This window comes from Flavobacterium sp. YO64 (assembly GCF_004119505.1).
GTDB lineage: Bacteria > Bacteroidota > Bacteroidia > Flavobacteriales > Flavobacteriaceae > Flavobacterium > Flavobacterium oncorhynchi.
This window is the reverse complement of the sequence record NZ_NRQV01000016.1, coordinates 1-108049: the sequence shown is the minus strand read 5'-3', so window position 1 is coordinate 108049 and position 108049 is coordinate 1. Positions and strand designations below refer to the sequence as shown.

Below are 108049 nucleotides of genomic sequence, written 5' to 3'. Positions count from 1 at the left end.
CTGTTATACAGTTTTTTAAAAATAGGATAATTGACATGGAAGAATTTTAAAAACCGCTTAAAATTAATATTTGAAAGTCATTTTTAATACTATAAAAATTATAAAATATTAATTATTAATAGAAAAAATAAATAATAAAAAAAGCGCTTATAAAAAGCGCTTTTCAATAGATTATAATTATATTATTTTTTTATCATCTCGGCAAGAATTTCTATTTCTTTTTCCGATGCATTTTTTGGAGGATTTGAATGCAGTTTTGAAATTTGGTCTTCAAACTGATTTCTTAAATTTTCGTTTTCAATATTTTTTAAATTTAAAAGAGCTCTATATCTAACATAAGTTGATTCACTTCTTAAAGACATAGTATATAATTTTTTAATATCCTCTTCTTCAAAATCCGAAGATTTCCAATTTGAATATTTCAAAATAAATAGTGCAAACAACAATGAAGCCTTATTATTATTGATATTCTTTTTTAATGAATTCTGCAAAAGTGAAAAACTTGAAATAGCGGCTATGTTCTCTCCTATTGCATCTCGAATTGCCAAACGTTCAGCTAAATTTTCTAATTTAAAATATTTGTTGATTTCTTTTAAAGAATTATTAATACTATTTTCTTCTTTTTTACCTTTTTCTTCCCAGGCATCTTTAAGTCCAACAGTTTTGTTAAATACTAATTTTGAAGCAGTTGAATCTTTATCAATAGTAAAATATCCTAAACGTTGAAACTGAAATTTATCTTCATTTTTAGCGGTTGCTAAACTTGGTTCAACAAATCCAGTTACGATTTCTAATGAATTTGGATTCACAAAATCTAAGAAATTTTTCTCTTTATAACTGTCTGGAGCTTCATCTGTAAACAAACGATCGTACAAACGAACCTCTGCTTCAACCGCATGAGGAATAGAAACCCAATGCAGCGTTCCAGACACTTTTCTTTGACTTGCTTCTGTTCCGCTTCCGCTTAAAGAATCAGTATCATAAGTAACATGAATTTCCGTAATATTACCTTCAGAATCTTTTATAACAGATTCTCCTTTAATAATATATGCATTTTTAAGACGTACTTCTTTTCCTAAAGTCAAACGGAAATATTTAGCTGGAGCTTCTTCTAAAAAGTCTTCTCTTTCAATGTATAATTCACGAGAAAAAGGTACTTTTCTAAATCCTGCATTCTCATCTTCCTGATTATTTTCAGCTTCTAGCAACTCTTCTTTTCCTTCAGGATAATTTGTAATTACCACTTTTACCGGATCTAAAACTGCCATTACACGAGGTGCAATTTTGTTCAAATCTTCACGAATACAGAATTCTAAAACCGATACATTTATTAAATTATCACGTTTTGCAATACCAATTGTATTAGCAAAATTACGTAAAGATACAGCTGTATAACCACGTCTTCTTAATCCTGAAATAGTTGACATTCTAGGATCATCCCAACCGTTAACATGCTTTTCTTTAACTAGTTGCTGTAATTTTCTTTTACTAACAACAGTATGTGATAAGTTACGTCTTGCAAATTCTCTTTGCTTCGGACGCAGTTTATTTTCATCTAAAATTTGATCTAAAAACCAATCGTATAATTCACGGTGAGGCAAAAATTCAAGTGTACAAAATGAATGTGAGATTTCTTCTAAATAATCACTTTGTCCATGTGCCCAATCGTACATTGGATAAATTTTCCAGGCATCACCGGTTCTATGATGATGCTTGTGTAAAATTCTGTACATAATAGGATCACGCATCAACATATTAGTCGATTTCATGTCAATTTTAGCACGAAGAATATGTGTACCAGCCTCAAATTCACCGTTTTTCATTCTTTCGAATAAATCTAAGTTTTCTTCAACAGAACGATTTCTGTATGGACTATCTGTTCCAATTGTAGATGGTGTTCCTTTTTGAATCGCCATATCTTCAGAAGATTGACTATCAACATAAGCTTTATCCTTCTTAATTAATAAAACTGCCCAATCGTATAATTGTTGAAAGTAATCAGAAGCATAACGTTCTTCAGCCCATTTGTAACCCAGCCATTCAACATCTTTTTTAATAGCATCAACAAATTCCTGTTCTTCTTTTTCAGGGTTTGTATCGTCAAAACGTAAATTTACAGGAGACTGATAATCAATTCCTAAACCAAAATTTAATGCAATAGAACTTGCATGTCCAATGTGCAAATAACCATTTGGTTCTGGTGGAAAACGAAAATGAAGTTTACTTTGTGAAAGACCTGATTTTAGATCTTCCTCTATGATTTGTTCAATAAAATTGAGTGATTTCTCTTCTGATGCCATTATTTTATAGTAATTTTAGCAAAGATAAAAAAAAGGTTTCAGGTTTCAGGTTTAAAGTTGTTTAAGTGGCACAAAACCTGAAACTTTAAACGTGAAACAATAAAAAAATGGGAGTTATAAAACTGAAAAATATCCGTACTTTTTCTTACCATGGATGTTTAATTGAAGAGGGAAAAATAGGATCAGATTATATTGTTGATCTAAAAATTAAAGCAAATTTACAACAATCAGCACAAAGCGATCATCTTGCTGACACGGTTGATTATGTTCATTTGAATAAAATTGTTGCTGAAGAAATGGCAATTCGTTCTCATTTATTAGAGCATGTGGCGAAAAGAATCATAATTCGTGTACTGGCAGAAATTGAATCTGTAGAAAAAACGACTGTTTGGGTTTCAAAAGTAAATCCTCCTATTGGCGGTGATGTTGAAACAGTTACCATAAAAATGACTGAAAAAAGAAAATAATTCCTTCTTCATAAAATCTAATTTTTTAAAATAGTTTACATTAAACTTTTGAAATTTAAAGATTTTAGTTACTTTTGCCATCCGTTCAAGTAATGGCGTCGTGGCCGAGCGGCTAGGCTGGGCTCTGCAAAAGCTCCTACTCCGGTTCGAATCCGGACGATGCCTCAAAAAGAGATACAGAAATGTATCTCTTTTTTTATGCCTAAACTTTCCACAATCTTGTCATTTCGACGAAGGAGAAATCTTCGCAACTAACTCCGTAGTAATTGTCAAATCTTGATAGAGCTTCTTGTGGAGATTTCTCCTTCGTCGCAAATGACAAACTGTTGTCAACTTTGTCAAAGTTTTAAACTTTGACAAAATTACAGACGAACATTATAAACACAAAAAAACCTCTGAAATTCAGAGGCTTAATTTTATAATTTTGGGTTATTAACAAACTACTTTTCAATATTCTCAAAAGCATTTTTAACCATTTCTTTTTCTTTTGGAAACCATCCTTGAATCATTAAAACAAAACCAAAAACCATCAAAACTACACTAATTCCTTTTTTATTTTTAGAATATTTGTTGGTGTCATTTTAGATTTTAATTGTTTGGCTAATAGAATTTTAATACAGTCAACTAACAAATAAGTAATAATTACAGAGGTAAAAAAAGTAAACATTCTTGAATTTTGCATTTCTAATTTTGGTCCTACAGAAATAATAACTGCAAGCCAAAAACCAAGAACTCCAATGTTAATAACGTTTAGTAAAAATCCTTTTACAAACAAACTTCCGTAATTTCTTTTTAAGATATCTCGATCAATTTCTTCATCATTAATTTTCTCTTCTTTCTTCAGTTTTACAAAAGAAATAATACCATAGGAAAGCATAATTATGCCTCCAAAAATAAAAAGTGCGGGCTTGTCTTTTAAGCTTGAAATCAGTCTGTAACTTCCTAAATAAGCAATGGCAATAAAAAATATATCACCTAATACTACTCCAAAATCAAATACAATTGCAGCTCTAAATCCTTTTGTAATGCTGGTTTCTAATAAAACAAAAAATACCGGACCTACCATAAAGCTTAGAACAAGTCCCCATGGCAGTCCAGCCAGAATATCATTTATCATCAAAAATTATTTTACTTCTTCAATTTTACCACCAAAAACCGTTTTTTGGTTAATTTGCTTTGGTTTTCCATAAATGTAAATAGAGCCTCCTGCGCTCACTTTTGCATCGACAAGGGTTGATGCATTAACATCTGCTTTTCCGCCCGCAGAAACGCTTACTTTCGTCTGAGAAGTGGCTAATTTACTTGCCAGCAAATAACCGCCTGCTCCAAGACTTGCATCTTGATTGGAAGCTTTACCAGTTAATGTTATTGAACCTCCTGAAACTGAGCTCACATTAAGTTTATCAACATCTAAATCAACATTTATTTTTCCGCCTTCCTGAGCACTCACTTTAAAAACAGTTGCTTTTATAGGATCTTTACTTGCAACATAAGCTCCTTCATTTACATCAATAAGCTCTATGTTTCTGTAATACAAAGTAATATCAAGATCATCACCAGATAATAGTTTAGGAAAAGGCATTCTTAATTTTAATAAACCTTTCTTGTTAACAACTTCAACCTCTGCTTCTCTTGCTCCTTTAATAACAATTTTGTTTTCAGAAGATTGAACTAATTTAACACTTAATTTATCAAAAACTTTAACCGAATCGAAATCTCCTAGTTCTTTAGTAACTTGACCAAAAGACATTTGTACAAATAAAATTGCTGCTCCAATAATTAGCTTTCTCATACTTTTATTTTTTTAATTAATATTTATTCAGCTCTTCGTAAAAAATGAAAATCCAGTTGTTTTTTAACTAAATCGGCATTTTTTACTTTAACATAAATTTCGTCTCCTAATTGTAAAATGCTGTTTGAAGTAGCTCCAACTAAAGCATATTGTTTTTCATCAAAAGTATAGTAATCATCTTTTATTTCTCTAATTCTTACCATTCCTTCGCATTTGTTAGAAACGATTTCAACATAAATTCCCCATTCAGTAACACCAGAAATAACACCAAGGAATTCTTCGTCTTGATGATCCTGCATGTATTTAACCTGCATGTATTTAATACTGTCACGTTCAGCATTTGTAGCTAAACCTTCCATATTTGAACAATGTAAACATTTAGTTTCATAAGTTTCTTCATCTACAGAAGCTCCTCCATCCAAATAATACTGCAGCAAACGATGTACCATAACGTCAGGATAACGACGAATTGGCGATGTAAAATGGCTGTAATAATCAAATGCTAAACCATAATGACCAATATTATCTGTCGAATATTTGGCTTTACTCATACTTCTAATCGCAAGAGTATCAATTAAGTTTTGTTCTTTTTTACCATTTACTTCTTCCATCAAAGCATTCAATGATTTCGAAATATCGCCTTTGTTACGGAAATCTATTTTATAACCAAACTTAGCAATTACACCTTGCATTGCAATTAATTTATCTTCGTTTGGCTCATCGTGAATACGGTAAACAAACGTTTTCTTTTGTTTTCCAATATATTCAGCCACTTTTCTATTGGCTAAAAGCATGAATTCTTCAATCAAATGATTGGCATCTTTTGAAACTTTGAAGTAAACTCCTTCTGGTTCTCCTTCTGCATCAAGATTAAATTTTACTTCCACTTTATCAAAAGAAATAGCACCATTCTGCATTCTTTTCTTTCTCAAAATCTTCGCTAATTCATCTAATTTTAAAGTCGCTTCTACAATTTCATCTGAAACTACGTAAGAATCTCCAGTTATAGAAATATCAACCGGAATAGTATTGTCTTTAGTTTCGATGATATATTGCGCTTCTTCATAAGCAAAACGCTGATCTGAATAGATTACTGTTCTACCAAACCATTGGTTAATAACTTGTGCATTTGGAGAAATTTCAAAAACAGCAGAGAATGTATATTTCTCTTCATTCGGGCGAAGTGAACAGGCAAAATTAGACAAAACTTCAGGAAGCATTGGCACTACTCTATCTACCAAATAAACCGAAGTTGCTCGTTGATAAGCTTCATCATCTAAAATTGTTCCTTCTTCAAGATAATAAGAAACATCGGCAATGTGAATACCTATTTCAAAATTTCCATTTTCTAACTTTTTGAAAGACAATGCATCATCAAAATCTTTTGCATCTTTTGGATCAATCGTGTATGTAAGTGTATCACGCATATCACGACGTTTTGCTATTTCAGATTCCTGAATTGAGGTATCCAGTTTTTGAGCATAAACCTCTACTTCTACTGGAAAATCTGCTGGCAATCCGTATTCAGCTAAAATAGCATGAATCTCTGTATTGTGTTCTCCAGGTTTTCCTAAAACACGAATTACAGATCCAAACGGACTATCGGCTCTTTTAGGCCAATCTTCTATTTTTACTAAAACTACATCTCCATTTTCAGCTTCACCTATTTTATCCTTTGGAATAAAAATATCGGTATACATTTTAGGATTTGCAGTCGAAACAAAAGCAAAATTTGTTTGAATGTCAATAACTCCAACAAACTCTGTTTTATCTCTTTCTAATACTTCAATTACTTCACCTTCAGGTCTTTTTCCTTTTCTTCTATTATAAACATAAACCTTAACTTTGTCTTTGTCTAAAGCACGATTTAAATTATTAGTCGGGATAAAAACATCTTCAGCAAAATCAGGACAAATAAAATAAGCCGTTTTTCTGCTCGTCATATCAATTGTTCCTTCGTAATAATCCTGACTGATTGCTTTTATTAAATACTTACCAGGTTCAGATTCTATAATCTTTTTTGAAGCAGCGAGAATTTTCAAATCCTTAATAATTTGATTTCTGCTTTTAGTATCGTCAAGTTCGAGCTTTGCTCCTATTTGCTTATAATTGAATGGTTTATTAGGGCTTTGCGATAAAATTTTTATTATTTTTCCAGAGAAATCCTTCTCATTTTTTATCGGCTTTCTAATTTTCTTACTCATATATCTTTTCTTATAAGGCTTAAAATTACAAATAAGATATTAGATAATACTTTTTAACAATTAGAATTATTAAAAATATAACTTTTCGTACATTTACAAAAAGACCAAAAATGGAAAGCTTTCAAACCATCGCTATATTCAATTATCAGCACGAAACGGTAGTTCTCAAACACTTACTGGAACAAGAAGAAATTCCATATTTTTTTGAAAACGAAATGACCCTTTCAGTTGTCCCAATGTACTCGGCTGCACTTGGCGGAATCAAACTTAAAGTTCATCCAAACGATTTCGAACAAGTTCAAGAAATTCTAGACAACTTAAACAATCCTCTTAAAATCGTTTAAACAGTTTCTTTTTTTCAAATTAAATTCATTTTTTTTCTTTTTAAACTTTTTTAGTTTTCAACATATATTAAATACAACAAAAAAGATTTTTAAAAATTTAAAAAAATTTGGTTGTTATTATAGTGTGTTAATATGTCGAATAAATTTATTTTTAAAAGTATTGAAATGAAGTTTCTCTTAGTTATCTTGAGTTATCAACATAGTTATTTTGAGCTAAAAGTTTAATTTTTAAGACTTTTTGTATTTTAATTAACAACGGTTGACAACCGAAAATGAATTCATTTTGTAGATAAGTTCATATGTTGATATTTGTTGAAAATGGCATTTTTGATATTGATAACTTTTCTAAAAATTCCTGAAACTTTTCTTGCATTTTAAATTCCAGTTTTGGATTAAGCATTTTTTTTACACGACCAAAAAAACTTCTAATTTTCTTTTCCAACTTATTAACAAATAATGTTAACTTAAAGTTAATTGAATATCAACGAATTACGAATTGCTATTAACACTTTAAAATTTTAACAAAAAAGCTGTTTATTCTTTATTGATAATGAGATACTTATAGAGTTATTAAAAATGTTGATAACTGATAAGGATTTGATAGTAAGATAGTTGTAAAATAAGGGTTTCAGCTTACTAATTTCTAAAATAGAGATTACTATTAGGAGCAGTGCTTTTTAAAGTTAATAAGTATAAAATTTGTGAAAATTAGGGAAATTCATGGCAAACATTTATTAATTGAGTAAATTTGCACAACACAACTTAATAGTATTAAAAATGAAAATTTCGATAGGAAACGACCACGCAGGACCAGAGTATAAAAAAGCAATTGTTGAAATGCTTAAAGCAAAAGGATATGAAGTAACTAATTATGGAACTGATTCTGAGGATTCTGTTGATTATCCTGATTTTGGGCATCCTGTTGCAAATGATGTTTCTGAAGGAAAAGCAGATTTTGGAATTGTTATCTGCGGAAGCGGTAACGGAATTGCAATGACTGTTAATAAACACCCGAAAGTAAGAGCTGGTTTATGCTGGACTAAAGAAATAGCTTATTTAACACGTTTACACAACGATGCTAATATTGTGAGTATTCCGGCAAGATTTACTTCTATTCCGCAAGCTGTAGAGATTGTTGAAACGTTTTTAGCAACGGCTTTTGAAGGCGGGAGACATCAAAATAGAGTAAATAAGATTGCTTGTTCGTAAAACAAAAAAAATAGGTGCTTTGCACCAATATATAGTAAACACACCGGGTATATTTTTAAAATTTATCCGGTTTTTTATGTTTTTAAATTACTGTAATTCAGTTTTATATGCCTGTTTTTTGAGGTTATTAACATTGTTAATATCTATATTTTATTATTTACTATTAGGTAAATCAAAAGGACTTGAAGAATAAAAATGATTGAGAATTTTATAATAAATGACATTTTACTCGTTTTATGTCTAAAGATTAACATTGCTGTTAATAAACCAATTGTTCCGCCAATTCCCTCGAGAAAAAAAAGTGTATTTTCGGGAACTCTTTGTTTGTTTTTTCTTGCTTGATATTTATCATATCCAGCGAGAATAAAAACAATGATATTTATAAATAAAAAATACAGTAATAAAATCTCCATTGGTATAAAATTAAAAACAAAGATATTATTTTAGCCGAATCATTGGTAGGTTACTAAATTTATTTAACAAGTAAATTATATCAATTTATAATTAAGAATTTATTTCATTAAAAGTATGACTAATATTCAATTCATTGCCAAGTCTGTACAAACAGCTGCAATTAATATTCAAAATACCGTTAAATTATTAGAGGAAGATTGTACGATTCCGTTCATTTCTCGTTACCGAAAAGATACTACTGGAAATCTTGATGAAGTTGTAATTGAACAGATTGCAAAACTTCAAAAAGAATATGAAACGCTTACAAAACGTAAAGAAGCCGTTCTAAAATCAATTGAAGAACAAAAAGCGCTTACACCAGAATTAAAACAAAAAATAGAACATAGTTTTGATCTGCAGGAAATAGAAGATTTTTATCTTCCATACAAAAAGAAGAAAAAAACAAAAGCAGATGTTGCGCGTGAGTTTGGTTTAGAACCGTTGGCAAAAATTATAATGTCTGAAAATGATGTTGATGTAGACTTTATTTCGACGCAATACATCAATGAAAATGTTGTCAACGAAGAAGCTGCTATGCAAGGCGCACGAGATATTGTTGCGGAATGGATTAACGAAAACATTTATGTTCGTAAACAGCTTCGTAGATTATATCAGCGAAAAGCAACTATTGGAACCAAAGTTGTAAAAAAGAAAGCTGAAGAAGAAGGCGCACAAAAATTCAGTCAGTATTTTGATTGGGAAGAACCTTTAACTAAAACGCCTTCGCATCGTTTATTAGCTATGCTTCGTGCTGAAAATGAAGGTTTTGTTAAAATGAAAATTGATGTTGATATCGATGATGCTTACGATGTTATTGATGAAATTATCATTAAAAAACAAAACAGTACAACAGCTCATTTGCAATTAGCAATTGAAGATAGTTATAAACGTTTATTAAATCCAGCAATAGGAAACGAAACGTTACAAGAAGCAAAAGCAAAAGCCGATGCTAATTCAATTCAGGTTTTTGCTAATAATTTAGGACAGCTTTTACTAGCTCCGCCTTTGGGCGAAAAACGAATTCTGGCAATTGATCCAGGATTTAGAAGTGGTTGTAAAGTAGTTTGTCTGGATGAGAAAGGCGATTTATTATACAACGAAACCATTTATCCGCACGCGCCTCAAAATGAGGAAACAATGGCAATCAAGAAAATCCGTTCAATGGTAAATGCGTATCAAATAGATGCCATTTCTATTGGTAACGGAACTGCTTCTAGAGAAACGGAATTTTTCATTAAAAAAATTGCGTTTGATAAACCATTGCAGGTTTTTATCGTTTCTGAGGCAGGAGCTTCTGTTTATTCAGCATCAAAAATAGCGAGAGAAGAATTTCCTAATTATGATGTAACGGTTCGTGGTTCAGTTTCTATTGGGCGTCGACTTTCAGATCCGTTGGCAGAATTGGTAAAAATTGATCCGAAGGCAATTGGAGTAGGACAATACCAGCACGATGTTGATCAAACGAAATTAAAAGAAGAATTAGATAATACTGTAATTCGATGTGTAAACTCTGTTGGAATTAATATTAACACTGCAAGTAAACATTTACTGAGTTACGTGAGTGGAATAGGAGAGAAGCTGGCAGAAAACATTGTACAATATCGATCAGAGAATGGTCCTTTTGAAGATAGAAAGCAATTGAAAAAAGTACCTCGATTAGGTGATAAAGCATATCAGCAAGGTGCGGCATTTATTCGAATTTCCAATGCTAAAAATCCATTAGATAATTCTGCGGTACATCCAGAAGCTTATCCAGTTGTTGAAAAGATGGCAAAAGATTTGAAACTTTCGGTAAATGATTTAATTGCAAACAAAGAAAAAACAGCCCTTATTAAGGCCGAAAACTATATTACACCTGAAATTGGTTTACTTACACTGAAAGACATCATAAAGGAGCTTGAAAAGCCAGGATTGGACCCGAGAAAATCGGCAAAGGTTTTTGAATTTGATGCGAATGTAAAATCAATCAAAGATTTAAAAACGGGAATGATTTTACCAGGAATTGTGAACAATATTACCAACTTTGGCTGTTTTGTTGATATCGGAATCAAAGAAAGCGGATTAGTTCATATATCGCAATTGAAAGCTGGTTTTGTAAGCGACGTAAATGAAGTTGTAAAATTACATCAGCATGTTGATGTAAAAGTTACTGAGGTCGATGAGGACAGAAAAAGAATTCAGCTGACAATGATTTTATAAAATTTCAGAAAAGAAAATTAAACAAAAAAATCCCAAACTACATTGTAGCTTGGGATTTTTTAATAAGGTTGTAAATGCTTATTTAGTTTCTTCCTCTTCTTTTTTAGGCGCTGTTTGATCATCTTTAGCAGCGTTTTTAAATTCCTTAATTCCGCTTCCTAAACCTTTCATTAATTCTGGAATTTTTTTACCTCCAAAAAGTAATATCACAATACCTACTATAACAAGGATTTCTGTAAGACCTAATCTTCCCATGATTGTATAATTAATGCCGAAGCAAATTGATTTTCAAATTCTACCGCAAAGGTATATAGAATATACGAACAACAAGAGTTTTTGGTTTAAAATATTTATTACTTACTGCGTTAAATATTCTATAAAATATTAAAATTGCTGTGTTTGCTCATTTTTGTCAGACAGCAGCAATACGATTAATTACTATATTTGCTTGTATAATTAACCAAATGACTAAGAAAAAATTCAATTTTAGAAAAAATTTGTTCATCAAAAACCGCTTGGTAATCTTGAATGAAGAAACTTTTGAAGAAATTTTTTCATTTAAACTCAACTTAATGAACGTTTTTGTAACGTTTACTCTAGGCGGTATATTTTTAATATTAGTAACTACTTTTATTATTGCTTTTACACCTTTACGCGAATTTATTCCAGGATATTCTTCATCCCAATTGAAAAGAAATGCGACAGAACTTGCCATAAAATCAGATTCATTAGAAAGAGCTTTGAGGAAAAATGAAGCTTATATAAAAGGGGTTCAGAAAGTATTGAAAGGAGAATTAGAATATGCAAAATTCAATAAAGATTCCATATTAGCAGATGTTGACGAACCTTCTGATGTAAATATGAAAACCACCGAAGAAGAAATTAAGCTCAGAGAAGAAGTTGCAAAAATGGAGAAGGAGTCTGTTAATTCTAAAGCTGTTAAAAATAAAAAAGAAAAGAAGTAATACCATTAAAAAATGTCTATTAAATCAGTAGCAGCAAAACTATTTGCGAGCAAAATATACCATAAAACACAGGCTTGGGCCAATAAACCGATAGAAACTCAAAATGAAATATTTAAGAGTTTAATCAGTGATGCAAAAGAAACTGTGTTTGGAAAAGACCATCATTTTAAAAAGATAAAAACGGTTGATGATTTTCAAAAGAATGTCCCAGTTCGAGATTATGAAGATTTAAAATTGTATATCGATAGAGTAAAAGAGGGAGAAGAGAATATTCTTTGGAAAGGAAAACCAATTTATTTTGCAAAAACCTCTGGAACAACCTCAGGCGCAAAATACATTCCGCTTACAAAAGAATCAATGCCATCTCATATAAAAGCCTCTCGAAATGCGATTTTGCATTATATCTATGAAACGGGAAATGCTGATTTTGTTGATGGAAAAATGATTTTCCTGCAGGGAAGTCCAATTTTAGTTGAAAAATACGGAATTAAATTTGGAAGATTATCAGGAATTGGAGCGCACTTTGTACCAAAATATCTGCAGAAAAACCGAATGCCATCTTGGGAAACCAATTGTATTGAAGATTGGGATACTAAAGTAAATGCAATTGTAGAGGAAACCATTAATCAAGATATGACCATAATTTCGGGAATTCCGTCTTGGGTACAAATGTATTTTGAGCGTTTAGAAGAAAAAAGCGGCGGTAAGAAAATAGGAGAGTTATTCAAAAATTTTAATTTGTTCATTTACGGCGGAGTTAATTACGAGCCTTATCGTGCTAAGTTTGAAAATATGATTGGCCGCAAAGTAGATAGTATCGAATTGTTTCCAGCTTCTGAAGGTTTTTTTGCCTATCAAGATTCTCAAAAACAAAAAGGAATGCTTTTGCTTTTGAATTCGGGAATTTTCTACGAGTTTATTAAAGCCGATGAATTCTTTACCGAAAATCCAAAAAGTTATACAATTGGTGAAGTAGAAATGGGGATTAATTATGCCTTAATAGTTTCTACAAATGCCGGGCTTTGGCGTTATAATATTGGCGATACCGTTCAGTTTACCTCTTTGTTTCCACATAGAGTTATTGTTTCAGGACGTATCAAACATTATATTTCTGCTTTTGGAGAACACGTTATTGCCAATGAAGTCGAAAATGCGATGAAGGAAGCAACTGCAGGAACAAATATTGTAATAAACGAATTTACCGTAGCGCCTCAAATTACGCCATCAAACGGATTACCATATCATGAATGGTTTATCGAATTTGAAAACGAACCAGAGAATATGGAAAATTTTGCGGAAGCAATTGACGATTCAATGCGAAAACAAAACATTTATTATGATGATTTAATCACCGGAAACGTTTTGAGAAAAGTAGTTGTTACCAAAGTTTCGAAAAATGGATTTCAGGAATACATGAAATCGCAGGGAAAATTAGGCGGGCAAAATAAAATTCCAAGATTATCAAATGATAGAAAGATTGCGGATAATTTGAAGTAACTAAATAATAGTTGTTCTATGAAAAAAAGATTAAATTTAGTAATTCTAATTTCATTTTTTGGATTTGGCAATGCTACTGGACAAGTAAAAAAGCATTTTAAGGATGCGCCAAACACTACTGTTTTTACAACCACATTTGTTCTTAAAGAAAAGAAAACTATTACTTATGTTACACATGATGCTGAAGATGGTGCCTGGCAATTTTTTAGTAATGATAAGTTTGAGAGTTTTGAGAAAGTTGCACAAATTGTTAGTTTGGAACAAATCATAAAAATTGATAAAACTTTATTAGAATTGGCTGATTTGCCTTTAGGATACATAGCTACAAGAAAAAGTCTGAAAGATAAATGGAAAATTGAAAAAGCTGAATAATAATAAGATATTAACTTTAATGGTATTTATAATTACTAATTTCGTTTAATTGAAATACCAAAATAATCTTCTTAATTGAAGATTATTTAAAATAAAAATAGCATGAAAGAAACTAAACATATATCAAGATCAAGAGCTCAGGAATCATCTGCAGCGATAGAAAAAATGTACATTACAATGCGTCACTTATTCAACCGTGGTTTTTATAAACCAATGGGAGTATCGGGTGATAGTTTAAGAGAATCATTATTGGCTTTACGCCCAGAAATTTATGGGAATATTGCCGAAGAAAAAGTAGAATTAAACGGACTTTTGTACGTTATAGAACGTTTACCAATAGGAATCGAACAATGTCGTTTTATCAATTTAACTTCAGACGAAGGTTATTCTAAATCGCATTTTCAGCCAATTGTTCCTCCAAAAAGAAGAAGAAACTGTTATCGAATCGACGAGGAACAAATGAATGTTGAAATCACGCGTGGACGTTCTGATATTTATGATATTCTAACGCATTTGACTTTTATTTTTATCGAATCGCATAAAATTAAAAATAGAGTTTTATTAGACGACGGCGGAGAGGTTTCTCGCGATTGGCTTAAATTAGAACAAGCTGTAATGCAGACTAAAAAGCTGGCGCAGATTGAAAAAGAAAAAGCGATTTCGCACGTTGCAAACATTTTAGGCCGAACTTTTGAAGAGGTTTTAGACATTTATGACGCTTTTGGTTCTGAAAATGCGCCTGATCGTTTCCTTCACGTTATTTACTGGTTAGGAAAATTAGCAATCGAAGAAATTGTTGAAAACAATAAACGAACAATTACTTTCAGCCCTGTTTTACGCGAACGTTTAGGACACCACATTCATGGAGAAATCTGGGCAACAAATATCAAAGAAGTACTAAAAGCAAATGATCTTTTAAAACGACCAATTCACGTAATTAGTGCAAACATGCACAGTGTAATGAATTCTATTTTTGCGACGCCTTTGTTGAAAACAAAATTTAAAGGAAAAACAGATTTCTTTATTTATGAAGAATTAAGCAACTCAGGCTCAAAAGAAATTAGAGGTCATGTTGAAGAATTGGCTTTGAAAAACGGAATGATTTCACTTCCTGATACTTCGGGAACAAATATTGATGTTCAAATTTTTGATACGGCAAAAATCGACTGGTCAAAAACAGCATTCTCTGAAGCGAAAATCGGAGACGATAAGCCGGTAATTATTGTAATGGATTATGCTTTTGGAGAGCAGGCTTATGAAACTATCGACGAACTTTTAAAACCATTTAAAAAAGAAACATTACTAAATGTAAAATCAGTTTCTATAATGGGTAAAGCTGGAATTCTTGAAGGTGGAAAAGGCGATATTATGATTCCTACAGCACATATAAATGAAGGAACGGCTGATAATTATTTCTTCGAAAATGAATTAACAGGTGCCATGTTTGAAGGAAACGATATTGCAGTTTTTGAAGGTGCGATGGTTACTGTTTTAGGAACATCTTTGCAAAACAGAGATTTATTGAAATTTTTCCATGAATCGACTTGGGGTGTAATTGGTCTTGAAATGGAAGGATCTTATTACCAAAAAGCGATACAATCAGCTTCAAAAATTAGAAAAAGTGTACCGCACGATATAAAAGTTCGTTATGCTTATTATGCTTCAGATAATCCATTAGAAACGGGAAGTACTTTGGCTTCTGGCGGACTTGGAACAACGGGGGTAAAACCAACTTATTTAATTACTATTAAAATTTTAGAACAAATTTTCAACGTAAAATAAAAAGCGTAAATGAGTACAAAAGTACCCCAAAACAACTCAGAGCAGGAAATTGATATTTTTGATTTATCGAAAACAATTGGGAATTTTTTCGGAAGAATAAATGCCTTACTTTTTAGATCAATTCAGTTTTTTATTCGAAACTGGATAATTATATTGGTTTTGATTGTTCTTGGATTTGGCTTGGGGTGGTTTTTGGATTCAAATAAAAAAACGTTTCAAAATGAGGTTATTGTAACACCCAATTTTGGCAGCGTAGATTATTTATATTCTAAAATAGATTTAATCGAGTCTAAAATTGTTTCTGGAGATACCGTTTTTTTAAAAAAGGTTGTTGGAATTCCGAATCCAAAAGCAATCAAAAAAATCGAAATTAAACCAATTGCCGACGTTTATAAATTTATTGAAGACAAGGAACAAAACTTTGAACTCATAAAATTAATGGCTGAGGTTGGTGAAGTAAAAAAAGTTCTAGAAGATAATATAACGAGCAAAAATTATACTTTTCATACTATTTCGTTTGTATCTAATAAAGAATCTGATGACAAAGAAATAGTAGCACCATTGATGCAGTATTTAAACAGCTCAGAATATTTTAATGCGCTTCAAAAAATAGGATATAAAAATCTAGAGCAGCAAATTGCTAAAAATGATACTATCATTGCTCAAATTGACGATGTTTTAAATGGTTTTTCGAGCACGGTTAAAAATGGACCAAAGAACGATAAATTGGTTTATTACAATGAGAATACACAGCTTAATGATCTAATTAAAACCAAGCAAACTTTGATAGTTGATCAAGGAAGAAATAGATTAAAGTTAGTGAACTACGATAAAGCAGTTAAAGAGATTAATACCACTTTGAACATAAATATTGTAAAGCTTACAAATGGCAATTTTAAAATTTTGCTTCCAGCAGTCTTTATTCTTCTTTTTATTTTTATTCATTTGTTCAAGAAGTTTTACAACAGTCAGCTTTTAAAATCTCAAATTAAATAACGATGCATTGAAAACGAACAAAATCTTTGAAAGAATTTCGCAGAATGCATTTTTAAAACAAAGTCTTAGTACTTTGTTTTTGAGGATTTTGGGAGTTGTATTACTTTTTGGATTCACCATATTTCTAACCAAATTTTACAGTCCTAAATTAGTTGGGCAGTATGATTTTGCACGTTCTTTTCTTTTAGCCATCGGAAGCATATGTTTATTAGGTTTCGATCAGTCTATTTTATATTTCAAAGGAAGATTGGCGGGCACGGGAGGACTAGAGCAATTGAAAAAAATCTACTTTAAAATGGTTGCAATGCTGTTTGCAACTTCAATTGCAGCAATTGTTATTGTTGCCTTAATTAGTAAGGAATTAATAAATAATTACTTTTCAGATAATGAGGTATATTCTATTTTATTAAAAGGTACAGCAACATTGTTTTTCTACGGAATTTCGACTTTAAATACAGAGATTTTTAGAGCCTTAGATAAATTGTATACGGCTGAATTGTTTAGAAATGTTGTGAAATATGTTCCTTTAATCGCAGGCGCAATACTTTTATTTTATTGGAATAAAGAAACCTATTTGGTAGATGTTTTTTTGATTGGATTTGTTTTACTTTCAATCATCAGCTCAGTATATGTTTATATTTATTTTAGAGAACTTACAGTCACAGAAAGTAACGATACTTTTTCGCATAAAGAAGTATTCTTAAAATCGTACCCAATTGCAATAAGCGGAATGGCAATGTTTCTTTTAATGAGTTTTGATATTATGTTTTTAAAAAAATATCGAAATGACGAAACAGTCGCTTTTTATTCTGTTGGTTTTAAAGTAATGACCATCGTTTCGGTAATAATTTTAACCATTAATATTACTGTTTCAGCAAAAATTGCAGAGTTTTTTGCGAAAGATAATAAAGTAGAATTAAAAAGAATTTTACGAAATAGTGTTCGTTTAATCTTCGGAATCACATTTCCGGTAATAGTTATAATCAGCCTGTGTTCTGAGCATGTATTGTCTTTTTTTGGGCATCAATATGTTGTTGCAAAAGAGGCTTTTTTAATCTTAATAATTGGTCAAGGAGTTTGCTCCGCGTTTGGGTCTGCGCCAGTTTATTTGAATATGACAGGAAGGCAGCATATTTTTCAGATTGTTTTAATTGCGGCTGTTGTAATTAATTTTCTTTTAAACCGATTTTTAATTCCTGAGTATGGAATGGTTGGCGGCGCGATTGCATTTGTTTCAAGCTCTATTTTCTGGAATAGTGTGGTAGCTCTAATTATTTATCGAAAAGATAAAATAGTGATTTTTTTACATTAAGAAATGACAATTTTTATATGAAAATAGAAAAAAGCAAAGCAGCATTTTTACTTATTGCAACAGCTAATCTAGCAGTTGCAGCAGTTGCTTTTTTTATTTTGCCTCCTAAGTTTTTTTATGATGCTGCAATTATTGCATACGATAAAGGAAATGAAATAGGATATATTGGGAGTTATCCAGTTTCGATTTTGTTGTATAAAATTTCTGGACTGCGTTACTTACCCTTTCCAATCATTGCTTTAATTCAGTTTCCTATTTTAATGTATGTTTTGTACAAAATAGGTATTCCAGATCGTTTTGAAAAGCTCAATGTCAAGAACATTTTGGTTTATATGGCGTTTTTAATGATTGCCATTTTTGTATCAATGCCGTCAAAAGAGTTTATAACCTTTTTATATCTCTCTCCAATCGTTTTTATGTGCTTAAATGAACAAATTTCGTTGAAAAGAACAATCATATACACAGTACTTTTATTATTGATTTTCGGAGTGTTTTTTCGTCCCTATTATCTTTTAATTCCAGTTATTGGGGGCGGGATGTATTTAGTAAGTTTAGTGAGTTTTAAAAGTAAAACTATAACAACACTGTTTTATGGTTTGCTGATTGCAGTTTTTTTATCTTTTAGTCATGGCGTTTTAAAAGGGAAATATCTTTCAGAAATAAGCCGAGAAGTGGTAAACAATGAACGTATAGGTTCTGCTGATGCCAATTCTATTATTATTTCTCCCGTTAAAACAGATACCTGGTACGGAGAAGCTATTGGAATATTTTACGGATTTTTTACAGTCAATATTCCAATAAACGGTTTAAAGCACCTATTATCACCACAAATAATTATATTTATAATCTGGCAGTTATTACTGTTTTACATCTTATTAGTTCGGTTTGCAAAATGCTTAGCAGATCGAAAAACATATTCAAAAGAACTGTTAGTACTGCTCATTATTTTTTCTTTCTTTATTGTACAAGGAGTTTTCGAGCCCGATTTAGGCACCGCAGTACGACATAAAATGGGAGTTTTTCCTTTAATTTATTTTGCATTAAACTATGAATCTTTCAGAAAAAAACTTCAATAAAATATTTCATGTTTTTTTGTGTTTGATTGCAATTGCAATGATATTCAGAAAACCATGTTCGCTGCTTATTATTTTGTTTAGTGTTTTTAGTTTGATCTACGTAAAAAAACTAAAATTCAGCAAAACAGCTTTGATTTTGGCTGCTTGTATCGCTTCACCGCTTTTGTTAGAATTATTGTTTTTCTGGAATAATGATTCTTTATCTAAAGGATTAAAAGCAGTTGAAAAGAGTACTTCGCTGCTATTATTTCCAATCTTTATTATTGGAAATTATCAGCGTGTAAATTTTTTAAAATTAATAGAGACTTATAGTATTGCAACAACAATGATGATGTTGTTTTTTTTAACTAGATTTTATGTGGTTTATCCCGACTTAGTCAATAAATATTTAAGCAGAATTGACCTTTGGGAAATGGGTTATAAGTTTGCAGACAGCATTGGTATTCATGCGCCGGCTTTAAATATGCATTTGGCATTTGTTTCTATTTGTGCATTCTATTTTGTGTTTTACAGCTTTCAGAATAAAGAAAAAAGTACTTTTAGGATATTTCGAATAATTATTCTTTTACTCTCGTTTTTCTTTGTCCTTTTAGTAAATACCAGAATGGCATTGCTTAATGCTTTGATTGGTTTTTTAATTGTTTTCATTTTCGAAATAAAATCAAGATTCAGCATAAAAAAAATGATCCTAACAGCAATAACAGTTTTACTCGTATTAGGCAGTATTTTGTTCGCTTTCATACAGAAAAACCCCTATATGAAGGAGAAATACTCTACAGTAACTTTTGCCTATATGGATAAAGTGGGAAAATTAGATGAAATTGATCATCCAGAAATTTATGCTTTCAATTCATTAGCAGTAAGACTTTCGGTATGGAAATCAGCTTGGGAATTATCTGTTAAAAACCTTCCTTTTGGAGTAGGCGCTTCTGATGGAAAACTTGAATTAAATAAATATTTTAAAGCAACCAACCAGCATTTTTTGGCTAAATATGAATTTCCTACCCACAACCAGTTTTTAGATTTTTTACTAAAATTTGGAGTCCTTGGTCCTTTAGTGGCAGCATTTTATATTTTCAGTATCGGATATTTAGGATATGATTTGAAAAATGCGATAATTATTTCATTTTTCATCCTCTTTTTTACTTCAAATTTAACCGATGATTTTTTACTTAGATTTGATGGAATTGCCTTTAGCGGATTTTGGTTTTCTGTTTTTTCAAGTTATTGGCTGCAGCAAAAAGCTATTCTTGGTATAAATCAAAAAGTTGTTTAAAGTTTTTATTTTTATCAAAAAGATCCTTGCATCGAATTAATGCATTTTCTCCAAAAACAGTTCTTGTTTTTAGATCTTTTAAAGCGTTAAAGTAACTTTCTAGTTCATTGATTTCGTCAAAAAGAAACCCCGTTTTATTAGGAACAACAATATCTTTATTGCCAATAATATTGGTTGCAATTACAGGTTTTTCAAGCGCCATCGCTTCTAGAATTGCAATTGGAAGACCTTCCCAAAGAGAAGTCTGCAGATAAATATCAATTGAATTTAATATTTTAAAAACAGCATTTTTGTCTAAAATCCAACCTGTAATCTGAATATTTGGTGCTGTAATCAAATGATTTAGTTCACCATCACCAATCCAGATAAAATTAAAATCAGGAAATTGTAGAGCAATCTCATTAAATAATTTAGGATTTCTAGCAGCAGTTATTCTGCCCAACATGCCAATGGTTAGTTTTGTGTTTTGATGAGGTAAAAAGTATTGACGAATTTCATTTATAGCAACACCGTTTCTAATAAGTTGTGAGGGACCAATATTTTTAGCGATTTCAAATTCAGTATCACCACAAGCAACAATTGTTCCTCTAAATAGGTATTGAAAGCTTTTTTCTATAACAGAATAAAACTTTTTTGTACGATTTGAAATGTCAGTTCTTAAAAAAGCATATCCGTGTGGAGAATAAAAAAGCCTTGTTTTTTTGAATAAGAAAAAAGAAGAAAGTCGTCCTAAAACCCCAGCTTTTGAGGAATGAAGATGAATAATATCAGGATTAATTTTTTTAAGTTCTTGGGTAAGCTTAACAATAGATTTTAAATCTTTCACGAGCGAAATTTCGCGAATCATATCTAGGTGTATTAAGTTAACACCTTTAGAGAATTCGGCGTTAACCTTTTGAGAACTAACACCATTTCTATTACTGCTGTAAATAATAGTAGTTTCGATGTTTTTGCTTATTTCTTCATCACCAAAGTAAGCTGACAAATCTTTAAAATAAGTATAAACACCGCCTTCTAGTGCCTCAACAATATGTACAACTTTCAAAACATTTAGAATTTAGAATCGTAAAAATAGAATAAACCAGTTTAATATCGACTTAAAAAAGGCAAATCTCATTTTTAGTAAAATTTTTAGTCAATTTAAAAGGCCGGATATTTTATTACATTTGTGCATATTTATGGCCATTATCAAAACAAAAGGTTCAATAAAATCATTATGAAAAGAATACTTATTACCGGAGCAGCGGGTTTTTTAGGATCACATTTGTGCGATCGATTTATCAAAGAAGGCTATTTTGTTATAGGAATGGATAATTTGATTACGGGCGATCTTAAAAACATTGAGCATTTATTCAAATTAGAACATTTTGAATTCTACCATCACGACATTACAAAATTTGTTCATATACCAGGCAATTTAGATTATATTTTACATTTTGCATCGCCTGCAAGTCCAATTGATTATTTAAAAATTCCAATCCAGACCTTAAAAGTTGGTTCTTTAGGAACACATAATTTATTAGGATTGGCAAGAGTAAAAAAAGCTAGAATATTAATCGCTTCAACATCTGAAGTATACGGAGACCCATTAGTACATCCTCAAACAGAAGAATATTATGGCAACGTAAATACAATTGGACCAAGAGGTGTTTATGACGAAGCCAAACGTTTTCAAGAATCAATAACAATGGCGTATCATACTTTTCACGGTGTTGAAACCAGAATTGTACGTATTTTTAATACTTATGGTCCAAGAATGCGATTGAATGACGGGCGTGTAATTCCAGCTTTTATCGGACAGGCTTTGCGTGGAGAAGATTTAACGATTTTTGGAGATGGTATGCAGACTCGTTCATTTTGTTATGTTGACGATCAAGTAGAAGGTATTTTTAGATTACTGCATTCTGATTATGTATATCCAGTAAATATTGGAAATCCAGATGAGATTACAATAAAAGATTTTGCAGAAGAAATTATAAAACTTACCGGAACAAATCAAAAAGTAGTTTATCATCCATTGCCTATAAACGATCCATTACAACGTCAGCCAGACACAACCAAAGCCAAAGAACTGTTGTGTTGGGAGGCAAAAGTGAGCCGTTCTGAAGGAATGAAAATTACGTATGATTATTTTAGATCACTTTCTAAAGAAGAACTTTCTAAAGAAGAACACAAGGATTTCTCTGGTTATATACGATAATGGTAAACAGAATTGTTTTCGAATGCAGTAAATTTTGATAAAAAAGGATACAGGAACTATTTATGATGGCATTTCACACAGGAAGATATTCAAAATATATTAGGCCAATAAGTATTTTAATCGACCTGACTATGATCTCTGTACTTAGTTTTTTCATTTTTTTTAATGAACTGAGCTCATCAAATATTTGGATTTTAATATTTTATCAAATTATAGCTTGGAGAATAATTGCCTTTTCTGTTAAATTTTATGATGTATATCGCTTTACAACTCCAGTTGCTATTACATCAAAAATAATCAAACAAGGAATTTTATTTTTATTGACTGTTATTGCATTTTTTCCATTTTCTAGACAAGCCATTTTTAACGAATCAAAGATTTTTTTGTTTATAATTCTGGTTTTGGTAGTAGTTACCGTTTTTAAATTTGCTTGGTTTTTTTATTTAAAAGAATATAGAATAGTGACAGGCAATAATTATAGAAATGCCGTTATTATTGGATTTACACCAGAAGCAATTAGTCTTAAAAATCTTTTTGAAACCAGAAAAGATTATGGATATAGATTTTTAGGATATTTTTCAGATATAAATGCAGATCAGAATATTACTGGAAAATTAGATGCTTTAAAGCCATTTGTGATCGAAAATGAAGTCGATGAAATTTACTGTTCTTTAAACGAAGTATCAAACAACAGTTTGAAAGATTTAATTGATTTTGCAGATGAAAATAATAAAACGATAAAGTTTATTCCTGATACAAAGGAGATTTTCTCAAAAAATCTAAAGATAGATTACTACGATTTTTTCCCTGTATTGTCATTAAAACAAACAATACTTAATGAGCCTGCAGTAAAATTCATGAAGCGTCTGTTTGATGTTTTATTCTCTCTTTTGGTAATCGTTTTTTTATTGTCATGGCTGATTCCACTATTAGCTATTTTAATCAAATTAGAATCAAAAGGTCCCGTTTTTTTCAAACAAGGCAGACCTGGAATAGATGAGAACGAATTTGTATGTTATAAATTACGTTCTATGTATATTAATAAAACAACTGAAAAAGAAGCTTCAAAAGACGATCCTCGTGTAACAGGAATGGGACGTTTTATGAGAAAAACTAGTATAGATGAACTGCCGCAGTTTATAAATGTTTTACTAGGAGATATGTCTGTTGTTGGACCTAGACCTCATTTATGGTCGCAGAATAAAGAATATGGCAATAAAGTAAAAAAATACATGATTCGTCATTGTGTAAAGCCTGGAATTACGGGTTTAGCGCAAGTAAGCGGTTTTAGAGGTGAAATAACGATAGAAAGAGATATGATAAACCGAATAAAGTTTGATGTTTTTTATATCGAGAACTGGTCTTTAATTTTAGATTTAAAAATAATTCTTCAAACTGTTATTAATATTTTTAAAGGCGATCAAAAGGCATATTAATGAACGATTTAGTTTCTATTTTAATACCAACGTTTAATGCTGAAAAATTCATTAAAGCTGCTGTAGAATCAGTTCAAAAGCAGACTTACGAGAATTGGGAAATGATTTTGGTTGATGATGCATCAACAGATGAAACGGTAAAAATTATTGCCGATTTTGCTCAAAAAGACAGCCGAATAAAACACTATCAATTACAAACAAATTCAGGAAATGGTTTCGCCAGAAATATTGCTTTAGAAAAAGCTTCAGGAAAATATATTGCATTTTTAGATGCCGATGATTTATGGTTTCCAGAGAAATTAGAAAAGCAAATCCAGTTTTTAAAAGCAAATAATTTATCGTTTACATTTAGTTTTTACGATTGTATAGATGACAACGGAAACAATTTAAACAGAAGAGTTCAAACTCCGATACCATTGACTTATAAACAACTGTTTTTTTGCAATTATGTTGGAAATTTGACAGCTATTTATGACGCAGATTTTTTTGGAAAAATCAAATTAGAATCTTCTCAAAAAAGACAGGATTGGAGATTATGGCTTACCATTTTAAAACAAATAAAAACAGCAGAAGCTGTTCCAGAATCATTAGCTTTATACAGAATAAGAAAAGATTCTATTTCATCATCAAAATTCAAATTGATCAAACACAACTTTGGTGTTTATCGGGAATTTCACGGATATAATCTCGTTTTTTCTGTTTTTTTGATGATGAGGTTTTTGTTTACTCAATTGATTATCAAACCAAAATATATAAAGAAGATTTAAAATTCAACTTGATGTCGCAAATTATGATATCAAGTTTCTGTCACTATTTGTGACCATGAAGAATTATTTTTTATAACCAATTTTCACTCTTTCAGATTCATTTTCTTTTTTTTCAGTCAATTCATCTAAATAAGAAAATACCAATTCAATATTTTTATCGTGGTTTTCTAACTTCTTCTGGATCTGTAAAATATCAACTTTAATTTCGGTTGTATCTAAAAGCATTTGTCTCACTTTCGTGAAAATGCGCATGATTTGAATATTGGTTTGAATTGCTTTGTCGCTTTTTAAAACAGTAGATAACATTAATACTCCATGTTCAGTGAATGCAGCTGGTATGTGGCGTAAACCCATTTTTTCAGAATTGGAAATCACAATTTGTGATTTCCAATTTTCGAATTCGGATTTACTAAGTTCAAACATAAAATCTTCGGGAAATCTTGATATATTTCTTTTGACAGCTTGTTTCAAAATTCGTGTTTCAACACCATAAAGCAAAGCCAAATCACGATCAAGCATCACTTTTTGACCACGGATAAAATATATTTTATTAGAAATTGTTTCTTCAGAAAGTAAAGATTGATCTTCCATAAGTTTTTAATTGAGAAAACAAATGTAAGATTTTATTTATATTTATGAATAAGATTTAAACTGTTTTAGCTTCCCGCGATTGGTTCTTTCTAAAACAGTTTTTCTTGTAAAAGTGAAGTTTAAATTAGGTTCTAAATACAAATCGATAGCTTCTTTTATTTTTTTAATTTCTTCTGTAAGCAGTTCTTTTTCAGCTATATATTCAATTTCAAAACTATCAATTTTGGTTTGCTTGATGATGAATTCTTTTACGTTTCCATCGTCTTCAATAATGCTCTTGGTTACGTAATAAAACATTAAACCTGGTGATTTTTTCCCGCTTGGAAAAATTGCAATATCATTTGTTCTGCCAATAAGATTTTTGAGAATTGGTTTTTGAGGTGTGCTTTTTTCATCTAAAATTCCAATATCGCCAATTTCATATCTGATAAAAGGATTGGCTTTATTGAAGAGCGAAGTAATCACAATTTTGCCTTCTTCACCGTAAGGGAGAACATTATTATTTTCGTCTAAAATTTCCACAAAAAGTGTTTCTGCATTTATCTGCCATTCGCCTTGCGGATTTTCAAAAGCAATTAAACCCAATTCTGAAGCGCCGTATTCATTGATTATTGGAATTCCGAATTGTTTTTCTAATAGTTTTTTATCTGTCTCAAAAAGCATTTCTGAAGTAACAAAACAAGCTTTTAAAGTTGGGCAAATTTCTTTTAGAATGATGTTTTTCTTTTCTAAATATTTTGCAAACAAAATAATTGAACTTGTATAGCCGTTTATGTAATAGAACTTTTTCGATTTGAATTTTTTCAAAAATTTCTCCAAAACATCATCTGATAAATCAAACAAAGGGAATCGAACCCGGCGACTCAAAAAATCTTTTAAACGTTCTTTTCGATAACCAATAAAATCCATCGGAATTCCGTAAAAACGTGCTTGATACGAATGATTAAAATCGATCCCGAACCATCCAAAACGCATAATATTTGATGCCCAAGTCAAAGCATGTGAATATGTATCTTTGGCAAAAATTAAAGGAGTTCCGCTTGAACCTGATGTTTTGTTGAGGTAAATATTTTTTTTAGAATAGCCTTTTGAAAGCCTTTCTTGCAGCGGCTTTTGAAGATTCTGTTTATTCAAAATCGGTAAATCTTTCCAATTTTTAAAAGTTTTATCTCCAACGAATGCTGCATAAAAAGAGTTGTTTTTCAAGTGAAAATCAACAATTTCTTTCTTTTTATTTTCAAGAAATGAAGCAAATTCTTCTTCAGAAAAATGTACAATCTTATCCAATTCGGCTTTGGTTTTCTTTATTGGAAAACCATTTAACTGAAGAGAAAGATCAAAAAGACGAATCATTTTTCTTATAATTTTAGTCAAAAGTAATATTTAGCAATTATGAACAGTGAAGAATCAATAAGTTTTTAAGATTTAATTATTTTTTACGTGCAAAAGCAATTATTTTTGCACCACAACTAAATACAACTACACCATGACAATTTTATTATTGGGATCAGGCGGAAGAGAGCATGCTTTTGCGTGGAAAATGATTCAGAGTCCGCTTTGCGAAAAACTTTTTGTTGCACCAGGAAATGCAGGAACAGCTGCAATTGCTACAAATGTTGCAATGTCTCCAACCGATTTTGATGCTATTAAAACATTTGTACTTCAAGAAAAAGTAAGTATGGTTGTTGTAGGTCCCGAAGATCCTTTGGTAAAAGGAATCTATGATTATTTTAAAAACGACGAAAGTTTAAAACATATTCCAGTAATTGGACCATCAAAATTAGGAGCACAGTTAGAAGGAAGTAAAGAATTTGCAAAAGAATTCTTGATGAAACATAATATTCCAACAGCAGCTTACGATAGTTTTACTGCCGAAACAGTTGAAAATGGATGTGCATTCTTAGAAACTTTACAACCTCCTTATGTTTTAAAAGCAGACGGTTTAGCAGCAGGAAAAGGAGTTTTGATTATTCAAGATTTAGAAGAGGCTAAAACGGAATTGAGAAATATGCTTGTTCATTCAAAATTTGGAGCAGCAAGTTCAAAAGTAGTTATCGAAGAGTTTTTGGACGGAATTGAATTAAGCTGTTTTGTTTTGACTGACGGTAAAAGCTATAAAATTCTTCCAACGGCAAAAGATTACAAACGTATTGGCGAAGGCGATACAGGATTAAATACAGGCGGAATGGGAGCAGTTTCTCCAGTTCCTTATGTTGATGCTGTTTTGATGGAAAAAATTGAAACTCGTATCGTAAAACCAACTATTGAAGGTTTTCAAAAAGACGGAATCGAATACAAAGGATTTGTATTTATTGGTTTAATTAATGTAAAAAATGAACCAATTGTTATTGAATACAACGTAAGAATGGGAGATCCAGAAACTGAAGTTGTGGTTCCGAGATTAAAATCTGATTTGGTTGAGTTGTTTCTTTCGGTTGCTAATCAAAAATTAGACGATTTTACTTTAGAGATTGATCCAAGAAGCGCGACTACAATTATGGTGGTTTCTGGTGGATATCCTGAAGATTTCGAAAAAGGAAAAGTAATTACAGGTTTAGAAAATATTACAGATTCTATAGTTTTTCACGCTGGTACAAAATTAGATAACGAAAATGTCGTTACTAATGGAGGGCGTGTTTTGACTGTAACATCATACGGAGATGATTTTCAACAGGCTATAAAAAAATCTTACCAAAACATAGATAAACTAAGCTTTGATAAGATGTATTTTAGAAAAGATATTGGCTTCGATTTAATTTAAAAATAAATTATAACCAGCCCTTTTTAATTAAAGGGTTTGGTTTTTATTTTAAAAATGAATGAGCCGTTGTATCTTGGTTTTCTGTTCCGGCATCATCAAAAATGCGTAATTGCTTAATCCAATAAACGATTGCACATGCACAGATGATCATGAAAATCCAGTTAATTGTGTTTGCACCAAACCAAGTAATTAGTTCTAAATGACGTAAAAAGTCAAGTGGAGCAAACAAAATGTTAACGAATAAGTATTGAATTCCTTCGAAAAAAGCTGTCATAATTTATAAAATTATATGTTATTATTGTTTTTAACGCATTGAATTAAAATTCAAAAAAGAATCTTTTTCAACTTGTTGGTTTTTCCTTTTAAACAAGTATTATATTTACAGTCACAAAAGTATAAAATATCCTTATGATAACAAGTGTTTTTAAAAAATCTACGCCATTAAATTATTCATTGGTTGTAATTTTGATACTGGTTTTCTTTTTTATGTTTCAAATTCGAGAAACGTCTTGGATAAATTCATATTTTACGATATTCCAAAAATTGAGTTTATTGTGCTTTATTTTGGCTTCTTTTTTCATGATTAATTTCATTGTTAAAAAGAATGGCCTCAGTAAAGACAACGGATACGCGATATTTTTCTATTTATTATTTATATTATTTTTCCCTACAATATTTAATAATCCGGATGTAATTTATGCTAATTTTTTCATCTTATTAGCACTTCGAAGATTGGTTTCACTTCAATCTCTTAAAGCATCAAAAGAAAAAATATTCGATGCTTCTTTTTGGATTTTTGTAGCTTCTTTATTTCAATTTTGGTGTGTCTTATTCCTAATTTTGGTTTTTATATCGATAGTTTTTCACGTTTCGAGAGATTATAGGAACTGGGTTTTACCCTTTATTGCGCTTTTGGCTGTAGCTTTAGTGTTTACTATGATATCTTTAATGTTCAATATGAATGCGGTTGAATTTTTTCAGAAACGCGCAGTAATCGATTTTAGAATAGATTATTTTAAGAACAATTATGAAAACGGTGCGCTTTCAATATATGTTGCAGTTGCTTTATTCTTTGTAGTTTCAATGATTACAACATTGTCAAACAGACCTCAGATTGTTCATGCCTCTTACAAAAAAGTGGTGGCCTGTTTCTTTATTGCCGCTCTTGTTTTTATTGTCTCACCAGATAAAAGCAATGATTTATTACTGTTTAGCATTGCGCCGCTTACTATTATGGCAGCGAGTCATATAGAGTATGTACAGCAGAAACTTAATAACGAAATTGTATTTTATGTACTGATTTTGTGCAGTTTATTTACGTTTTTCTCGCAATTATAATTTACTTCCAAAAGCAAGATCACCTGCATCACCAAGTCCAGGAATAATATAGTTTTTCTCATTTAGCTTTTCGTCTAGCGAAGCAACCCATAAATGACAGTTTTCAGGAAGGTTTTTTTCTAGATAAGCAATTCCTTCTGGAGCCGCAATAACTACAACAATGTGAATTTCTTCTGGAGTTGCATTTTCAACTAGTTTTTCATGAACAGCAACAATTGACTGACCAGTTGCCAGCATTGGATCAAGTAATAAAACGGTTTTATTATTGATATCTGAAACCGCTTGATATTCAACTCTAATTTCAAATTCGTGATCATTATTAGGATGATATCTGCAGGCCGAAACAAAACTGTTTTCTGCATTATCAAAATAATTTAAAAAGCCGGTATGTAGAGGTAATCCAGCTCTTAAAATCGAACATAAAACCAAATCGGCAGCTATTTCTGTTGTGTTTTTTATGCCAAGCGGAGTCTGAATTTCGACGTTTTTATAAGTAAGATCTTTACTCAATTCATACGCCATAATTTCGCCTATTCGTTCTATATTTCGTCGAAAACGCATACTGTCATTTTGAACATCTATATTTCGGATTTGACCTAAAAAATGATTTAAAATGCTGTTATTTTCAGATATATAATGAATTTTCATAGTTAAATTTTAAAATTATAAATTTGGTAAAAATACGAGAACAAAAAATTACTCGTTATTATTCGCACCATAAAAGTATAAAAAGTATCTTTGTAACTCTAACAAATAAAGACATGTTTTCAAAATTAGCATATTCTGTTTTCGAACAAAGCATCAAAGATTATCATAAATTTGATAATGTAGATCAACCTATAAACAATCCTTATCCAAAGGATAAATTCGAGCATTTATTATATCTAAAAAATTGGATTGACACTGTTCAATGGCATTTTGAAGATATTATTCGTGATCCGCAAATTGATCCAGTGGCGGCTCTTACTTTAAAAAGAAGAATCGATGCATCTAATCAGGAACGTACTGATATGGTAGAATACATCGATAGTTACTTTTTGCAAAAATACAGTAATGTAAAAGTAAAAGATGGTGCAAAAATAAACTCTGAAAGTCCAGCATGGGCATTTGACAGATTATCGATTTTAGCATTAAAAATATATCATATGCATGAAGAAGCTACTCGCGCAGAAGCTACACAAGATCATAGAGATAAATGTCAGGAAAAATTAAATGTTTTATTAGAGCAAAGATCAGATTTGTCAACTGCAATTGATGATTTATTGACTGACATCGAAAATGGTGATAAATTCATGAAAGTATACAAACAAATGAAAATGTATAACGACGATGAATTGAATCCTGTTTTATATCAAAATAAAAAATAATTGGCAAAATTGTCCAATAAAATTAAGCATATAGCCGTCATGAGACTATCCGCAATGGGAGATGTCGCCATGACGGTTCCTGTTTTACGCGCTTTTGTAAAACAATATCCAGAGGTAAAATTGACCGTTATTTCTCGTCCTTTTTTTAAACCTTTTTTTGACGGAATTCCGAATTTAAACTTTTTTGCTTTTGATGAAAAAGAAAGACATAAAGGTTTTCTAGGACTTGTACGATTATTTAAAGACGTAAGTAAATTGAAAGTCGATGCTTTTGCAGATCTTCATAACGTTTTACGATCTAAGGTTGTGGGCTCGCTTTTTGCTTTAAGCGGAAAAAAAAGAGCAACTGTTGATAAAGGCCGCGAAGGGAAAAAAGAATTGACTAGAGCCGAAAACAAGATTTTTGTACCATTGCCAACAATGTTTGAAAGACACGTAAAAGTGTTTGAAGAACTTGGTTTTTCTTTAGATTTATCAAAACCTCAATTTCCTGAAAAGGCAAATTTAAGTGAAGATATTTTAGAAATTATCGGAAACGAAAATCAAAAATTAATTGGTATCGCACCTTTTGCACAATACGATTCTAAGGTTTATCCGTTAGATTTAATGAAAGAAGTTGTTGCAAAATTAGCAGAGAATTCATCCTATAAAATTTTGCTTTTCGGAGGTGGAAAGAAAGAAATCGAGATTTTAGATTCAATAGCAAAACCTTTTGAAAATGTAATTAATATGGCTGGAAAAATTAAATTTCAGCAGGAATTACAGTTAATCAGCAATCTTGACGTAATGCTTTCGATGGATTCTGGAAATGCACATATTGCCGCTATGCTGGGCGTAAAAGTAATAACGCTTTGGGGAGCAACTCATCCTTATGCAGGATTTTTGCCTTTTAATCAAAGTCTTGAAAATGCTCTAACTTCTGATAGAAATCAATACCCGCAACTGCCAACATCTGTTTATGGAAATAAAACAGTTGAAGGTTATCAAGATGCGATGAGAAGCATTTCTCCTAATGAAATCGTTCAAAAAATACAGTTAAGCGTATAATCCATTCAAATCATGAAGAAAATAACCAATTGTTTTCTTTTTGTTTCTATTGGCTACAATTACAACAAAATGATTCTCTTTTTCTGTAGACAGTAAAATGTGTTCAAAGTTCTCAGTTGAATTTCTATAGACTTTATGAACTAATTGAGACTCTTTGATTTTATGTGAAAGTACTTTAGCCGTTTTTAATTTACTAACGTAAGGCCAGATGTTAAAAATATTTTGGTCAGAGACTTTAATTTCAGTCATTTTCCCAATCATTGTTGAGTTGTACTTTTCTGAGGTAAGTAATTTGGGTCCTTTTTTATTTCGTTGTTTTTTAATTATAAAGTAAATACAAAAAAGAGCTGTTACTACAAAAATTGCGATAAATGATAAACGAAGGAAGTGATGTATTGTCATGATATTTAATGTTTAAATGCGTTGACAAATTTGATTTAGGGCTGCGAATCTAACACAAGAGCATCAGATTATGAGTGCTTTAATTTTACCCCTAATTTAATAAAAAATCAGCAATATTTTAGCTAAAAAATGTTTTTATTGTAATTTCAACTGTGTTAATTTTTTCTACCATTACAACCACTGTAAATATTAAAAAACAAAAAAAATCCAAATCCCAATTGTAAAATTGGAATTTGGATTTTATATTTTAGAATTTAATACAGACTATACGTCGTCGTAATCAACATAAATAGTTTCAGATGTTGGATGTGCCTGACAAGTTAAAATTAAACCTTCTGCAATTTCACTATCTGTTAAAATAGAATTTTTTGTCATTTCGGCAGAACCCGCAGTTACACGTCCTAAACAGCTGCTGCAAATACCGCCTTGACAAGAATAAGGAGCATCGACACCTTGTTTTAAAGCCGCATCCAGAATAGTTTGTTTTTGAGACATCTCAAAAGTAACTTCTTCATCATCAACTAAAACAGTAATTTTTGTATGTCCTTCTAATGAAGTTTTGATTTCATTTTCTTTTGAAGAAGCAATAAAAAGCTCAAACTTAATAGCAGATTCTTTTACGTTTTTCTCTTTCAAAACATTAGAAACCGTGTTGATCATTTCTTCAGGTCCACACAAGAAAAATTTATCAAATTCTAATTCTTTGTGTTTGTTATTTAAAACAAAATTCACTGCCGATTTTTCGATTCGGCCAAATAATGCATTTTCAACTTTTGCCTGGCTGTAAACATAATGCACAAAAAAGCGACCTACGTATTGCAATTGTAAATCATGTAATTCTTGATGAAAAATAGTTTCGTCAGGAGTTTTGTTTCCGTAAACTAATACAAATGAGCTTTTTGGTTCGCTTTTTAAAACTGATTTTAAAATAGACAAAACAGGTGTTATACCGCTTCCTGCCGCAAAAGCCACATAGTTTTTTTGTCTTTCAGCGTCAGGTTCAAAGGTAAATTTACCTTCTGGATGACCAACTTCAAGAACATCTCCTGCTTTAAGCTTTGTATTTGCAAATTGCGAGAATAAACCATTTTTAACCGCTTTTACCGCAATTCGTAATTCACCGCTTTCTGGCGCAGAACAAATTGAATAAGCACGACGAATTTCCTGATTATCAAGTGTTAGTTTTAAATTGATGTATTGTCCAGCTATAAATTTATAATCTGATTTAAGTTCTTCAGGAACATTAAAAAGTACAGAAACAGCATCGGCAGTTTCACGTTTTACCTCTTTAATTATTAGTTTTAAGAATGAAGGCATGATTAATTTTTTTTGCAAAAGTAGCAAAGACTAAGTAATTGACACTTACTAAAATATTTTTTTAACTTTTTTGTAACGTTTTCCTACATTTGATCTCTTACTACCAAAATCAAAACAAATTAACAATGATTAAAAAGTTTATTTACCTTGAATGGAAAGCCTTTGCCAGATCTGCATCATTTGGTAAAAATTTGGCGATGAAGATTTTACTGGGGTTTTTAATGATATATTTTTCATTAATTTTTATAGGAGCGGGTGTTGGAGTATTTTATGCTCTTAAAAAAATGAATCTCGATCCGTTGCAAACCGTCAATAAATTTTTAATTTATTATTTTTTGTTCGATTTAGTTGTTCGATTATTAGTACAGTCTATTCCAGTTTTAAATATTAAACCTTTGCTGGTTTTGCCTTTTAAAAAATCAGTTATTGTTCATTTCTCTCTTGGCAAAACAATGCTGTCATTTTTCAATTGGGTTCATGCTTTGTTTTTTATTCCGTTTTCGGTTGTACTAATTTTAAATGGATATGATCTAATCGAAATTATTTTTTGGCATTTAGCCATACTGTCTTTAGTATACATCAATAATTTTCTAAATATTATATTAAGCAACATAGATAAATTGTTTGTTGTTTTTATTGGAATAATTTTAGTTTTGGCAGCTGCTCAGTATTATAAATTATTTGATATTACGACGTTTACTACACCTGTTTTTCAAGGGTTTTATGAAATTGACGGGCTATTTTTAATTCCGGTTTGGGTATTAGCAGGTCTATATCTTTTTACTTTTAAGTATTTCAAGAAGAATTTATATCTAGATGCTGGACTTTCAGTAAAAGAGGATATTGCTACAACTGAGAATCTTTCGTGGTTGAATCAATTTGGAACAGTTGGAACATTTCTAAAGAATGATATTAAACTTATTAAAAGAAACAAAAGATCAAAAACAACCATTTTTTTGAGTGTTGTTTTCTTGTTTTACGGCCTGCTCTTTTTTGGAAACACAAGTCAGCCGCAAGTAATGCAAATTTTTGGAGGAATATTTGTTTCGGGCGGATTTTTATTTGTTTTTGGTCAGTTTGTACCAAGCTGGGATAGTTCTTATTACCAATTGATGATGACACAAAATATTCCGTATCGCGGATACATTACTTCAAAATGGTGGCTGATTGTTATTGCTACTTTTGTTTCAACCGTTTTGGCTTCATTTTATCTTTTTTACGGATGGGAAGTTTATTTAACCATTGTTGTTGGTGCCATTTATAATATTGGTGTAAACTCACATTTAGTGCTTTTAGGAGGAGCATTTACAAAAACACCTATTGATTTAAGTAGTGCTGGCGGGGCTTTTGGGGACAAAAAAGCTTTTAATGTAAGTGCTATGCTGCTTTCGCTGCCAAAAGTATTTTTGCCATTACTGCTGTATTGGCTTGGACTTCATTTTGCTGATAAAACGGTTGCATTAGCTTTGGTTGCCACGGCAGGAGTTTTAGGTTTAGTCTTTAAAGAAAAAGTATTTTCAGTAATCGAAAAGAGATACAAAATAGAAAAGTATAGTACGATAAGTGCTTACAAACAAAAGAATTAACGTCATTAGAAAATGTGCCAATTCGATAATTCGATAATTTTTATCTGATTGACAATCAAAGAAAAAATAGATTTTTAATCTAAAATCAACAATCTAAAATCTAAAATTAAAATGATACAAGCAAATCAACTTTCAAAAAAATATAACGGAACTACAGTTTTAAATATTAATAATCTTGAAATCCCAAAAGGACAAAGTTTTGGATTAGTAGGGAACAACGGAGCAGGTAAAACAACTTTTTTTAGTCTGCTTTTAGATTTGGTTCAGCCGTCAACAGGATCTATAAAAAATAATGATATTCAGGTAAATACAAGCGAAAATTGGAAATCATTTACAGGTTCATTTCTTGACGAGAGTTTTTTAATTGGATATTTAACTCCAGAGGAATATTTTTATTTTATTGGTGATTTACGTCGTCAAAATAAAGCTGATGTTGATGCTTTGTTAGCAGAACATGAGGAATTTTTTAACGGAGAAATATTAAATAATAAAAAGTATCTGCGTGATTTATCTAAAGGAAACCAAAAAAAGGTAGGTATTATAGCGACTTTAATTGGTAATCCTGAAGTTGTTATTTTAGATGAGCCTTTTGCAAATTTAGATCCAACTACAGTAAGCCGATTAAAGAAAATCATCAGAGAACTGGCAGATAATCCAAATGTAACTGTTTTGGTTTCAAGTCACGATTTACAGCATACAGTAGAGGTTTGCGATCGTATTGTGGCGCTTAACAAAGGCGAAATTGTAAAAGATATTCAAACATCAAAAGAAACCCTGCAAGAGCTTGAATCGTTTTTTGCAGTATAAGTTTCTATATTTCAAAAAGAAGCGTATTTTTACAAGTCTTTATACTAAAAATGCTTTTTGGTAGTTTATGCTTTAAAATCAGTTCTATTGAAAAAGAATACTCTTAAATATAGTTTTTTTCTTGTTTTTTTATTCCTTTTGATAGCTTGTTCTACCAAAAATAACAGCTTTGTATCGAGGAATTCACATGCTTTAAGTACAAAATATAATATTTTGTATAATGGCGGAATAGGCCTCGATAAAGGTTTACAATCTATATATGCGAATAATCAGGACAACTTTTGGAAAATACTTCCAATAGAAAAAATGCAGTTTGATGAAAACTTTTCTGATGAAGAAAAAGCAAAAAATCCTGATTTTGAATTAGCCGAAACAAAAGCTACAAAAGCAATTCAAAAGCATTCAATGAATATTGGAGGACGAGAAAGAAACTCTCAAATAGACGAAGCTTATTTAATGCTTGGAAAAGCCAGATATTACGATCAGCGTTTTATACCAGCTTTAGAAGCATTCAATTATATTTTATACAAATACCCAAACAGCAGTAATATTTATACCGCGAAAATCTGGCGCGAAAAAACTAATATGCGTTTAGGAAATGATGCAATTGTTGTAAAAAACATCAACCTATTATTAAAAAATACAGATTTAAAGAAACAGACTTTTTCAGATGCTAACGCACTTTTGGCTGAAGCATTTTTAAATTTAGAACAAAGAGACAGCGCAGTAACAAAGCTTAAAATTGCCGAGAAATTCACCAAAATAAATGAAGATCGTGCCAGATACCGTTTTATTTTAGGGCAGATGTATCAAGAGGCTGGAAAAAAAGATAGTGCAAACTATTTTTACGATGGTGTAATTGATATGAATCGTAAAGCCGATCGAAAATATATGATGCATGCTTATGCAAAAAAAGCACAGATGTACGATTACGCAAGCGGTAACGATACTATTTTCTTAAAAACATACAATAAACTAGTTGCAGATCGTGAAAACAGACCTTATTATGATGTTTTGTTTTATGAAATGGCGGTTTACTATGATAAAAAGAAAGATACTGAAAATGCACTGAAATTTTATAATAAATCATTAGGCAGAAAATCCAAAGACCCATATTTAATGGCATCGGCTTATCGAAACATTGGAAATATGTATTTTAAAAATACAGATTATTCAATGGCTGCTAAATATTATGACAGTACATTAACGAAGTTAAACCCAAAAACCAGAGAGTTTGCTTTTATTGAAAAAAACAGAAAAAACCTTGACAATGTTATTAAGTACGAAGCAATTGCTAAAATTAATGACAGTATAATTAAGGTATATAAACTGCCAGAGGCTGAGAGAAAAACCTACTTTGAAAATTATATTGCTGAACTGAAAAAGAAAGATGAAGCAAAACGAATTTTAGAAGAAAGAGAAAAAGAGAAGCTGGCAAATATTGATCGAAATACGAATGCTTCAAATGCGCCAACAGCAATTAATCCTAATTCATTAGGGAAACCTGTTGATTTTGACGGCGGATTAAAACCTCAATCTGGAAATGATGTAGCAAGTACTTTTTATTTCTATAATCCAACTACAGTTGCCTATGGAAAATTGCAATTTAAGAAAATGTGGGGTAATAGAACAATGGGCGGAAATTGGAGATTGGCAGCTATAAAATCTGCAAATAATACCGCAATGAATGACACAATAAATAATCTGGAAAATGCAAATGCATTAAAAGATACCGTTGTTGTCGAAAAATATACTACTGCTTTTTATGAAAATAAGCTTCCTAAATCGCAAACGGCTATTGATAGTATTAGTAAAGACCGCAATTTTGCGTACTATCAATTAGGACTTATATATAAAGAAAAGTTTAATGAATATGCTTTGGCGAGCGATAAGCTGGAACAATTATTAAAAAATAATCCAGAAGAAAAATTGGTATTGCCGGCAATGTACAATTTGTATAAAATTTATCAAATTACTGATCCAGCAAAGGCACAAGCAATAAAAGCAAACATTATAGCAACATATCCGAACTCACGATATGCTCAAATTTTAAATAATGTAAAAACAGACGACCTTTCGTCGCCAGATAAAGAATATCAAAAATGGTTCAAACTCTATCAAGAAGAGCAGTTTAATGTTGTTTTAGATAATATTGATAATTTAATTAATCAGTATTCAGGAGATGAAATAGTTTCTAAATATGAATTGCTTAAAGCAAATACATTAGGAAAGGTTAACGGATTGGAAGCGTATAAAAAAGGTTTAGAAACAGTTGCAGATAATTATCCAAATAGTGAAGAGGGTAAAAATGCAAGAGAGATTCTAGAAAAGCAAGTTCCAGTTTTAGAACGTCTTAATTTTACAACAGAAGACAATAAAAATTGGAAAATAATATATCCAATTGCGAGTAATGACAGTAAAACAGCTAAACATATCGAAGATGTGATTAAAAGCTTTTTAGCTGTTGAAAATTATCAGCGTCTGACAACTTCAGTAGATAAATACAATAAGACTGAAAGTTTTGTTGTTATTCACGGAGTAAAATCTGAAGCTTATGCTAAAGATGTGGCTGGCGTTTTGAGAGATGATAAAAGATTTAAAATCGCTCAACCTGCAGTAATTATATCGAGCGATAATTACAAGGTGGTTCAAATCAAGAAAAATCTCGAAGTCTATTTGACCCCAAAAACCCCATAATAATGTTTGATAAAGTAAAAAAAACGGAACAGAACTTCTAGGAAAAACAAATCGAATTGTTGAAGGAACCTCTATAATAGGAGATATTGTTTCGAAAGCTGATTTTAGGCTTGACGGCGAATTGATTGGAAATTTTACATCCGAAGGAAAATTAGTCATTGGAGCAAGCGGTGTTGTAAAAGGAGAGATCATTTGTAACAACGCTGATATTGAAGGCGAGTTTCGTGGAAAAATTAAAGTTCTAGAAATTCTTAATATTAAAGAATCTGCACAAATTCACGGCGAAGTTGCCGTTGGAAAACTTTCTATAGAACCTGGAGCTGAATTTACAGCAACTTGTACCATGATAACTAACAATAAGGAAGTAACCCTAAAAGATGGATAAGGATCCGAATAATAAACAAAATAACAAATGGATTGCACTTATAAATATCCCCTTTCAAATGGGGATAATTATTTTTTTATTTAGTTACTTTGGCACCTGGTTAGACGAAAAGTATTCTAACGGAGGATCGCTTTGGACAATTGTTCTTTCTTTATTCTCTGTTTTTTTAGCACTTTATAATGTCATCAGACAAGTTAAAAATTTAAACAAGTAATGAATAGAACTGTAGATTTCCTAAAGTATTTTATCCCTTTTTCAATTGTGTTGTTTGCTGCTCAGTATTTTATAATGCAGTCTTTGTCAGATAAATATAACTTTTTCTATGCCGCATGGAGTATTTATTTGTTCAATATTTTGGCCACTTTTATAGTGTATCTTTTACTTATTTATATCAATAAAAATTTCTCGACTTATACCGGTTTTACGTTTCTTGGCGCTAGTTTTTTTAGAATGATGGCGGCTGTTGTTTTCTTAATTCCGTTTATAAAGTCAGGCGTTGCTAATCCTATAGTAGATGTAAGTGCGTTTTTTATCCCTTATTTTTTGTTTTTACTTTTTGAGACAGTCTTTACAATTAGGCTTATAAACAAGGGTTAATAGTCTCATTATTAAATATATCGCATTTTGAAACGGAAATTTTAAAAATTATATCGATATATTTTCAGTTTTAAATTAAAAATGTACCTTTGCAAAAAATTTTTGAAACCTAAAATTAGATACAGTTTTAATAATGATAATTTCCAATAAACCAGTTCAGTACTTATTAGTTACCTTATTAGCACTTACTTCGTCGATAAATTTCGCATCAACGCCTGTTGACAGTGCTTCAGCTGCACACGAAAATGTCGAATTAGCAGAAGGAAGTCATGCAGAGACAAATGGCCACGGAGAAACTGTTGCTCATAAAGTCGAAGAAGAGTTTAACGCTAGTGAATTAATCAATGCGCATACTGGAGATGCTCACGATTTTCATATTGCTGACTGGGATGGTCATCCAATCTCTTTTAGCCTTCCAGTTATTTTATGGACAGCAAATGGTTTAGAAATTTTTTCATCTGCAAAATTTCACCACGACAATTCAGGAGAACATGTTGTTGATATCAACGGTCAAAAATTTGTTCGTTATAAAGAAATAATTTTTTACGCTGACAAATTTGAAGGATTGCCACAAGATGTAAAAGATAACGGAGCTTTTGCTTTTGATGCAAGACCTTTAGATTTCTCTATTACAAAAAATGTTTTCTCAATGTTAATGTCGGCAATTATTTTGTTTATTATGTTTTTTGCAGTTGCAAGATCATACAAGAAAAACGACAAAGCGCCAACAGGATTGGCTGGATTTTTAGAGCCGCTTGTAACTTTTGTTAGAGACGAAATTGCTATTCCTAATATAGGTACAAAAAAGTACGCGAAATACATGCCGTATCTTTTAACTATCTTTTTCTTTATTTGGATTAATAACCTTATCGGTTTAATTCCATTCTTCCCATTCAGTTCAAACTTAACAGGAAATATTTACTTTACATTTGTAATGGCATTTATTACGTTTGTAGTTACAACTTTAAGCGGAAACAAAAATTATTGGGGGCATATTTTTAATACACCAGGAGTTCCTGTGTGGTTAGCTCCAATTATGATTCCCGTAGAGATCATTGGAATGCTTACTAAGCCATTCGCTTTAATGATTCGTTTATTTGCAAACATTACTGCAGGGCATATTATTATCTTGAGTTTAGTTTCTTTAATCTTCATATTTAAATCAGTTGCAATTGGACCAGTTTCTGGAGCGTTTGTATTGTTCATGAGTGTATTAGAGATGTTAGTTGCTGCATTACAAGCATATGTATTTACATTGCTTTCAGCATTATTTATTGGTCAGGCTGTTGAAGAGCACGATCATCATTAATCAGAGTTTTTTTAATTATTAACTATATAAATTTATTATTATGATATTAGCTGGAATCGGAGCTGGATTAGCTGTAATTGGTGCAGGTATTGGTATTGGAAAAATTGGTGGTTCTGCAATGGACGCTATTGCTCGTCAGCCAGAAGCTGCTGGAAAAATCCAGACTGCTATGATTATTGCTGCTGCACTTATTGAAGGGGTTGCTCTTTTCGCAGTAGTTGTTGCGTTAATCGCAAAATAATTAAAACTTAAAACTTCCTGCAGCGGTTGGCTCCAGGAAGTTTTTTTAAAAAAAACGACAAACAATTTTTAAACATATAATGTTATGCAATTAACTTCACCGGAAAGTTTAATTTTTTGGACAACAATTATCTTTATTGTTTTCTTTATTCTTTTAGCAAAATTTGCTTGGAAACCAATTTTAGGAGCTGTAAAAAGCCGTGAGGAATCTATCAACAATGCTTTAGCTTCAGCAGAAGCTGCTCGCAGAGAAATGGAAAACTTAACTGCAGATAATGAGCGTATTTTAAAAGAAGCTCGTGCAGAACGTGATGCTATGTTGAAAGAAGCACGTGAAATGAGAGAGCAAATTATTGCTGATTCTAAAAACGATGCACAAGAGCAAGGTCAAAAATTAATTGAGCAAGCTAAAGCGGCTATCGAAAGTGAAAAAAATGCTGCAATGGCAGAATTGAAATCACAAGTTTCAAGTCTATCTTTAAGCATCGCTGAAAAATTATTGAAAGAAGAATTATCTAACAAAGAATCTCAAACTAAATTAGTTGAGAAAATGTTAGGTGACGTAAAGTTAAACTAAGATTATGGCAAGTACAAGAGCAGCAATTCGTTATGCAAAAGCAATTCTAGACTTAGCAAACTCTAAAGGTGTTGCCGAAGCTGTAAATAACGATATGAAATCAATTGCATCAGCGATTGAAAATAATTCAGAATTAAGCGCATTTATTCAAAACCAAACTACAAAAGTTGAAGTTAAAGAAAGTGCTCTTTTAGAAGTTTTTGCAAATGTAAATGGTGTAACTAAAGGTTTATTTCATTTATTATTCGAAAACAAAAGATTTGAAATTCTAGATGCAATTGCAGTAGAATACAATAAATTATTTGACGAAAGCAACGGAGTTGAAACTGCGAAAGTAACAACTGCAATTCCAATGGATGCTGCATTAGAAGCTAAAGTTTTAGCTAAAATCGCAACTTTGTCAGACAAAAAAATTACAATTGAAAATATAGTAGATCCTTCAATTATTGGTGGATTTATTTTAAGAATAGGTGATAATCAATACAATGCATCTGTTGCAAACAGATTACAAGTATTAAAAAGAGAGTTAAGTAATTAGTTTTATTACACATAAAAGTGTCTAAATTATAAATTAAGATGGCGGAAATCAAACCTGCTGAAATTTCAGCAATATTAAGAAAGCAAGTAGAAGGTTTTGAATCTGGTGCTACGCTGGAGGAAGTAGGAACAGTACTTCAAGTTGGAGATGGTATTGCTCGTGTTTACGGGCTGTCTAATGTTCAATATGGTGAGTTAGTAGAATTTGATAACGGTATGGAAGGTATCGTATTGAATCTTGAAGAAGACAATGTTGGTGTGGTACTTTTAGGACCATCAACAGGAATTAAAGAAGGATCTACTGCAAAAAGAACTCAACGTATTGCTTCTCTTAAAGTAGGTGAGCAAATGGTAGGACGTGTAGTGAACACTCTTGGTTTTCCAATTGACGGAAAAGGACCAATTGGTGGAACATTATATGAAATGCCTTTAGAAAGAAAAGCACCTGGTGTTGTATTTCGTCAGCCAGTAACTGAGCCATTACAAACTGGAGTAAAAGCAGTAGATGCTATGATCCCAGTAGGTCGTGGACAACGTGAGCTTGTAATTGGTGACCGTCAAACAGGTAAATCAACTGTTTGTATCGATACAATCTTAAATCAAAAAGAATTTTATGATGCAGGAAAACCTGTATTCTGTATATATGTTGCAATTGGACAAAAAGCTTCAACTGTAGCAGGAATCGCAAAAATGTTAGAAGAAAAAGGAGCAATGGCTTATACAGTTATCGTTGCTGCAAATGCTTCTGATCCAGCTCCAATGCAAGTTTATGCTCCTTTCGCGGGTGCTGCAATTGGTGAATACTTTAGAGATTCAGGTCGTCCAGCACTTATTGTGTATGATGATTTATCTAAACAAGCTGTTGCTTACCGTGAGGTTTCTCTTTTATTAAGAAGACCACCGGGACGTGAGGCTTATCCTGGAGACGTTTTCTACTTACACTCTCGTTTATTAGAGCGTGCTTGTAAAGTAATTGCTGATGATGGTATTGCTAAAAGCATGAACGATTTACCAGATTCTATCAAGTCTATCGTAAAAGGTGGTGGTTCATTAACTGCATTACCAATTATCGAAACTCAGGCTGGTGACGTTTCTGCATATATCCCAACAAACGTAATTTCGATTACTGATGGTCAGATTTTCCTTGATGGAGATTTGTTCAACTCTGGAGTTCGTCCTGCAATTAACGTAGGTATCTCTGTATCTCGTGTTGGAGGTAATGCTCAAATTAAATCAATGAAAAAAGTTTCTGGAACTTTAAAATTAGACCAAGCTCAATTCCGTGAATTAGAAGCTTTCGCTAAATTTGGTTCTGACTTAGATTCTGTTACATTAAACGTAATTGAAAAAGGAAAAAGAAACGTTGAAATCTTGAAACAAGGTCTTAACGATCCTTATACAGTAGAAAATCAAGTAGCTATTATTTACGCTGGTTCTAAAAACTTATTAAGAAACGTACCTGTAAATAAAGTAAAAGAATTTGAAGCAGATTTCTTAGCTTACTTAAACAGTAAACATAAAGATACGCTTAACGCGTTGAAAGCTGGAAAATTAGATGACAACATTACTGATGTTATCGAAAAAGCAGCAAAAGAAATTTCAGCAAAATATATCTAATTAGAGAATTCGTAAATTAGATAATTAGAAAACATCTTAAGAGACTTTCTAATTATCTAATTTTCAAATTGTCACATTTTTTTAATCGACAAATGGCAAATTTAAAGGAAATCCGTAATAGAATTACTTCCGTTTCATCGACGATGCAAATTACATCGGCAATGAAAATGGTTTCTGCAGCAAAGCTTAAGAAAGCACAAGATGCAATCACTGCGATGCGCCCTTATGCCGAGAAATTAACGGAGTTGCTGCAAAATCTTTCTGCTACACTTGATGGTGAAGTTGGAGGAGATTACACAACACAACGTGAAGTAAAAAAAGTATTACTTGTTGCTATAACTTCAAATAGAGGTTTATGTGGAGCATTCAATGCAAATATTATTAAAGAAGTTAAAAATCGTGCTGCTTTTTATGCTGGAAAACAAGTAGATGTTTTTCCTATTGGTAAAAAAGGAAATGATGTACTAAGTAAATCTTTTAAAGCACACGGTCACCATAATGCAATTTTTGACCATTTAACTTTTGATAATGTTGCTGGAATTGCTGATAATTTGACTGAGAAATTTTTATCAGGAGAATATGACAGAATCGAATTAATCTACAATCAGTTTAAAAATGCTGCAACACAAATCGTTCAAACAGAACAATTTTTACCGTTAGCTCCAATTAAATCTGATGCGCCAGTTTCTGCTGGAGATTATATTTTCGAACCTTCAAAAGAAGAAATTGTTTTGACTTTGATTCCTAAGTCTTTAAAAACACAATTATACAAAGGTATTCGCGATTCATTTGCTTCAGAACACGGAGCACGTATGACAGCTATGCACAAAGCAACTGACAACGCAACAGAATTAAGAAACCAATTAAAATTAACGTACAACAAAGCACGTCAAGCTGCTATTACAAACGAAATCTTAGAAATCGTTGGTGGAGCAGAAGCTTTAAACGGATAATTTAATAATGAAATACTAAAAGAGCCGACAAATAATTGTCGGCTCTTTTTTTGTATAATAGTTTTGTATTTTCTAGTCAGCTTATAAAATGGTGATTCTCAATTTACCCTAAAAATTGAGAACCATTACCATTTTATAAAATTATTGAACAGATTTATCACCTCTGTCTGCTTTGTCTTTTATGGGAACAAACTAGCTTTATTAGTCCCGATGCTTTGCTTTTTTAGGGTTGCGTTGTAGCTTTTCTCATTCCCTGTATTACAAAGTTATCAAGAAGACTCCTAGAAAAATTACAAGATTTTTTCTCTTTATTATAGATTTAACATGTTTGCTTTTTATCTTATTATACAGAGAGCAAAAAAAATAAGTATTTTTGAGGTCTATTTATATATTATGAATTTACAAATACGTGAGCTTACTTCGATTGAAGAAATATTGGACCAAATCGATACGATGAGATTTCTATACCCAATGATTACGGTAGAAAAGTATAAATCGTTTCTCCTTGAGATGGTGCCTCATAATTATATTCAAATTGGTGTTTTTCAAGATGAAACTTGTGTAGGACTTACGGGCTGTTGGTCTGCTACTAAATTGTGGACAGGAAAATATCTCGAGATAGACAATTTTGTTGTAAATCCAGAATACCGTTCTAAAGGAATAGGTAAATTATTAACTGATTTTATAGAACAAAAAGCGATAGCTTTAGGCTGCAGCAGTATTGTTCTGGATGCTTTTACAGGAAATTTTGGAGCTCATCGTTTTTATTATAATCAAGGATACAATCCAAAAGGGTTTCATTTTGTAAAAATATTAGACGAAAGTAAAATAACTAAATAAAATAATAGTTAAGCTTTTATTGAACCTTCAAAAGCATTATTAAACCAAAGAATTGGTTATTTTTGTTTCACGAACTTTATTACAAACTATTTTGGGATTATATAAAAATCTATTCAAACAAACTGCGATTTATGGACTGGCAACGGTTTTACCCCGAATGCTTAGTTTTTTACTGGTCAGATTATATACAGGTATTTTGCCAACGGCTGAATATGGTGAGGTTTCGATTGTTTTGTCTTGGATGGTTTTCTTTAACGTAGTACTTTCCTACGGAATGGAAACGGCTTTTTTTAGATTTTACAGCGCAGAAGAAGACAAGAAAAATGTAATTGCAACCTCTACAATATCAATATTTTGGTCGTCAATAATCTTCTTATTTGCTGCTTTAATATTTAGAAATACCTTGGCAGCCTGGGCAGAAGTCGATGTGCAGTATATTACCTATTCTGTTTGGATTTTAGTTTTAGATGCTTTAGTCTTAGTGCCATTTTCTAAGTTAAGAGCCAATCAGCGTCCAATGGTGTATGCGGCTATTAAAATTGGAAATGTTATCATTAACTTATTGTTGAATATTTTCTTTTTGATTTATTTACCAAAACTTGCTGCGTCAAATCCAAATTCAGTTTGGGATAACTTATATGTAGAAAATTTCCAGATTGCCTATATTTTCATTGCCAATCTGCTGGCAAGTTTGGCCACGTTTATAGTGCTTTCACCAAATTATATGTCACTTGGTCGAAAATTTGATCCTGTACTTTGGAAAAAAATGATGAAATACGGCCTTCCAATTTTGGTAGCAGGTTTAGCATTCGCCGTTAATGAGCATTTTGACAAAATTCTGTTAGGATATTTATTACCAGAGAATCTTGCAAAATCTGAAGTTGGAGCTTATTCTGCCTGTTACAAATTAGGCTTGTTTATGGTTTTGTTTGCAACAGCTTTTAGATTAGGAATTGAACCGTTCTTTTTTAGTCATGCAAAAAATGAAAATGCTCCCCAAACATATGCAGTTATTACAAAATACTTTGTGATTTTGGGTTCGCTGATTTTGCTAGGTGTAATTGTTTTTGCAGATGTTTTAAAATATCTTCTATTAGATAACAAATCTTATTGGGAAGCCATGAAAGTGGTGCCATTAATTATTTTGGCAAATTTCTTTTTAGGAATCTACAACAATTTATCAGTTTGGTATAAACTTACCGATAAAACAAAAATTGGAGCCTACATTTCGATAGTTGGCGCAATAGTAACATTAGTTTTAAACTACTTTTTAATTCCAAAATACAGTTATTACGGATCAGCGATTGCTACTATTTCAGCATATGGAAGCATGATGTTAATTTCGTATGTTTTAGGAAATAAATATTACCCGATACCATACGATATGAATAAAATATCGGCTTATTTAGGAATTTCGATTGTGTTTTCGGCAATTTCTTTTTATGGCTTTAGAGAAAATTATTTCGTTGGCATCCCACTGCTTTTAGGCTTTATGTACTTTGTTTATCATAATGAAAAAGAGACTATTAAAGGAATCATGAAAAAGTAGAAGTTACTTTTTAATTATTTAAAATATAAAATGAAAATACAAATTATCAATAAATCACAGCACGATTTACCTAACTATGAAACTATTGCTTCTGCAGGAATGGATTTACGAGCTAATTTAACAGAGTCAATTACATTAAAACCTTTAGAAAGAACGATTGTAAAAACAGGACTTTTTATCGAATTGCCAATTGGTTATGAAGCGCAGGTAAGACCAAGAAGCGGACTAGCGGCTAAAAAAGGAGTTACCGTTTTAAATTCTCCCGGAACAGTTGATGCTGATTATAGAGGAGAAATAGGGGTAATTTTAGTAAATTTATCAAATGAAGAATTTGTAATCGAAAATGGAGAACGAATTGCACAATTAATTATTGCGAAACACGAAAGAGCTGAATGGATCGAAGTCGAAGAACTTTCTGAAACTTCAAGAGGTGAAGGCGGTTTTGGCAGTACAGGAGTAAAATAGTTTTTCATTATATAATTTAGAAGCATATTAGTTTCCAGCACTTTTAAAGTAAAATGAAAAATTTTAGTAAAGAATCTTCCAAAAAAAATTAAACCAAATAAATGAAGATTTAAATCTTCCCGAAACAAATAAAAACAAAAATGAAAATAATCGTTCCAATGGCTGGCCGCGGATCTAGACTTAGGCCACATACTTTAACTGTTCCAAAACCATTAATTCCAGTTGCAGGAAAATCAATTGTACATCGTTTAGTCGAGGATATTGCCAAAATTTTAAAAGAACCTATTGAAGAAGTCGCTTTTATACTAGGAGATCCTGCTTTTTTTGGAGATGATCTTGTAGCAAGTTTAGAAGATTTAGCAAAAGGATTAGGAGCAAAAGCATCTATTTATCGACAAGATTTGCCTTTAGGAACAGGTCACGCTATTATGTGTGCAAAAGAATCTCTTTCAGGCTCTGCAGTTATCGCTTACGCGGATACTTTGATCAGAGCCGATTTTGAATTAGATCCTGAGGCAGATGCTGTAATTTGGGTAAAACAAGTAGAACAGCCGGAAGCTTTTGGTGTAGTAAAATTAAACACAAATAACGAAATCATAGAATTGGTTGAAAAACCAAAAGAGTTTGTAAGCGACTTAGCGGTTATTGGAATTTACTATTTCAAAGAAGTTAGTGATTTGAAAAATGAACTTCAAGGCGTTTTAGATAATAACATTCAAAACGGTGGAGAATATCAAATCAACGATGGTATTAAAGCTATGATGGCTAACGGAAAAGTTTTTAAAACAGGAAGCGTTGATGAATGGATGGATTGCGGAAATAAAGATGTAACTGTTGAAACAAATACCAGAATGCTGGGATTTTTACATAACGATGGTGAACATTTAGTTGACTATGATGTAAAACTAGAAAACTCAACCATCATTCCACCTTGTTATATTGGTGAAAATGTAGTGCTTAAAAATGCAACAGTTGGTCCAAACGTTTCAATTGGTAAAGGATGTCACATAACGGATAGTGCAATTAAGAACAGCTTAGTGCAGACTTATTCTCAAATAAAAAATGCAAATTTAGACAATGCAATGATTGGAAATCATGTAAGTTACGATGGTAAATTTACCAGCATCAGCATTGGAGATTATTCTGTTTTAGAATAAAAATAAGTTTCAATAGGTTCTTTTTGGTTTAAAAATGAAAATATAAAAAGAATGAAAAAAGGCGTTTTAATAATTTTATTTTTCGTTTTGCTTGGCAATTCAAATACGGTTTTGGCTCAAACTGAACCAGAAGATATTGCTATGGCAACAGATGATTATCAAGATGCGTTTTATGAATCTTTAAAACAAAAAGGAATCGAAAATTATGATAAAGCAATAGCATCATTAGATAAATGTATCAAATTAAAACCTAATGATGCTGTTGCCTATTTTGAATTAGGGAAAAATTATCTGGCGCTTAAAGATTATAAAAATGCGCAGGAAGCATTTGAAAAAGCCACACAATTAAATCCTAAAAACAAATGGTATTGGTTAGGAATTTACGATGTAAGTTATGAAACCAAAAATTATCCGCTGGCAATCGAAACGATTCAGAAAATTATGGTTTTTGATGAAGAGTATAAAGACGATTTAATATCGTTGTATATGATCACAAACCAATTTGATAAAGCTTTGACTGCTATTAATGAAATGAACGATAAGTTTGGGAAATCTGAAGATCGTGAAAGATATAAAATTCAGATTTTATCGCAGGGAAAATATCAGGATGCTGCTATTACCAATTTAATAGATCAGATTAAGAAAAACCCAAAAGAAGAATCCAATTACGTTAATTTGATTTTTTTATATTCAAAAGCTGAGGAAACCGACAAGGCATTAGATATAGCAAAACAATTATCAAAAGAAATTCCAGATTCAGAATGGGCACAGGTAAGTTTATTCAAAGTATATCTAGACGCCAATCAAGCAGAAAAAGCGATTAAGGCGATGAATATAGTTTTGTCAAGTTCAAAAATTGACTCAAAAATGAAACATCGCACGTTAAATGAGTTTTTGATTTTTGTGACTAAAAATCCTCAGTATGCACCTGATTTAGAAAAGGCAATTGCATATTTTGATAACGATAAAGAGATTGATGTTGCAAAAGAAATTGGCAAATTTTATCATGGAAAAGGACAATTTGAAAATGCAATTAAATATTACGAGAAAGATCTAAAAACAAATTCAGAGACAGATCGTGAGACTAACCTGCTTTTGCTTGATGCTTATACGCAGGCAAAACAATTTGCACCAATGACAAAAAGAGCCATGAGCATGATAGAAGTTTATCCGAGTCAGCCTCAATTTTATTATTATGCAGGATTAGGAAATAATCAGCTGAAACAATTTAAAAACGCAAAAACCGTTTTAGAAATGGGACTTGATTATGTTGTTGATGATAAAAAGCTCGAAGCAAATTTTAATATTCAACTTGGTGAGGCTTACAATGGATTGGGAGATGCTAAGAAAAAAGAGGAATACTTTTTGAAAGCAAATGAGTTATTAAAACAAAAATAATAAGGAGAATAAAATGAAAAAATATATTGTATTAGTATTGATGTCTGTTTTTATGATTTCATGTAAATCAAAACAGGCAGCGGTACAAAACAACACTGTAGTCGAAACGATTACAAAAAAAGATAAAAAGGCAATAGAGAAGCATTACGAAAACAAACTAGATTTTTCGACTCTCTATATAAAAGCTGCTGCGAAGTATGTAGATGATAAACAAAGTCAAAACGTAACTGCTGAAATAAAAATTGAAAAAGACAAACAGATTTTAGTAAGTGTTCGATTTTTAGGAATTACAATGGCAAAAGCCTTGATTACGCCAACCGCAGTAAGCTATTACGAAAAAATAAACAGTACTTATTATGAAGGTGATTTTAGCAGTTTGAGCAAATGGCTTGGAACTGAATTAGATTATAATAAAGTGCAGAATTTATTAATTGGAGAAGCTTTTGATGATTTAAGAAAAGGAGAGTATACGCAGACAATTGTAGAAAATCTTTTTCGTTTAGAAGATGAAAAGGATGAAAATATAAAAAAGGCATTCTATTTAGATCCTGAAAAATATTTGCTGCAGAAAGAAGAAATCACACAAGCATCTGAAAACAGAAAATTAGAAATTAATTATTCTGACAGTAAAACTTTTGCACAAGGAACAATTCCAACAACACTTACAATTAATGCTGTGCAGCCAAAAGGAACAACAAACATTAATTTAAATTATAACAATATTTCGTTTAACGAGGAACTTTCTTTTCCGTATAGTGTACCAAGCGGTTATAAAAAAGTTTTAATTAAGTAAATTTGCAAAAAGAAAAAAGAAACATGCCAAAATTTCTCCTCAGCCTAATTTTTATTTGCGCCACAACTTTTATGTGGGCGCAAGATTCACAGCAAGAAAAACTTGAACAGCGTAAAGCGCAGATTCAGCAAGAAATTAGAGATAATGAAAAAATGCTGCAATCAGTAAAGAAAAAAGAAAAATCGGCTGTAAATGTGTTTTTAATTCAGGCGAATAAAATCAAATTAAAAGAGAAATTAATCAATACTACCGCAAAGCAGGAAAAACTGTTGAGTAATGATATGTATATTAATCAAGTTAAGGTTAATAAATTAAAAAAGGAGCTGGAAGTTTTAAAAGCAGATTATGCTAAGATGATTTTAAAATCGTACAAAAGCCGTTCTGAGCAAAGTAGAGCAATGTTTATTTTGTCTTCAGAAAGTTTTTTGCAAGCTTATAAAAGAGCTCAATATTTAAAACAATATACGAATTTTAGAAAAAATCAAGGTTTAGAAATCGAGTCTAAAACGGCACAATTAGTTGATTTTAATGCAAAGTTGGACGGGCAGAGACAGGTTAAGAAAAAAATTATTGCTGAGAACGAAAAGGAAAAACAAAGTTTAGAAGTTGAGAAAAAAGAACAGCAAAAATTAGTTAACTCAATTAAAAAAGATAAGAATAAAATTATTGCTGATACAAGAGCAAAACAGCAAGAATCGAGAAGAATCGACGCTAAAATTAAAGAACTTATTCGTGAACAAATTAGATTAGCGAACCAAAGAGCCGAAGAAGAGAGACGTAGAAGAATTGCAGAAGGTAAAGCCAGCGAAGCAGAGAAAGCAGAGGCAGCAGCACCTAAAAGTTATTCATCGGATAGAATTGCATTAACACCCGAGGGTAAAATTTTAGCAGCCGATTTTAAAGCAAACAGAGGAAAATTGCCTTGGCCGGTAGAGAAAGGATTCATATCTCTTGGTTACGGAGACCAACCGCATCCATTGTATCCGTCATTGACTGTTCATAATTCAGGAGTAGAGATTACTACTGAACAAGGAGCAAGCGCACGCGCGGTGTTTGAAGGAGTGGTATCGAAAGTGATTGCCTTATCTCCTGTAAACAGAGCTGTTTTTATTCAGCATGGAGATTTCTTTACCGTATATCAAAATCTAAGCTCTGTATCTGTTGAACAAGGTGATAAAGTAAAAGTGAAACAAGTTATTGGAAAAGTTAGAACTAGTGGAGACACTGGTAAAACAATTATTAAATTCCTGATTCTTCAAAATACATCAAACAACAATCCAGAAGGATGGCTGCAAAATAGATAATACAGCAATTAAAAATTTTAGAATATAAAATTTCCTAAAGGATTAAGTTTAAAAAAGTCGTTTTCGTCAGCATGCTGATGAAAACGACTTTTTTATTGTTTGAATTATTTAGATTTTAAAGTAAAGGAGAATCCTGGATCGAGATCATAATTGAAGGATTTTGAATAAGAAGCTCTTTTTTGTGGTTTCCATTCACTTTAATCATATTGTTCTAAAAAATATTTAATAACATCAGTTGTTGTTACAATTCCTTTCAGTTCTCCATTGTCTACAACAGGCAGAGCATGAAAATCTTCTTTTGCAAAAACCTCCGCTAGATCTTTAATAATAGTATCAGAAGGTAGAGTTCTTGGTTTTGAAGTCATAACCTGCGAAATGCTGAGCATATCTAAGATCGCTTCATCAACACCTTCTTGTCCGTCAAACAAAGCACCAAAAGTCAATCGATTAACATCTGTCCGGCTTATAATACCAACTACCACTTTGCCATTAACAACTGGAATATGTCTAATCGAATTCGATTTTAGTTTTTCTACTACTATTCTTAAATCGTCATTTTGATTTACAGTCACTACGCTTTTAGTCATAATGTGACTAATTGGTTCTCTTTTTTTCATAATAGATAAGTGTTAAATTTATATCAAATATGTAAAATAATTCCGATAATGTTTGTGACATTTATCAGCTTTTAAATCAAAACAAATGATTACCTATAATAGTTAAAATTTGAGGATATTCTGAAAATGAATACTAGAAGTGATCGTTTTTTGAGAAATAGATTTGTAAATTCATTCTTAAGTTAATTCGAAATTGCATCGATTGAAATTAAAAATAGTATTTTTGCACTATGGAAACAAATAGACAGAAAAAAATAGGCAGTGTAATCCAGAAAGATCTGGTTGATATTTTGCAAGGTGAAGTGAGAAAAAATGGAATTAGCAACTTAGTAATTTCAGTATCCAAAGTTAGTGTTACTTCAGATTTATCTGTGGCGACAGTATATTTAAGTATTTTTCCACAAGAAAAAGCCAAAGAAACTTTAGAAGGAATAAAATCAAATACTACCTTAATCAAACATGATTTATCACAGCGCGTTCGTTTGCAATTACGCCGTGTGCCAAATCTAGTTTTCTTTATTGATGACTCTTTAGACTATATCGAGAAAATAGACAATGCTTTAGCAAACAGAGAGAATCCAATTGAAAACCGTGATCTACTAGAAAAAAGAAGAAAATCATAAATTGAATTTCCCCCTTTACATAGCCAAACGATATATTTTCAGCCGAAGTAAAAATAACGCTATCAATATTATCAATCGTATTGCCAGCATGGGAATTGTTGTTGGCACAATGGCTTTGTTTGTGGTGTTGTCCGTTTTTAGCGGATTAAAAGTTTTTAGTCTTTCGTTTACAAACGAAATAGATCCCGATTTGAAAATGACAAGTACTTTAGGAAAATCATTTTTTATTTCTAAAGAACAAGAAAATCAGCTCAAAAAAATTGAAGGAGTTGCTTCTTATACCAAAATTATCGAAGAACGTGTTTTGTTCTTATTCAAAGATAAACAGCACGTTACCTATTTAAAAGGTGTAGACAGTGTTTATCCTGTAGTAAACGATATTAAGAAAAAATTATTTAATGGGCAGTGGCTTAGAAGAGACTCTTATCAGGTAGTAATTGGATATAGAATGGCACAGGATTTCTCAATGGGAATTCTTGATTTTGAAAATCCGCTGCAGATATTTGCACCAAAACCAGGAAAAGGAGCAATCGAAAATCCAAATGAAGCCTTTACAAAAACAGATGTATTGCCTGTTGGAGTTTACTCAATCAGTGAAGATTTAGATTCAAAATATGTATTTGCAGATTTAGGTCTTACTCAGGAATTATTGATGTATAAACCCAATCAGATTTCAGGTATCGAATTTAAACTGAAACCAAATGCAGACGAAAGTGCCATTACAAATCAACTAAAAAATATTTTTGATAACAAAGTCACTTTAAAAAACAGAGCACAGCTTAACGAGTCTTTATACAGAATGCTCAATACTGAGAACATTGTAGTTTATTTGATTTTTACTCTCGTAATTGTTGTAGCACTTTTTAATTTAGTGGGCGCTTTAATTATGATGATTTTAGAGAAAAAAGGAAATCTAAAAACCCTTTTTAATCTTGGAACAGAAATCAACAGTCTTCGAAAAATATTTTTACTTCAGGGAACGCTGTTAAGTATTTTTGGAGGATTATTGGGTCTTGCTTTAGGTATTATTCTAGTAGTGCTGCAGCAAAAATATGAGCTCATTATGCTTACCGCAACTTTGGCCTATCCAGTAGTATTTACAGTAGAAAATGTACTTATTGTTTTAGGTACAATTGTTTCTCTTGGTTTTGTAGCTTCATTAATTGCCAGCAGCCGTGTAAGCAAAAAGTTGTTGGATTAATATATTTCTCTAAAAAATATTACTTACATTTATTGCTTTAAAAATCTACAGCATATGATTGTTTCTGCCTAATCCTAATTTTATTTTTTAGAATAATTAGGATACTTACGTTTTACTTTCTTAGTTCAGATTATTAACATCTGAGCAAATTTTATCATTTATCCTAAATATCATGACAGAAACAGTTATAAAGAAAAGTTTATTTTCTAAAATTTTCACCACCCTAAAACAAGCCTTACAAGGCGACGAATCTTTTGATTATACATCTGGAAGTATTAAGAAAGCCGTAATTCTATTAGCCATACCAATGGTTTTAGAAATGATGATGGAATCGGTTTTTGCTTTAGTCGATTTGTATTTTGTTGGTCACTTAGAACACAGCAGTTTTGCAATTCAAACGGTTGGATTAACAGAGTCTGTATTAACAATTATATATTCTCTAGACATCGGATTAAGTATGGCAGCGACCGCAGTTGTGGCAAGACGTATTGGAGAAAAAGATCCTGTTGCTGCTGCAAAAGCCGGAATGCAGGCTATAATTATTGCATTTGTACTAAGTGTTTTTATGAGCATTTTTGGAATCATCTATGCCAAAGATATTCTTTTATTCATGGGAGCTTCTGTTGAAGCTGCTGAACATGGGTTTAGATACACTCAAATAATGATTGGCTCAAGTTTATGCATTACATTTTTATTCTTGATAAACGGGATTTTTCGTGGTGCTGGTAATGCGGCAATCGCAATGAAAAGCCTTTGGATTGCTAATATTTGTAATATTATTTTATGTCCAATTTTAATTAATGGTTTCGGATCAATTCCTGCTTTCGGATTAGTTGGTGCGGCGATTGCCACAACTTTAGGAAGAAGTATTGGGGTTTTGTATCAAATTTATCATTTGTTTTATGGAAATGGAGTTTTAAAAATTAAAATCTCCTATTTAATTCCAGATTTCAAGCAGATAAAAGCTTTAGTGAAAATTGCTGCTCCAGGAGTTTTACAATTTGTAATTGCTTCATGCAGTTGGATTTTCTTGGCACAGCTAGTCGCTACAACAGGAGGCGATCATGGTTCTGCAGGTTATCAAACCGCATTGCGAATTATGATGTTTTTTATTCTGCCTGCTTGGGGATTGAGTAATGCTGCAGCAACTTTGGTAGGACAAAATTTAGGAGCCAAACAAATTGAACGCGCCGAAAAATCAGTTTTTACAACTGCAAAATACAATTTGGTTTTTATGGCTTCTATTACAATTATAACATTAGTTTTTGGACAGTATATAATTTCATTTTTCACCAATGACGAAATAGTAAAAACGGTTGCAGTCGAAGCTTTGCAGATCATGTGTATTGGTTTTGTCTTTTACGGAATTGGAATGGTTTTAATAAATACCTTTAATGGAGCAGGAGATACGTGGACACCAACAGGAATTAATTTCTTCGGATTTTGGTTGTTTCAAATACCATTAGCATACATACTTGCCAAACATTTTAACATGGGACCAACAGGAGTTTTCATTGCAATTCCAGTTGCAGAGACCGCAATAACATTGGCTGGAATCTTTTTCTATAAAAGAGGAAAGTGGAAAAGAGTTCAGGTGTAAAATTTATTTGTATACTTTTTCTTAAAAAAATACGTTAAAATTTAGTAACCAAAAACTATATTATGAAAAATCGAATTAAATTTTCAGCGCTTTTAGGAATTTTAGGATTAGTAGTGATTTTTTCGTTTAAACCATTAGAGGAGAAAAAAACAATTGTAATTGATGCCGGTCATGGAGGAAAAGATCTTGGTGCCGACATGTATGGATTTCAAGAGAAATTGATTACGGAAACAATCGCAAAAAAAATTAAAGCATTAAATAAAGATAGTAACATTGAAATTATTTTACTTCGAGATAGTGATCGTGAGATAGAATTGAGCGAGAGAGTTACTATAATCAATAATTTAAAACCAGATTTAGTTGTTTCTCTGCATGTTAGTAAAAGTATGAATATGAGTGTAAACGGAGTAGATGCTTATGTTCCATCAAATGAGAAGTTTCATGAAAAATCAAAAGAAAGTGCAGTTATTGTAATTGATAAAATGACTGAAGCCGGAAATCTCACAAAAAGAAGAGTTTCTGAAGCACCTTTTTATATACTAAAAAATGCTAGCTGTCCTGTAATGACATTGCAAATTGGATTTTTATCGAATGAAAAAGATCGCGATTACATTACCAGCGAAAAAGGACAGACAGAAATCGCACTTAATATTTTAGAAGCTGTAAAGTAAAAAATGATTATACACTCAAAAAAAAGACCTTCAATATTGAAGGTCTTTTTTGTATATCAGATCTTTATTAGAGTTGAAAACTTTGACAAAGATTATATTTAAACAAATTCATATCCTGCGTAAACCTGCTCGATTTCTTTCATAATTGCGAATAAATCTTCAGGAGCATCTGTTGTAACCAATTTTTGTTTGAATTCTTTAAAAGAATGAATTCCCTTGAAATAGTTGGTATAATGACGACGCATTTCTACAATTCCTAAACGCTCGCCTTTCCAATCCATAGACCATTGTAAATGATTTCTCGCCGCTTCAACACGATCAATAACTGTTGGAGCAGGTAAATGCTCGCCCGTTTTAAAATAATGCTTAATTTCATTAAAAATCCACGGATAACCAATTGCAGCTCGGCCAATCATAATGCCGTCAATTCCGTATTCGTTTTTATATTTTAAAGCCTTTTCAGGATTATCGATATCACCGTTTCCAAAAATAGGCATTGTAATTCTTGGGTTGTTTTTTACACGAGCAATATGCGACCAGTCAGAGTGGCCTTTGTACATTTGAGCACGAGTTCTAGCGTGAATCGTTAAAGCTTGAACACCTATATCTTGAAGCCTTTCAGCAACTTCATCAATATTAATCGAGTTTTCATCCCAGCCCAAACGCGTTTTTACCGTTACAGGCAAATCAGTGCTTCTAATAACCGCTTTTGTCAAACGAACCATCAAATCAACATCTTTCAAAACGCCGGCTCCAGCACCTTTACAAACTACTTTTTTTACAGGACATCCAAAATTAATATCGACTAAATCAGGTTTTACCGTAGAAACAATTTTAGACGAAAGCGCCATTGCTTCCTCATCACCACCAAAAATCTGAATTCCTACAGGACGTTCGTAATCAAAAATATCCAACTTCATTCTACTTTTGATAGCATCACGAATCAATCCTTCTGACGAAATAAATTCCGAATACATCATGTCAGCGCCGTGCGTTTTGCATAATCTGCGAAACGGCGGATCACTCACATCTTCCATCGGAGCAAGCAGTAAAGGAAATTCGGGTAATTCTATGTTGCCAATCTTGACCATCTTCATAATTTTTTGCAAAATTACAATATTTAGTTCAATTAAAAAGATTCTAAGTTTCTAAGATGCTAAGGTTCTGAGTTTTTTATCCTTATTTAATATTAAAAAAGAAAAACTTAGAACCTTAGAATCTCAGTGTCTTAGCAACTTAGAACGAAGTTCTGTAATCAAAAAACCGAATTGGTTTGCGGCTCATTGGGTTAAAAACCAAAGGGTTTAAAGTTTCTTTTGAGGCGAATTCTATTTTTGGAGTTACTCTTAATTTAGCTCTAAAATGATCTTTTATTTCCTGCAAAAATTCTGGAGTTTGATTTTTTACAGCAATTTTTATTACGATTTCATCGGTGCCTAAATCGTTTGTCGAAATTTCAATAATATGATTTTCGATATTATCAAAACAACTTAGAACGTCGTTCATTGCCGGCGGATAAAGCGTTGTGCCTTTGTATTTAATCATTTGTTTTTTTCGTCCTAAAACAGGACCAACACGCAAAGTGCGTCGCCCGCAGGCGCAAGGTTCATTATGAAGCTGTACAACATCGCCCGTTTTAAAACGCAGTAAAGGCATCGCTTCAATACCTAAAGTAGTAAAAGTGAGTTCGCCTGTTTCGCCATTTTTTACTGGCAGATTGTTTTCGTCCAAAACTTCAACAATTATTAATTCTGGATGATGATGACCGCCTTTACCGTGTTCACATTCTGTAAAAGCCGTACTCATTTCAGTAGAAGCATAAGTCGAAAATAACTTAATATTCCATTTATCCGTAATTTTTTTAGACAAAGTATTCATCGAAAAATCCTGATCTCTCAGCGATTCTCCAATACAAATGGCGCCTTTTACACTAGAATTATTATAATCGATTCCGTGAATTTCGGCATATTCAATTAACTTCAATAAAAACGAAGGAACCGTAATTAAATAACTCGGATTGTATTTTAAAATCGAATCCCATTGCATTTCTGGAATTCCGGCACCAACACGAATAACGCCTACTTTTAGTTTTCTAAGTCCCAGAAAATAAGCCAAACCAGCCATAAATTTTCTATCGATTGTAGTCATCAACTGTACAACATCGCCTTCGGCAATTCCTGCGCAGGCAAAAGAAATAGCTTCATTATAAGCCAATCGGTCTAAATCAGAATCAGTTAAACCAAAAGTTACAGGATCGCCTAAAGTACCAGAAGTAGAGGCGTAGTCGATAATTTTGTTTTGCGGCACACATACAAAATCATCATTGTACTGTTGTAAATCTTCTTTTGTAGTAACAGGCAAAAATTGTAAATCTTCGAGTGTTTTAATTTTCGAAATATCGATATTCTGTCCAGCAAAAAGTCTTTTGTAAAAAGGTGAATTTTGACTGATATATTCTAAAAGTTCGGTAAGTTTTTTTTCTTGAAAAATTTTAATTTCTTCTAAAGAATCTTTTTCTATTGCTGGAATCATTGTAGTTTTCTTTTGATCTTTTTTAAATATTTTTCAATTTTTTCTTTTTCAGGTGCAGTGGTGATTTCTTTCGTTAAAGCTTTTTCAAAATTAAGCTTTGCCTGTTGAAAATCTTTTATTTGGTAAAAGTACAATCCTGGCTTATAATATACAACCCAATAATCAGGGTTTAAGGATTGGTAATTTTGAATAAATGCAGCCGAAATATTTTCTTTTTTTTCAAGCAGAGCATCTATTTTATGATCTTCAATTCTAAATTTTTTATAATTCTCGTAAGCTGTAGTTTTAAGAAAAGGATCTTTGGGAATGTTTAAATTTTCTAGTTGAAACGAAACCAAAGTATCTGTTTTTCGATTATTAAAAACAGCATCTAAATTGTAGCAGACAAATTCGCCTAATTGATACGGATTTGCAGAGACCCAGACTAATTTTTCTTTGGGTTTAAAAATAATTCCGTGATGTGCCATAAGCTGATTTAGTGCTTTTTCTGAACCATAACCAAGTGGAATATTTTTTAAACCGTTTTTATTTCGAAGAATTTCAGAGGCAATTTCAGGATTTATTTTTGGGTTTTCAGATAAAAGTTCCTGCATTCTTTCAAATCGATATTCAGAATGGCTGTTGGCGATTTGAGCTTGATTTCTTTTGTCATTTTTAAAGGCATCGCCTTGAAAATGATTCGAACAAATTAATTCACTGCTGTTTGAAACGTCGTAAACATCCATTTTTTTGGGAGAAACTTCGATTAAAACTGCTTTGTTATCATTTGCACTTCCTACCATTATAGATTCAGAAACAAATACTTTTCTTTTTTTGGCAATCGCAATGGCTTCGTCTATAGTTGCTGCATGTTGTAAAATTTCTCGAGTAAGAATCGAAATTGGTGTTTTGGCAATTAACGGAATTTTTGATTTTGATGCATTAATTGTAATCGTTAAACCTTCTTGGTTCATTCCAGAAACCGCACCAATCATTCCCGGCCAAGTAATCATCATAAATTTATGACCTTCTTTCGGATTTATGAATGCTATAATTTTATTTTCCGCGAAAGCGTCATTTACATAAAAATCAAAATTTCGTCCAAGAATTAAACTTCCGTCTTCGGATTTGTCATTCCAAGCAGCAAAAGAAGAGCAGCCGACTAAAGCTAAATCTTGAAGGGCGTGACCAATATCGTGTGCAGCATGTAAATACAAGCCGCGTTGATATTTGGATGCAATATTATCGAACTCATGCGAAGTATATTCTGAAACGCCAAAGATTTCCGTTTGATATTCTTCAGGAACATTCAAATATAATTTTCGATTGTACCATTTTAAAAAATGACGAAGCATTTTCTGCTCAAAATTTGATGGAATTAAATCGGTTATTTTAGAGAAAAAAATCTGTTGTTGTTTTTTTAAAAGCGAATCTGTCAAGGCGCCGGTATTTAAACCAATTTCCAGCGGATCGCCTTCGGTATATAATTCCCAAAGACCTTGTTTGTTCTTTAAAAGAGAATTTTTTCCTGAGATAAAAACAGAGTCAGAAATTTTTTTGACAACTGGTTTTTCCGAATTATATCCCGAAATTTCGGGTTGATGGTGCATTGATTTTGATGTTCCGCAAGAAACAAGCAATAGTAGAAAACCGATAAATAAAAAAAATGAGATTCGGTTTTTCATGATTCTTTATTCAGATTCTTTGTTGATTTTGGTAACCAAATATTCTTTACCAATAATTTCAGAGCAGGTTGAAACGGCGCCAATTGTTACACCCAACACTCCGTGCATGTTTATGCTTTGACCCGTAAGATACAAATTATCCAATTTGGTTTTTGCAGGGATTAATGTTTTCATCGGATTATTAGAATCTTTAACATATCCGTACATATTTCCGTTGTAGCCGCCAATATAATCACGATAGGAAAGCGGCGTAGAGGAATGAATCGATTTGATACAATCTTTAATTCCTGGAAATTTTAGTTCAATTTCATCTAAAAATTTAGCCGTTTTTCTCGCTTTAAATTCTTCATAACTTTCCCCTCGATCGCTTTTTTCGGCAGTTGTATTAAAAGTACCGCTCCAAGGAGCCATATCTTCATATTTCATGTAGGTAATAAACGTCATTCCGTCAGCCCAGATTTCATCTTTTTTTGAGGCATTCATCGAAGCCATAAAACCTTTTGGCCAAGAATCATCATCATAATCATGCGCAGTCCATACTTCGCTGCTTTTTTTGAAATGATAGAAATTATGATTGATATATTTAAAAGTTTGGGGTTTAAAAACCAAATACAAACTAAAAGCCGAAATGACACCTTCAAGACTTTGAACTCTATTAACAAACGCTTTTCTAAAGTTTTCTTCACCAGCCATTTTCAAAGTTGTCTTAGGTTCAATATTTGAAATAAACCTTGAGCCAAAAACTTTTGTTCCGTCTTTTAATTCTACAAATTCAACTTTGTTGTTTTCGACATGAAATCGAGTAACTTCTTTGTATTTGTAAAATTCGCCGCCGTATTTTTTAAGCTGTTTTAAGAGTTGTTTTGTAATCTGGCTTCCGCCGTTAATGCATCGCCATGAACTTTGAATGTATGAGTTTATCGAAAGAGCATGTACATAAAATGGCGATTTGTCTGGAATTCCAGCATATAAAAAATTAGAGCCTGCAAGAACCGCTTTTAATTTTTCATTTTGTGTGCATTCGTCAATCGTTTCTTTGGCATTAAGCGCAAGAATTTCGTTTTCATATTTTCCTTCCCAATTTAAATTGTAAAGCGGAAAAGCGTCGCAGATCGACTTTAGTTTTTCGCAGTATTTATCAATATTGGCTTTTTCTTCAGGAAAAAAGGCAGTCAGCTGTTTGGTGAAATTATCATATCCCTGCGCATGCGGGTATTCGTTTGGATCATCTTCAAAAGAAATCATATCGTAACAGTTATCATCTAATTTTTTCAAATTTAGATGCTTCATAATACCGATATAATTAAAATATTTATAGAGATTTTCGCCTTTATCTAAGCCTCCGATATAATGAATTCCTGTATCAAAAATAGTTTTATCACGAACAAAAGTCTGCAGATTTCCGCCGTATTGATTGTTCTTTTCGAGCACACAAACGCTGTAGCCTTCTTTAGCCAAAATTATAGACGAAACCAATCCGCCTAGACCACTGCCAACAATTACTACATCGTAATGCTCTTTCATCCTATTTTTTCTTTAACACAATTATAGCATTCTCTTCAGCAGTAATTTCAAAACCAGCTGCAATCAATTTAGTTTTTAAATATGGACAGTTAATTAAAATTATTGCTGTGCTTAAAATGATTTTTTCAAAAGCTGCAACATAACTTTCATCAGAAATTAAAAGAATTTCATGTTGATTTTCAAATGCTGATTCTAATGGATCAGAATAAAATATTTTTCTCTTTTTAAGGAAATAATTCGTTTTTGCAACAGCCAATTTTTCTTCATCATTTATAAATGAAAATACCTTTCGCTGTGGTTCTTGCAAAGTCAATAAAACATCGAGCTGCCCATAATCATTTGCAAGATGTAATACTTTAGCTTTAGAATCAATGTATTTATTTAAGTTGTAATAGGTTTCTAAATTCTGATTTAGATCTTTTTTTACACTTTTGCCAATCTCAAGTTCTTTATAATCATAGCTGTTAATGAGCATTGATTTGAAATAAGCAGGACCTTCGAGCTGTTGGCGAATTTTACGATATTCAGCTTTAAAGAAAGAACTGATTTGTTTGGTACGTTCGACATAATTATTTCCAAAAGAATTATTTTCGGGAGTAATTCGCTCTAAAATTGAAACGGTAAGCGTACTGCGATGAATTACAAAATCGCCTTTTGGAATCGCTTCTGAGGCGCCATGAATTACAACGGGAATAATAGCTAAATTAAATTCTTGAGCAAGAAAGAAAGCGCCTTTATGAAATCTTTTTACGACATTGTTTTCAGAACGTGTTCCTTCTGGAAATACCATCAAAGAGTAACCTTCTTCTACTTTTTTTCTCAGATGTTCCACGCCGCCCTCAAGACCTTCAGAAACAGGATAAAAACCTGCTTTTCTAACTGTTCCGCCAAATATAGGAGAGTTGTAAACCCAGTCGCTTACTAGAAAAATAATTTTTGGACTCAGCATTCCCATTGCCAGAATATCTATAAACGAAGAATGATTTGCGATTATAACAGCTGGCTTATCAAAAGTTTCATTAAAATTATTGATGACTTTTTTGTGAATAAATGGGTTTGAATACAATACGGATTTCATAAATTTTGAAATCACATATCTAAAACCTTTCATTTTTGTTTTTTTGCTCAGCGGTAAAATTGGCATTATTATAAAGCTGAAAATCGACATTAAAATGCCGCCCATACCATAATAGAAAAACGAAATTACACCATGAATAAAAGTGCGCAATTGAAAAGGAGGATTTCCGTTTTTTGGTCTATTCGACAAAAATAATTTGAACAGTATAGGATAAAAAATAAATGTAATAATTAAAGCTGCAAAAACTCCAATTAAAGAAACGGAAGAAATAGATCGCAATGCTGGATGTTTTGCAAAAATCATCGCGCCAATTCCTAAAATGGTTGTAATTACCGCCAGAATAATTGAAGTTCTGTAAATGGCAATTTCATTTTTTCCTGACGAATATTCTTTTTGTAAAGCACTTGTCATGAAAATACTAAAATCAACACCATGACCAAAAATCAAGGTGCAGACAATCATGCTGAAAATATTCATTTGAATGCCGAATATTCCCATAATTCCAGCCGTAACAATTCCCGTTAAAGCAATTGGAATACAGCTGATAATTACTAATTCGATTCTTCGGAAGAAGAAAAATAAAATAAAAATTACGGCAACAAAAGAATAATTTACAAGCGAATTAAAATCAGTTTTTAAAGTACTGAAAAAGGTTTCATTCATTTGCTGACGATCAATCGCAATGATATTGTCTTTGGCAGAAGTTGATTTTACAAAAAGATCACGTTGTTTTGGGGTAACTTTTACTAAAGTTGAAATCGTACAAAAACCATTTTTTTCGGTTACAAATTCTTTTAACTGAAGTGCTTGAACTTTTAAATAATCTGAAATAGAAATTGGTTTAAAATCAAAATCTAAATGATCAAAAAAGATCGAATACGTTGTTGGTTTAAAGCCAAGTTTTGAGCCTTCGGAAATCAATTGTGATTTTAAATTTTCTTTTTTCTCAGCATTCCAAAATGAATTCCATTTTTCAATTTTCTCTTTTTGCGCTTGCTGCGAAAGTACAATGCCGCCAATTGAACTAAAATTTATTATTTTATCTTGTTCTTTTTCATTCGATAAATCTCCAAAAAGCTTGTTGTTGTTTTGTAATACTTGCTCCATACTTTTTCCGTACGAGGCAACATAAATGGTTTTTGAAGTTAAACTTGTGCTTTCTTCCAATTGTTTTTCGGCAGCTTTAATGTCTTTTGGAACAAAATTTAACTGTGATAAATCGTTATTGAAACCAACATTATTATAAGTAAAACAACAAACGATTGTTATTATAACACACAGTCCAATCAGGATTTTATTATTATGAAAGGAGAAATGCGCGAGTTTATCAATCGCATTTTTTTTATGTTCGAAATTGTCTTGTTTTGGATTATACAAATGCGGAATAATCAAAAGAGAGAAAACTCCAGTTGCCATAACGATAACAGCAGCAAAAATTCCAAGATCATTTAAGGCATCAGATTTTACAAAAAGCAGACATAAAAATGCAACGGCAGTTGTTGAACTGCTCATAATTACAGGCATCGTAATGTCTTTGTATAATGTTTTAATATCGCTGTTGTGTTTGTAATGCGTAAGAATGTGAAGCGAATAATCGATCGTAATTCCTAACAAGATTGATCCAATTCCGAGTGAAATAGCTGAAATTTGTTCTTTCACAAAGTATAAAAAGGCAACGGCAAATAAAGCTCCAAAAACGGTTGGAAGAAAAATAATAAGCGGAATTAATATTTTTCTATAAAACAATATCAGAATCAACATTAAGGTAAACATCGCAATTGATGTTGTTAAAACAATATCGCTTTTAATTTGTTTCGCATTGGCAGCCGCAATTAGAGCGGAACCAAAATAACTCACAGAAGTTTTTCCTTTAAACTGCTGATTTAAATTTTCTTGAATTGATTTAAGTTTTTCGGCAAAAATGGAGTTTTTTTCAGTTTCACTTGATGAAATATCCGAGGTTATAAAAAGCAGTAAATTCTTTTTATCCTTTGTCATTACAAAACCATTATCGAGTGTAAAATCATCGCCAATATTTAATTGCTGTAATTTTTTTAACGCGATAAAAGAAATTCCAAGTGGATCCTGAAGAATAAAATCTTTGGTAATAAATCCGGATGGAGAAATAATCGATTTGTAATTTCCTTGTACAGTTGCCGCAATGCTGTCTTTTTGCAGTTTGTTTTGAATAGCAGTATAATCGTTGTCATCTAGAAAAAGAGGTAGATTATTGTAAACAAAATCAATGGTTTCTTGAATATTTTCTTCGTCTATTTTTCCTTGAATTCCAGTAATGTATGGTTTGCAGGATTTAGAAACGCTGTCTGAAAAAACAGCAGCCATTTCTTTCAAATCATCTTGCGAACCGTTTTTTTCGAGTTTAAAAATAACGGTTGTTTTATCAGCAAAATTTAGTTGTTTTAAAACTTTTGCAGTTGCATCGGCTTTGTCGTTTGCAGGGATAAGTTTGCTGATGTCTTCTTCAAACTTAATTTGTGAAGCAAAAAAGCCAAATACTAATAGCATTAAAACGGCCAAAAGAACCGATAAAGATTTTCGTCGGTTTACAAATAAATGAATGGCGTAGAAGTATTGATGCATAATTATTGTTTATTGTTTTTTTGCCACAAATTTCACGGATTAAAATGATTTTAGTATCTGTGTCAGTTTGCCACGAATTTCACAAATTTCCACGAATTAATATAGCAGAGATAGTGTAATTTTTTTTAGCCACAGATTAAAAGGATTAATAAGGATTCTAATCTGTGTCGGTTTGCCGCGAATTTCACGAATTTCCATTAATTAATATAGCAGAGATAGCGTAATTTTTTTTAGCCACAGATTAAAAGATTAGCTTTAGTTTGTCACCCTGAGCGAAGTCGAAGGGCGTTCCAATTGGACGTGGGCTTCGACTTCGCTCAGCCTGACAAATTGGATGTAAAAATCATTTTAATCCGTGTAATCTGTGGCAAACCTTACTTAATATTCGTTTTGTTCTTAGAACTAAAAGCACTTAAAAGCAAATAACTTATAAAGCCAGATAATAGTGCCGAAACGGATGCTAAAATAAGACTTCCTGCGATATATTGTGTAGCATTTTTTTGAATATCATCAAACGTGACAGAACTATCTAAAACTAAAGTGTCATCTCCTGCTACAAAAAAACTTCCCATTTTTAAGGAGCCATATATGACAAACGGAATGAAAGGCGGGAAACTTACATTTGAAGCTAGATAAGCAATGACTTTGTTGAGCCTGAATAAGGCTGCAAAAGTAAAAAGCAGTACGGTTTGAAAACCCCAAAAAGGTGAGATACCAATAAAAACTCCTAAAGCAATTGAGGCTGATTTTATGAAATTAGAATCATTGCTTTCTAAAATATCCTCAAGAAAGAATTTTTTAAAGCCTTTTTTTTTTGCTCTTCTAAAAAAATCTCTCGGTTTAATGTATAAAAGGGCGTTGATTACCAAAACGGTATTTAAAATACTGATTCGGGTAAAATCTCTAAAGGGGCGAAAATGCGAAACACGTTCTGCAGGATCATATAAAACTTGAATTGGAATATTTTTAACTACAATTCCTTTCCAAGCGGAACGAACAATTACTTCAATTTCAAACTCAAATTTATTGGTGTAAAATTGTTTCGGAATTAATTTTAAAGGATACAATCTAAAACCTGATTGTGTATCTTCAAGTACAATTCCGGTTTCAAACTTAAACCAGAAATTCGAAAATTTATTTCCAAAACTACTTTTCTTAGGAACATTTTCCTGAGTCATGTTTCGGCTTCCAATTAAAAGTGAATTGGGTTCTTTTTGAATTGCATCAATAAAAGCAGGAATATCAGAAGCAAAATGCTGTCCGTCTGAATCAATCGTAATTGCATATTCAAAATTTTGTTCGATTGCTTTTCTAAAACCATTACGCAGCGCTCTGCCTTTTCCTAGATTTTTAGGATGATGAATTTGAGTTAGGTGATGATATTGTTTTAGAATTTCGTTTGTTTGGTCAGTCGAACCATCATTAACAATAATGACATTTGAGGTGAAATCTAAAATAGAATCCAGCACTTTTTTCAATGTTTTTTGATTATTGTAAGTGGGTACAATAACACAAAAAGAAGTTGAACTGAGCAGGTCTTGCTGAGATAATATAGGTTTCATTGGGAGTTGTTCTTGAGCTTATTTTACAAACTGCTTCTCCTTGTCAGAGAAACTTTTAGATTGTAAAACAAAGTCCTTTAGATATAGTTTTAAAGCCGTATTTTGCTCGGCATAATGAGCGGTAATAAAAGCTTTATCTTCTTTAATATTTTTTTTGTAGCCGGTAATTCCAGGAACATCTTCCTGAATACTTAAGCGAATCATTCTAATTTCGATATTGTTTGGATCACTTTTTATCGTCGCTTCCAGCAATTTGGCGCCTTCCTTAAAACGATCCATTTTGTCTCTCAATTTTTTCTCGAATTTTGAATCTAATAAAATAGATGCCGCTTTGTAAGCCACCAAAATTTTATCATCGTCATTAGAAACACCAGAAAGTTTCTGTGTAAATTCTTTTGCATTAGTTTCTGATTTTGCAACATCAGAATACATTTTTCGGATAGAAGCCAGATCAGGAGTTCCAACAAAATTTATCCAAAGAAGCAATGATATAAGTAATTTCATAATTATAATTTTTTATACGCATTGCTCAATTTCAGCGCAACGGTATCATTAAAATAAGTGGTGTTTTTCACCTTTACCAAATCATCTTCTGTGACAGTTATATCAAGTTCTAAGCGTAACTCAGGATTTGTCTCAGGATTTATTAATGCCATGAATTTTACATTCGTCAAGGTTTGAATCATCAACGAACTTTTGGTAATAGATTCTGTAAGTTCTTTAATAATTTGAATCATGCAAACGCCCGGCATTATTGGGTTTCCAGGAAAATGACCTTTAAAAACCTCATGATTGGCATTAACTAATATACGAATATTATATTTAGCGTCGCCCGTTTTCTCTTCTGAAAGTACTTTATAGAAGTCTTTTAAAACCATAATTTTATTTTTTTCCAAATGTATATGCAACACCAAATTGAAACACTAAGTTATTGCTGTCTCGACTTTCATCATAATAATTTGTAAAAGCGTTAGTCAGTCCTTTTTTTACTCTTGCTTCAAATGCAATACCATTTTTTAGACCGTATCCTAATCCTCCAATAATTCCCAAATCGATATCATCACCTTTGTTAAAATTATATTCTTTAGCCTTAGGATTGGCTTTAATATCATCAGCAATCAAAATATCTATAAAAGGTCCTGCCAGAGCATAAAAACTTTCACTAAAATTAAATTTATTTATTGTAACTGCCGAAAGATATTGTAATGAAACATCTACAGTTCCTGTTTCTTGCACGTTCATACTTGAGTTTGTTTCCGGATTATAAGTGTAAACGACACCCATACCTGTTGTGCCTTTTCCTCCTTGTCTCGAATAGGTTAATTCAGGTTGAAGTGTATAAATTCTGCCGAGTTTTAAAGCCCCAAAACCGCCAATATAAAAATCTGTTTTGCTGTTAAGATCAGTATTTGTCATTTTAGCAACATTAACTCCAGCTTGAATTCCCGGTTTAAAAGTTACCTGAGCTTGTGTTTTTCCTATAGCAAAAAAAGGAATGCAATAATTAATAAATTTTTAATATTCATATTTTATTTAACGTTAAAAGAGTAAGAAACACCAATTTGAAAATTGACATTAGTATTATAATCACCAAAAAGATAATGACTATTAGAATTGTTATAATAGTAATCGCTGTCTAAAACGTCTAAAAGTCCTTTTTTGAATCGAAATTCAAAAGCTAGTCCAGAAGGCATTTTATAAGCAAGACCTGTTACAAACGAAAGATCATTATATGTTTTTCTAAAAGCTAAATTATCATTTAAAAGAACATCTAATGCCGGTCCAAACTGAATTTGAAAACCTTGCCCAAATGTAAATTTATTAATCACAGCGATAGACAAATAACTCATTTGTAAATCCTGATAAACGATTTTTTCTGTTTGTGTATTTGGGTCAATAAAATTTCGCGCAACATTATTAGATCCTTGTCGGATATAATTTATTTCAGGCTGCAGCGAATAACGTTTCGTTAGATTTATTTCGCCAAAACCGCCTATATAAAAGTCAGGTCTGTAATCTGCATGCATTTCTGAAATTGTCGAAAGACTCAAACCAGCACGTAAACCTGGTTTAAAAGAGGCTTGTGCTTGAATGTTTATAACTGCAAAAAAGAGTAAAAGTACAGCTGCTATTTTCTTTTTATACATCTATTTTACTTTAAAAGTATAACTAATACCAATTTGAAAAACTTGATTTAAGATAACATCATTATAGTAATAATCGTTATTATCGTAATCAATTCCGTCGTAACCATAAATATCAATTAATCCTTGTTTAATTCTGGCTTCAAATGTTAATCCGTTTGGCAATGTATAGCCAATTCCGCCAACAATGGCAAGATCAAAACCTTCAGGATTGCTATTGATATAATTATCAGAAACTTTTAAATCTAAAGACGGACCGCCCAAAATGTGAAAGCCTTTACCGCCAATGTTAAATTTTGCAACCGCACCAAGTGTTAAATAATTTAGTTCATACTTTTCAGAATAATAACGACCATTTTCAAAGTATCTTCCTTCATCACCTTGTCTAGAATAGGTTATTTCAGGCTGCAGCGAAAAATATTTATTAAATTTAATATTCACTAATCCACCAACATAGAAATCTGTTTTAGATTGATTATCATCAATATTGGTTAATGTTGACACATTTAAACCACCTCGAAGCCCCGGACTAACTTTTACTTGTGCTTGAGATAATTGAATTCCGATGCATAAAACGAATGCAATTAAGGTTATTTTTTTCATCATTAGATTAGTTTAGTTTTAGGATTAGTTTAAATTTTTATTCCGATTTAAAATAATTAAGCTCAATTTTCAATTTAATATTCTGATGAATTATCTGAATCTTTTCGGCAAAAATATTGTTTTCTGAATTGAAATACAGCGTAAATTTTTCTTTTGTTTTAGAGGCGTGAACTATCTTTTCTAGTTTTTGATCTTTTTTAGAAACAAAAATGTAATTGTCTCGTTTTCCATCTGCCGATTTATAGATATTATCGGATTCATTTTCAAATTGCTCTTGAATCAAATATTGTTTTTTCAAAAGCAGACGAAAATCTTCTTTCAAAGTATTGATCAATATTTTTCGATCTAATTCAGAAACAATAGAATTGATTTTAAAATCAGTTTCAGAAATTTCGAAATCCATTAATTTATTTCCAAATTCTGTTGTAAAAACAATTCGGTGTGTGGTATCGTTTATTTTTTTCGCAATGAAAATCCCTGATAATTCATTTCCGTAAACGCTTATGTTAGTTTTATAAACATAATCGGTTTTTGAATCTGAAAAATACGGAACATAATAAGACGTTTTGTCTAGTTTTTTGGGCGTATAGTTTTTTGTGACTGAGCCGCACGAAACTAAAACAATTGCCAGAAAGCAATTAATTAGTAAAAACTGAATCGTCGATTTTTGCATTGATTACTTTATTTTTAAGTACAATTCTAGTATAATCTTCAGATGATTCTAACAATTTTACTTGAACAACAGTTGCTTCTTCTTTGTCAAAAGTCAGTTCAATTTGTTTGATGTATTTTTTCAGCGCAGCATCTTTCGGAATAAATTTTGCCAGATTCTGACCTTTCAATTTAAAGTACGAAATCGTAAATTCTTTGTCGTCAAACATATTGCCGCTTACACTTCCGACAATTAATTTATTAATTCTTGCAAATATTTTGCTGTTGCCAATATCAACCGCACTTTTCTTTCCTTCATCATTAATCAGGATTTTTCCGTTTTTGAAAGTAATGCTGTAATTGTATGGTTTTTTATACTGCCATTGCAAAAGTGCAGGCTCTTTAAAAACCATTTTTCCCGAAGTTTCAATATCCTTTGACAGAAAATCCAAATGCTTGTATTGAACAAAATCGGTACTTAAAGTTTTGATTTTTTTCGCGACAATATTTACGTCTTCTTTAAATTGAGTGATTTCTGCAGCAGTCATTTTTTGCTCTTGAGCAAATAAACTGCTAGAAATAAAAAGAATTACTAATGCTATTTTAGTTTTCATGTTTTTTTAAATTGTACTTTAATTTTTTTTGCCACGAATTGCACCAATTTTCATGAATTTTTGATTTAATAAAATCCGTTTTTATCCGCGTTTTCGCGATAGCGAATCTGTTTTATCCGCGTTCAATTTTTATAAGCTTTTAGATTTAAAAGTTCTTCGATTGAAACGACCTGATAATTATTTTGTTGTAAAAATTGCAAAAACTGTTCCAATACTATAACGGAATGTGAACCAGTATCGTGCAAAAGTACAATTCCGCCGGGAGAAACTCGTTTTATAATTCGGTTGAAAATTAATTCAACATTTGTTGTTCCTCCGTCAAGCGATCGAATATTCCAGCCAATTGTTTTATGTCCAGTAATTTTTAACGCTCTTCGAATCGATGGTGTCGTAACTCCGTAAGGCGGACGAAAGAAGTTTATTTTCTTTAAAGTATATTTTTCCAGAAGCGAATCTGTTTTTTCGATTTCTTCTTTTATTTGTTTGGCATTATAAAAATCAAAAAACTTAGAATGGGAATAAGAGTGATTTCCAACCAAATGACCTTCGGCAATAATTTGTTTTACGATTTCAGGATGTGTTTCTACATTTTTACCAATGCAGAAAAAAGTAGCTTTGGCATTGTATTTTTTTAAAAGCGCTAAAACTTCCAAAGTAAATTCACTTGGTCCGTCATCAAAAGTGAGCGCAATTTTTTTCGCTGTTTCTAATGGATTATTGCAGAAAGCTTTTACATGATAATTAGATGAAATTCTCGAAGAACCAAAAGCATTTATTCCGATCCAAAGAAAAATTAGAGCCAAAAAACACCATATATTTATTGCGATATAGACATTCAAAAGAAGCAGTAAAAGCAATAAAAAGATAAAAAATATCGAGATGTTTTTATGCGTTATCATTTTGAAAGTAACGTAAAACTATGATTTTTTCCGCTTAATTGATTGTATAATAAAATGGTTTTGTAAGCTGGTTTCGTAACCGAATTTACTTTTATAATTTCTGGAATTCCCTGTGTTTTTAAAATTTTAGAAGCCATCCAAAAAGCAAATGCAGAAGCCGTATCGTATTCGCCGCTCAAATGTTTGTAATACAAAACAGGTGTTTTTGCAAAAGCATTTTCAGCCAAATTGCGGTAATAATTTTCAAAATCGACATTTCCGTCAAAACCTAAAACCAAAGCGTCAATAGCGTCAATTTCTAAATTATTAGATTTTAAAAAAGATTTAATTTCTGTTTCGATTTCGTTTTCTTCCAATGTGTTTACAATAGCAACATCCAGAAGTTCAGCGTAAGTAGTCTCTTTTCTTTCATTTTCCAAAACAAAAAAGCTGGCTCCTTCGCCATAAACGGCACCGCTGGTTGCAGCATTTAAAACATCATAAGGAGCAGAATTATCTGCTTTAATACGTCCGTTTAATTTGAAAAGTGAAGTAGTATATTCTCCGTTTTCATCAACACCGCCTACTAAAATCGAATTGGCTTCGTCTTCTTCAATCTGCATTTTTGCATCCAAAAGCGCCGATTCAAAAGAAACCGCACCATTTACATACGTAAAATTATAACCTTTACATTGTTGTAAAAGTGCAATTTGCGCACCAACGGTATTATGCGTAGATTGAATAAAAGAAGTTGGCGTTAAAAACTCTTCTTTATTATCTAAAATGCTTTTCAGGAATTTTTCAGAATCTTCGATGCAGCCTAAACCAGTTCCGGTTATGATTGCGTCAACATTCTCAACATTGGCATCTTTCATAGCCAAAGCCGAAGCTACGATTCCGTTTTTTACACCTTTTGCCATTCTGCGACTTGCAGCTGGCGAAATATATTCTTTGTATGCCGGCGAAACTATCGCCAGTACATTTTCATCATGATTTACAACAGCTTCTTCTAAAAAAACAGTATCAAATGTTTTTTGAGTCGAAATACAGCCTACTCCATTTATATATGTTTTTTTCATGCGAAGATTAAATTTGTTTTTTTAAAGGAACATGGAACCGTCATTCTTAAATTTTTTTTTATTGGAATCATGACGATTTCATTTTAGCTTTTTGAAAATATAAGTGTTGAACAATTTCCTCCAAACCCAAAAGAGTTAGATAAAACGTGTTCGATGTTTTTATTTTTTAAAGTAGTTTGCGGCGTCAAATCGAATTCTTCCATTTGGGTTTCAAAATTCAAATTGGGATAAACGACATTATTCTGAATCGCCAAAACACTGTAAACAGCTTCAATTGCCGCTGCAGCTGCTAAAGTGTGACCTGTAAATGGTTTGGTTGAACTAAAATCGGGAACTTTTTCTTCATCATAAATTCGGCGTAAAGCTCTTCCTTCAGATAAATCGTTGTTTGGAGTAGCAGTTCCATGCACGTTGATATAATCTATTTCAGAAGGTTTTAAACCCGAAACTTCAAAAGCTTTTTTCATTGCCAGAAAAGCACCGTCTCCGTTTTCTGAAGAAGCCGTTTGGTGAAAAGCATCATTTGCATTTCCGTAACCCGAAACTCTTGCCAGTACTTTTTTATTTTGTTTGGCAACAATTTCATCTGATTCTAAAACCAAAAAAGCAGCAGCTTCTCCAAGATTTAATCCTTTTCTTTTATTGTCAAAAGGTTTGTTGTAATCGTCGGATAAAATCATTAAAGTTTTAAATCCGTTGATAGTAAATTTTGCCAAAGCATCGGCACCGCCAACAATTACACGGTCTAATTTTCCGGTTTTAATCAATCTTGCACCTAACATAATCGAATTTGCTGCAGAGGAACAAGCAGTACTTATGGTTGTAACCATTCCTTTTAAACCCAGTTCTTCAGCAATTTTTTCAGCAACATCGCCGCCGTCGTGACAGGTAATGTATTTAACCAATTCAGGTTTTTCGAAATAATCGTAATAATGTGTCTCTGTCATGTCCATTCCGCCTACACTAGTAGCCGAAATAAGTCCAGTTCTAAATTCATTTATAGCGGTGATTCCAGCATTTTCAACGGCTTGTTTTGCCGCCAAAGTACCAATCATAGCAGTTCTCGAAAAATTATTATCGCTGTTTAATCCCAGTTCGCTGATAAGCTCATCGTTGGTTTTTTTGATTTCACCTACTTTAATAACATCTGCATGAACTGTAGAAATATTTGAGATACGAGAAATCCCGATTTTATTTTCGATTAACGAATGATAATTTTCCTCAACCGAATTTCCGATCGAAGAGATAATTCCCATTCCTGTTATTGCAACACCCTTTGTCATTTTAGACTTCTTAGATTTTTAGACTTGCTTAGATTATTAGAATTTAGACTTGCTTAGATTTTTGGATTTCTAGATTTAGACAGTTTTTTTGTCTAAGAAGTCTAAAAATCTAAGTCAGTCTAAGAAGTCTTATTTAGTTCTGTTAGCGCTGATATAAGCCGCCATAGTTTCGATAGATTGGAAAATTGTTTTTCCTTCTTTCGGATCTACTAATTTAATTCCGTAATCTTTATCTAAAATCACGATCAATTCAAGTGCATCAATTGAGTCCAAACCTAAACCATCTCCAAACAAAGGATCGTTATCAGCAATATCTTCTACTGCGATATCTTCAAGGTTTAGAGTAGTAATAATTTTGTTTTTCAATTCTTCTTTTAATGCTTCCATGATTATTTATTGTATAATGTATTGATAGTTTCGTTTGTATATTTTTCGCTTTCTTCTTTGCTTATAGTGCAGAGAAAAGCTTTATAATTATCATTAAAATATTCTACCCAACCGCACAAAACCAGATCTGCTTTATTCGTATTCAAAAGAATATTCGAATAATTCGACATGAATTCTGTGTTAAAGGCATCAAATATAAAGAAAGAATTCTCACTTTTCAGCTGATGACGGATACTTATTTCGCCCAGACAAATATTTGGCAGTGTATAAACAAAAACCGCCGGACTTGGGTAATAGTTTTCTTTGTCTGAAATAGATTCCTGATACTTTACATCTGTATCCAAACTCGATGATTTATTGGCTAAAACCAAAGCGATATTATTTTCCTGCTCGGTTGAGGTAATCGGACTCAAAAGCAATTCGGATCCTAAAAAAGCCAGTTTACTCAAAGCATCCATTTTGAAAAACTTTGGATATTGCATTTCAAAATTACGATAGGCTTGTTTAGAGAAATCAGCAAAATCTGTTGGTTCAATTTTGAATACAGAAGTTCCGTTCAAAACAATTTCGTTGTTTTGGATAGTGATATAGGATTGTATGTTGGTTTTGTTGTGATTCATTATTATAATTTAAACACGAATTTTACGAATTGTCACAAATTATTTAGGCTTAAAAATTACACTAATTAATCCGTGTGAATTAGTGTTTTATTTTACTTTCTCAAAAACAACCGCCGTATTACAACCTCCAAATCCAGAAGCTGTTTTCAGGAAATAATTAATAGTTGCCTTTTCATTTTTCTCAGTCACATTTATAACTTCACTTACGCCAATTTCATCAAAACCTTTCGATTCAAAAAGCCTATTTTGATTGGCAGATTCTATCGCAATTACCGTTTCCAATAATCCTGAAGCGCCTAATGTATGACCGTAAAAACCTTTTAAACTATTTACAGGAACATTTTGCAAATCTAAACGATTTAAAGCAATGGCTTCCATTTCGTCGTTAAACGGAGTTGCGGTTCCGTGTGCTGAAATATAATCTAATTTCTGAGCTTCAATTTGTGCTTCTTTTAAAGCATTCTGAATACTTCTGAACAAACCTTCACCTGTTCTTGACGGACCCGAAATATGATTGGCATCGTTTATCGAACTGTCGCCAATTATTTTTATTTTAGCTTTTTTGGCTTCCGTCGAAACTAAAACGGCTGCTGTTGCTTCGCCTAAACTTACGCCGGTTCTGTTTTTTGAATACGGTTTACAAGGTAGATCACTCATTGCTTGAAAAGCATTAAAACCAGATAAAACAAATTCTGAAACTTCATCACCAGCCACTACAAAAACATTGTCGTAAAGCTCAGACTGAATCATTCTTTTGGCAACTGAAACTGCTAGAATTCCAGAAACACAGGCGTTTGAAACCACAATTGGCTGTGTCGTAAATCCGAAGAAATCTGCAACGTTTTTAGCTAAAACATCTAAATGTGCATTATTGAAACTGTCGCTAGTATTGTCTTTTAAAGCCGTAACATTTCCTTTTGTTGTTGAAAGTATAAAGGCAGTTTTTGAATTGAATTCGATTTCTGCGTTTTTGATAATCGGCTCTAAAGCCAAAATCATTATTTTCTCTAAACGAGAATATTTGGTTTCAGTGCTGATTTTTGCAAAAGCACTGTTTATTTTTTCATCAGAAATAATTGAAGCATAAAACGGATTTGGCATTAAAGGAATATCATTGTGAAGCTGAATTCCAGAATCCCCGCGAAGAATCGCTTCGATGTTCGCTTCAACATCAAAACCTAAAGGTGTGATACAATTCGTTTGTGTGATGTATATTTCTCTTAACATTTTATGATTTTCAATTTTTAAAGTTTCACGCAGATTAAAAGGATTTTTTAATTCGTGCTAATTCGTGAAATTAGTGGCTAAAACTTTATTTCAATAGCCCAACTTTCCTTTTCCATTCTTCATAAAAAGGAGGATTCGTCAGCATTAGATTTCCTTCTTTATCTAAAAAAACCTGAACGGTTTCGCCAGTGCAAGCTATTTCACCTTTAGCATCAATAATTTTAAAACGGTAAATCATTTTAGCGGCTGGCGTGTCTACAACTGTTGTTTCAATTGTTACGACATCGCCGTAGCGTAAAGACAATTTATGCTCACATTTTGATTTTACAATTGGCGTTGTATAACCCGTTTTTGCAATATCTAAATAAGTTAGTCTGTGTTCACGACCAAACGCTTCGCGTCCATCTTCAAAATACGTGATATAATTGCCGTGCCAAACGATTCCAAGCGGGTCAGTTTCGTTAAAACGAATTCTGATTTCGTGAGAAACGGTTAAATCTGTGGCTTCGTTAAACTGTTCTTTTCTTTTTGTCATAAAATAAGGCAATGGATGTTGTGATAATAAAGAACAAAAATAACAAACTTATTTTTGGGATGATTTCCAGGAATGAAACGCTGCGCAATAAAACATCATAAAAAGCTTCTAATCCCCAGTTCATAGGTGATGATTTGGCAATGATCTGCATGATTTTCGGCATAGCAAAAACCGGAACCCAAACACCGCCAATTGCAGCGAGAATAATAACGCTTGTTGCTCCAAAAGGAGCTGATTGTTCTTGTGTACTGGCAACTGTTCCTAATAAAATTCCGAATCCAATGGCGGCGAAACCTGAAAATAAGGCAACGACACTCATTAATGCTAAATGTCCTTCGATGTTTAAAGAAGGCAGCCCAATGGATGGAAATAAAAATACGGCAACGGCAACCATCATATAAAACTGAATCATACAGATGATCGAGTAGGTAATGGTTTTTCCGATTATCACAACCAAATTAGAAACGGGATTGGTTCTTAATCGAACGAAAGTTCCCTGCGATTTTTCTTTTACAATATTAATGGATAACGGAATTACAATAAAAAATATCGCAAAAAGCGTCCAAGCTGGAACGTTATGCTGTACAGAATTTGGACGAACTTCTTTGTTGTTTATTTTCGGAATTATTTCTTTGAAAGAAATGAAGCTTTTTTGCTCGAAATCGGCATTTCCTCCTAATTGATTCTGGAAAGTGGTGTAAATAGATTTGGTTTCGATTTGCGAAATCATTTTATCGATCGAGTTCATGACCGCATTTTTAAAACTCATTTGAACCGCTGGATCAAAATACAGTTTTACTTCCTTTTCTTTTATTATTCGCTGAGGTTCGCTCGCTGCAGTACTATCAGTCATACCTAAACTGCTGACAATTTTTTCTACATTTTGATCTACTTTGGCTTGTAAATCAGAACTTAGATCTTTCGGAATTACAATCGCCAATTGAAATTTTCCTTTGTAAACATTTTCTCTGGCAATGTATTCGGTAATCGCTTTATTGTCGATTTGTGTAACAACGCTGAATAAATCACTTTTTTCTAAATTGTCAAAAACAGTTTTTGATACCGAACCTTTATCATTATCGACTAATAAAATGGGGATTTTAGAATCGCTGACTTTTTTAAAAGTACTGTCTTGAATTAATGTAACAGTAATGACCAAAACTAATGGCATTATAAATAGAATAATCAACCCGCCTAAATCTCGTTTAAGGAGTAAAAATTCCTTTACGACTGACATCCAAATTTTATACATCATCTCTCAAGTCTTTACCAGTTAATGAAATAAAAACGTCTTCGAGATTTCGAGCATCTTTTGTCGATTCAATTAAAATTGAAGGTGTATTTTGCGCATAAATTTGACCTTGGTCTAAAATAGCAATGTTACTGCAGAAATCTTCGGCTTCAGCCAAATGATGTGAAGTATAAATAATAGTTGTTCCGTTTTGGTTCAATACTTTCAGATATTCTATAATAGCATTTTTAGAATGAACATCAACTCCAACGGTTGGTTCATCTAGAAATAAAACTTTTGGTTTATGCAGAATCCCGGCAATTAAATTGACACGGCGTTTCATTCCGCCAGAGAAAGTTTCAACTCGTTTATCGGCAAATTTTAATAAACCCAAAAGGTCTAAAGTCTCGATTACTTTATCTTTTAAATCAGAGCCTTTTAAACCGTACATACTTCCAAAGTAATGAAGATTTTCTCTTGCCGTAAGAGTAGGATATAAGGCATATTCCTGAGGAACAACTCCTATAATCTTTTTAATTTTTGAAGAATGGTCGGCATAGTTTAAACCATCAATTGAAAGATGTCCCGAAGTTGGTTTTACCAATCCGCAGAGCATTGAAATTAAGGTTGTTTTTCCGGCGCCGTTTGGACCTAGTAAACCAAAAATCTCGCCTTCATTTATAGCCAATGAAACATTGTTCAAAGAATACTGGTCGGCATCTTTGTACTTTTTCGAAAGGGATTCTATTTTAATTATAGATTGCAAAATATCTTAGCTGATGGCTTTTTTTAATTTTTTGAAAAAGATTTCTTCTCTATTGGCAATGTCTAGAAGTTCGTCGGCAATAGTATTGTAAGCGTCTTCTTTGGCACTTCTGTTTTTATAAATTCGTGAAGCTTCAACGGCAAAATCTCGCCATGAATCGCCAATTTTTGTCATTTCTTTAGAAAGTTCTTTCAGTTCTTCATTGTTTAAAATAACTGAAGCTTCTTGTAAAAATGCGGCATAAATAAAACGGAAACCCCCGCCGCCGGTTCCAATTTCTTCCTGCATACGAACCATTTGTGCCAAATAATGATTGGCTTTTTTGGTACCGTGTTTTACAGGCCATTTTCTAATTTGCTTAGATACGAATTTAATGCCGCGAACACCCACAATTGGCATTGGTGCAAGCATATCTCTGCAAGTGTTTTTTATTCCTTTGATGATGGCGCTTTTTAAATCGACTTCACTTGGAATTTGAATTGGATAATACATTTGTCCGCGGGGCGCAAAAGCTCCTTTTGCAAAACGTACTTTGTCTAATTCATCATGCGTTAAAGTGGTTACAGTTTCCATAACAGGATCGCTGATCAAATAGTCTTTATCGGTTTTTCCGTAAACGACTAAATTGTGTGCGTTGAAATGAAAACGGTATTCGTCAGGGAAATAACTTAAATTATAAACGCCGACTTGTAATCCGGTTGGGATATTATTTTTTAAATTTTCATCAAGCGCTTTGTTTGCGTTTACTGTTGATGAAAATTTTTGTCTTTTAATTTTAAGGTTTAAGCGGGTTGCGACTTTATTAAAAATTTGTCCCGGCAAAGTTCTATAGCTGATTGCGGGTGCATAATTGACTTTTATAAAAGGTAAATACACAAAGAAAAGTCCTGAACCGATACCAAAAACCATTGGTTCGCTTATGTTGAGTCCGTTGTTTTTTAACAGATTCGATGCTACTCCATTTTCACAGTGAGCAGATTGGTGATGTGTAAAAGTGACTTGCATTAATCTGTTTTAAAGTTTTTTAATTCGGATACTGAAATACTAAAAGCATCAGCGTATTTTTTCAAAATAGAATCGCTTAATTTGGCAAAAACAGCAGGTTTAAAATGTCTTTTCACACGCCATTTCCACATTCCTACGTAGCTTGACAAAATGGTAAGATCCATTTTATTAAGTTCCATATAATAAGAAATCGGACTTACTTCGCCAGTTTTAACTTGTTGTTTTGCTTCGGCAATACGTTCGTTTATTTCGTCGATAGAATTTGATAATGCAATTGTTTTGGGTTCCCAGCCTGTACTTAAGGTTGTGGTATAATCGCCGTTTTCATCAGTCGCGTATAAAAGCTCTTTAACGTTGTTTTTGGTTAAATTGCTTTTATCTTGTGGTACATTTTCTTTTTCCATGACATTTATCGTTTCTATTGGGATTTATTCTGGAACCGAAATTGTTTTTTGAATGAATAAATTAATTTCGCATTCTAAGAGCAGTTGTTCGTCGAGTAAACTTTTGCAGCTCATTGTGCACAAAGTATAATCGTCGCCGGCAAATTTCGAAATTAAATTTGCTCTGGTAATTATAGTGTCGCCGGCTTTTGGCAGTAAATGAATTTTTGCATTTTTTAAAGCGCTGATAAATCCAATTACATTTACGTTTTCATTTTCTGTTCCGTCTTCTTCAAAAAAATATTTTTTCCCAACAATTGCGGAGCAGGTTTGTGCTGTGTTTTCGATTAAACCAGCTTCGGTAAAAATAGTATTGGCAACAAAAATATTGTCTTCTTTTATCAAAAAAGTGGTTTCTACAAAGTTGGCATCTATATCCAAAATTAAATCTACCATAAGCATTGGTGCTCGGTGCGGCAGATAATTTTGTATGTCAACTCCAGTACTCAATTTTTATATTATTTAGCTAAAACGGTTTTCATTTGCCCGTTTGCAATTTCTTCATTATTTAATTTGGTAACAATATTCACTAAAGTGATACCTGCAAATTCTTGTAAAATGGTAACTTCAGATTGAATAGAATCGTTAATCTGTGGCAGTTTTTTAATTTCAATTTCTTTAATAGAACCAATATATCCAGTCGGTGCAGTTTCGTTTCTTAAAAAAAACTGATAACCGGTATGCAAGGCAACAGATTGTGCCATGTGTTCGATTAAACCTGCTTCTAGAAAAATATTGTTTTCGGCAAAAATGTTATCGTTCTGAATTGTTAAACCCGAAATCAAAGAAGTTTCGGTATAAGAATACATTGCATCAACCATTACAAAAGGAAACTTTTGAGGCAATAAATTTTCGACCGTTTCTTTTTCTAAAAGTGCTGTTGTTTCCATTAGCAAACTGTTAAATAAGCGTAGGCAAAAGAGAATCTTCCGCTTTCTGGAACTGATAAAAGAATTTTATCTCCTTTTTTTAAGTTGCCTGAATTCATTAATTCTTCTAAAGCTAAATATATGGAGGCAGAACCTACGTTACCCACTCTAGAAAGATTCATGAACCATTTATCATCATTCATTCCGATACCTCTTTCATTTAATCCTTTTTTTAATCCTTCAACAAAAAAGTTAGAAGAAACGTGAGGAATAAAATAAGTAATATCGTCAGATTTAATATTGTTTTTATCCATGGCATCTTTCATGCTTTCTGCGCCTTTAGAAAGAATAAATTCGTCCAGTAGTTTTACATCTTGTTTGATGGCAAAAACAGATTCGTTCAACCATTGTTCTGGCGCGTAATCGCTCCATGATTTGATTTCGCCGTTTTCTAATTTATCACCTCCTGCATACATACATGTTTCTAGTTCGTATGCATACGAAAAAGCTTCCATCCATTCTATTTTTAAAGAAATTGGACCTCTTGGTTTATTTTCTAATAAAAAAGCGCCGGCACCGTCAGACAGCATCCATCTTAAAAAGTCTTTTTTGAAAGCAATAATGGGCTGCTCTTCCAGACTTTTTAAGTTTTCGGCTTCGTGATTGTATTTTTGGGCATTCAGCCAGGTTGAAACTTTTTCTGATCCTGTACAGATTGCATTTTTTGAATTTCCAGATTTTATAGAAAGAAAACCAAATTTTAATGAATTCATTCCAGCACAGCAAACTCCTGTTGAAGAGTTTAGTTCTACCGATTTGTTTTTTAAGAGACCATGAACCATCGCAGCGTGTGAAGGCAGGAATATATCAGGAGTTGAGGTTCCGCACGAAAGTACTTCTAGATCCTGGGATGTAAAGTTTTCGTCGAACAACGGTAAAATAGCATTTCGTGTTAATTCGGCATTACTGTGTGTACTTTTTCCTGTTTTATCGACAGCGTAATAACGGCTTGTAATTTTGTTGTTGCGCAAAATAATACGTCTTGCTTTTGAGGCTGTATCGTTGATAAGACCTAAATAGGCTTCCATTTCATCATTCGAAACAGCGTCGTTTGGCAAATATTTTGCAGCTTTAGTGATATATACTTCAAACATAATCTAATTTAGTATGCTAAACTCCTTGATAATATTGAGTTTCTCTTTTTATGGTTTTTAACTTAAATGGGTAGGAAATAAGGTGCAATATATACACTATTGGCGAGATTAACCAAATCGCAAGGAATAAATAAACATTAAATACTTTTAGAAGCAGTTTTCGGTTTTTTTGATTTTTATAAATGAGGTTTGACCATTTATTAAAAATTTTATTAGCTGTTTTGTCTACGGTCACTAAATAGGGACTGATTTTTACGGCGCCATTTGCGACTAATTTTGGTTGTAGATCATTCAAACTGTTCGTTTTTAGATCTGTAAGTATTATTTCTCCAAACTTTGGAGATTCCTGAATGTCTTTTTCTGAAACTCCTGGAAGCGGAAAAATTCCTAAGTATTTTTTCTTAACGCCGGAGAACATCCATTCTACGATTGTAATAACGCTGATTAAGTTTCCTACACGATCTACTAGAGCAACGTTTCCTACTAATTGTGCATTGGCTTCTTTAAGCAGGGTTTTGATTTTTTCCTGCGCCATTATCCACATATTTCGTGAACCGCTAATGGTGATTACGGGTGTATTGTTTAGAATTTTTTTTGCTTCGCTGCTTTTCAAAAAAGAGTTAATAGGAATGGAAGGCGATAAATACCAAACTTGATAATTGAAAAGCACCAAGTCGAATTTTGTATTTAGAATATCTTCTGGAACTGGTTTTAGAGCGGTTGGAATCTGTAAAAATGATTCTGGAAAGGCATCAAAAAACGAATCCTTATTCCAAGGAAAAGGAAAAGGTTTTTCTAATTGTATTTGATAAAAAGTTACATCTATTTCCTCTGAATCTAAAAATGGTTTTGCAATGTTTTGTGCAATGCTTTCTAATTGTCCGGATTGAGTATAATAAATAACGAGAACTTTTTTCATTTGGGTTGATTGGCTATGGTTGCGAACAAAAATAAGTAAATTTATTTAAACGAATTTTCTTGTTTAATGTTTCGTTTTATAAGTTTTTTTGGATGTGGATTTATGACAGGTTTTTAATCTCGCAGAACACTTTAAAGCACAGTTTGTAATTTCGACGAAGGAGAAATCTTCGCTAGTAGCTCCGTTCCTATAAGCCAATCTTTGTAGATCTCCTCGTGGAGATTTGCTTCGCCTGTTCACTTTCGCTCGAGTCTCCTTCGTCGAAATGACAAAAATGAGAAAAAACCTGCGCGATTTTTAGAAATTATGATAAATCATTCCAAAAATCGAAATAATTAAACCATTGAAGCGGATATTTTTTTAAGATATTTTCTACGCTGGTTACATACTCTTTCAAGAGTGCTTTTTCGTCACGATGTTTAACTGTGGCTTCTCTTGCGTATAAATGATAATGCAGATTTGGCTCTTTCATAACATAAACAAATACTACAGGAACTTTTAGTCTTGAAGCGATTAAAAATGGTCCTGCAGGAAAGCTGGCTTCTTTGCCTAAAATGTTTTCTGAAAGTGATTTTGTTCCTTCAAAGTAGCGATCTCCGGTAAAACAGACTAATTCGTTATTGGCTAAGGCAGCATTAATCTCAAAAATATGAGACAAATCGTCTTTGATGATGATGAATTTTACGGTTGGTTTTTGGGTAACGCTGGCTAGATAATTTTTAATAGCAGAATGCTCTAAGTCTGTTGTGACTAAATTAATTTGAAAATTAAGATCGATGTCGCCTAGAAAATGCTCCGCGATTTCAAAATTTCCAACATGAGCGCTGATTAAAACACCGCCTTTTTTTTCGGCTAAAAGTTTTTTCAGCGTTTCGATTCCGTCAAACTCATAGGTGAATTTGTTTCGCATTCCTGCCGAAATGGAAATTTTATCAATAATGGTCTGTCCAAAAGTATAGTAACTTTTGAAAACCATTTTTTTTGATTTAAAATAAGAATAGATGAGTCTTTCTTTAAAGTAATAAAAAATAGCACGATTGCTTTTTCTTAAAAACAGAAAGTAATAAGAGGCAACAAAATAAAGCAGGACATAAGCAGACTTTATACCCGCTTTTTGTATTAAAAAAACGAATATTCTATAGCCTAAAACAGTTCCTTTTGATTTGCCATCCCATTGACTCATTAAGCTGTTTTGGCTTTTAATTTGGTTTCAATAAGGTCATAGAAACTTTGAAAATCAGAAATTCCAACAAAATCTGCCTCTACTAGTTTTACACCAAAGTTAGATTCTATCGAAACTACTAAATCAACATAATCCAGACTGTCTAACCCAAGTGTGTTTTTTAAATTAGCATTTGGTTCAATGTCGTCATTGTCAACTTCAAATTCATCAACTAAAAAACCATTAATTCTTGCTATAATCTCTTCTTTATTCATTGTTTAATTTAAACTTTTTAACCACCAACGCTGAGTTGGTTCCTCCGAAACCGAAAGAATTGGACAAAAATATGTCAAATTTTTTGTTTAACGTAGTTTTAACTAAATTTAATTTAGAAGCATCTTCATCAGGGTTGTCTAAATTGATGTTTGGCGCAATAAAATCGTGCTGCATCATTATGATAGAATAAATGACTTCACTTGCTCCAGCCATCCAGCATTCGTGACCTGTCATTGATTTTGTAGAACTTACGCATGGGTTTTTCTCGCCAAAGACTTCAAAGATAGCTTTAGCTTCATTTGCATCTCCAACAGGAGTTGAGGTTGCATGTGCATTGATATATTCAATATCTGATGCTTTTAGTTTTGCATCGTCAAGAGCTCTTTGCATTGCCGTGGCAGGTCCTTCGACATTTGGAGTTGAAATATGTCCGCCGTTTGATGAAAAACCGTAACCCGAAACTTCGGCAATAATATTTGCGCCGCGTGCAATTGCAGATTCGTAACTTTCTAGAATTAAAGTTGCGCCGCCGCCGCTTGGAATTAATCCGTCGCGATCTTTGTCGAAAGGTCTTGAAGCTTTTTCGGGATCATTTTCTCTATTCGAAAAAACGCCTAATCCGTCAAAACTGCTCATAGCATATTTATTAATTTCCTGTGCACCGCCCGTAATAATAATATCTTGAAAACCGCTTTTTATTAAAAAATAAGCAAGCCCGATAGAATGTGAACCGCTCGCACAAGCTGCACTAACTGTCAAATTAATACCTCGCAGTTTAAAAATCGTTGAAAGATTCATTGTAACGGTAGAATTCATCGATTTAAAAATAGCTCCAGAACCAATTAAAGCGGTGTCTTTTTTCTCACGTACAATATCTGTAGCATCAATAACAGCTTTAGAAACGCTGTCATTTCCGTACATAATTCCAACCTCGCGATTCTCAAAAAAAGCGTCGTCAATATTAGCATTTTTCAATGCTTCGATAGTCGCCATATAAGCATACTCGGTTTCTTCACCAATGCTCATACGCTGTCTGCGTGTCAATAAATTTTTTAAATCAGCTTTCGGAACCATTCCTGTTAAGGCTGATTGAAAACCAAATTCTTTTCGGTCAGAATCAAATTGAATACCTGATTTTCCGTTATATAATGATTCCTTCACTTCATTTAAAGAAGTTCCGATACAAGAATAAATTCCCATTCCAGTAATTACAACTCTCTTATTCATCGTCTTTCAAAGTAATTTTTTAAGAATATATCCCTCCGTTTATATTGATAATTTCACCGGTAATATAACTTGATTTTTTTGAAATCAAAAAGCTTACCAAATCTGCTACTTCTTCGGCTTCGCCAAAACGATTTACAGGAATTAGTTTTAATAATTCTTTTTCGTCAAGTTCGCTTGTCATGTCAGTTCTAATAAATCCCGGGGCAACAGCATTTACGGTAATGTTACGTTTTGCTACTTCTTGTGCCAATGCTTTTGTGGCAGCAACAATTGCGCCTTTTGCTGCGGAATAATTGGTTTGTCCTGCTGTTCCTTTTACACCAGAAACCGAAACCATATTTACGATTCGGCCATATTTATTACGCAGCATTTTTTGAATGAAAAACTGCGTTACATTAAAAAAACCGTTTAAACTTGTGTTTACAACACCGTTCCAGTCTTCGGGAGTCATCCACATAAAAAGACCATCTTTTGTAATTCCGGCATTGTTTACAATAGCTTCTACAATAGCTTCAGGATTAGCTTCCTGCCATTTTGTTAAAACATCTTGTACTTGTTCAAAATTAGCAACATCAAAACCTAAGATTTCTCCTGTTGCTCCTAATTTTTGTATTTCCTGAAGTGTTTCTTCAGCAGCGGTTTGGTTTGAATGGTAATTGATCAAAATATGATAATCAGATTCAACAGCTAATTTTTTACAAATAGCACTTCCAATTCCTCTTGAACCGCCTGTTACTAATACACATTTCATAAGTGAAATTTATTTCTTTTTCTTAGCTGCTGGTTTCGGTGTCGATTTAGCAGCGGGTTTTGTTGTTTTTGTTTCTTGTTTTGGAGCTTCAGCGGGAGCTGCAACTGGCTGAGGTTTTTCTGCAGATTTTGAAAATAGTTCAGCATTTTCAAACCATTGATTGCTTAAGACTGTTCCGTCTGGTTTAAGAAAACCCCATTTTCCTTCGTTTTTTACTCTTGCAACGCCATCTATAAAACCTTTGTCTTGTTGGGTAAACATAGCAATAATTGCATTTGCAGTAATGCCATATTGGGTCGGAATAATCAGTTTTCCAGATTCATTAATAAATCCCCAATTGCTTTCTTTAACAGGAGCTAAACCATTTGCACTAAAAACTTCGGCATCGTTATAAGTTGGCTCAATTACAAATTCTGCTTTTGGATTAATGTATCCCCATTTTTTTCCAACTAAAACGGGTGCTAAATTTTTAGAAAAAGCTTTTCCTTTATCATATATAGGTAAAATGGTCCAGTTTCCTTGTAAGTCAATGTATCCAATTTTTCCATTCTTTTTAGCAAACGTCAAATCTTGTGTTTCAAAATCCCAAATTTTTTCAGCGCCATCAACTGGAATAAATTTACCAGCACTTACAAGTCCAAAAGTTTTGTCCTTTCTAGCCCAAGTTGTGTTTTTAAAATAGTTTCCAATTTCGGAGTAAGCCGGCTCAACTACTTCTTTTCCTTCAGCATTTATAATTCCCCAGTTTTTATTCAGTTCCACTCTTGCAAAACCATTTTCAAAAGGTTTGATCTGATCGTATTTTGGTTCTAAAACGATTGCCATTTTATTGTTGATCAGTCCAACTTTATTATTTTGTCTGAAAAAAGCAACGCCATTATTAAAATCGAATAATTTATCTGATGCAGGATTTTTTTGAATTTCTCCTTTTTTATCAATATAAACCCATTCCTTATCTTTTTGTACTATAGCAATTCCGTTGTTAAAATCTTTAGCATCTTTAAAATCAGCCGGAATTACCCATTCTCCTTTTGCATCAATAAAACCCCATTTTCCGCCATTTTCTACTGCGGCCAAACCTTCAGAGAAACTTTTGGCAGATTTGTACTGCGGTTCAATTTTAAAAGATCCGTCTTTAGAAATATATCCAATTTTGGAATTCTTTTTAACTAATGCCAATTCTTGACTATTAACAATTTGAATAAATACGAGCAACAAAAAAATAAATGGTTTTTTCATGGTTTTAAGATTCAATATTAATATTGTAAAACAAGTTTTAATTGTTGATCAAATGATCTTTTACTTTTTGAACGAAAGGATACATCACCTGATCTTCTTTAAAAGTAGGAATTATGTTTCGAATTTCATCGTACCATTTTTTAGAAACCGATGAGATTTTATCTTTTTGTTCTAAATAATCAATTGCTTGAACAATGGTAATCATTTCGATAGCCAAAACTTCAAAAGCATTTTCGATCACTTTTGAGGTAATAACAGCTGAGTTGGTTCCCATACTTACAATATCCTGATTATCGTTGTTGTTCGGGATACTGTGTACGTACATTGGGTTGGATAACATTTGACTTTCGGCAGTTGTTGAGGTTGCTGTAAACTGCACACCCTGCATTCCGAAATTAAATCCTAATGTTCCTAAATTTACAAATGGAGGCAGCAATTCGTTGATTTTTGAATTCAATAAATAATTCAATTGACGTTCTGCAAGCATCGTTAATTTTGTAATAACGATTTTCAATTTGTCCATTTCAAGCGAAATATAATCTCCGTGGAAATTTCCGCCGTGGTAAACGTGTTTATTTTTTACGTCGATAATTGGGTTATCGTTTGCCGAGTTAAATTCGTCTTCTAAAATTGAAGCAACGTTATTAATGGTTTCTAAAACCGGTCCAAGAATTTGAGGAACGCATCTTAATGAATAATATTCCTGTACTTTTTCTTTGAAGATTTCTTCGGTATTTTCACCAGAATATAAATGGTCTTCTCTTTTACGAATTAAAGTACTGTCTGAAAGATTTTGACGCATTTTCGCCGCCACTTCCTGTTGTCCTTTATGGCGTTTTGTTTGGTTTAATTCTTCTGAAAAATGATCGTCATAAGCTTGAACTAATTCATTGATTGCACATGAAGATTTTAATGACCAATCTAATAATTTTTTAGCGTGATATACATTTACAACACCAATTCCGGTCATTACCGAAGTTCCGTTGATTAATGCTAAACCTTCTCTAATTTCTACTTGAATTGGTTTTAAGCCTTCGATTTCAAAAACTTCTGGAGTTGGTCTTCTTTCGCCTTTGTAAAAAACTTCGCCTTCACCAATTAAAACTAAAGCTAAATGTGATAATTGCACTAAGTCACCGCTGGCACCAACACCGCCGTGTTCGAAGATTAATGGTGTAATATCTCTATTAATAAGTTCAGACATTAGGTTTATTACTGACGGATGAACGCCTGAGTTTCCTAATGAAAGTGTATTTAATCGTGCTAGAATTGCTGCTTTTGCACAAATTGGACTTAAAGGTTTTCCGGTTCCAGATGAGTGGCTTCGGATTAAATTATATTGAAGCTGAATTTGATCAGATTCTTTAATTCTATATTGCGCCATTGGGCCAAAGCCAGTATTTACGCCGTAAATTACTTTGTTTCCAGAAAATTCTTTTAGGAAATTAAAGCTTTCATTTACTCGGTTTAGAACGACATCGCTTATTGCAACTTTATTATTTCCAAATATAATAGATTCGAATTCTGCTAAACTTAAATATTCATTAATTGTATTCATTAAATCGGTTTTGATTGTGCTAATTTAATTTTATTAATCAAAATAAATGTAGTTATTTTGATGATGGCAAATGTAAGGTAATAATTGATAATATTTTTATTATGACAAAGGAGTTTGTAGATGTTTTAGTGATAGGCGCCGGACCCTCTGGATGCGTATCGGCATCGTATCTTCATAAAAACAATGTTAAGGTAAAAGTTGTTGAAAAACAAAGGTTTCCGAGGCTTGTTGTTGGCGAAAGCTTAATTCCTAGAGTAATGGATCATTTTGCTGAGGCAGAATTGTTTGACGCTCTTAATGCAATGAATTTTGAAAAGAAGCTGGGAGCACGTTTTATAAGAGGTGAAGAAATTTGTGTTTTTGATTTCAGCAAGAAATTTGGAGAAGGCTGGGATTGGACCTGGCAGGTTCCGCGTGCTGATTTTGACAATACAATGGCTCAGGAAGTCGTTCGTAAAGGTGTTGATCTGGAATTTGAAACAGAGGTTTTGGAAGTTTCTTTTGAAGGAAAAAATTCTAAAACTATTGTAAAAGATAAGGATGGGAATTTAAAAGAAATTCACGCGAAGTTTATTATCGATTCAAGCGGTTATGGACGTGTTTTACCAAGACTTTTAGATTTGGATACGCCTTCGAAATTAGATCCGCATTCTTCAATATTTACACACGTAAAAGATATTAATAGAGAAGAAGGGGAAGAAGGAACTCAAATTTCATTTGATATTCTAGAAACCCAAGTATGGTTATGGGTAATTCCGTTTTCTAACGGAAATACAAGTTTAGGTGTTGTAGGGCCGACTGATTTTATCAATTCTCTTTCTGAAAATAAAGACAATGCTGAGGCTTTGAAAAATGCCATTCAGCTGTCGGACTTTTATATTAAAAGATTTCAGGGAACTGAGTTTTTGTTTGAGCCTGTAAAATTGGAGAATTATTCGAGAGCTGTAAAAAGAATGTATGGCGACGGTTTTGCTTTAACAGGAAATAGTTCAGAATTTTTAGATCCTGTTTTCTCGTCAGGTGTAGCTTTTGCTACTGAATCTGGAATGCTGGCGGCAAAATTATATTTGAAAGAAGCACAAGGAACTCCTGTTGATTGGGAGGTCGAGTTTACACAATATATGAAACGCGGAATTGCAGTATTTACGACTTATGTACAAGAATGGTACACAGGTAATCTGCAGACTTTATTTTTCCATCAGCCAGAAAATCCTGAGGTAAAAGAAAAAATATGCGCTGTTTTGGCAGGTTATGTCTGGAATGAAGAAAATTCGTTTGTTAAAAAGCATGATCACGTAATTGCAAATATGGCATATTTGCTAAATATGCAAAAAGAGAGTTTGGATAAAGAATAATTGTTTTAGGGAAGTAACAGACAAAAAAATGAAAGATAAAATTAGCAAATTAGTTCTTTTTGCTATTGTTTTTGGTTTGATTTTTCTTTTTATAAAAGGGCATTTAAGGTCGAAAGAAATTCAGGAAAATAAAAAACAAACGGTATGTAAGTTTGTTTTTTGTAAAACATTTCCTAAGACTACAGTAAGCTTTTTCAAATATAATGTAAACAACAAATGGTATAGAAATAGTTGCGACCGTTGTCCTGAAAATTATAGCGAAAAAATCAATAAATTTTTTATAATAGATTATTCTTCTAAAGACCCGGATAATATAAGGGTTGATTTCTCTAATCAAATTACAGATACAACAGCTATTTTAAAAGCTGGATTTACTCGGGAAGATATAGGTTCTTAAATACAAAAAAGAGGAAATTAATTTTAATATCCTCTTTTTTCTTTAAAATATATAGTAAAAATTCTACTACCAGAACTTCACATATAATGCTACAATAATCAATAATGTAATTACGATTAACACAGTAGTTTGTGGTTTAACTTTAAACATTTCAGAATCAATTTCAAATGCTTTAGGGTTTACTTTAGGTCCAGCAAAACTGATTGCAATCATTGCCAACATTGTAAAGAAGAATGATAATCCCATACAAATATGGAACGGAATTTCGAATGCGCCTTTTCCATTAGAATAAGCAGTATATAATAAGGTTTCATTTCCGAAAAGCATTGGAGCATATTCATTGAATAAAACAGATAATACAAATCCTAAAATTACACCTACAATTGCTGCAGTTCCAGTAGTTCTTTTCCAGAACATTCCAAGGAAAAACATCGCAAAAACTCCAGGGCTAATAAAGCCGGTATATTTTTGAATATAAGTAAATCCACCAACACCGCCAATTCCTAATATATCATTCCATGTAAATAATACGGCTAAAAGCATAGCAGCAAAAACAGCATATCTTCCGATATTAACTTGGTGTCTGTCACTCGCATTTTTTTGAATGTATTTTTTGTGAACGTCTAGAGTATAGATTGTCGAAATACTATTTACTTTACCTGCTAATGACGCTACGATAGCAGCAGTTAATGCAGCAACAGATAATCCTTTTAAACCTGTTGGAAGGAAAGTTAGCATTGCCGAGTAAGCTCCGTCTTTTCCACCAATCAATTGTGGTAAACCACCATTTTGATATAAAACGTAAGCAGCAATACCAGGCAGCATAACGATAAGAGGCATTAATAATTTTAAGAATCCTGCAAACAAAATACCATTACGCGCAGTTTGTAAATCGGCACCTAAAGCTCTTTGAGTAATATATTGGTTACATCCCCAATAGTTAAGGTTGATAATCCAGATACCTGCTAAGTAAGACATTAAACCTGGGAAAGTTAAATATTTATCAATTTCAAGTTGAGATGAAGAAGCAGTAGGTCTGTCAATTATCATTTTGAAATGTTCAGGTGCTTTTTCCATTAATAGATTGAAACCTGCAAGAGCATCTTTTCCAAAACCAAAATGATCAGATACTACAGTCAAAGCGATATAAGTTGTAACTAAACCTCCAATGATTAAAACCGCTACCTGAATTACATCGGTATAAGCCACAACTTTCATTCCTCCTAAAGAGATAATTAATGCAAAAACAGCTAAGCCTATCATAATGGCATGGAGATATTCTCCGCCAGCAAGACCATTAATGGCAACTGCTCCTAAATATAAAATAGAAGTAAGGTTTACAAATACATACAAAAACAACCAAAAAACCGCCATGATTAAAGCCGTCGATTCATTGTAACGTGTTTTTAAGAACTGAGGCATCGTGTAAATCTTATTCTTAAGATATACAGGAATAAACCAAACTGCAACAATAATCAAAGCAATAGCAGCAATCCATTCATAAGCAGCAACTGCAATTCCTAAGAAGAAACCTTCACCGCTCATTCCGATAAATTGTTCAGCCGAAATGTTTGATGCAATTAACGAAGCTCCAATTGCCCACCATGTAAGTGTTCCTTCGGCAAGGAAATAAGCCTTGGCATCATGTTCATTTTTTTCGCGTTTGCGATAAATCGTATATCCATAGATAGATACTACGAGAAAATAGATAATAAATACTGCATAATCTGCAAGAGCGAGGTTCTGGTTCATTGATAATGGTATATTAGATAATTAGTATAGCGATTGTTTTTTGTGGTTTTGTATGGTTTAATTTGTTTAAAAAATGAAAAATGTGTTTTTATTCTGTTATTTTTTTACTAAAAAAAGAACGGAAGCCAAATTTAAAATAAAAAGTTATATATCTGCTATTGTAAATGTATTATTTACATTTATAAATAAATTATTATGTTAAATTTTCTATCCAATACTTATTTTATAAGAAAAATTCAGCCAATTTTTATTTATAATGAACGTCTGATTGTTGTCTTAAAATTTCGGCACTTTTTTCTGGTGTAATATCTCTTTGCGATTCTCCCATCATTTCATAGCCGACCATGAATTTTTTTACAGTTGCTGAGCGAAGCAGCGGTGGATAAAAATGCATATGAAAATGCCATTCTGGATGATCAAAATTATCTGTTGGCGCTTGATGAATTCCTGAAGAATAAGGAAATGATGTGCTGAATAAATTATCGTATTTAATGGTAAGCTGCTTTAAAATTTTGGCATAAGCGGTAACTTCTTCAGCATTAAAATCTGTGATTTTGCTAATTGGATTTTTGCTCACAATCATAGTTTCATAAGGCCAGATTGCCCAAAACGGAACTAATGCAACAAAATGATCATTTTCGATTACAATTCGACTGTCAACTCTTAATTCAGCCTTTACATAATCTTCAAGCAGCGTTCTTTGATTTTTGTCGTAATACGCTTTTAAGCTTTTATGTGTTTTTTCAACCTGAGTAGGCAATGATGACTGCGCCCAGATCTGACCATGCGGATGCGGATTACTGCATCCCATAACGCTTCCTTTATTTTCAAAAATCTGAACGTGGTTAATATATTTAATGCTCCCTAGATCAGCATATTCTTTTTGCCAAGTTTTAATAATATTCTCAATATCGGCAACTTCCATTTCCGGAATCGTTAGGTCGTGTCTTGGTGAAAAACAAACCACTCTCGAAATTCCTTGTTCAGGTTCAGCCTTAAAAAAGGTATGTTTAATATCTTCTTCAAAAATGATCTCATCTTGTTTTAAAGCAGCAAAATCATTGTCGAATACAAAACTGTTTTTGTATGCTGGATTACTTACTCCGTTTGCTCGAACATTTCCCGGACATAAATAACAAGTTGGGTCATGTTTAGGAAGTTTCTCAGTCGAAATGGTTTCGTTTTGACCCTGCCAAGGACGTTTCGCACGATGAGGTGAAACTAAAACCCATTCATTGAGTAAAGGATTAAAACGTCTGTGAGGATCTTCGTTAATGTCAAAATTTTTCATTTTTTTGGTGTGGTATTTAAAGTAATGTTGTTCCGTTTGAGATTTTTACGTCGTAAAATTTTAATTCAATCCCAAATGTATTTAAATAAAGATTTGAAAACTTACTTTTCACCTCATTTTCATGACCTTTTTTAATTAAATTAATGGTGCATCCGCCAAAACCGCCGCCCATTAAGCGAGAACCAATGATAGTATTATCTGCTTTTGCCGTATCAACAAGCATATCCAATTCGGCGCAGCTTACTTCGTATTCCTGAGATAAACCATAATGTGTTTCAAAGAGCAATTGTCCTAATTCTTCTATATTTCCTTTGTCCAGCGCTTCGCAGGCTTTTATAACGCGATTAATTTCTTTTACCACATAATGAACTCTTTTAAAAACAGTTTCATCCATTTTGTCTTGAATACTTAAAAGTTGTTCTTCGGTACAATTTCTAAAACTTTTTACCTCAGGAAAATGACTTTTAATTATCGACAATCCCTGCTCACATTCTATTCTGCGTGTATTATATTCAGATGTAAAAAGAGAATGTTTAACATTGCTGTCAAATAGAACCAAAGAATAATCTTTAAAATCAGCATTATGATAATGATAATCTAATGTGTTGCAGTCTAATTGAATAACCTTGTTTTCAAGACCAAGTACACTTGAAAACTGATCCATTATACCACAATTAATTCCCACCCAGTGTTCAGCCTTTTGTCCTAATAATGCTATGTCTACTTTCTCAATTTTTAAATCGAAAAGCTGTTGAATCCCGAAAATCATTCCACATTCTAAAGCGGCAGATGATGATAAACCAGAACCAACAGGAATATTACTGCTGAAAACACAGTTGAAACCTTCAAATGAAAAGCCATTATCCTGCAATTGTTTAATAACGCCTCGAATATAATTTGTCCAGACAATATCGTTTAAATTTACTTCCTGAGTTAAATCAATTTCAAATTCCTCGTTTAAGTCGATGGCAATTATTTTTGATTTTTTGGAATTGTTTTTTTTCAAAGCAAAACAAATTACTTTGTCAATTGCTGCAGGTAAAACATAACCATCATTATAGTCAATATGTTCGCCAATAATGTTGATTCTTCCTGGAGAAAGTACTATTTTTTCTGGTTTAGTCCCAAAAGATTTTTCAAAGAAAGCAGTCGTATTTTGTATTAAAATGTCATTCATTATACTGTAATTAGTTTACCGTTTTTAGCTTAAACTTTCAAATTTATAAACGGTTTCTTGATTATATGTTTCACCTTTTCTTAAAACTGAATTAGGAAAATGTGCTTGGTTGGGAGCATCTGGAAAGTTTTGAGTTTCAAAACAAATTCCGCTCGTTTTATGGTAAGCAGTTTCGTTTTTTCCTTTTAAAATGTCAAAACAATTACCGCCTACATATATGTGTACACTTGGCTGATCCGTATAAACGTTCATTTTTAAATTGTTTTTTGAACTAAATAAAGATGCTGAAGGATTATTGGTTTTATTGATAACAAAAGAGTTGTCGATTGAAGCCGGACAATTTTTTTCAGTTCTAAAATTAAATTCATGGTTGCTGAGATCAATAAATTTTCCAGTTGGGATATTCTCTTGGTTAGTTTCCAGCATTTTTTCGGCATCAATAAAAACTTTTTGATCCAGAACACTGCCATCGTGACCATCAAGATTAAAATAACTATGATGCGTTAAATTTATAATAGTATCTTCTGTCGAAATTGCTTTATAATTTAATTTCAGCTCATTATCTTCTGTCAGCGTGTAAGTTAAGTCAACTTGTAATTCTCCAGGATAATTTTCATCAAGATCTTCGCTTAAAAGACGAAATGTTATCGACGGATTTTCATTAGACGTTTGGTTGGTAACAGTCCATATTTTTTTTCCAAAACCAATACTTCCGCCATGTAAAGAGTTTCCGTTATTGTTTTTTGTTAATTGGTATGTTTTTCCATTTAAAGAAAAAAGTCCTTTATGAATTCGCCCCGCATAACGCCCAACCGTTGTTCCAAAATAAGGAGCGCTAGGTAAATTATAAGATTCTAAATAAGACTTCGGAGAGTCAAATCCCAAAACAACATCAACAATTTTACCTTCAGAAATTGGAATCTGAATGGAACTAATAGTTGCACCGTAATTTAAAATCTGAATCTTCATTCCGTTTTTATTCGATAATTCGAAAGAACGAATTTTTTCGATCTCTGGTCCAAAATCAGAAAAATCAGCATTAGAAGTTTCGTTACTGTGTGATTTGTTTATTGTTTTCATTAAAATTTTAGAAAAATGAAAGTCAAAAATAAAAACATTCTTTATTTTTGCATACCGGTACCTACCAGTTTTTGTGTAAATTTTAAAAGACCTTTATTTTATATGAACATAATTTCGATTCAAAACAACATTGGTCTGCCAAAATATAAGCAGATTATTCTTTCAATTGAAAAAGCAATTGAAGACGAAAAACTGGTTAAAGGGGACAGATTGCCCTCTGTAAATAAAGTTTGTCTAGCATTTTCATTATCGCGTGATACCGTTTTGTTAGGATACGAAGAACTGAAAAAAAGAGGTATTATTTATGCTATTCCCGGAAAAGGATACTACGTTAAGAGTGTAGAAATCACGATTAAACAGAAGATTTTTTTGTTGTTTGATGAATTGAATATTTTCAAAGAAGATATTTATAGCTCCTTTTTAAACAATATTGGGAAAAATGTTCAGGTCGATATTTACTTTCATCATTTTAATAATGTTGTTTTTCAGAAACTGATTAATGACAGTATTGGGAATTATACGAAATACATTTTAATGCCAACAAATTTAAAAGATATAGTTGGCTCTATAAAAACCCTACCAGTGGGTGATGTTATTATACTGGATCAGACAAACGCAGACTTAAAATCGTATCCTGCAATTTATCAGAATCATCAAAAGGATATTTTTGAAGGATTAGAGAGGGGAAAAGAACGGTTGAGTAAATATCAGAAATTGATTTTGATTTTTCCAGGTTTCCGAGAGCCAATAGGAATGAAAATGGGCTTTGAAGATTTTTGTGCGGCACATAATTTTGAATCTGAAATTATTGCCGAATTTACAAATAGAAAGATAAACGCAGGAGATTTGTACATTATACCAAATGATCGTGATTTGGTTCGGGTAATAGAAAGCGCGAGAGATCAAAATTTAAAACTGGGAACAGATTTTGGAATCATTTCTTATAATGAAACTCCTTTGAAAAAAGTGGTAGCCAACGGAATTACTACAATTTCTACTCATTTTGAAGCGATGGGAAAAATTTTGGCAGAAATGGTTTTAAAGGGAAAAAAGGAACAAATCGAAAACAAGTCCTCTTTAATAATGCGAAATTCTTTGTAGTAATTTATTAAAGAATTTAACATGCAGTTATTCATACTATAGTTAAATCCTTATTTGATTAAAAACTCTCTTATTTATTAATAAAAAAAATAAAGATGATATTTTTTGTTTTTGAAGAATTATTTTGCTTACATTTGCAAATGTAAATTTTACACTTATTAATGTTTTAGCAGTTAGTGTTCATAATAACAGCTAAATACATAGGTTAAAAGATAATAATTTTGTTTATTTTTTTTAATAGTAGTTTTATTGAAGAAAAAACCCTGAAAATTGTGGAATTTCAGGGTTTTGTTTTTTATAAATTCAGAACGAAATCATTTAGTAACTTCTCTTCGTATTTTTCTTTATTAAAAGTGTACAAATACGATCCTTTTCTGGATGACTGCATGTCTTTTTCTTCAAGTTTATTTAAAATCTCAAGAGAGTTTATTTTACTAATGAAATTTCTTTTGTCTAATTCCTTACTTAAGATAGCTTCATATAATTCTAAAAGCTGACGCATGGTGAATTTTTCCGGTAGTAATTCAAATCCAATTGGTTTTATCGAAGTTTTATATCGCAGTCTTTTTATTGCATTTTGAACCATTTCATTATGGTCAAAAATTAAATTTGGCGCATCATTTATAGGGAACCATTCAGCATGATAATTTTTAATTAGTTCAGCATTGTGGTTTTCAATATTAATCAAGGCAAAATAAGAAACAGAAATGGTTCTTTCGACAGGATCACGATCAATTTCGCTGTAAGCATACAGCTGCTCCATATAAATATCGTTTAAACCAGTATACGTATTTAATATTCTAATAGCTGCATTATCTAAAACTTCATCACGCTTTAAAAATCCTCCAATCAAGGACCATTTTCCTTTTTCAGGTTCAAAATCTCTTTTGATTAAAAGTATTTTTAGACCTTCACTGTCGAATCCAAAAATAATACAATCTACCGCTAGTAAAACCTTATCGGCAGAGCTATAACTGTTTAGCATATTTAATAATTTATTGGTAAAGATATAAACTTCCTAAATTGTTTCATAATTTATTAATGTAACATTTACACTTATGTGAAAATAGCAATAAAAATATGAATCGGCAATAATATATTTCGGCATCTATAAATAGAATATAATTTCTCTATTTATTATTCTTTTTATTACCAAAATCAGGATCAAAGGTAAAAACATTTTTAAAAAGAGAATTCGTATAAAGCTGGATATTTTATTTTTTAAAATTAGAACCCTCAAAAAAAGCTGTAAACTCCCAGTATTTATTAGTTTTTTTGTAGAATTTATAATTTTTAAACTTTTTGCGAAAGCTGAATTAAAGTTAAAAAGCCGTTTGTATAAGATAGTTTTCAAAATCATAATTACGAAATCTATTTTTTGCAACCAGTTGTTTTAGAATTTTAATTTGTTTTTAAGACATTTTTTTATTTAAATTTACAAATGTTAAAGAAACACTTATTTAAAGTTTGAAGTGGAAAAAATTAAAACTACAATGATTTTGATTGTAAACGAAGAAGAAATAGAAATCAGTTTTTATGTCTTTTTAGGTTTTGGTTTTAGAATAAAAGTAAGTTAAAAAAGAAAAAAATCAGATAAAATAGAGTTAGAGAAGCAGGTTGTGCTTTGCAGTTTTAGATTGTAAGATGAGATAATCGCAATATAATAAATGTTATTTAAACGTTTATTTTGTCTTTTTCTTCTAAAGAACTGTTTTAGTGCAATATCTGTAAAAAAAGACTGTATCTTTTTTATTAAGTGTTTTTTGTACACTTATAAATATTTATAAGTATATTTGTCACCATTAAAAATAAATTTCGAATGAAAAATTACGTAATAGGATTAGACTATGGAACAGATTCTGTTCGAGCGGTGCTTATAGATGCTGAAAATGGGCAGGAACTAGCATCGAATGTTTCTCATTACAAAAGATGGAAGAATAAGCAATATTGCGACGCCTCTATAAATCAATTTCGTCAGCATCCTTTAGATCATATTGAAGGATTGGAAATCACGATTCAAACGGTTATAAAAGAAAGTAAAGTTGATCCTTCATTAGTAAAAGGAATTTGTATAGATACAACAGGATCGTCTCCAGTTCCTGTAACAAAAGATGGAACTCCATTAGCATTGACTAAAGGTTTTGAAGAAAACCCAAATGCTATGATGGTTTTATGGAAAGATCATACTTCGATAAATGAAGCAAACGAAATCAATGAACTGGCAGTAAGCTGGGGCGGAGAAGACGTTACAAAATATGTGGGCGGAATTTACTCATCAGAATGGTTTTGGGCAAAAATTCTTCATATAGCAAGACAAGACGAGGCTGTTAGAAATGCAGCATACACTTGGATGGAACACTGCGATTTAATGACGTATTTATTAATCGAAAATAAAGACTTAAAAACGTTCAAAAGAAGCCGTTGCGCAGCAGGACACAAAGCAATGTGGCACACAGACTGGAACGGACTTCCGCCAGTTGAATTTTTAGAAAAATTACATCCTTATTTAGCGCAGCTTCGCGGTAATTTATATGATGAAACCTATACATCTGATTTAGCAGCAGGAAATTTAAGCAAAGAATGGGCAGACCGTTTAGGGCTTTCAACAGATACAGTAGTAGCTGTTGGAACTTTTGACGCACATTCTGGAGCTGTTGGTGCTAAAATTGGAGAAAACACTTTAGTTCGCGTTATGGGAACTTCAACTTGCGACATTCTGGTTGGTTCTTATGATGAAGTAGGAACAAAAACTGTTCGCGGAATCTGCGGACAAGTGGATGGTTCTGTAATTCCAGGTTTTATTGGTCTTGAAGCAGGACAATCTGCTTTTGGCGATTTATTGGCTTGGTACAAAGAACTATTGATGTGGCCTACGGAACATTTATTAGAAACTTCTTCTGTTTTAAACGATGCTCAAAAAGAACAGTTAAGAGAAGAAATAAGTGATAAATTAATTGTCGAATTGACCAAAGAAGCAGATAAAATTCCAGTTTCAGAAAGTCTTCCAATTGCTTTAGACTGGATCAACGGGCGACGAACTCCAGATGCTAATCAAGAATTAAAAAGTGCGATTTCAAACCTTTCTTTAGGAACAAAAGCACCCCATATTTTCAAAGCTTTAGTAAACGCAATTTGTTTTGGAGCGAAGAAAATTGTAGATCGTTTTGAAGAAGAAGGTGTGAAAATCGACAGCGTTATCGGAATTGGCGGTGTTGCTCGTAAATCTCCTTTTATTATGCAGACTTTGGCAAATGTTTTAAACAAGCCAATTAAAATCGCAGCTTCAGACCAAACTCCAGCTTTGGGTGCAGCAATTTACGCAGCTGTTGCAGCAGGAATTTATCCAAACGTAATCGAAGCAAGCCAAAAAATAGGAAGTGATTTTGACGGAGAATATTTCCCTCAATTAGATAAAGTGGCAGCGTATAACAAACTGCTTATTGCTTACGATCAATTAAGTGCTTTTGAAGATCCATCTATTAAAATTAAAGAAAATGAGTTCTCGATATAAAGATTTAAAACAGGAATGTTACGAAGCAAATATGCAGTTAAATGCATTGAATTTGGTGGTTTACACTTTTGGAAATGTAAGTGCCGTTGATAGAGAAAATGGTGTTTTTGCTATTAAACCAAGCGGCGTTCCCTATGAAGATTTAAAACCTGAAGATATCGTCATTGTCGATTTTGATAATAACGTAATCGAAGGAACTATGCGTCCGTCATCAGACACAAAAACGCATGCTTATTTATATAAAAATTGGCCAAATATTGGAGGCGTTGCGCATACACATGCAACCTATTCTGTGGCTTGGGCACAATCGCAACAAGATATTCCAATTTTCGGAACAACTCATGCGGATCATTTAACAGCTGATATTCCGTGTGCGCCCCCGATGGCAGATTCTTTAATTGAAGGAAACTACGAACACAATACTGGAATTCAGATTTTGGATTGTTTCAAAGAAAAAAACCTTTCGTACGAAGAAGTCGAAATGATTTTGATAGGAAATCACGGTCCGTTTGCCTGGGGAAAAAACGCGGCAAAAGCGGTTTACAATAGTAAAGTTTTAGAAGTAGTTGCTGAAATGGCATACCTGACTTTACAAATAAATCCAAACGCACCAAGATTAAAAGATTCATTAATAAAGAAACATTACAATCGTAAACACGGAAAAGATTCGTATTACGGACAGTAATTGTTTATTCGGTAAATCGGTAAATCGTTTAATCGATTCCGTTTTCACGATTAAACGATTCAACAAATAAACAGTTCAACAAATAAACGATTAAACAAAATGATAGATATATCTCAAAAAGAAGTATGGTTTGTAGTAGGAAGCCAAGAATTATACGGTGAAGAAACACTTAGAAAAGTAGCAGAACATTCTCAGATAATTGCAAAAGGATTAGACGCTTCATCTTCAATTCCGGTAAAAGTGGTTTATAAAGATGTGGTGAAATCGCCTTCGCAGATTTTAGATGTTTGTTTGGCTGCGAATTCAGAGAAAAACTGTATCGGAATTATTGCTTGGATGCACACTTTTTCGCCTGCAAAAATGTGGATTGGCGGTTTGAGTATTTTGAAAAAACCATTATGTCATTTACATACACAATACAATGCTGAAATTCCATGGGGATCTATCGATATGGATTTTATGAACCTGAATCAATCGGCTCACGGGGATCGTGAATTCGGTTTCATCATGTCTAGATTACGTAAAAAGCGTAAAGTTGTAGTTGGGCATTGGGAAGATGAAAGAGTTCATAAAAAAATAGGAATTTGGTCAAGAGTCGTTCTTGGATGGGATGAACTTCAAAATCTAAAAGTAGCTCGTATTGGAGACAATATGCGCGAAGTTGCCGTTACAGATGGTGATAAAGTAGAAGCTCAGATTCGTTTCGGAATGTCGGTAAATGGATACGATTCTTCAGATGTGACAAAACATATCGAAAAAATAACAGAGAAAGAATTAGCTGATTTATTAGCGGTTTACGAACAATCATATACTTTGACCGATTCTTTAAAAGAGGGCGGAGCACAAAGAAGTTCTTTGGTTGAAGCAGCAAAAATCGAATTAGGTTTGAGGGCTTTCCTTGAAGAAGGAGGTTTCGGTGCTTTTACAGATACATTTGAAAATCTTGGAGCTTGGAAGCAATTACCAGGAATTGCAACACAAAGATTAATGGCCGATGGTTATGGTTTTGGCGGTGAAGGAGACTGGAAAACTGCCGCAATGGTTAGAGCTTTAAAAGTGATGAACATTGGTTTGGAAGGCGGAACTTCTTTTATGGAAGATTACACTTACCATTTTACACCACAAAAATCATATGTTTTAGGGTCGCATATGTTGGAAATTTGTCCATCTATTGCTGATGGAAAGCCTTCTTGTGAAGTGCATCCTTTAGGAATTGGCGGAAAAGAAGATCCAGCTCGTTTGGTGTTTAATTCACCTGCTGGAGAGGCAATCAATGTTTCTTTGGTAGATATGGGAACTCGTTTCCGTTTAATTGTAAATGAAGTGGAAGCTATTAAACCATTGGTTGAATTGCCAAAATTACCAGTTGCCAGAGTTTTATGGGATTGTAAACCAAACCTTGATATTGCAGCAACTGCTTGGATTTTAGCAGGTGGAGCTCATCACACTGTTTACAGCCAATCGATAACAACTGAATATATGGAAGATTTTGCAGATATCGCAGGAATCGAATTATTGGTTATTGATGAAAAAACGACTGTTAGAGAGTTTAAAGATAAGATTAATGCGAATGAAGCTTATTTTCATTCGTTTCAACATGGACTTTAATTAAAGGTACAAAGGTACAAAGGTTCAAAGAGGCAAAGGTTCAGAGGTTTTAATTTTGTTGTTTTTGATTTTTTCATATCTTACATTTCACTTTTACAATTAAAAAAAATATTTATGAATGTATTAAAACGTTGTGTTTTTGGAATTGGCCTGTTGAGTCTGGCTTTAATTTCAGTTCAATGCAAAAGCGATAAAAAAATGGATGCTACAGTTTCAGATCAAAAAGCAGCAGTAACGATCGAAAAATCGGCTTACGGAACAACTGCAAAAGGGGAAAAAATCGACAGTTATAAGTTGAAAAACCAAAACGGAATGGAAGTAGATATCATCACTTTTGGTGGTATTATTACTGATTTGAAAGTTCCCAATAAAGAAGGTGTTTCTGAAAATGTTGTAATTGGATTTAATTCTTTGGCACAATACGAAAAAGAGAATCCGTTTTTTGGAGCTTTAATTGGAAGATACGGAAACCGCATTGCGAAAGGAAAATTTTCTTTGGATGGAAAAGAGTATCAATTGGCTATAAATAATGCGCCAAATGCTTTACACGGAGGACCGAATGGTTTTTTTAAAGTGGTTTGGAAAGCAGATGAGATTAAATCTGGAGAAACAGCTTCTTTAAAATTATCATATTTAAGTAAAGATATGGAAGAAGGTTATCCAGGAAATTTACAAGTTTTTGTGACTTATACATTGACAAATGATAATCAATTAGAAGTTTTATATGAAGCAGCAACAGACAAGAAAACGGTTGTAAACTTAACACAGCATTCGTATTTTAATTTATCTGGAGATTTTTCTAAAACAATCTTAGATCACGAATTGACTTTAAATGCGGATAAAATTGTTCCAGTTGACGCGACTTTAATTCCAACAGGAAAATTAGAGGATGTTGCCAATACACCTTTTGATTTTAGAACACCAAAATTGGTTGGTAAAGACATTGAAGCTAAAAACGAACAATTAGAAAGAGGAAAAGGTTACGACCATTGCTGGGTATTGAATAATCCTGAAAAAGGAAAAACAATCATCGCAAAAGTATACCACGCAGCAAGCGGAAGAGTTTTGGAAATGACTACTGATGAGCCAGGAATTCAGTTTTACTCAGGAAATTTCCTTGACGGGACTTTGCCAACACGCGACGGAAAAACATACGGACACAGAACGGGATTATGTTTAGAAACAGAGCATTATCCAGATTCTCCAAATCAGAAAAATTTCCCAACAACGGTTTTAAACCCGGGAGAAAATTATAAAACTAAAACTACTTTTAAATTTTCAGTAAAGAAATAGTTTTGGAATTTGTTAATTAGTTCAGTTCTCTAAAAACCTCGAAAGCATTGCTTTCGAGGTTTTTTTATGAAAGTACTAATAGGAACAAAGAATTTGCTCATTTTTGTCATTTCGACGAAGGAGAAATCTCCGCGAGTAACTCGATAAAGATTTGAGAATTTCCATGTGGAGCTTCTTGTGGAGATTTCTCCTTCGTCGAAATGACAAGATTGCGGATAAAACTTTATGACTTTGCCAGATTAATTGATTCGAAAAAGAAAAAACTTAATTTAGCAATAAAAAGAAAAATGAAACATTTATTCCAAGCAGAATTAAATTGGACTTCAAAAAAAGAAGAAAATCCAACTTCAAAAACTTACAGCAAAAGTCATCAAATTAAAATTGAAGGCAAGCCAGTTTTAGATGTTTCTGCAGCAAAAGCATTTAAAGGAGATCCCGCATTGTATAATCCAGAAGATTTATTGTTAAGCAGTTTAGTTTCCTGCCACATGATGTCGTACTTATATGTTTGTTCTCAAAGCGGAATAGAAGTTCTCGAATATGCAGATAACGCCGAAGCAACGCTTGAAGTTTCTACAGATGGAAGAGGACGTTTTGTTGAGGTTAGATTAAATCCAAAAGTAAAAATTTCAAATCCAGATCAAATTGAATTGGCTTTGGAATTACATTTTAAAGCAAACCAATTGTGTTTTATAGCAAATTCGTGCAACTTTCCTGTTTTGCATGATGCGAGTTGTGAAGCTTAATAATGTGTTTTATTGTTTTAAATTGATTCAAGGTATGTTTTTCCGTAATATCTTAAAGATATTATTAGGGTTATTTGTACTGCAAAGACTTTATTAAGTTTTGCGAAATAATTTTATAACTTTAAAAATAATTAAATTATGGAAACAATCCAAGCAATTAAGCCCGGTCCAAAACCTAAAACACCAGACGGGACACCAGATGAAAGAAGAAGGGTTACACCACCAAATCAACCAAAACATCCAATTTTAAAACCTCATATCCATAAACCAAAGGATTAGAGTTAGGAGTATTGATTTAGTATAAAACAAAAAAACCTCTTCATTGCTGAAGAGGTTTTACGTACCCTTTACCGTTGAATTGTCGAACTTATTTGTAGAGGATTTGAAGAAATTAGCTTATGCGTATAAAAAGTTATTGATTAATAAATTTTAAAAATTACCACTTTAAACGCGTACCTACAGTTGCTAGCTATTGAAAAAGGAGTATAAATACGTATTGTTCGGTATTATGTAATTCATTACTCTTGTTAACCATGATTAATATTTTGTTTAAATATGGTTTTCCGTAAAAGTGTTATGAATAGATTTAAGTTATTTGCTTTAAAGATTGGAATAACTTATTTATAGTAAAAAGAAAAAAAACTTACAGTATGCCTCGAAAAAAAAGAAAAATAGGATTTTATTATTTATGTCTTAGTAATGAAGATTTAAATTTAAATGAATCCTTTAAAAATGTTATTAACTATATTACTGGTTTAAATAAAACTGATAGAAATTTCAGTTTGGGCAATAATAAGTTTTGCATTCTTGATAGTGTTGTTTTTTATCAGAATGATAATCAGGCAAATATAATTTTTAAAAGTGCTACTCATAGTTACAGACCAAATTTAATTCATAAAGAAACCGTTGATGAAAGAGAAAGTCCAAAGGATATAGCAGAAGGTGAAATTGAGAAAACACATTTAGTGACTAATTTTGTCAATAATGATTTGATTCTTTTGTTAGAAAAGCATTTACATGGCATCTCTATTAGTCAGTTCGTAAGATATATGAACCATTACGGAGCTCAATTGGATGAACCAATTCAATTTAAGTTTGAAACTGTAGTAAAAGATAACTTTTTAGAAGAAATTGACAATTTATCTCGCGTTACATGTGCAGATATATATGTCGATAAACAGATGTTAGGAGGTGAAGCATTGAATTATTCAGATAATTTGAATGAAGTTAAACATGAAGTTATTTTATCTGTTAAATCTAAAAAAATGGAATCAATTGCAGATTTTGCAAGAGATACTTTTGCATTTTTAAACGGAGGTAATAATAGTGTCAGAAGAATAAGGCTAGTAGGTCGTAATATGGATAATAATGAAGTTATTATTAATACAGATTTTATTGAGCGTCAAGAATATATTTCACCAGAAATAAATGAAATAACAGGTGAACCAATATCTCACGAAGTTTTTAATGAAATGAAT

At 32.2% G+C, this 108049-nt stretch carries 103 protein-coding genes, 1 tRNA gene and 2 pseudogenes; 53 read left to right on the top strand and 53 right to left on the bottom strand.

Annotation, left to right across the window (positions count from 1 at the left end):
• Positions 1 to 182: 182 nt before the first annotated feature.
• Complete coding sequence (locus BOW57_RS13305) at positions 183 to 2300, bottom strand: glutamine--tRNA ligase/YqeY domain fusion protein (protein WP_129054905.1); 2118 nt, start codon at positions 2298 to 2300, stop codon at positions 183 to 185.
• 107 nt (positions 2301 to 2407) lie between these two features.
• On the opposite strand from BOW57_RS13305, the gene folB reads away from it, so the two are divergent.
• Both folB and BOW57_RS20645 read left to right on the top strand, forming a co-directional pair.
• Positions 2408 to 2767, top strand: coding sequence for a dihydroneopterin aldolase (gene folB / locus BOW57_RS13300; RefSeq protein ID WP_089053520.1), 360 nt, complete (start codon positions 2408 to 2410; stop codon positions 2765 to 2767).
• Positions 2768 to 2861: 94 nt separating this feature from the next.
• Positions 2862 to 2932, top strand: a tRNA-Cys gene (locus BOW57_RS20645).
• A gap of 275 nt (positions 2933 to 3207) precedes the next feature.
• On the opposite strand, the pseudogene BOW57_RS13295 reads toward BOW57_RS20645, so the two are convergent.
• The 3 genes and pseudogenes from BOW57_RS13295 to rnr all read right to left on the bottom strand — a co-directional run bounded on the left by BOW57_RS13295 (position 3208) and on the right by rnr (position 6763).
• Positions 3208 to 3884 (bottom strand): annotated as a pseudogene (locus BOW57_RS13295) (LysE family translocator).
• A 6-nt stretch (positions 3885 to 3890) separates the two neighbouring features.
• Positions 3891 to 4559 (bottom strand): head GIN domain-containing protein, encoded by a 669-nt coding sequence (locus tag BOW57_RS13290; RefSeq protein WP_129054903.1) that lies wholly within the window; start codon positions 4557 to 4559, stop codon positions 3891 to 3893.
• A 23-nt stretch (positions 4560 to 4582) separates the two neighbouring features.
• The gene (gene rnr, locus BOW57_RS13285) at positions 4583 to 6763 is read right to left on the bottom strand and encodes a ribonuclease R (RefSeq protein ID WP_129054901.1); all 2181 of its coding nucleotides are present in this window, start codon (positions 6761 to 6763) and stop codon (positions 4583 to 4585) included.
• 110 nt (positions 6764 to 6873) lie between these two features.
• Here rnr and BOW57_RS13280 point away from each other — a divergent pair, with 110 nt between their 5' ends.
• Both BOW57_RS13280 and rpiB read left to right on the top strand, forming a co-directional pair.
• On the top strand, positions 6874 to 7107 hold the full coding sequence (locus BOW57_RS13280) for a DUF2007 domain-containing protein (protein WP_089053524.1): 234 nt from the start codon (positions 6874 to 6876) through the stop codon (positions 7105 to 7107).
• A gap of 777 nt (positions 7108 to 7884) precedes the next feature.
• Positions 7885 to 8316 (top strand): ribose 5-phosphate isomerase B, encoded by a 432-nt coding sequence (gene rpiB / locus BOW57_RS13275; protein ID WP_089053525.1) that lies wholly within the window; start codon positions 7885 to 7887, stop codon positions 8314 to 8316.
• A 143-nt stretch (positions 8317 to 8459) separates the two neighbouring features.
• Here the strand turns inward: rpiB and BOW57_RS13270 are convergent, their stop codons facing one another.
• Positions 8460 to 8729, bottom strand: coding sequence for a DUF1294 domain-containing protein (locus BOW57_RS13270; RefSeq protein WP_129054899.1), 270 nt, complete (start codon positions 8727 to 8729; stop codon positions 8460 to 8462).
• A gap of 115 nt (positions 8730 to 8844) precedes the next feature.
• Between BOW57_RS13270 and BOW57_RS13265 the strand changes: the two genes are divergently transcribed.
• Positions 8845 to 10968, top strand: coding sequence for a Tex family protein (locus BOW57_RS13265; RefSeq protein ID WP_129054897.1), 2124 nt, complete (start codon positions 8845 to 8847; stop codon positions 10966 to 10968).
• Positions 10969 to 11046: 78 nt separating this feature from the next.
• Here the strand turns inward: BOW57_RS13265 and BOW57_RS13260 are convergent, their stop codons facing one another.
• Positions 11047 to 11223 carry a twin-arginine translocase TatA/TatE family subunit gene (locus tag BOW57_RS13260; RefSeq protein WP_089053528.1) on the bottom strand — a complete coding sequence of 59 codons (177 nt, stop codon included), beginning with the start codon at positions 11221 to 11223 and terminating at the stop codon, positions 11047 to 11049.
• Between the two features lie 209 nt (positions 11224 to 11432).
• Here BOW57_RS13260 and BOW57_RS13255 point away from each other — a divergent pair, with 209 nt between their 5' ends.
• The 8 genes from BOW57_RS13255 (at position 11433) to BOW57_RS13220 (ending at position 20244) form a co-directional block, all read left to right on the top strand.
• The gene (locus BOW57_RS13255) at positions 11433 to 11933 is read left to right on the top strand and encodes a peptidase (protein WP_129054895.1); all 501 of its coding nucleotides are present in this window, start codon (positions 11433 to 11435) and stop codon (positions 11931 to 11933) included.
• A 12-nt stretch (positions 11934 to 11945) separates the two neighbouring features.
• Positions 11946 to 13430 (top strand): GH3 auxin-responsive promoter family protein, encoded by a 1485-nt coding sequence (locus BOW57_RS13250; RefSeq protein ID WP_129054893.1) that lies wholly within the window; start codon positions 11946 to 11948, stop codon positions 13428 to 13430.
• A gap of 18 nt (positions 13431 to 13448) precedes the next feature.
• Positions 13449 to 13802: a DUF2185 domain-containing protein gene (locus BOW57_RS13245; RefSeq protein ID WP_129054891.1), complete on the top strand. Its 354-nt coding sequence runs from the start codon at positions 13449 to 13451 to the stop codon at positions 13800 to 13802.
• A gap of 102 nt (positions 13803 to 13904) precedes the next feature.
• Positions 13905 to 15584 (top strand): hypothetical protein, encoded by a 1680-nt coding sequence (locus BOW57_RS13240; RefSeq protein ID WP_129054889.1) that lies wholly within the window; start codon positions 13905 to 13907, stop codon positions 15582 to 15584.
• Positions 15585 to 15593: 9 nt separating this feature from the next.
• The gene (locus BOW57_RS13235; protein WP_129054887.1) at positions 15594 to 16580 is read left to right on the top strand and encodes a hypothetical protein; all 987 of its coding nucleotides are present in this window, start codon (positions 15594 to 15596) and stop codon (positions 16578 to 16580) included.
• Positions 16581 to 16587: 7 nt separating this feature from the next.
• Positions 16588 to 17892, top strand: coding sequence for an MATE family efflux transporter (locus tag BOW57_RS13230; protein WP_129054885.1), 1305 nt, complete (start codon positions 16588 to 16590; stop codon positions 17890 to 17892).
• Positions 17893 to 17909: 17 nt separating this feature from the next.
• The gene (locus BOW57_RS13225; protein ID WP_129054883.1) at positions 17910 to 18968 is read left to right on the top strand and encodes a hypothetical protein; all 1059 of its coding nucleotides are present in this window, start codon (positions 17910 to 17912) and stop codon (positions 18966 to 18968) included.
• Positions 18940 to 20244: an O-antigen ligase family protein gene (locus BOW57_RS13220; RefSeq protein WP_129054881.1), complete on the top strand. Its 1305-nt coding sequence runs from the start codon at positions 18940 to 18942 to the stop codon at positions 20242 to 20244. Before BOW57_RS13225 ends, BOW57_RS13220 begins: the two co-directional genes overlap by 29 nt.
• Here the strand turns inward: BOW57_RS13220 and BOW57_RS13215 are convergent.
• Positions 20213 to 21289, bottom strand: coding sequence for a glycosyltransferase (locus BOW57_RS13215; RefSeq protein ID WP_129054879.1), 1077 nt, complete (start codon positions 21287 to 21289; stop codon positions 20213 to 20215). The genes BOW57_RS13220 and BOW57_RS13215 overlap by 32 nt on opposite strands.
• Before the next feature lie 171 nt (positions 21290 to 21460).
• Between BOW57_RS13215 and BOW57_RS13210 the strand changes: the two genes are divergently transcribed.
• The 3 genes from BOW57_RS13210 (at position 21461) to BOW57_RS13200 (ending at position 24647) form a co-directional block, all read left to right on the top strand.
• On the top strand, positions 21461 to 22444 hold the full coding sequence (locus BOW57_RS13210) for a UDP-glucuronic acid decarboxylase family protein (RefSeq protein ID WP_129054877.1): 984 nt from the start codon (positions 21461 to 21463) through the stop codon (positions 22442 to 22444).
• A gap of 62 nt (positions 22445 to 22506) precedes the next feature.
• Entirely contained in the window at positions 22507 to 23880 is a 1374-nt protein-coding gene (locus tag BOW57_RS13205; RefSeq protein WP_129054875.1) for an undecaprenyl-phosphate glucose phosphotransferase, read from the top strand.
• Positions 23880 to 24647 carry a glycosyltransferase family 2 protein gene (locus BOW57_RS13200; protein ID WP_129054873.1) on the top strand — a complete coding sequence of 256 codons (768 nt, stop codon included), beginning with the start codon at positions 23880 to 23882 and terminating at the stop codon, positions 24645 to 24647. The genes BOW57_RS13205 and BOW57_RS13200 overlap by 1 nt, the downstream gene beginning before the upstream one ends.
• Before the next feature lie 63 nt (positions 24648 to 24710).
• On the opposite strand, the gene BOW57_RS13195 is transcribed toward BOW57_RS13200, so the two are convergent.
• Both BOW57_RS13195 and BOW57_RS13190 read right to left on the bottom strand, forming a co-directional pair.
• On the bottom strand, positions 24711 to 25238 hold the full coding sequence (locus tag BOW57_RS13195; protein ID WP_129054871.1) for an ORF6N domain-containing protein: 528 nt from the start codon (positions 25236 to 25238) through the stop codon (positions 24711 to 24713).
• 42 nt (positions 25239 to 25280) lie between these two features.
• Complete coding sequence (locus BOW57_RS13190; RefSeq protein ID WP_129054869.1) at positions 25281 to 26591, bottom strand: phenylacetate--CoA ligase family protein; 1311 nt, start codon at positions 26589 to 26591, stop codon at positions 25281 to 25283.
• A gap of 133 nt (positions 26592 to 26724) precedes the next feature.
• Between BOW57_RS13190 and purD the strand changes: the two genes are divergently transcribed.
• Positions 26725 to 27999, top strand: coding sequence for a phosphoribosylamine--glycine ligase (purD, locus tag BOW57_RS13185; protein ID WP_129054867.1), 1275 nt, complete (start codon positions 26725 to 26727; stop codon positions 27997 to 27999).
• A gap of 43 nt (positions 28000 to 28042) precedes the next feature.
• On the opposite strand, the gene BOW57_RS13180 is transcribed toward purD, so the two are convergent.
• Positions 28043 to 28273: a hypothetical protein gene (locus BOW57_RS13180; RefSeq protein WP_041519835.1), complete on the bottom strand. Its 231-nt coding sequence runs from the start codon at positions 28271 to 28273 to the stop codon at positions 28043 to 28045.
• 134 nt (positions 28274 to 28407) lie between these two features.
• Between BOW57_RS13180 and BOW57_RS13175 the strand changes: the two genes are divergently transcribed.
• Positions 28408 to 29337 carry a DUF6427 family protein gene (locus tag BOW57_RS13175; RefSeq protein ID WP_129054865.1) on the top strand — a complete coding sequence of 310 codons (930 nt, stop codon included), beginning with the start codon at positions 28408 to 28410 and terminating at the stop codon, positions 29335 to 29337.
• Here the strand turns inward: BOW57_RS13175 and upp are convergent.
• Entirely contained in the window at positions 29332 to 29985 is a 654-nt protein-coding gene (gene upp / locus BOW57_RS13170) for a uracil phosphoribosyltransferase (RefSeq protein WP_129054863.1), read from the bottom strand. The genes BOW57_RS13175 and upp overlap by 6 nt on opposite strands.
• A gap of 113 nt (positions 29986 to 30098) precedes the next feature.
• Between upp and BOW57_RS13165 the strand changes: the two genes are divergently transcribed.
• Both BOW57_RS13165 and BOW57_RS13160 read left to right on the top strand, forming a co-directional pair.
• Entirely contained in the window at positions 30099 to 30704 is a 606-nt protein-coding gene (locus tag BOW57_RS13165; protein WP_129054861.1) for a DUF4254 domain-containing protein, read from the top strand.
• Positions 30705 to 30743: 39 nt separating this feature from the next.
• Positions 30744 to 31751, top strand: coding sequence for a glycosyltransferase family 9 protein (locus BOW57_RS13160; RefSeq protein ID WP_129054859.1), 1008 nt, complete (start codon positions 30744 to 30746; stop codon positions 31749 to 31751).
• Here BOW57_RS13160 and BOW57_RS13155 read toward each other — a convergent pair.
• Together BOW57_RS13155 and BOW57_RS13150 are read right to left on the bottom strand one after the other, a co-directional pair.
• Positions 31740 to 32153, bottom strand: coding sequence for a hypothetical protein (locus BOW57_RS13155; protein WP_129023324.1), 414 nt, complete (start codon positions 32151 to 32153; stop codon positions 31740 to 31742). The genes BOW57_RS13160 and BOW57_RS13155 overlap by 12 nt on opposite strands.
• A 264-nt stretch (positions 32154 to 32417) precedes the next feature.
• Entirely contained in the window at positions 32418 to 33470 is a 1053-nt protein-coding gene (locus BOW57_RS13150; RefSeq protein ID WP_129054857.1) for a 2Fe-2S iron-sulfur cluster-binding protein, read from the bottom strand.
• 125 nt (positions 33471 to 33595) lie between these two features.
• Between BOW57_RS13150 and BOW57_RS13145 the strand changes: the two genes are divergently transcribed.
• From BOW57_RS13145 to BOW57_RS13055, 19 genes and pseudogenes are all read left to right on the top strand, one after another.
• Complete coding sequence (locus BOW57_RS13145) at positions 33596 to 35056, top strand: DUF5687 family protein (RefSeq protein WP_129054855.1); 1461 nt, start codon at positions 33596 to 33598, stop codon at positions 35054 to 35056.
• Between the two features lie 111 nt (positions 35057 to 35167).
• Positions 35168 to 35863 carry an ABC transporter ATP-binding protein gene (locus BOW57_RS13140; protein ID WP_129023321.1) on the top strand — a complete coding sequence of 232 codons (696 nt, stop codon included), beginning with the start codon at positions 35168 to 35170 and terminating at the stop codon, positions 35861 to 35863.
• Positions 35864 to 35950: 87 nt separating this feature from the next.
• Positions 35951 to 38560, top strand: coding sequence for a tetratricopeptide repeat protein (locus tag BOW57_RS13135; RefSeq protein ID WP_129054853.1), 2610 nt, complete (start codon positions 35951 to 35953; stop codon positions 38558 to 38560).
• A gap of 2 nt (positions 38561 to 38562) precedes the next feature.
• Positions 38563 to 38945 (top strand): annotated as a pseudogene (locus tag BOW57_RS13130) (polymer-forming cytoskeletal protein).
• Positions 38938 to 39159, top strand: coding sequence for an AtpZ/AtpI family protein (locus tag BOW57_RS13125; RefSeq protein WP_129054851.1), 222 nt, complete (start codon positions 38938 to 38940; stop codon positions 39157 to 39159). Before BOW57_RS13130 ends, BOW57_RS13125 begins: the two are co-directional and overlap by 8 nt.
• Positions 39159 to 39542 (top strand): hypothetical protein, encoded by a 384-nt coding sequence (locus BOW57_RS13120; protein WP_129054849.1) that lies wholly within the window; start codon positions 39159 to 39161, stop codon positions 39540 to 39542. The genes BOW57_RS13125 and BOW57_RS13120 overlap by 1 nt, the downstream gene beginning before the upstream one ends.
• Positions 39543 to 39675: 133 nt before the next feature.
• A complete protein-coding gene (atpB, locus tag BOW57_RS13115) occupies positions 39676 to 40851 on the top strand; it encodes a F0F1 ATP synthase subunit A (RefSeq protein WP_129054847.1) in 1176 nt (391 codons plus the stop codon).
• 40 nt (positions 40852 to 40891) lie between these two features.
• Positions 40892 to 41092: an ATP synthase F0 subunit C gene (gene atpE, locus BOW57_RS13110; RefSeq protein WP_111422948.1), complete on the top strand. Its 201-nt coding sequence runs from the start codon at positions 40892 to 40894 to the stop codon at positions 41090 to 41092.
• 84 nt (positions 41093 to 41176) lie between these two features.
• Positions 41177 to 41668 (top strand): F0F1 ATP synthase subunit B, encoded by a 492-nt coding sequence (locus tag BOW57_RS13105; RefSeq protein ID WP_089053556.1) that lies wholly within the window; start codon positions 41177 to 41179, stop codon positions 41666 to 41668.
• Between the two features lie 4 nt (positions 41669 to 41672).
• Positions 41673 to 42206, top strand: coding sequence for an ATP synthase F1 subunit delta (gene atpH / locus BOW57_RS13100; protein WP_089053557.1), 534 nt, complete (start codon positions 41673 to 41675; stop codon positions 42204 to 42206).
• Between the two features lie 38 nt (positions 42207 to 42244).
• Positions 42245 to 43822 carry a F0F1 ATP synthase subunit alpha gene (gene atpA, locus BOW57_RS13095; protein ID WP_089053558.1) on the top strand — a complete coding sequence of 526 codons (1578 nt, stop codon included), beginning with the start codon at positions 42245 to 42247 and terminating at the stop codon, positions 43820 to 43822.
• A 92-nt stretch (positions 43823 to 43914) separates the two neighbouring features.
• Positions 43915 to 44775 carry an ATP synthase F1 subunit gamma gene (atpG, locus tag BOW57_RS13090; RefSeq protein WP_089053559.1) on the top strand — a complete coding sequence of 287 codons (861 nt, stop codon included), beginning with the start codon at positions 43915 to 43917 and terminating at the stop codon, positions 44773 to 44775.
• Between the two features lie 393 nt (positions 44776 to 45168).
• Positions 45169 to 45615: a GNAT family N-acetyltransferase gene (locus BOW57_RS13085; RefSeq protein ID WP_129054844.1), complete on the top strand. Its 447-nt coding sequence runs from the start codon at positions 45169 to 45171 to the stop codon at positions 45613 to 45615.
• A 91-nt stretch (positions 45616 to 45706) separates the two neighbouring features.
• Complete coding sequence (locus BOW57_RS13080) at positions 45707 to 47164, top strand: lipopolysaccharide biosynthesis protein (RefSeq protein ID WP_129054842.1); 1458 nt, start codon at positions 45707 to 45709, stop codon at positions 47162 to 47164.
• Between the two features lie 30 nt (positions 47165 to 47194).
• On the top strand, positions 47195 to 47629 hold the full coding sequence (gene dut / locus BOW57_RS13075) for a dUTP diphosphatase (protein ID WP_074660083.1): 435 nt from the start codon (positions 47195 to 47197) through the stop codon (positions 47627 to 47629).
• Positions 47630 to 47769: 140 nt separating this feature from the next.
• The gene (locus BOW57_RS13070; RefSeq protein ID WP_129054840.1) at positions 47770 to 48786 is read left to right on the top strand and encodes a sugar phosphate nucleotidyltransferase; all 1017 of its coding nucleotides are present in this window, start codon (positions 47770 to 47772) and stop codon (positions 48784 to 48786) included.
• 51 nt (positions 48787 to 48837) lie between these two features.
• Complete coding sequence (locus BOW57_RS13065; RefSeq protein ID WP_129054838.1) at positions 48838 to 50184, top strand: lipopolysaccharide assembly protein LapB; 1347 nt, start codon at positions 48838 to 48840, stop codon at positions 50182 to 50184.
• A 13-nt stretch (positions 50185 to 50197) separates the two neighbouring features.
• On the top strand, positions 50198 to 50977 hold the full coding sequence (locus tag BOW57_RS13060) for a DUF4292 domain-containing protein (RefSeq protein ID WP_129054836.1): 780 nt from the start codon (positions 50198 to 50200) through the stop codon (positions 50975 to 50977).
• A gap of 23 nt (positions 50978 to 51000) precedes the next feature.
• Positions 51001 to 52281 carry a murein hydrolase activator EnvC gene (locus BOW57_RS13055; protein ID WP_089053563.1) on the top strand — a complete coding sequence of 427 codons (1281 nt, stop codon included), beginning with the start codon at positions 51001 to 51003 and terminating at the stop codon, positions 52279 to 52281.
• A gap of 197 nt (positions 52282 to 52478) precedes the next feature.
• On the opposite strand, the gene BOW57_RS13050 is transcribed toward BOW57_RS13055, so the two are convergent.
• On the bottom strand, positions 52479 to 52898 hold the full coding sequence (locus BOW57_RS13050; RefSeq protein WP_129054835.1) for a CBS domain-containing protein: 420 nt from the start codon (positions 52896 to 52898) through the stop codon (positions 52479 to 52481).
• 230 nt (positions 52899 to 53128) lie between these two features.
• Here BOW57_RS13050 and rbfA point away from each other — a divergent pair, with 230 nt between their 5' ends.
• From rbfA to BOW57_RS13030, 4 genes are all read left to right on the top strand, one after another.
• Complete coding sequence (gene rbfA, locus BOW57_RS13045; protein WP_089053565.1) at positions 53129 to 53521, top strand: 30S ribosome-binding factor RbfA; 393 nt, start codon at positions 53129 to 53131, stop codon at positions 53519 to 53521.
• 1 nt (position 53522) lies between these two features.
• Entirely contained in the window at positions 53523 to 54722 is a 1200-nt protein-coding gene (locus BOW57_RS13040; RefSeq protein WP_129054833.1) for an ABC transporter permease, read from the top strand.
• Positions 54723 to 54894: 172 nt separating this feature from the next.
• On the top strand, positions 54895 to 56322 hold the full coding sequence (locus tag BOW57_RS13035) for an MATE family efflux transporter (RefSeq protein WP_089053567.1): 1428 nt from the start codon (positions 54895 to 54897) through the stop codon (positions 56320 to 56322).
• Positions 56323 to 56384: 62 nt separating this feature from the next.
• Positions 56385 to 56993 carry an N-acetylmuramoyl-L-alanine amidase gene (locus BOW57_RS13030; protein ID WP_129054831.1) on the top strand — a complete coding sequence of 203 codons (609 nt, stop codon included), beginning with the start codon at positions 56385 to 56387 and terminating at the stop codon, positions 56991 to 56993.
• 98 nt (positions 56994 to 57091) lie between these two features.
• Here the strand turns inward: BOW57_RS13030 and dusB are convergent, their stop codons facing one another.
• The 34 genes from dusB to hutH all read right to left on the bottom strand — a co-directional run bounded on the left by dusB (position 57092) and on the right by hutH (position 90575).
• Positions 57092 to 58084, bottom strand: coding sequence for a tRNA dihydrouridine synthase DusB (gene dusB, locus BOW57_RS13025; RefSeq protein WP_089058965.1), 993 nt, complete (start codon positions 58082 to 58084; stop codon positions 57092 to 57094).
• A gap of 145 nt (positions 58085 to 58229) precedes the next feature.
• Positions 58230 to 59525, bottom strand: coding sequence for a phenylacetate--CoA ligase family protein (locus BOW57_RS13020; protein ID WP_129054829.1), 1296 nt, complete (start codon positions 59523 to 59525; stop codon positions 58230 to 58232).
• Entirely contained in the window at positions 59522 to 61189 is a 1668-nt protein-coding gene (locus tag BOW57_RS13015; protein WP_129054826.1) for a C45 family peptidase, read from the bottom strand. Before BOW57_RS13015 ends, BOW57_RS13020 begins: the two co-directional genes overlap by 4 nt.
• 6 nt (positions 61190 to 61195) lie before the next feature.
• Positions 61196 to 62713 (bottom strand): NAD(P)/FAD-dependent oxidoreductase, encoded by a 1518-nt coding sequence (locus BOW57_RS13010; protein WP_129054824.1) that lies wholly within the window; start codon positions 62711 to 62713, stop codon positions 61196 to 61198.
• Position 62714: 1 nt separating this feature from the next.
• Positions 62715 to 66392 (bottom strand): 1-acyl-sn-glycerol-3-phosphate acyltransferase, encoded by a 3678-nt coding sequence (locus BOW57_RS13005; protein WP_129054822.1) that lies wholly within the window; start codon positions 66390 to 66392, stop codon positions 62715 to 62717.
• 374 nt (positions 66393 to 66766) lie between these two features.
• Positions 66767 to 67954 (bottom strand): DUF2062 domain-containing protein, encoded by a 1188-nt coding sequence (locus BOW57_RS13000; RefSeq protein ID WP_129054820.1) that lies wholly within the window; start codon positions 67952 to 67954, stop codon positions 66767 to 66769.
• Positions 67955 to 67972: 18 nt separating this feature from the next.
• Complete coding sequence (locus BOW57_RS12995; RefSeq protein ID WP_089053575.1) at positions 67973 to 68458, bottom strand: hypothetical protein; 486 nt, start codon at positions 68456 to 68458, stop codon at positions 67973 to 67975.
• A gap of 2 nt (positions 68459 to 68460) precedes the next feature.
• Positions 68461 to 68832 (bottom strand): 3-hydroxyacyl-ACP dehydratase, encoded by a 372-nt coding sequence (locus tag BOW57_RS12990; RefSeq protein ID WP_089053576.1) that lies wholly within the window; start codon positions 68830 to 68832, stop codon positions 68461 to 68463.
• Positions 68833 to 68836: 4 nt separating this feature from the next.
• Positions 68837 to 69436 carry an outer membrane beta-barrel protein gene (locus tag BOW57_RS12985; RefSeq protein WP_256371874.1) on the bottom strand — a complete coding sequence of 200 codons (600 nt, stop codon included), beginning with the start codon at positions 69434 to 69436 and terminating at the stop codon, positions 68837 to 68839.
• A gap of 47 nt (positions 69437 to 69483) precedes the next feature.
• Complete coding sequence (locus tag BOW57_RS12980) at positions 69484 to 70101, bottom strand: outer membrane beta-barrel protein (RefSeq protein ID WP_129054816.1); 618 nt, start codon at positions 70099 to 70101, stop codon at positions 69484 to 69486.
• Positions 70102 to 70701 carry a porin family protein gene (locus BOW57_RS12975; protein ID WP_129054909.1) on the bottom strand — a complete coding sequence of 200 codons (600 nt, stop codon included), beginning with the start codon at positions 70699 to 70701 and terminating at the stop codon, positions 70102 to 70104. It lies immediately after the preceding gene.
• 37 nt (positions 70702 to 70738) lie between these two features.
• Positions 70739 to 71374 carry a hypothetical protein gene (locus BOW57_RS12970; RefSeq protein ID WP_129054814.1) on the bottom strand — a complete coding sequence of 212 codons (636 nt, stop codon included), beginning with the start codon at positions 71372 to 71374 and terminating at the stop codon, positions 70739 to 70741.
• Positions 71340 to 71966: an outer membrane lipoprotein carrier protein LolA gene (locus BOW57_RS12965; RefSeq protein ID WP_129054812.1), complete on the bottom strand. Its 627-nt coding sequence runs from the start codon at positions 71964 to 71966 to the stop codon at positions 71340 to 71342. The genes BOW57_RS12970 and BOW57_RS12965 overlap by 35 nt, the downstream gene beginning before the upstream one ends.
• Before the next feature lie 122 nt (positions 71967 to 72088).
• Positions 72089 to 72769 carry a polysaccharide deacetylase family protein gene (locus BOW57_RS12960; protein WP_241687443.1) on the bottom strand — a complete coding sequence of 227 codons (681 nt, stop codon included), beginning with the start codon at positions 72767 to 72769 and terminating at the stop codon, positions 72089 to 72091.
• Between the two features lie 92 nt (positions 72770 to 72861).
• Positions 72862 to 73923, bottom strand: a complete 1062-nt coding sequence (locus BOW57_RS12955; protein WP_129054808.1) for a beta-ketoacyl synthase N-terminal-like domain-containing protein — start codon at positions 73921 to 73923, stop codon at positions 72862 to 72864.
• A gap of 83 nt (positions 73924 to 74006) precedes the next feature.
• Positions 74007 to 75206 (bottom strand): beta-ketoacyl-[acyl-carrier-protein] synthase family protein, encoded by a 1200-nt coding sequence (locus BOW57_RS12950; RefSeq protein ID WP_129054806.1) that lies wholly within the window; start codon positions 75204 to 75206, stop codon positions 74007 to 74009.
• 129 nt (positions 75207 to 75335) lie between these two features.
• A complete protein-coding gene (locus tag BOW57_RS12945) occupies positions 75336 to 75593 on the bottom strand; it encodes a phosphopantetheine-binding protein (RefSeq protein ID WP_068841663.1) in 258 nt (85 codons plus the stop codon).
• A gap of 2 nt (positions 75594 to 75595) precedes the next feature.
• Positions 75596 to 76213 (bottom strand): 3-oxoacyl-ACP synthase, encoded by a 618-nt coding sequence (locus BOW57_RS12940; protein ID WP_129054804.1) that lies wholly within the window; start codon positions 76211 to 76213, stop codon positions 75596 to 75598.
• Between the two features lie 87 nt (positions 76214 to 76300).
• Positions 76301 to 77440, bottom strand: coding sequence for a beta-ketoacyl synthase N-terminal-like domain-containing protein (locus BOW57_RS12935; protein ID WP_129054802.1), 1140 nt, complete (start codon positions 77438 to 77440; stop codon positions 76301 to 76303).
• A gap of 85 nt (positions 77441 to 77525) precedes the next feature.
• A complete protein-coding gene (locus BOW57_RS12930; RefSeq protein WP_129054800.1) occupies positions 77526 to 77975 on the bottom strand; it encodes a thioesterase family protein in 450 nt (149 codons plus the stop codon).
• The gene (locus BOW57_RS12925) at positions 77950 to 79230 is read right to left on the bottom strand and encodes an ABC transporter permease (RefSeq protein ID WP_164973708.1); all 1281 of its coding nucleotides are present in this window, start codon (positions 79228 to 79230) and stop codon (positions 77950 to 77952) included. Before BOW57_RS12925 ends, BOW57_RS12930 begins: the two co-directional genes overlap by 26 nt.
• A complete protein-coding gene (locus BOW57_RS12920) occupies positions 79220 to 79972 on the bottom strand; it encodes an ABC transporter ATP-binding protein (RefSeq protein ID WP_129054798.1) in 753 nt (250 codons plus the stop codon). Before BOW57_RS12920 ends, BOW57_RS12925 begins: the two co-directional genes overlap by 11 nt.
• Positions 79973 to 79978: 6 nt before the next feature.
• Entirely contained in the window at positions 79979 to 80977 is a 999-nt protein-coding gene (locus tag BOW57_RS12915) for a BtrH N-terminal domain-containing protein (RefSeq protein WP_129023290.1), read from the bottom strand.
• A complete protein-coding gene (locus BOW57_RS12910; protein WP_129054796.1) occupies positions 80977 to 81381 on the bottom strand; it encodes a hypothetical protein in 405 nt (134 codons plus the stop codon). The genes BOW57_RS12915 and BOW57_RS12910 overlap by 1 nt, the downstream gene beginning before the upstream one ends.
• Positions 81382 to 81405: 24 nt before the next feature.
• The gene (locus tag BOW57_RS12905) at positions 81406 to 81870 is read right to left on the bottom strand and encodes an ABC transporter permease (RefSeq protein ID WP_129054794.1); all 465 of its coding nucleotides are present in this window, start codon (positions 81868 to 81870) and stop codon (positions 81406 to 81408) included.
• A gap of 8 nt (positions 81871 to 81878) precedes the next feature.
• Positions 81879 to 82310 carry a hypothetical protein gene (locus BOW57_RS12900; protein ID WP_089053591.1) on the bottom strand — a complete coding sequence of 144 codons (432 nt, stop codon included), beginning with the start codon at positions 82308 to 82310 and terminating at the stop codon, positions 81879 to 81881.
• Positions 82310 to 83443, bottom strand: coding sequence for a beta-ketoacyl-ACP synthase III (locus BOW57_RS12895; RefSeq protein ID WP_129023287.1), 1134 nt, complete (start codon positions 83441 to 83443; stop codon positions 82310 to 82312). Before BOW57_RS12895 ends, BOW57_RS12900 begins: the two co-directional genes overlap by 1 nt.
• 16 nt (positions 83444 to 83459) lie before the next feature.
• Complete coding sequence (locus BOW57_RS12890) at positions 83460 to 84362, bottom strand: hypothetical protein (RefSeq protein WP_089053593.1); 903 nt, start codon at positions 84360 to 84362, stop codon at positions 83460 to 83462.
• Positions 84363 to 84666: 304 nt separating this feature from the next.
• Positions 84667 to 85545 (bottom strand): lipid A biosynthesis acyltransferase, encoded by an 879-nt coding sequence (locus BOW57_RS12885; protein ID WP_129054791.1) that lies wholly within the window; start codon positions 85543 to 85545, stop codon positions 84667 to 84669.
• Positions 85545 to 85799 (bottom strand): acyl carrier protein, encoded by a 255-nt coding sequence (locus tag BOW57_RS12880; protein ID WP_089053595.1) that lies wholly within the window; start codon positions 85797 to 85799, stop codon positions 85545 to 85547. The genes BOW57_RS12885 and BOW57_RS12880 overlap by 1 nt, the downstream gene beginning before the upstream one ends.
• Positions 85792 to 87027: a beta-ketoacyl synthase gene (locus tag BOW57_RS12875; RefSeq protein ID WP_129054789.1), complete on the bottom strand. Its 1236-nt coding sequence runs from the start codon at positions 87025 to 87027 to the stop codon at positions 85792 to 85794. The genes BOW57_RS12880 and BOW57_RS12875 overlap by 8 nt, the downstream gene beginning before the upstream one ends.
• 19 nt (positions 87028 to 87046) lie before the next feature.
• Positions 87047 to 87778, bottom strand: a complete 732-nt coding sequence (fabG, locus tag BOW57_RS12870) for a 3-oxoacyl-ACP reductase FabG (protein WP_129054787.1) — start codon at positions 87776 to 87778, stop codon at positions 87047 to 87049.
• Between the two features lie 9 nt (positions 87779 to 87787).
• Positions 87788 to 89017, bottom strand: a complete 1230-nt coding sequence (locus BOW57_RS12865) for a WG repeat-containing protein (protein WP_129054785.1) — start codon at positions 89015 to 89017, stop codon at positions 87788 to 87790.
• A gap of 37 nt (positions 89018 to 89054) precedes the next feature.
• Positions 89055 to 90575 (bottom strand): histidine ammonia-lyase, encoded by a 1521-nt coding sequence (gene hutH / locus BOW57_RS12860; protein ID WP_089053599.1) that lies wholly within the window; start codon positions 90573 to 90575, stop codon positions 89055 to 89057.
• Positions 90576 to 90676: 101 nt separating this feature from the next.
• Between hutH and BOW57_RS12855 the strand changes: the two genes are divergently transcribed.
• Together BOW57_RS12855 and BOW57_RS12850 are read left to right on the top strand one after the other, a co-directional pair.
• Positions 90677 to 91930: an NAD(P)/FAD-dependent oxidoreductase gene (locus tag BOW57_RS12855; protein WP_129054783.1), complete on the top strand. Its 1254-nt coding sequence runs from the start codon at positions 90677 to 90679 to the stop codon at positions 91928 to 91930.
• A 28-nt stretch (positions 91931 to 91958) separates the two neighbouring features.
• Positions 91959 to 92327 (top strand): hypothetical protein, encoded by a 369-nt coding sequence (locus BOW57_RS12850; protein ID WP_129054781.1) that lies wholly within the window; start codon positions 91959 to 91961, stop codon positions 92325 to 92327.
• A gap of 66 nt (positions 92328 to 92393) precedes the next feature.
• Here the strand turns inward: BOW57_RS12850 and BOW57_RS12845 are convergent, their stop codons facing one another.
• The 4 genes from BOW57_RS12845 to BOW57_RS12830 form a co-directional block, all read right to left on the bottom strand.
• Positions 92394 to 94079: a sodium/sugar symporter gene (locus tag BOW57_RS12845; protein WP_129054779.1), complete on the bottom strand. Its 1686-nt coding sequence runs from the start codon at positions 94077 to 94079 to the stop codon at positions 92394 to 92396.
• A gap of 247 nt (positions 94080 to 94326) precedes the next feature.
• Positions 94327 to 95370: a UDP-glucose--hexose-1-phosphate uridylyltransferase gene (locus BOW57_RS12840; protein ID WP_129054776.1), complete on the bottom strand. Its 1044-nt coding sequence runs from the start codon at positions 95368 to 95370 to the stop codon at positions 94327 to 94329.
• 16 nt (positions 95371 to 95386) lie between these two features.
• A complete protein-coding gene (galK, locus tag BOW57_RS12835) occupies positions 95387 to 96547 on the bottom strand; it encodes a galactokinase (protein WP_129054774.1) in 1161 nt (386 codons plus the stop codon).
• A gap of 24 nt (positions 96548 to 96571) precedes the next feature.
• Positions 96572 to 97627 carry an aldose epimerase family protein gene (locus BOW57_RS12830; protein ID WP_129054773.1) on the bottom strand — a complete coding sequence of 352 codons (1056 nt, stop codon included), beginning with the start codon at positions 97625 to 97627 and terminating at the stop codon, positions 96572 to 96574.
• Between the two features lie 102 nt (positions 97628 to 97729).
• On the opposite strand from BOW57_RS12830, the gene BOW57_RS12825 reads away from it, so the two are divergent.
• Complete coding sequence (locus tag BOW57_RS12825; protein WP_129054772.1) at positions 97730 to 98728, top strand: substrate-binding domain-containing protein; 999 nt, start codon at positions 97730 to 97732, stop codon at positions 98726 to 98728.
• 295 nt (positions 98729 to 99023) lie between these two features.
• On the opposite strand, the gene BOW57_RS12820 is transcribed toward BOW57_RS12825, so the two are convergent.
• Entirely contained in the window at positions 99024 to 99713 is a 690-nt protein-coding gene (locus BOW57_RS12820; protein ID WP_089053606.1) for an NUDIX domain-containing protein, read from the bottom strand.
• A gap of 834 nt (positions 99714 to 100547) precedes the next feature.
• On the opposite strand from BOW57_RS12820, the gene BOW57_RS12815 reads away from it, so the two are divergent.
• The 7 genes from BOW57_RS12815 to BOW57_RS12790 form a co-directional block, all read left to right on the top strand.
• Positions 100548 to 102239 (top strand): ribulokinase, encoded by a 1692-nt coding sequence (locus BOW57_RS12815; RefSeq protein ID WP_129054770.1) that lies wholly within the window; start codon positions 100548 to 100550, stop codon positions 102237 to 102239.
• Entirely contained in the window at positions 102223 to 102924 is a 702-nt protein-coding gene (locus tag BOW57_RS12810) for an L-ribulose-5-phosphate 4-epimerase (RefSeq protein WP_129054768.1), read from the top strand. Before BOW57_RS12815 ends, BOW57_RS12810 begins: the two co-directional genes overlap by 17 nt.
• A gap of 99 nt (positions 102925 to 103023) precedes the next feature.
• Positions 103024 to 104532, top strand: coding sequence for an L-arabinose isomerase (araA, locus tag BOW57_RS12805; RefSeq protein WP_129054766.1), 1509 nt, complete (start codon positions 103024 to 103026; stop codon positions 104530 to 104532).
• Between the two features lie 114 nt (positions 104533 to 104646).
• On the top strand, positions 104647 to 105825 hold the full coding sequence (locus BOW57_RS12800) for an aldose epimerase family protein (protein WP_129054764.1): 1179 nt from the start codon (positions 104647 to 104649) through the stop codon (positions 105823 to 105825).
• A gap of 287 nt (positions 105826 to 106112) precedes the next feature.
• Positions 106113 to 106571, top strand: coding sequence for an OsmC family protein (locus BOW57_RS12795; protein ID WP_129054762.1), 459 nt, complete (start codon positions 106113 to 106115; stop codon positions 106569 to 106571).
• 138 nt (positions 106572 to 106709) lie between these two features.
• A complete protein-coding gene (locus BOW57_RS20640) occupies positions 106710 to 106850 on the top strand; it encodes a hypothetical protein (RefSeq protein ID WP_164973707.1) in 141 nt (46 codons plus the stop codon).
• 371 nt (positions 106851 to 107221) lie between these two features.
• Positions 107222 to 108049, top strand: an 828-nt coding sequence (locus BOW57_RS12790) for a hypothetical protein (protein ID WP_129054760.1), incomplete at its 3' end; no start/stop codon positions are given.

Excerpts from the sequence above, each read along its gene's own strand:
- BOW57_RS13205 (WP_129054875.1), top strand. The coding sequence starts at position 22,507 with ATGATGGCATTTCACACAGGAAGATATTCAAAATATATTAGGCCAATA.
- BOW57_RS12980 (WP_129054816.1), bottom strand. The coding sequence starts at position 70,101 with ATGTATAAAAAGAAAATAGCAGCTGTACTTTTACTCTTTTTTGCAGTT.
- BOW57_RS13125 (WP_129054851.1), top strand. The coding sequence starts at position 38,938 with ATGGATAAGGATCCGAATAATAAACAAAATAACAAATGGATTGCACTT.
- BOW57_RS13105 (WP_089053556.1), top strand. The coding sequence starts at position 41,177 with ATGCAATTAACTTCACCGGAAAGTTTAATTTTTTGGACAACAATTATC.
- BOW57_RS12875 (WP_129054789.1), bottom strand. The coding sequence starts at position 87,027 with ATGAATAAGAGAGTTGTAATTACTGGAATGGGAATTTATTCTTGTATC.
- BOW57_RS13290 (WP_129054903.1), bottom strand. The coding sequence starts at position 4,559 with ATGAGAAAGCTAATTATTGGAGCAGCAATTTTATTTGTACAAATGTCT.
- BOW57_RS12820 (WP_089053606.1), bottom strand. The coding sequence starts at position 99,713 with ATGCTAAACAGTTATAGCTCTGCCGATAAGGTTTTACTAGCGGTAGAT.
- BOW57_RS13190 (WP_129054869.1), bottom strand. The coding sequence starts at position 26,591 with ATGATTCGTCTTTTTGATCTTTCTCTTCAGTTAAATGGTTTTCCAATA.
- rbfA (WP_089053565.1), top strand. The coding sequence starts at position 53,129 with ATGGAAACAAATAGACAGAAAAAAATAGGCAGTGTAATCCAGAAAGAT.
- BOW57_RS12800 (WP_129054764.1), top strand. The coding sequence starts at position 104,647 with ATGAATGTATTAAAACGTTGTGTTTTTGGAATTGGCCTGTTGAGTCTG.
- upp (WP_129054863.1), bottom strand. The coding sequence starts at position 29,985 with ATGAAAATTCATTATATATCTGAAAATAACAGCATTTTAAATCATTTT.
- BOW57_RS12865 (WP_129054785.1), bottom strand. The coding sequence starts at position 89,017 with ATGAAAAAACCATTTATTTTTTTGTTGCTCGTATTTATTCAAATTGTT.
- atpG (WP_089053559.1), top strand. The coding sequence starts at position 43,915 with ATGGCAAATTTAAAGGAAATCCGTAATAGAATTACTTCCGTTTCATCG.
- atpB (WP_129054847.1), top strand. The coding sequence starts at position 39,676 with ATGATAATTTCCAATAAACCAGTTCAGTACTTATTAGTTACCTTATTA.
- BOW57_RS13145 (WP_129054855.1), top strand. The coding sequence starts at position 33,596 with ATGATTAAAAAGTTTATTTACCTTGAATGGAAAGCCTTTGCCAGATCT.
- rpiB (WP_089053525.1), top strand. The coding sequence starts at position 7,885 with ATGAAAATTTCGATAGGAAACGACCACGCAGGACCAGAGTATAAAAAA.
- BOW57_RS13160 (WP_129054859.1), top strand. The coding sequence starts at position 30,744 with ATGAGACTATCCGCAATGGGAGATGTCGCCATGACGGTTCCTGTTTTA.
- BOW57_RS12825 (WP_129054772.1), top strand. The coding sequence starts at position 97,730 with ATGAACATAATTTCGATTCAAAACAACATTGGTCTGCCAAAATATAAG.
- dut (WP_074660083.1), top strand. The coding sequence starts at position 47,195 with ATGAAAATACAAATTATCAATAAATCACAGCACGATTTACCTAACTAT.
- BOW57_RS13030 (WP_129054831.1), top strand. The coding sequence starts at position 56,385 with ATGAAAAATCGAATTAAATTTTCAGCGCTTTTAGGAATTTTAGGATTA.
- BOW57_RS13180 (WP_041519835.1), bottom strand. The coding sequence starts at position 28,273 with ATGACAGCTTTTTTCGAAGGAATTCAATACTTATTCGTTAACATTTTG.
- BOW57_RS13175 (WP_129054865.1), top strand. The coding sequence starts at position 28,408 with ATGATAACAAGTGTTTTTAAAAAATCTACGCCATTAAATTATTCATTG.
- BOW57_RS12955 (WP_129054808.1), bottom strand. The coding sequence starts at position 73,923 with ATGAAAAAAACATATATAAATGGAGTAGGCTGTATTTCGACTCAAAAA.
- BOW57_RS13225 (WP_129054883.1), top strand. The coding sequence starts at position 17,910 with ATGAAAATAGAAAAAAGCAAAGCAGCATTTTTACTTATTGCAACAGCT.
- BOW57_RS13000 (WP_129054820.1), bottom strand. The coding sequence starts at position 67,954 with ATGAAACCTATATTATCTCAGCAAGACCTGCTCAGTTCAACTTCTTTT.
- BOW57_RS13055 (WP_089053563.1), top strand. The coding sequence starts at position 51,001 with ATGCCAAAATTTCTCCTCAGCCTAATTTTTATTTGCGCCACAACTTTT.
- rnr (WP_129054901.1), bottom strand. The coding sequence starts at position 6,763 with ATGAGTAAGAAAATTAGAAAGCCGATAAAAAATGAGAAGGATTTCTCT.
- BOW57_RS13255 (WP_129054895.1), top strand. The coding sequence starts at position 11,433 with ATGACTAAGAAAAAATTCAATTTTAGAAAAAATTTGTTCATCAAAAAC.
- BOW57_RS13280 (WP_089053524.1), top strand. The coding sequence starts at position 6,874 with ATGGAAAGCTTTCAAACCATCGCTATATTCAATTATCAGCACGAAACG.
- atpA (WP_089053558.1), top strand. The coding sequence starts at position 42,245 with ATGGCGGAAATCAAACCTGCTGAAATTTCAGCAATATTAAGAAAGCAA.
- BOW57_RS12845 (WP_129054779.1), bottom strand. The coding sequence starts at position 94,079 with ATGAACCAGAACCTCGCTCTTGCAGATTATGCAGTATTTATTATCTAT.
- BOW57_RS12830 (WP_129054773.1), bottom strand. The coding sequence starts at position 97,627 with ATGAAAACAATAAACAAATCACACAGTAACGAAACTTCTAATGCTGAT.
- BOW57_RS13270 (WP_129054899.1), bottom strand. The coding sequence starts at position 8,729 with ATGGAGATTTTATTACTGTATTTTTTATTTATAAATATCATTGTTTTT.
- BOW57_RS12970 (WP_129054814.1), bottom strand. The coding sequence starts at position 71,374 with ATGCAAAAATCGACGATTCAGTTTTTACTAATTAATTGCTTTCTGGCA.
- BOW57_RS12815 (WP_129054770.1), top strand. The coding sequence starts at position 100,548 with ATGAAAAATTACGTAATAGGATTAGACTATGGAACAGATTCTGTTCGA.
- BOW57_RS12880 (WP_089053595.1), bottom strand. The coding sequence starts at position 85,799 with ATGAATAAAGAAGAGATTATAGCAAGAATTAATGGTTTTTTAGTTGAT.
- BOW57_RS13085 (WP_129054844.1), top strand. The coding sequence starts at position 45,169 with ATGAATTTACAAATACGTGAGCTTACTTCGATTGAAGAAATATTGGAC.
- BOW57_RS12965 (WP_129054812.1), bottom strand. The coding sequence starts at position 71,966 with ATGAAAACTAAAATAGCATTAGTAATTCTTTTTATTTCTAGCAGTTTA.
- hutH (WP_089053599.1), bottom strand. The coding sequence starts at position 90,575 with ATGAATACAATTAATGAATATTTAAGTTTAGCAGAATTCGAATCTATT.
- BOW57_RS13305 (WP_129054905.1), bottom strand. The coding sequence starts at position 2,300 with ATGGCATCAGAAGAGAAATCACTCAATTTTATTGAACAAATCATAGAG.
- BOW57_RS13200 (WP_129054873.1), top strand. The coding sequence starts at position 23,880 with ATGAACGATTTAGTTTCTATTTTAATACCAACGTTTAATGCTGAAAAA.
- BOW57_RS13220 (WP_129054881.1), top strand. The coding sequence starts at position 18,940 with ATGAATCTTTCAGAAAAAAACTTCAATAAAATATTTCATGTTTTTTTG.
- araA (WP_129054766.1), top strand. The coding sequence starts at position 103,024 with ATGATAGATATATCTCAAAAAGAAGTATGGTTTGTAGTAGGAAGCCAA.
- BOW57_RS12930 (WP_129054800.1), bottom strand. The coding sequence starts at position 77,975 with ATGACAAAAAGAAAAGAACAGTTTAACGAAGCCACAGATTTAACCGTT.
- BOW57_RS13140 (WP_129023321.1), top strand. The coding sequence starts at position 35,168 with ATGATACAAGCAAATCAACTTTCAAAAAAATATAACGGAACTACAGTT.
- BOW57_RS12795 (WP_129054762.1), top strand. The coding sequence starts at position 106,113 with ATGAAACATTTATTCCAAGCAGAATTAAATTGGACTTCAAAAAAAGAA.
- BOW57_RS20640 (WP_164973707.1), top strand. The coding sequence starts at position 106,710 with ATGGAAACAATCCAAGCAATTAAGCCCGGTCCAAAACCTAAAACACCA.
- BOW57_RS13005 (WP_129054822.1), bottom strand. The coding sequence starts at position 66,392 with ATGCATCAATACTTCTACGCCATTCATTTATTTGTAAACCGACGAAAA.
- atpH (WP_089053557.1), top strand. The coding sequence starts at position 41,673 with ATGGCAAGTACAAGAGCAGCAATTCGTTATGCAAAAGCAATTCTAGAC.
- BOW57_RS12850 (WP_129054781.1), top strand. The coding sequence starts at position 91,959 with ATGAAAGATAAAATTAGCAAATTAGTTCTTTTTGCTATTGTTTTTGGT.
- BOW57_RS12810 (WP_129054768.1), top strand. The coding sequence starts at position 102,223 with ATGAGTTCTCGATATAAAGATTTAAAACAGGAATGTTACGAAGCAAAT.
- BOW57_RS13235 (WP_129054887.1), top strand. The coding sequence starts at position 15,594 with ATGAGTACAAAAGTACCCCAAAACAACTCAGAGCAGGAAATTGATATT.
- BOW57_RS12885 (WP_129054791.1), bottom strand. The coding sequence starts at position 85,545 with ATGAGTCAATGGGATGGCAAATCAAAAGGAACTGTTTTAGGCTATAGA.
- BOW57_RS13050 (WP_129054835.1), bottom strand. The coding sequence starts at position 52,898 with ATGAAAAAAAGAGAACCAATTAGTCACATTATGACTAAAAGCGTAGTG.
- BOW57_RS12940 (WP_129054804.1), bottom strand. The coding sequence starts at position 76,213 with ATGAATCACAACAAAACCAACATACAATCCTATATCACTATCCAAAAC.
- BOW57_RS12975 (WP_129054909.1), bottom strand. The coding sequence starts at position 70,701 with ATGAAAAAAATAACCTTAATTGCATTCGTTTTATGCATCGGAATTCAA.
- fabG (WP_129054787.1), bottom strand. The coding sequence starts at position 87,778 with ATGAAATGTGTATTAGTAACAGGCGGTTCAAGAGGAATTGGAAGTGCT.
- BOW57_RS13245 (WP_129054891.1), top strand. The coding sequence starts at position 13,449 with ATGAAAAAAAGATTAAATTTAGTAATTCTAATTTCATTTTTTGGATTT.
- BOW57_RS12890 (WP_089053593.1), bottom strand. The coding sequence starts at position 84,362 with ATGAAAAAAGTTCTCGTTATTTATTATACTCAATCCGGACAATTAGAA.
- BOW57_RS13150 (WP_129054857.1), bottom strand. The coding sequence starts at position 33,470 with ATGCCTTCATTCTTAAAACTAATAATTAAAGAGGTAAAACGTGAAACT.
- BOW57_RS12895 (WP_129023287.1), bottom strand. The coding sequence starts at position 83,443 with ATGTTTGAAGTATATATCACTAAAGCTGCAAAATATTTGCCAAACGAC.
- BOW57_RS13065 (WP_129054838.1), top strand. The coding sequence starts at position 48,838 with ATGAAAAAAGGCGTTTTAATAATTTTATTTTTCGTTTTGCTTGGCAAT.
- BOW57_RS13035 (WP_089053567.1), top strand. The coding sequence starts at position 54,895 with ATGACAGAAACAGTTATAAAGAAAAGTTTATTTTCTAAAATTTTCACC.
- BOW57_RS12950 (WP_129054806.1), bottom strand. The coding sequence starts at position 75,206 with ATGACAAAGGGTGTTGCAATAACAGGAATGGGAATTATCTCTTCGATC.
- BOW57_RS12935 (WP_129054802.1), bottom strand. The coding sequence starts at position 77,440 with ATGTTAAGAGAAATATACATCACACAAACGAATTGTATCACACCTTTA.
- BOW57_RS13210 (WP_129054877.1), top strand. The coding sequence starts at position 21,461 with ATGAAAAGAATACTTATTACCGGAGCAGCGGGTTTTTTAGGATCACAT.
- BOW57_RS12945 (WP_068841663.1), bottom strand. The coding sequence starts at position 75,593 with ATGGAAGCATTAAAAGAAGAATTGAAAAACAAAATTATTACTACTCTA.
- BOW57_RS13070 (WP_129054840.1), top strand. The coding sequence starts at position 47,770 with ATGAAAATAATCGTTCCAATGGCTGGCCGCGGATCTAGACTTAGGCCA.
- BOW57_RS13240 (WP_129054889.1), top strand. The coding sequence starts at position 13,905 with ATGAAAGAAACTAAACATATATCAAGATCAAGAGCTCAGGAATCATCT.
- BOW57_RS13260 (WP_089053528.1), bottom strand. The coding sequence starts at position 11,223 with ATGGGAAGATTAGGTCTTACAGAAATCCTTGTTATAGTAGGTATTGTG.
- BOW57_RS12910 (WP_129054796.1), bottom strand. The coding sequence starts at position 81,381 with ATGGAAAAAGAAAATGTACCACAAGATAAAAGCAATTTAACCAAAAAC.
- BOW57_RS13060 (WP_129054836.1), top strand. The coding sequence starts at position 50,198 with ATGAAAAAATATATTGTATTAGTATTGATGTCTGTTTTTATGATTTCA.
- BOW57_RS13265 (WP_129054897.1), top strand. The coding sequence starts at position 8,845 with ATGACTAATATTCAATTCATTGCCAAGTCTGTACAAACAGCTGCAATT.
- BOW57_RS13120 (WP_129054849.1), top strand. The coding sequence starts at position 39,159 with ATGAATAGAACTGTAGATTTCCTAAAGTATTTTATCCCTTTTTCAATT.
- purD (WP_129054867.1), top strand. The coding sequence starts at position 26,725 with ATGACAATTTTATTATTGGGATCAGGCGGAAGAGAGCATGCTTTTGCG.
- BOW57_RS12915 (WP_129023290.1), bottom strand. The coding sequence starts at position 80,977 with ATGCAAGTCACTTTTACACATCACCAATCTGCTCACTGTGAAAATGGA.
- BOW57_RS13015 (WP_129054826.1), bottom strand. The coding sequence starts at position 61,189 with ATGAAAAACCGAATCTCATTTTTTTTATTTATCGGTTTTCTACTATTG.
- BOW57_RS12900 (WP_089053591.1), bottom strand. The coding sequence starts at position 82,310 with ATGGAAACAACAGCACTTTTAGAAAAAGAAACGGTCGAAAATTTATTG.
- BOW57_RS13195 (WP_129054871.1), bottom strand. The coding sequence starts at position 25,238 with ATGGAAGATCAATCTTTACTTTCTGAAGAAACAATTTCTAATAAAATA.
- BOW57_RS12925 (WP_164973708.1), bottom strand. The coding sequence starts at position 79,230 with ATGATGTATAAAATTTGGATGTCAGTCGTAAAGGAATTTTTACTCCTT.
- BOW57_RS12855 (WP_129054783.1), top strand. The coding sequence starts at position 90,677 with ATGACAAAGGAGTTTGTAGATGTTTTAGTGATAGGCGCCGGACCCTCT.
- BOW57_RS13010 (WP_129054824.1), bottom strand. The coding sequence starts at position 62,713 with ATGAAAGAGCATTACGATGTAGTAATTGTTGGCAGTGGTCTAGGCGGA.
- galK (WP_129054774.1), bottom strand. The coding sequence starts at position 96,547 with ATGAATGACATTTTAATACAAAATACGACTGCTTTCTTTGAAAAATCT.
- BOW57_RS13155 (WP_129023324.1), bottom strand. The coding sequence starts at position 32,153 with ATGACAATACATCACTTCCTTCGTTTATCATTTATCGCAATTTTTGTA.
- BOW57_RS13165 (WP_129054861.1), top strand. The coding sequence starts at position 30,099 with ATGTTTTCAAAATTAGCATATTCTGTTTTCGAACAAAGCATCAAAGAT.
- BOW57_RS12995 (WP_089053575.1), bottom strand. The coding sequence starts at position 68,458 with ATGAAATTACTTATATCATTGCTTCTTTGGATAAATTTTGTTGGAACT.
- BOW57_RS13020 (WP_129054829.1), bottom strand. The coding sequence starts at position 59,525 with ATGATTCCAGCAATAGAAAAAGATTCTTTAGAAGAAATTAAAATTTTT.
- BOW57_RS12840 (WP_129054776.1), bottom strand. The coding sequence starts at position 95,370 with ATGAAAAATTTTGACATTAACGAAGATCCTCACAGACGTTTTAATCCT.
- BOW57_RS13250 (WP_129054893.1), top strand. The coding sequence starts at position 11,946 with ATGTCTATTAAATCAGTAGCAGCAAAACTATTTGCGAGCAAAATATAC.
- atpE (WP_111422948.1), top strand. The coding sequence starts at position 40,892 with ATGATATTAGCTGGAATCGGAGCTGGATTAGCTGTAATTGGTGCAGGT.
- BOW57_RS12990 (WP_089053576.1), bottom strand. The coding sequence starts at position 68,832 with ATGGTTTTAAAAGACTTCTATAAAGTACTTTCAGAAGAGAAAACGGGC.
- dusB (WP_089058965.1), bottom strand. The coding sequence starts at position 58,084 with ATGGTCAAGATTGGCAACATAGAATTACCCGAATTTCCTTTACTGCTT.
- folB (WP_089053520.1), top strand. The coding sequence starts at position 2,408 with ATGGGAGTTATAAAACTGAAAAATATCCGTACTTTTTCTTACCATGGA.